The organism is Paenarthrobacter sp. NPDC091711 (assembly GCF_044756605.1).
In the GTDB taxonomy this organism is placed as follows: Bacteria; Actinomycetota; Actinomycetes; order Actinomycetales; family Micrococcaceae; genus Arthrobacter.
In genome coordinates this window covers 113,766-225,499 of sequence record NZ_JBIVTF010000002.1, presented here as the reverse complement: position 1 = coordinate 225,499, position 111,734 = coordinate 113,766, and the positions used below count along the sequence as shown (strand labels likewise).

The 111,734-nt window shown below is 61.5% G+C and carries 116 protein-coding genes and 1 tRNA gene (1 of these 117 only partly in view); 79 read left to right on the top strand and 38 right to left on the bottom strand.

What is annotated here, in order from left to right:
- From ACIQH5_RS04375 to ACIQH5_RS04355, 5 genes are all read left to right on the top strand, one after another.
- Window positions 1–638 carry the 3' portion of an ABC transporter substrate-binding protein gene (locus ACIQH5_RS04375; protein WP_400400616.1) on the top strand. 637 nt of this gene lie to the left of the window's left edge, so only the last 638 of its 1,275 coding nucleotides appear in the window; the start codon falls outside the window, past its left edge; its stop codon occupies window positions 636–638.
- A gap of 25 nt (window positions 639–663) precedes the next feature.
- Window positions 664–1,638: a carbohydrate ABC transporter permease gene (locus ACIQH5_RS04370; protein ID WP_400400613.1), complete on the top strand. Its 975-nt coding sequence runs from the start codon at window positions 664–666 to the stop codon at window positions 1,636–1,638.
- Between the two features lie 29 nt (window positions 1,639–1,667).
- Entirely contained in the window at window positions 1,668–2,528 is an 861-nt protein-coding gene (locus ACIQH5_RS04365) for a carbohydrate ABC transporter permease (RefSeq protein ID WP_400400610.1), read from the top strand.
- Between the two features lie 77 nt (window positions 2,529–2,605).
- Window positions 2,606–4,357 carry a glycoside hydrolase family 13 protein gene (locus ACIQH5_RS04360; protein WP_400400607.1) on the top strand — a complete coding sequence of 584 codons (1,752 nt, stop codon included), beginning with the start codon at window positions 2,606–2,608 and terminating at the stop codon, window positions 4,355–4,357.
- 22 nt (window positions 4,358–4,379) lie between these two features.
- Window positions 4,380–5,339 (top strand): aldo/keto reductase family oxidoreductase, encoded by a 960-nt coding sequence (locus ACIQH5_RS04355; protein ID WP_400400605.1) that lies wholly within the window; start codon window positions 4,380–4,382, stop codon window positions 5,337–5,339.
- A gap of 104 nt (window positions 5,340–5,443) precedes the next feature.
- Here the strand turns inward: ACIQH5_RS04355 and ACIQH5_RS04350 are convergent, their stop codons facing one another.
- From ACIQH5_RS04350 to ACIQH5_RS04335, 4 genes are read right to left on the bottom strand one after another with little or no spacing between them, the layout of a single operon-like run.
- On the bottom strand, window positions 5,444–6,376 hold the full coding sequence (locus ACIQH5_RS04350; RefSeq protein ID WP_062073263.1) for a TauD/TfdA family dioxygenase: 933 nt from the start codon (window positions 6,374–6,376) through the stop codon (window positions 5,444–5,446).
- 53 nt (window positions 6,377–6,429) lie between these two features.
- On the bottom strand, window positions 6,430–7,362 hold the full coding sequence (locus tag ACIQH5_RS04345; RefSeq protein ID WP_400400602.1) for an ABC transporter permease: 933 nt from the start codon (window positions 7,360–7,362) through the stop codon (window positions 6,430–6,432).
- A complete protein-coding gene (locus tag ACIQH5_RS04340; RefSeq protein WP_400400599.1) occupies window positions 7,362–8,252 on the bottom strand; it encodes an ABC transporter ATP-binding protein in 891 nt (296 codons plus the stop codon). The genes ACIQH5_RS04345 and ACIQH5_RS04340 overlap by 1 nt, the downstream gene beginning before the upstream one ends.
- Before the next feature lie 2 nt (window positions 8,253–8,254).
- The gene (locus tag ACIQH5_RS04335; protein ID WP_400400596.1) at window positions 8,255–9,283 is read right to left on the bottom strand and encodes an ABC transporter substrate-binding protein; all 1,029 of its coding nucleotides are present in this window, start codon (window positions 9,281–9,283) and stop codon (window positions 8,255–8,257) included.
- Between the two features lie 376 nt (window positions 9,284–9,659).
- Between ACIQH5_RS04335 and ACIQH5_RS04330 the strand changes: the two genes are divergently transcribed.
- The 7 genes from ACIQH5_RS04330 to ACIQH5_RS04300 all read left to right on the top strand — a co-directional run bounded on the left by ACIQH5_RS04330 (window position 9,660) and on the right by ACIQH5_RS04300 (window position 15,131).
- Window positions 9,660–10,523 (top strand): HpcH/HpaI aldolase/citrate lyase family protein, encoded by an 864-nt coding sequence (locus ACIQH5_RS04330; RefSeq protein ID WP_400400593.1) that lies wholly within the window; start codon window positions 9,660–9,662, stop codon window positions 10,521–10,523.
- Between the two features lie 2 nt (window positions 10,524–10,525).
- Entirely contained in the window at window positions 10,526–11,464 is a 939-nt protein-coding gene (locus ACIQH5_RS04325) for a DUF2797 domain-containing protein (RefSeq protein WP_400400590.1), read from the top strand.
- Between the two features lie 69 nt (window positions 11,465–11,533).
- Window positions 11,534–11,758, top strand: coding sequence for a DUF3188 domain-containing protein (locus ACIQH5_RS04320; RefSeq protein WP_062073251.1), 225 nt, complete (start codon window positions 11,534–11,536; stop codon window positions 11,756–11,758).
- Between the two features lie 57 nt (window positions 11,759–11,815).
- Window positions 11,816–12,265, top strand: coding sequence for a MaoC family dehydratase N-terminal domain-containing protein (locus tag ACIQH5_RS04315; RefSeq protein ID WP_024817634.1), 450 nt, complete (start codon window positions 11,816–11,818; stop codon window positions 12,263–12,265).
- Window positions 12,266–12,267: 2 nt separating this feature from the next.
- The gene (locus tag ACIQH5_RS04310) at window positions 12,268–12,705 is read left to right on the top strand and encodes a MaoC family dehydratase (protein WP_400400587.1); all 438 of its coding nucleotides are present in this window, start codon (window positions 12,268–12,270) and stop codon (window positions 12,703–12,705) included.
- Entirely contained in the window at window positions 12,702–14,054 is a 1,353-nt protein-coding gene (locus ACIQH5_RS04305; RefSeq protein ID WP_400400584.1) for an MFS transporter, read from the top strand. The genes ACIQH5_RS04310 and ACIQH5_RS04305 overlap by 4 nt, the downstream gene beginning before the upstream one ends.
- A 9-nt stretch (window positions 14,055–14,063) precedes the next feature.
- Complete coding sequence (locus ACIQH5_RS04300) at window positions 14,064–15,131, top strand: UDP-N-acetylmuramate dehydrogenase (protein WP_400400581.1); 1,068 nt, start codon at window positions 14,064–14,066, stop codon at window positions 15,129–15,131.
- A gap of 113 nt (window positions 15,132–15,244) precedes the next feature.
- On the opposite strand, the gene ACIQH5_RS04295 is transcribed toward ACIQH5_RS04300, so the two are convergent.
- Window positions 15,245–15,724, bottom strand: coding sequence for a hypothetical protein (locus tag ACIQH5_RS04295; RefSeq protein WP_062073243.1), 480 nt, complete (start codon window positions 15,722–15,724; stop codon window positions 15,245–15,247).
- An 85-nt stretch (window positions 15,725–15,809) separates the two neighbouring features.
- Between ACIQH5_RS04295 and ACIQH5_RS04290 the strand changes: the two genes are divergently transcribed.
- Complete coding sequence (locus ACIQH5_RS04290; RefSeq protein ID WP_400400579.1) at window positions 15,810–16,940, top strand: winged helix DNA-binding domain-containing protein; 1,131 nt, start codon at window positions 15,810–15,812, stop codon at window positions 16,938–16,940.
- Between the two features lie 109 nt (window positions 16,941–17,049).
- Here ACIQH5_RS04290 and asd read toward each other — a convergent pair whose 3' ends face one another.
- From asd to katG, 11 genes are all read right to left on the bottom strand, one after another.
- Complete coding sequence (gene asd / locus ACIQH5_RS04285) at window positions 17,050–18,192, bottom strand: aspartate-semialdehyde dehydrogenase (protein WP_024817628.1); 1,143 nt, start codon at window positions 18,190–18,192, stop codon at window positions 17,050–17,052.
- A 112-nt stretch (window positions 18,193–18,304) separates the two neighbouring features.
- Window positions 18,305–18,538 (bottom strand): NF038396 family protein, encoded by a 234-nt coding sequence (locus tag ACIQH5_RS04280; RefSeq protein WP_400400576.1) that lies wholly within the window; start codon window positions 18,536–18,538, stop codon window positions 18,305–18,307.
- Window positions 18,539–18,540: 2 nt separating this feature from the next.
- Window positions 18,541–19,158, bottom strand: coding sequence for a dihydrofolate reductase (locus ACIQH5_RS04275; RefSeq protein WP_400400573.1), 618 nt, complete (start codon window positions 19,156–19,158; stop codon window positions 18,541–18,543).
- Window positions 19,155–19,958, bottom strand: a complete 804-nt coding sequence (locus tag ACIQH5_RS04270) for a thymidylate synthase (protein WP_011775634.1) — start codon at window positions 19,956–19,958, stop codon at window positions 19,155–19,157. Before ACIQH5_RS04270 ends, ACIQH5_RS04275 begins: the two co-directional genes overlap by 4 nt.
- Window positions 19,955–20,347: a GntR family transcriptional regulator gene (locus ACIQH5_RS04265; RefSeq protein ID WP_400400570.1), complete on the bottom strand. Its 393-nt coding sequence runs from the start codon at window positions 20,345–20,347 to the stop codon at window positions 19,955–19,957. The genes ACIQH5_RS04270 and ACIQH5_RS04265 overlap by 4 nt, the downstream gene beginning before the upstream one ends.
- Window positions 20,344–22,011, bottom strand: a complete 1,668-nt coding sequence (locus tag ACIQH5_RS04260) for a hypothetical protein (RefSeq protein WP_400400567.1) — start codon at window positions 22,009–22,011, stop codon at window positions 20,344–20,346. The genes ACIQH5_RS04265 and ACIQH5_RS04260 overlap by 4 nt, the downstream gene beginning before the upstream one ends.
- Before the next feature lie 91 nt (window positions 22,012–22,102).
- Entirely contained in the window at window positions 22,103–23,071 is a 969-nt protein-coding gene (locus tag ACIQH5_RS04255; protein WP_400400564.1) for an NUDIX domain-containing protein, read from the bottom strand.
- Between the two features lie 8 nt (window positions 23,072–23,079).
- Window positions 23,080–25,329: an RNA degradosome polyphosphate kinase gene (locus ACIQH5_RS04250; protein WP_400400562.1), complete on the bottom strand. Its 2,250-nt coding sequence runs from the start codon at window positions 25,327–25,329 to the stop codon at window positions 23,080–23,082.
- Between the two features lie 103 nt (window positions 25,330–25,432).
- On the bottom strand, window positions 25,433–26,404 hold the full coding sequence (mshD, locus tag ACIQH5_RS04245; RefSeq protein WP_400400559.1) for a mycothiol synthase: 972 nt from the start codon (window positions 26,402–26,404) through the stop codon (window positions 25,433–25,435).
- 213 nt (window positions 26,405–26,617) lie between these two features.
- On the bottom strand, window positions 26,618–28,048 hold the full coding sequence (locus ACIQH5_RS04240; RefSeq protein WP_400400556.1) for a LytTR family transcriptional regulator DNA-binding domain-containing protein: 1,431 nt from the start codon (window positions 28,046–28,048) through the stop codon (window positions 26,618–26,620).
- A gap of 449 nt (window positions 28,049–28,497) precedes the next feature.
- Window positions 28,498–30,726, bottom strand: coding sequence for a catalase/peroxidase HPI (katG, locus tag ACIQH5_RS04235; RefSeq protein WP_400400553.1), 2,229 nt, complete (start codon window positions 30,724–30,726; stop codon window positions 28,498–28,500).
- 581 nt (window positions 30,727–31,307) lie between these two features.
- Here katG and ACIQH5_RS04230 point away from each other — a divergent pair.
- The 9 genes from ACIQH5_RS04230 (at window position 31,308) to ACIQH5_RS04190 (ending at window position 38,946) form a co-directional block, all read left to right on the top strand.
- Window positions 31,308–31,784 (top strand): MSMEG_3727 family PQQ-associated protein, encoded by a 477-nt coding sequence (locus ACIQH5_RS04230; protein ID WP_400400551.1) that lies wholly within the window; start codon window positions 31,308–31,310, stop codon window positions 31,782–31,784.
- Window positions 31,785–31,798: 14 nt separating this feature from the next.
- Window positions 31,799–33,484 (top strand): PQQ-dependent dehydrogenase, methanol/ethanol family, encoded by a 1,686-nt coding sequence (locus ACIQH5_RS04225; RefSeq protein ID WP_400400548.1) that lies wholly within the window; start codon window positions 31,799–31,801, stop codon window positions 33,482–33,484.
- Between the two features lie 40 nt (window positions 33,485–33,524).
- Window positions 33,525–33,620 carry a pyrroloquinoline quinone precursor peptide PqqA gene (gene pqqA / locus ACIQH5_RS04220; protein ID WP_159706912.1) on the top strand — a complete coding sequence of 32 codons (96 nt, stop codon included), beginning with the start codon at window positions 33,525–33,527 and terminating at the stop codon, window positions 33,618–33,620.
- A 68-nt stretch (window positions 33,621–33,688) separates the two neighbouring features.
- On the top strand, window positions 33,689–34,588 hold the full coding sequence (gene pqqB / locus ACIQH5_RS04215) for a pyrroloquinoline quinone biosynthesis protein PqqB (protein WP_400400545.1): 900 nt from the start codon (window positions 33,689–33,691) through the stop codon (window positions 34,586–34,588).
- 9 nt (window positions 34,589–34,597) lie between these two features.
- Window positions 34,598–35,290 carry a pyrroloquinoline-quinone synthase PqqC gene (gene pqqC, locus ACIQH5_RS04210; protein WP_400400542.1) on the top strand — a complete coding sequence of 231 codons (693 nt, stop codon included), beginning with the start codon at window positions 34,598–34,600 and terminating at the stop codon, window positions 35,288–35,290.
- Window positions 35,277–35,555 (top strand): pyrroloquinoline quinone biosynthesis peptide chaperone PqqD, encoded by a 279-nt coding sequence (pqqD, locus tag ACIQH5_RS04205; RefSeq protein WP_400400539.1) that lies wholly within the window; start codon window positions 35,277–35,279, stop codon window positions 35,553–35,555. Before pqqC ends, pqqD begins: the two co-directional genes overlap by 14 nt.
- Window positions 35,548–36,717, top strand: coding sequence for a pyrroloquinoline quinone biosynthesis protein PqqE (pqqE, locus tag ACIQH5_RS04200; RefSeq protein WP_400400536.1), 1,170 nt, complete (start codon window positions 35,548–35,550; stop codon window positions 36,715–36,717). The genes pqqD and pqqE overlap by 8 nt, the downstream gene beginning before the upstream one ends.
- Entirely contained in the window at window positions 36,717–37,262 is a 546-nt protein-coding gene (locus tag ACIQH5_RS04195; RefSeq protein ID WP_400400533.1) for a manganese efflux pump MntP family protein, read from the top strand. Before pqqE ends, ACIQH5_RS04195 begins: the two co-directional genes overlap by 1 nt.
- A 271-nt stretch (window positions 37,263–37,533) precedes the next feature.
- Window positions 37,534–38,946: an aminopeptidase C gene (locus ACIQH5_RS04190; RefSeq protein WP_400400531.1), complete on the top strand. Its 1,413-nt coding sequence runs from the start codon at window positions 37,534–37,536 to the stop codon at window positions 38,944–38,946.
- 23 nt (window positions 38,947–38,969) lie between these two features.
- Here ACIQH5_RS04190 and ACIQH5_RS04185 read toward each other — a convergent pair whose 3' ends face one another.
- Window positions 38,970–39,668, bottom strand: a complete 699-nt coding sequence (locus tag ACIQH5_RS04185; RefSeq protein WP_024817619.1) for a response regulator transcription factor — start codon at window positions 39,666–39,668, stop codon at window positions 38,970–38,972.
- 260 nt (window positions 39,669–39,928) lie between these two features.
- Here ACIQH5_RS04185 and ACIQH5_RS04180 point away from each other — a divergent pair, with 260 nt between their 5' ends.
- From ACIQH5_RS04180 to ACIQH5_RS04150, 7 genes are all read left to right on the top strand, one after another.
- Complete coding sequence (locus ACIQH5_RS04180; protein ID WP_400400528.1) at window positions 39,929–40,663, top strand: permease; 735 nt, start codon at window positions 39,929–39,931, stop codon at window positions 40,661–40,663.
- Between the two features lie 166 nt (window positions 40,664–40,829).
- Window positions 40,830–41,429, top strand: a complete 600-nt coding sequence (locus tag ACIQH5_RS04175) for an FABP family protein (RefSeq protein WP_400400525.1) — start codon at window positions 40,830–40,832, stop codon at window positions 41,427–41,429.
- A gap of 51 nt (window positions 41,430–41,480) precedes the next feature.
- Window positions 41,481–42,203 (top strand): flavodoxin family protein, encoded by a 723-nt coding sequence (locus ACIQH5_RS04170; protein ID WP_400400522.1) that lies wholly within the window; start codon window positions 41,481–41,483, stop codon window positions 42,201–42,203.
- 39 nt (window positions 42,204–42,242) lie between these two features.
- Window positions 42,243–43,328: a YgfZ/GcvT domain-containing protein gene (locus tag ACIQH5_RS04165; RefSeq protein WP_400400520.1), complete on the top strand. Its 1,086-nt coding sequence runs from the start codon at window positions 42,243–42,245 to the stop codon at window positions 43,326–43,328.
- Window positions 43,325–43,717, top strand: coding sequence for an ankyrin repeat domain-containing protein (locus tag ACIQH5_RS04160; RefSeq protein ID WP_062073215.1), 393 nt, complete (start codon window positions 43,325–43,327; stop codon window positions 43,715–43,717). Before ACIQH5_RS04165 ends, ACIQH5_RS04160 begins: the two co-directional genes overlap by 4 nt.
- Before the next feature lie 110 nt (window positions 43,718–43,827).
- Window positions 43,828–44,457 carry a PadR family transcriptional regulator gene (locus ACIQH5_RS04155; RefSeq protein ID WP_400400516.1) on the top strand — a complete coding sequence of 210 codons (630 nt, stop codon included), beginning with the start codon at window positions 43,828–43,830 and terminating at the stop codon, window positions 44,455–44,457.
- Window positions 44,441–45,961 carry a DHA2 family efflux MFS transporter permease subunit gene (locus ACIQH5_RS04150; RefSeq protein ID WP_400400513.1) on the top strand — a complete coding sequence of 507 codons (1,521 nt, stop codon included), beginning with the start codon at window positions 44,441–44,443 and terminating at the stop codon, window positions 45,959–45,961. Before ACIQH5_RS04155 ends, ACIQH5_RS04150 begins: the two co-directional genes overlap by 17 nt.
- 71 nt (window positions 45,962–46,032) lie before the next feature.
- On the opposite strand, the gene ACIQH5_RS04145 is transcribed toward ACIQH5_RS04150, so the two are convergent.
- The 5 genes from ACIQH5_RS04145 to ACIQH5_RS04125 form a co-directional block, all read right to left on the bottom strand.
- Window positions 46,033–46,776, bottom strand: a complete 744-nt coding sequence (locus tag ACIQH5_RS04145) for a GNAT family N-acetyltransferase (RefSeq protein ID WP_400400511.1) — start codon at window positions 46,774–46,776, stop codon at window positions 46,033–46,035.
- 17 nt (window positions 46,777–46,793) lie between these two features.
- Window positions 46,794–47,819, bottom strand: coding sequence for a 6-phosphofructokinase (locus tag ACIQH5_RS04140; protein ID WP_018776708.1), 1,026 nt, complete (start codon window positions 47,817–47,819; stop codon window positions 46,794–46,796).
- Window positions 47,820–48,011: 192 nt separating this feature from the next.
- Window positions 48,012–48,260: a PspC domain-containing protein gene (locus tag ACIQH5_RS04135; RefSeq protein WP_024817610.1), complete on the bottom strand. Its 249-nt coding sequence runs from the start codon at window positions 48,258–48,260 to the stop codon at window positions 48,012–48,014.
- Between the two features lie 31 nt (window positions 48,261–48,291).
- The gene (locus ACIQH5_RS04130) at window positions 48,292–48,693 is read right to left on the bottom strand and encodes a hypothetical protein (RefSeq protein ID WP_400400508.1); all 402 of its coding nucleotides are present in this window, start codon (window positions 48,691–48,693) and stop codon (window positions 48,292–48,294) included.
- A gap of 1 nt (window position 48,694) precedes the next feature.
- Entirely contained in the window at window positions 48,695–50,245 is a 1,551-nt protein-coding gene (locus tag ACIQH5_RS04125) for a PspC domain-containing protein (protein ID WP_400400506.1), read from the bottom strand.
- Window positions 50,246–50,370: 125 nt separating this feature from the next.
- On the opposite strand from ACIQH5_RS04125, the gene ACIQH5_RS04120 reads away from it, so the two are divergent.
- Both ACIQH5_RS04120 and ACIQH5_RS04115 read left to right on the top strand, forming a co-directional pair.
- Window positions 50,371–51,846 carry a PspC domain-containing protein gene (locus ACIQH5_RS04120; protein WP_400400503.1) on the top strand — a complete coding sequence of 492 codons (1,476 nt, stop codon included), beginning with the start codon at window positions 50,371–50,373 and terminating at the stop codon, window positions 51,844–51,846.
- On the top strand, window positions 51,843–52,517 hold the full coding sequence (locus ACIQH5_RS04115; protein WP_024817606.1) for a response regulator transcription factor: 675 nt from the start codon (window positions 51,843–51,845) through the stop codon (window positions 52,515–52,517). Before ACIQH5_RS04120 ends, ACIQH5_RS04115 begins: the two co-directional genes overlap by 4 nt.
- Window positions 52,518–52,628: 111 nt before the next feature.
- Here ACIQH5_RS04115 and ACIQH5_RS04110 read toward each other — a convergent pair whose 3' ends face one another.
- The gene (locus ACIQH5_RS04110; protein WP_400400501.1) at window positions 52,629–53,858 is read right to left on the bottom strand and encodes a pyridoxal phosphate-dependent aminotransferase; all 1,230 of its coding nucleotides are present in this window, start codon (window positions 53,856–53,858) and stop codon (window positions 52,629–52,631) included.
- Between the two features lie 252 nt (window positions 53,859–54,110).
- Here ACIQH5_RS04110 and ACIQH5_RS04105 point away from each other — a divergent pair.
- The 9 genes from ACIQH5_RS04105 (at window position 54,111) to rplL (ending at window position 60,660) form a co-directional block, all read left to right on the top strand.
- Window positions 54,111–54,183: transfer RNA gene (locus ACIQH5_RS04105), tRNA-Trp, on the top strand.
- A gap of 80 nt (window positions 54,184–54,263) precedes the next feature.
- Window positions 54,264–54,545: a preprotein translocase subunit SecE gene (gene secE / locus ACIQH5_RS04100; RefSeq protein ID WP_024817604.1), complete on the top strand. Its 282-nt coding sequence runs from the start codon at window positions 54,264–54,266 to the stop codon at window positions 54,543–54,545.
- A gap of 114 nt (window positions 54,546–54,659) precedes the next feature.
- Window positions 54,660–55,526 carry a transcription termination/antitermination protein NusG gene (gene nusG / locus ACIQH5_RS04095; RefSeq protein ID WP_400400498.1) on the top strand — a complete coding sequence of 289 codons (867 nt, stop codon included), beginning with the start codon at window positions 54,660–54,662 and terminating at the stop codon, window positions 55,524–55,526.
- A 130-nt stretch (window positions 55,527–55,656) separates the two neighbouring features.
- Window positions 55,657–56,088 carry a 50S ribosomal protein L11 gene (gene rplK, locus ACIQH5_RS04090; protein ID WP_011775609.1) on the top strand — a complete coding sequence of 144 codons (432 nt, stop codon included), beginning with the start codon at window positions 55,657–55,659 and terminating at the stop codon, window positions 56,086–56,088.
- Window positions 56,089–56,235: 147 nt separating this feature from the next.
- Window positions 56,236–56,943, top strand: coding sequence for a 50S ribosomal protein L1 (rplA, locus tag ACIQH5_RS04085; protein ID WP_011775608.1), 708 nt, complete (start codon window positions 56,236–56,238; stop codon window positions 56,941–56,943).
- A 108-nt stretch (window positions 56,944–57,051) separates the two neighbouring features.
- Entirely contained in the window at window positions 57,052–58,164 is a 1,113-nt protein-coding gene (locus ACIQH5_RS04080) for a GNAT family N-acetyltransferase (protein WP_400400495.1), read from the top strand.
- Window positions 58,143–59,312 carry a GNAT family N-acetyltransferase gene (locus tag ACIQH5_RS04075; RefSeq protein ID WP_400400492.1) on the top strand — a complete coding sequence of 390 codons (1,170 nt, stop codon included), beginning with the start codon at window positions 58,143–58,145 and terminating at the stop codon, window positions 59,310–59,312. Before ACIQH5_RS04080 ends, ACIQH5_RS04075 begins: the two co-directional genes overlap by 22 nt.
- Window positions 59,313–59,612: 300 nt before the next feature.
- Window positions 59,613–60,206 carry a 50S ribosomal protein L10 gene (rplJ, locus tag ACIQH5_RS04070; protein WP_062073190.1) on the top strand — a complete coding sequence of 198 codons (594 nt, stop codon included), beginning with the start codon at window positions 59,613–59,615 and terminating at the stop codon, window positions 60,204–60,206.
- Window positions 60,207–60,282: 76 nt separating this feature from the next.
- A complete protein-coding gene (gene rplL, locus ACIQH5_RS04065) occupies window positions 60,283–60,660 on the top strand; it encodes a 50S ribosomal protein L7/L12 (protein ID WP_011775604.1) in 378 nt (125 codons plus the stop codon).
- A gap of 133 nt (window positions 60,661–60,793) precedes the next feature.
- Here rplL and ACIQH5_RS04060 read toward each other — a convergent pair whose 3' ends face one another.
- Entirely contained in the window at window positions 60,794–61,276 is a 483-nt protein-coding gene (locus tag ACIQH5_RS04060) for an aminoacyl-tRNA deacylase (RefSeq protein ID WP_062073188.1), read from the bottom strand.
- A gap of 26 nt (window positions 61,277–61,302) precedes the next feature.
- Window positions 61,303–62,502: an acetyl-CoA C-acetyltransferase gene (locus ACIQH5_RS04055; RefSeq protein WP_400400490.1), complete on the bottom strand. Its 1,200-nt coding sequence runs from the start codon at window positions 62,500–62,502 to the stop codon at window positions 61,303–61,305.
- A gap of 426 nt (window positions 62,503–62,928) precedes the next feature.
- Between ACIQH5_RS04055 and rpoB the strand changes: the two genes are divergently transcribed.
- The 8 genes from rpoB to ACIQH5_RS04015 all read left to right on the top strand — a co-directional run bounded on the left by rpoB (window position 62,929) and on the right by ACIQH5_RS04015 (window position 79,805).
- Window positions 62,929–66,435, top strand: coding sequence for a DNA-directed RNA polymerase subunit beta (rpoB, locus tag ACIQH5_RS04050; RefSeq protein ID WP_062073916.1), 3,507 nt, complete (start codon window positions 62,929–62,931; stop codon window positions 66,433–66,435).
- Between the two features lie 103 nt (window positions 66,436–66,538).
- A complete protein-coding gene (locus ACIQH5_RS04045; protein ID WP_062073184.1) occupies window positions 66,539–70,438 on the top strand; it encodes a DNA-directed RNA polymerase subunit beta' in 3,900 nt (1,299 codons plus the stop codon).
- Between the two features lie 409 nt (window positions 70,439–70,847).
- Window positions 70,848–71,222, top strand: coding sequence for a 30S ribosomal protein S12 (gene rpsL / locus ACIQH5_RS04040; protein ID WP_009358312.1), 375 nt, complete (start codon window positions 70,848–70,850; stop codon window positions 71,220–71,222).
- 1 nt (window position 71,223) lies between these two features.
- Complete coding sequence (rpsG, locus tag ACIQH5_RS04035) at window positions 71,224–71,694, top strand: 30S ribosomal protein S7 (protein ID WP_003803829.1); 471 nt, start codon at window positions 71,224–71,226, stop codon at window positions 71,692–71,694.
- Between the two features lie 69 nt (window positions 71,695–71,763).
- Entirely contained in the window at window positions 71,764–73,878 is a 2,115-nt protein-coding gene (gene fusA, locus ACIQH5_RS04030) for an elongation factor G (RefSeq protein WP_011775599.1), read from the top strand.
- A 231-nt stretch (window positions 73,879–74,109) separates the two neighbouring features.
- Complete coding sequence (tuf, locus tag ACIQH5_RS04025; protein ID WP_011775598.1) at window positions 74,110–75,300, top strand: elongation factor Tu; 1,191 nt, start codon at window positions 74,110–74,112, stop codon at window positions 75,298–75,300.
- A gap of 154 nt (window positions 75,301–75,454) precedes the next feature.
- Complete coding sequence (locus ACIQH5_RS04020) at window positions 75,455–79,651, top strand: hypothetical protein (RefSeq protein ID WP_400400486.1); 4,197 nt, start codon at window positions 75,455–75,457, stop codon at window positions 79,649–79,651.
- 28 nt (window positions 79,652–79,679) lie between these two features.
- Window positions 79,680–79,805: a hypothetical protein gene (locus ACIQH5_RS04015; protein WP_400400483.1), complete on the top strand. Its 126-nt coding sequence runs from the start codon at window positions 79,680–79,682 to the stop codon at window positions 79,803–79,805.
- Between the two features lie 38 nt (window positions 79,806–79,843).
- Here the strand turns inward: ACIQH5_RS04015 and ACIQH5_RS04010 are convergent, their stop codons facing one another.
- Window positions 79,844–81,277: a GH1 family beta-glucosidase gene (locus ACIQH5_RS04010; protein WP_400400480.1), complete on the bottom strand. Its 1,434-nt coding sequence runs from the start codon at window positions 81,275–81,277 to the stop codon at window positions 79,844–79,846.
- A 382-nt stretch (window positions 81,278–81,659) separates the two neighbouring features.
- Here ACIQH5_RS04010 and rpsJ point away from each other — a divergent pair, with 382 nt between their 5' ends.
- The 23 genes from rpsJ to map all read left to right on the top strand — a co-directional run bounded on the left by rpsJ (window position 81,660) and on the right by map (window position 94,538).
- Window positions 81,660–81,968: a 30S ribosomal protein S10 gene (gene rpsJ, locus ACIQH5_RS04005; RefSeq protein ID WP_003803825.1), complete on the top strand. Its 309-nt coding sequence runs from the start codon at window positions 81,660–81,662 to the stop codon at window positions 81,966–81,968.
- A gap of 17 nt (window positions 81,969–81,985) precedes the next feature.
- Window positions 81,986–82,636: a 50S ribosomal protein L3 gene (rplC, locus tag ACIQH5_RS04000; protein WP_011775595.1), complete on the top strand. Its 651-nt coding sequence runs from the start codon at window positions 81,986–81,988 to the stop codon at window positions 82,634–82,636.
- Between the two features lie 4 nt (window positions 82,637–82,640).
- Complete coding sequence (gene rplD / locus ACIQH5_RS03995; protein WP_062073173.1) at window positions 82,641–83,258, top strand: 50S ribosomal protein L4; 618 nt, start codon at window positions 82,641–82,643, stop codon at window positions 83,256–83,258.
- Entirely contained in the window at window positions 83,255–83,560 is a 306-nt protein-coding gene (gene rplW / locus ACIQH5_RS03990) for a 50S ribosomal protein L23 (protein ID WP_024817589.1), read from the top strand. Before rplD ends, rplW begins: the two co-directional genes overlap by 4 nt.
- Before the next feature lie 29 nt (window positions 83,561–83,589).
- Window positions 83,590–84,429 carry a 50S ribosomal protein L2 gene (rplB, locus tag ACIQH5_RS03985; RefSeq protein WP_011775592.1) on the top strand — a complete coding sequence of 280 codons (840 nt, stop codon included), beginning with the start codon at window positions 83,590–83,592 and terminating at the stop codon, window positions 84,427–84,429.
- 12 nt (window positions 84,430–84,441) lie between these two features.
- Complete coding sequence (gene rpsS, locus ACIQH5_RS03980) at window positions 84,442–84,723, top strand: 30S ribosomal protein S19 (RefSeq protein WP_011775591.1); 282 nt, start codon at window positions 84,442–84,444, stop codon at window positions 84,721–84,723.
- A gap of 38 nt (window positions 84,724–84,761) precedes the next feature.
- Window positions 84,762–85,127, top strand: a complete 366-nt coding sequence (gene rplV, locus ACIQH5_RS03975) for a 50S ribosomal protein L22 (RefSeq protein WP_011775590.1) — start codon at window positions 84,762–84,764, stop codon at window positions 85,125–85,127.
- Window positions 85,128–85,949: a 30S ribosomal protein S3 gene (gene rpsC, locus ACIQH5_RS03970; protein ID WP_011775589.1), complete on the top strand. Its 822-nt coding sequence runs from the start codon at window positions 85,128–85,130 to the stop codon at window positions 85,947–85,949.
- On the top strand, window positions 85,950–86,366 hold the full coding sequence (rplP, locus tag ACIQH5_RS03965; RefSeq protein WP_003803795.1) for a 50S ribosomal protein L16: 417 nt from the start codon (window positions 85,950–85,952) through the stop codon (window positions 86,364–86,366).
- Window positions 86,367–86,368: 2 nt separating this feature from the next.
- Window positions 86,369–86,689: a 50S ribosomal protein L29 gene (gene rpmC / locus ACIQH5_RS03960; RefSeq protein WP_014922387.1), complete on the top strand. Its 321-nt coding sequence runs from the start codon at window positions 86,369–86,371 to the stop codon at window positions 86,687–86,689.
- Window positions 86,686–86,982, top strand: coding sequence for a 30S ribosomal protein S17 (gene rpsQ / locus ACIQH5_RS03955; protein ID WP_011775587.1), 297 nt, complete (start codon window positions 86,686–86,688; stop codon window positions 86,980–86,982). The genes rpmC and rpsQ overlap by 4 nt, the downstream gene beginning before the upstream one ends.
- 353 nt (window positions 86,983–87,335) lie before the next feature.
- Window positions 87,336–87,704, top strand: a complete 369-nt coding sequence (gene rplN / locus ACIQH5_RS03950) for a 50S ribosomal protein L14 (RefSeq protein ID WP_003803789.1) — start codon at window positions 87,336–87,338, stop codon at window positions 87,702–87,704.
- A gap of 3 nt (window positions 87,705–87,707) precedes the next feature.
- Window positions 87,708–88,067, top strand: coding sequence for a 50S ribosomal protein L24 (rplX, locus tag ACIQH5_RS03945; protein ID WP_062073171.1), 360 nt, complete (start codon window positions 87,708–87,710; stop codon window positions 88,065–88,067).
- On the top strand, window positions 88,067–88,645 hold the full coding sequence (gene rplE, locus ACIQH5_RS03940; protein ID WP_011775585.1) for a 50S ribosomal protein L5: 579 nt from the start codon (window positions 88,067–88,069) through the stop codon (window positions 88,643–88,645). Before rplX ends, rplE begins: the two co-directional genes overlap by 1 nt.
- Window positions 88,646–88,723: 78 nt before the next feature.
- Entirely contained in the window at window positions 88,724–89,122 is a 399-nt protein-coding gene (gene rpsH, locus ACIQH5_RS03935) for a 30S ribosomal protein S8 (protein WP_400400474.1), read from the top strand.
- A gap of 18 nt (window positions 89,123–89,140) precedes the next feature.
- Window positions 89,141–89,677 carry a 50S ribosomal protein L6 gene (gene rplF / locus ACIQH5_RS03930; RefSeq protein WP_011775583.1) on the top strand — a complete coding sequence of 179 codons (537 nt, stop codon included), beginning with the start codon at window positions 89,141–89,143 and terminating at the stop codon, window positions 89,675–89,677.
- 3 nt (window positions 89,678–89,680) lie between these two features.
- Window positions 89,681–90,064, top strand: a complete 384-nt coding sequence (rplR, locus tag ACIQH5_RS03925; RefSeq protein WP_062073165.1) for a 50S ribosomal protein L18 — start codon at window positions 89,681–89,683, stop codon at window positions 90,062–90,064.
- 29 nt (window positions 90,065–90,093) lie between these two features.
- Window positions 90,094–90,765, top strand: a complete 672-nt coding sequence (gene rpsE, locus ACIQH5_RS03920) for a 30S ribosomal protein S5 (RefSeq protein WP_011775581.1) — start codon at window positions 90,094–90,096, stop codon at window positions 90,763–90,765.
- Window positions 90,766–90,767: 2 nt separating this feature from the next.
- The gene (gene rpmD, locus ACIQH5_RS03915) at window positions 90,768–90,974 is read left to right on the top strand and encodes a 50S ribosomal protein L30 (RefSeq protein WP_011775580.1); all 207 of its coding nucleotides are present in this window, start codon (window positions 90,768–90,770) and stop codon (window positions 90,972–90,974) included.
- Window positions 90,974–91,456, top strand: a complete 483-nt coding sequence (rplO, locus tag ACIQH5_RS03910; protein WP_400400469.1) for a 50S ribosomal protein L15 — start codon at window positions 90,974–90,976, stop codon at window positions 91,454–91,456. Before rpmD ends, rplO begins: the two co-directional genes overlap by 1 nt.
- 184 nt (window positions 91,457–91,640) lie before the next feature.
- Complete coding sequence (gene secY, locus ACIQH5_RS03905; RefSeq protein WP_400400467.1) at window positions 91,641–92,951, top strand: preprotein translocase subunit SecY; 1,311 nt, start codon at window positions 91,641–91,643, stop codon at window positions 92,949–92,951.
- A gap of 5 nt (window positions 92,952–92,956) precedes the next feature.
- A complete protein-coding gene (locus ACIQH5_RS03900; protein WP_178997654.1) occupies window positions 92,957–93,526 on the top strand; it encodes an adenylate kinase in 570 nt (189 codons plus the stop codon).
- 184 nt (window positions 93,527–93,710) lie between these two features.
- Window positions 93,711–94,538: a type I methionyl aminopeptidase gene (gene map, locus ACIQH5_RS03895; protein WP_400400464.1), complete on the top strand. Its 828-nt coding sequence runs from the start codon at window positions 93,711–93,713 to the stop codon at window positions 94,536–94,538.
- 61 nt (window positions 94,539–94,599) lie between these two features.
- On the opposite strand, the gene ACIQH5_RS03890 is transcribed toward map, so the two are convergent.
- From ACIQH5_RS03890 to ACIQH5_RS03880, 3 genes are read right to left on the bottom strand one after another with little or no spacing between them, the layout of a single operon-like run.
- Window positions 94,600–95,946 (bottom strand): ABC transporter substrate-binding protein, encoded by a 1,347-nt coding sequence (locus ACIQH5_RS03890; RefSeq protein WP_400400462.1) that lies wholly within the window; start codon window positions 95,944–95,946, stop codon window positions 94,600–94,602.
- 52 nt (window positions 95,947–95,998) lie between these two features.
- Window positions 95,999–96,919, bottom strand: coding sequence for a carbohydrate ABC transporter permease (locus tag ACIQH5_RS03885; protein WP_400400459.1), 921 nt, complete (start codon window positions 96,917–96,919; stop codon window positions 95,999–96,001).
- Window positions 96,916–97,902, bottom strand: coding sequence for a carbohydrate ABC transporter permease (locus ACIQH5_RS03880; RefSeq protein ID WP_400400456.1), 987 nt, complete (start codon window positions 97,900–97,902; stop codon window positions 96,916–96,918). Before ACIQH5_RS03880 ends, ACIQH5_RS03885 begins: the two co-directional genes overlap by 4 nt.
- Window positions 97,903–98,238: 336 nt before the next feature.
- Between ACIQH5_RS03880 and ACIQH5_RS03875 the strand changes: the two genes are divergently transcribed.
- The 8 genes from ACIQH5_RS03875 to truA all read left to right on the top strand — a co-directional run bounded on the left by ACIQH5_RS03875 (window position 98,239) and on the right by truA (window position 103,529).
- A complete protein-coding gene (locus tag ACIQH5_RS03875; protein ID WP_400400453.1) occupies window positions 98,239–99,189 on the top strand; it encodes a P1 family peptidase in 951 nt (316 codons plus the stop codon).
- Window positions 99,190–99,384: 195 nt separating this feature from the next.
- Window positions 99,385–99,606: a translation initiation factor IF-1 gene (gene infA, locus ACIQH5_RS03870; RefSeq protein WP_011775571.1), complete on the top strand. Its 222-nt coding sequence runs from the start codon at window positions 99,385–99,387 to the stop codon at window positions 99,604–99,606.
- A 72-nt stretch (window positions 99,607–99,678) separates the two neighbouring features.
- On the top strand, window positions 99,679–99,792 hold the full coding sequence (gene rpmJ, locus ACIQH5_RS03865; protein WP_011775570.1) for a 50S ribosomal protein L36: 114 nt from the start codon (window positions 99,679–99,681) through the stop codon (window positions 99,790–99,792).
- 196 nt (window positions 99,793–99,988) lie between these two features.
- Window positions 99,989–100,366: a 30S ribosomal protein S13 gene (gene rpsM / locus ACIQH5_RS03860; protein ID WP_011775569.1), complete on the top strand. Its 378-nt coding sequence runs from the start codon at window positions 99,989–99,991 to the stop codon at window positions 100,364–100,366.
- 51 nt (window positions 100,367–100,417) lie between these two features.
- Entirely contained in the window at window positions 100,418–100,819 is a 402-nt protein-coding gene (gene rpsK / locus ACIQH5_RS03855) for a 30S ribosomal protein S11 (protein ID WP_014922380.1), read from the top strand.
- Window positions 100,820–100,968: 149 nt separating this feature from the next.
- A complete protein-coding gene (locus tag ACIQH5_RS03850; protein ID WP_011775567.1) occupies window positions 100,969–101,979 on the top strand; it encodes a DNA-directed RNA polymerase subunit alpha in 1,011 nt (336 codons plus the stop codon).
- Between the two features lie 66 nt (window positions 101,980–102,045).
- A complete protein-coding gene (gene rplQ / locus ACIQH5_RS03845) occupies window positions 102,046–102,606 on the top strand; it encodes a 50S ribosomal protein L17 (protein ID WP_024817574.1) in 561 nt (186 codons plus the stop codon).
- 32 nt (window positions 102,607–102,638) lie between these two features.
- Window positions 102,639–103,529, top strand: coding sequence for a tRNA pseudouridine(38-40) synthase TruA (truA, locus tag ACIQH5_RS03840; protein ID WP_400400451.1), 891 nt, complete (start codon window positions 102,639–102,641; stop codon window positions 103,527–103,529).
- Window positions 103,530–103,655: 126 nt separating this feature from the next.
- Here truA and ACIQH5_RS03835 read toward each other — a convergent pair whose 3' ends face one another.
- The 9 genes from ACIQH5_RS03835 to ACIQH5_RS03795 form a co-directional block, all read right to left on the bottom strand.
- The gene (locus ACIQH5_RS03835) at window positions 103,656–104,546 is read right to left on the bottom strand and encodes a type II secretion system F family protein (protein ID WP_400400449.1); all 891 of its coding nucleotides are present in this window, start codon (window positions 104,544–104,546) and stop codon (window positions 103,656–103,658) included.
- Window positions 104,547–104,555: 9 nt separating this feature from the next.
- Entirely contained in the window at window positions 104,556–105,506 is a 951-nt protein-coding gene (locus ACIQH5_RS03830; protein ID WP_400400446.1) for a type II secretion system F family protein, read from the bottom strand.
- Window positions 105,503–106,945 (bottom strand): CpaF family protein, encoded by a 1,443-nt coding sequence (locus ACIQH5_RS03825; protein WP_400400443.1) that lies wholly within the window; start codon window positions 106,943–106,945, stop codon window positions 105,503–105,505. Before ACIQH5_RS03825 ends, ACIQH5_RS03830 begins: the two co-directional genes overlap by 4 nt.
- Window positions 106,942–108,138 (bottom strand): CpaE family protein, encoded by a 1,197-nt coding sequence (locus tag ACIQH5_RS03820; protein ID WP_400400441.1) that lies wholly within the window; start codon window positions 108,136–108,138, stop codon window positions 106,942–106,944. Before ACIQH5_RS03820 ends, ACIQH5_RS03825 begins: the two co-directional genes overlap by 4 nt.
- Window positions 108,135–108,881 carry a Flp pilus assembly protein CpaB gene (gene cpaB / locus ACIQH5_RS03815; RefSeq protein WP_400400438.1) on the bottom strand — a complete coding sequence of 249 codons (747 nt, stop codon included), beginning with the start codon at window positions 108,879–108,881 and terminating at the stop codon, window positions 108,135–108,137. Before cpaB ends, ACIQH5_RS03820 begins: the two co-directional genes overlap by 4 nt.
- Window positions 108,882–108,927: 46 nt before the next feature.
- A complete protein-coding gene (locus ACIQH5_RS03810) occupies window positions 108,928–109,992 on the bottom strand; it encodes a pilus assembly protein TadG-related protein (RefSeq protein ID WP_400400435.1) in 1,065 nt (354 codons plus the stop codon).
- Window positions 109,980–110,354, bottom strand: a complete 375-nt coding sequence (locus ACIQH5_RS03805) for a TadE family protein (protein WP_400400432.1) — start codon at window positions 110,352–110,354, stop codon at window positions 109,980–109,982. The genes ACIQH5_RS03810 and ACIQH5_RS03805 overlap by 13 nt, the downstream gene beginning before the upstream one ends.
- A 171-nt stretch (window positions 110,355–110,525) precedes the next feature.
- Complete coding sequence (locus tag ACIQH5_RS03800) at window positions 110,526–110,720, bottom strand: Flp family type IVb pilin (RefSeq protein WP_400400430.1); 195 nt, start codon at window positions 110,718–110,720, stop codon at window positions 110,526–110,528.
- Window positions 110,721–111,052: 332 nt separating this feature from the next.
- Complete coding sequence (locus ACIQH5_RS03795) at window positions 111,053–111,697, bottom strand: prepilin peptidase (protein WP_400400428.1); 645 nt, start codon at window positions 111,695–111,697, stop codon at window positions 111,053–111,055.
- Between the last annotated feature and the right edge of the window lie 37 nt (window positions 111,698–111,734).

Genomic DNA, 111,734 nt, shown 5'->3' with positions numbered 1-111,734 from the left:
TCTTCAAGAAGCTTGAAGCTGAGGGCGTGGACGTCGGGCCGGAGTCTTCGGCGTCATTCCAGAAGGACTTTGATCAACCCGTCCAAAAGATGTTGACGCTGGCAAAGGGCTACGTCAACAAGGATGCTGCCAGCCGGGCGTACGGTGATGGCAACCTGGCGTTCTCGCAGGGCAAGGCTGCCATGTACCTGCAAGGTCCATGGGCCTTCAGCGAGATCGCCAAGACCGCCCCCGATCTGAAACTCGGAACCTTTCCGCTGCCCATGACCGAGGATCCTGAGGACTTGCGCGTCCGCGTCAATGTTGACCTCGCAGCGTGGATTCCAGAGGCCTCCAAGCATAAGGATGCTGCGCGTGACTTCCTGGAGTACCTGTACCAGCCCGAGGTGATTGATGCCTACAACACATCACAGCTGGGCTTCACACCCACCAAGGACACCGCAACCGTCCCCGACCCCCGGATCGAGGGGATGGTGGAGTACTACGACGACGCCAAGGTGTATCAAGGCCCGTCGGTTCTGGTTCCCCGCACCATCCCGATCATGAACTACACGCAGGCAATCGTGTTCGGCGCGTCCCCTGCATCCACCCTCCGCACCCTCGACGCAGATTGGGCGCGCCTGGCGTTCCGCCAGTAGTGCATGCCCATAGGGAGTCAGACACATGTCCAGCATCAGCACCCCAACCACCTCCGGGCAGAACCGCGAAACCGGGGACAGCCAAACAAGGAAACGCCAACCGCAGGTTTCTTCAACGCAGAGTCTCCCTGGCCGGCGAAGGAAGCGGCGCGTTGAGCCCATCTTCTACTTCTTCCTGCTGCCCAGCCTCATCCTTTTCACTCTGGCCATCACCGTCCCCGGTGTCATCGGCATCTTCTTCAGCTTCACGGACTCCATTGGCATCGGCGATTGGGAGTTCATCGGACTGACCAACTACATCGCAATTTTCAGTGATCCGGCCATCCTGCAGAGTTACCTCTTCACCTTCGGATTCTCCATCGTCACAGTGATCGCGGTTAACGTGGTCGCCTTCCTCCTTGCCGTCGGGCTCACCGCCCGCATCCGGATGAAGTCGGCTCTGCGGACCATCTTCGTCATCCCCATGGTGGTTTCCGGCATCATCATCGCCTACGTCTTCAACTTCCTGTTTTCGAACTCCCTGCCGTCGCTGGGAGCTGCGGCAGGAATCCCTTGGCTGGAAAGCAGCTTGCTCGCTAATCCGGACTTCGCGTGGATTGCAATCGTGCTTGTCACAGCCTGGCAGGCTGTTCCGGGTGCCCTGCTCATCTACATCGCGGGCCTTGTGGCGGTGCCCGGGGATGTGTACGAGGCAGCGGAAATCGACGGCGCAAGCAAATTCCAGCAACTGGTGAAGATCACTCTTCCCCTGGTGGCCGGCTACGTGGTGATCAACATCATTCTCGGCTTCAAGGGCTTCCTGAACGCCTACGACATCATTGTGGGCCTGACCAACGGTGGCCCGGGGACCTCTACCCGGAGCATCGCCATGACTGTCATCTCCGGTTTCAACGGCGGCGACTACGCCTACCAGATGGCCAACGCCACGATCTTCTTTGTGGTGGCCATCCTGATCTCTCTCCTCCAGCTCTCGCTGACTCGCGGACGGAATGCACTGTAATGACCAACGGATCGAAAACCAACGGATCAATGACCAAGCAACAGACCACCAGCAAATCCGGCTCCACAGTTGAACGGGTGAACTGGCCGGCCACCACCGTCCTGGTTCTGTGCGCGGTGACAGTGCTGCTTCCCTTGTATGTCACGGTCTCCATGGCATTCAAAACCCAGGGGCAGGCTGTGGATGGAAATGCTTTTTCCTTCCCGGCGCCCTTCAGTATTGACGGCTTTGTTCAAGCCTGGACCTTGACGAACTTTCCGGTGGGTGCCGCGATGTCTTTGCTGGTGACAGCGGGGACCGTTCTGGCCACCATCATCCTTGCGGCCTTCGCTTCCTACGCGATTGTGCGGAACTGGGAACGGCGGCTTTTCAGGTACTCGTTCTTCTACCTTCTGGGGGCTATGTTCATTCCCTTCCCGGTGGTGGCGTTGCCGCAGATCCAGCTCACAGGACGCCTCGGTCTGGATAACCCGTTCGGCGTCATCCTGCTGGCCACCATGTTCCAACTGAGTTTCAGCGTGCTCCTTTTCACGGCGTTCCTCCGCTCTATTCCGATGGAACTGGAGGAGAGCGCCAGGATCGACGGCGCTACGACGTGGCAAACCTTTTGGAAGCTGATTTTCCCGTTGCTGGCGCCGATGAGTGCCACCGTGGGGATCTTCGCTTTCCTCTATGCGTGGAATGACTTCATGATGCCGTCGCTGATTATTTCCGACCCGGCCATGCAGACGCTTCCCGTCCGGCAGAGCCTGTTCCAGACACAGTTCAGCAACAACTATCACGTGTCCTTCGCCTCCTATCTGATGGCGATGGCGCCGGCGATCGTTGCTTACCTGTTCACCCAGCGGTGGGTGATGGCTGGTGTGACGCAGGGCGCTGTTAAGGGCTGAGCATTGTTGACCTTCAGCGGACCGGCGTTTCATACTGGTCCCAGAGATAAATTTAGATTCTAAATCAAAGGAGTTTCGTGAGCACTTCCGCCACAAAGGCACACACCACCGGCGCCGACCGCATGTCCGATCCGAACTGGTGGCGACAAGCGGCCGTTTACCAGATCTACCCGCGCAGCTTCTACGACGCGAACGGCGACGGACTCGGAGACATCAAGGGCGTCACAGCCAAGGTTCCGTATTTGAAGGAGTTGGGGATCGACGCCGTCTGGCTGAGTCCGTTCTACCCCTCGGCGCTCGCGGATGGCGGCTACGACGTCGATGACTACCGCAATGTGGACCCCAAGCTGGGCACTCTAGAGGATTTCGATGAGATGGCCGCGGCCCTGCACGCCGCAGGCATCAAGATCGTGGTGGACATCGTCCCGAATCACTCCTCGGACCGCCACGAGTGGTTCAAGGAAGCGCTGGCATCGCCCAAGGGCTCTGCCGCACGTGAACGCTATATCTTCAGGGACGGACGGGGAGAGAACGGCGAGTTGCCGCCGTCGGACTGGGACTCAGTGTTTGGCGGACCCATCTGGGACCGCATCACTGAACCGGACGGCACGCCCGGTCAGTGGTACATGCACATCTTCGCCAAGGAGCAGCCGGACTTTAATTGGGAGAACCCGGAGATCCGCGAGGACTTCCTGAAGACCCTTCGTTTCTGGTCGGACCGCGGCGTGGACGGCTTCCGCATCGATGTTGCCCATGGCATGGCGAAGGATCTTTCCGAGCCGCTGCCCATGAAGGCGGACCTTGAGGCCAAAGCCCACGGCACCGATGGATTTGCTGATGGGTCCCACCCGTTCTGGGACCGCGACGAAGTCCATGAGGTCTACGCAGAGTGGCGCAAGCTCTTCAACGAGTACAACCCGCCCCGAACCGCTGTGGCAGAGGCGTGGGTCCACGAGACCCGTCGCGCCCGTTACGCCAGCCCGGAAGGACTGGGCCAGGCGTTCAACTTCGATCTTCTGCAGTCCGATTTCGACGCCGCGTCCTTCAAGAAGATCATCACGGACAACCTGGTGGCTGCCAAGGAGTCCGGCGCGTCGTCCACGTGGGTCTTCTCCAACCACGACGTCGTCCGCCACGCCACCCGCTACGGCCTGCCCAAGGGTGGCTCGGTAGCGCAGGGAACCAACGCTGCCCAGGATGTCACCGGCGGCACCAAGGGCCAGGATGGCAAGGGTTGGCTTCTGGCCGGTGCGCCGGCTGAAGAGCTCGACGTCGAACTCGGCTTGCGTCGTGCCCGCGCCGCAACGCTCTTGCTGCTCGCGCTTCCCGGCTCGGCTTACCTTTATCAAGGTGAAGAGCTGGGTTTGCGTGAAGTGTCGGAGATTCCCGACGCCGAGCGTCAGGACCCGTCATTCTTCCGCAACCCGGGCGTTGAGATCGGCCGCGACGGTTGCCGTGTGCCGTTGCCGTGGACCGCAGATGGCTCTTCCTTCGGCTTTGGTGCTGGTGGGGCCCACCTGCCGCAGCCGGAGTGGTTCAAGGACTATGCGGTGTCCAAGCAAGAGGGCGTGGAAGGTTCCACCCTGGAGCTTTACCGGACAGCACTGAGCCTGCGAAGCGAACTCCAAACCGATGAGGAACTCGAATGGGTTGAGACCGGCAACCAGGACGTGCTGCACTTCAGCCGTCCCGGTGGCTGGCACACGGTCACCAACTTCGGCAGCGATCCCGTTGAACTTCCGGACGGCGATGTCGTAGTGTCCAGCGGTCCGCTGGACAACGGCAAGCTCCCGGCCGACACCACTGCATGGGTTGTCCGCAACGCCTAAAGGCAGCGGGTAAAACTACATCATGACTATTGCGAACGGGCGGGGACGCCTCGTCTACGGCTGCATGGGCCTCGGCGGGCCGTGGGACGGCACGTCCTATGGTGCCGCAGAGATCGATCAGGCAGCCGCGGTGATTGATGCCGCACAAAACGTCGGCATTGAGCTGTTCGACCATGCGGACATTTACCGCAGTGGAAAGTCGGAGGCAGTGTTTGGCGAAGTCCTCGCCCGCTCGCAAGGCCTGCGCGAAAAGATCCAGCTGCAAAGCAAATGCGGTATCAGGCTGGGCGAGCGCGGACTGGACACTCATTATGACCTCAGCCGCGAAGCCATCCTTGAACGGGTCAACCAAAGCCTGAAACGACTCCAAACGGACTACCTGGACGTGTTGCTCCTGCACCGGCCGGATCCGTTGATGGACCCGCGCGAGGTGGCGGACGCCGTCGGGCAGTTGATGGCGGAAGGCAAAGTGCGGCAGCTGGGCGTATCCAACATGTCTGCTGCGCAGATCGAATACCTTCAGAACCAGCTGGAGACGCCCATCGTGGCGAACCAGCTGGAAATGAGCCTGCTACGGAGGGACTGGCTGGAAAGTACTGTGTTGGTCAACCATGCAGAGGGGCTGGAATACAGCTTCCCGCACGGGACCCTGGAGCATTGCATGGCCAAGGGAATTGAACTGCAGGCGTACGGCTCCCTGGCCCAGGGACGCTATACGGGGGCGAAGTCTGCAGACTTGTCACCGGCCGAGTCGGCAACGGCGGGCATGCTTGCACGGTTGGCGGGGGAAAAGGACTCCACGCCTGAGGCGGTGCTGCTGGGCTGGCTCATGAAGCATCCCGCAAGGATTTCTCCGGTGGTGGGAACCACCAACCCGGCCCGGATAGAAGCCTGCGCCGATGGCGCCACCGTGGCTGGCGCCATGTCCCGCGCCGAGTGGTACGGATTGTGGGTGGCAGCGCGGGGAAGCAACATCCCCTAACCCCGGTTTTAACCCAACTGAGTCGCAGTTGAGGTCGTTTTGAACGCTCAGAACGACCTGAACTGCGACTCAGTTGGGTGAGGACAGCAACACATGGGGTGCGCCTACGATGCGTTACTGATGGGGGCTACCACCGAATACGTGGTGGAATCACCCTGGATCGCTTGACTGGCCTTGCCGTCAACGCCCACAGGGATGTCGCCGGCAATGGTCACGCGGTTGAGCTTGCGCGGCTGGCCGTCGTAGTTGTCCGGGGCATAGTGCTGGGTGATGCGGTTATCGAACAGAACCACCTGGTTAGGCTCCCAGTTCACGCGGACCACATTCTCCGGACGCGTCACGTACGCCTGCAGCAGGCGGATGATGTCCTTCGATTCGGTGTTGGACAAGCCCACAATCCTGAGCCGCTGCGCGAAGCCCCCAATAAAGAGTCCGCGCTCGCCGGTCAGCGGGTGGACCCGGACTACGGGGTGTGCAGTTTCGAACTTCAGGCGGGTGAACTCCTTGCGGCGTTCCTCGGCATTGCTGTGTTCCAGGTTCTTGGGTACCGAGTAGTCGTAGTCGTTGGTGTGGATGGCCCACAGGGTGTCCGCGAAGTTGCGAAGCTCCTCCGGGAGATCCTTGTACGCACCGGCCGAGGAAGCAATCAGCGTCTCGCCACCGTAGGCAGGAAGGTCGATGCTGCGCAGTGTGGATGCCTGCGGCGGGTTGACCACAAACGTGACGTCCGTGTGCCAGTTGTTGGCCGAGCCGTTTTCGCTGTCCACGGGCAACACGTTCTCCTCACCTTCCACCGAGGCAACGGTCGGGTGTGCCTTTGTCAACGGGCCGAAATGCGAGGCGAACTTCACCTGCGCTTCGTCGCTGAGGATGTTGGCCTCACGGAACACCAGTGCTTTGTGTTCGTTCAGTGCCGCCCTGATCTGGGCCACGGTATCCTCGCTGAGGTCGCCGCTGATGTCCAGTCCACGGATTTCGGCGCCGATGCGGGAGCCGAGCTTGGCGAACTCGAGTTTGGTTTCGGTAATGACGGTCATGATTCGGTTTCCTTACTTGTTGTGATGGTTGCGGCGGATGCCGCGGAGGTGGGTCAGGAAGCAGCGGCGCCAACGGCGGTCCGCCAGCGGGAGAAGTGCCGTTCAAGGGCTACCAGCAGGAAGTTCACGCCGAGCCCCAGCAAGGACACCGTGAGGATGCCCGCGTACATGTCCGGGATGAGGAAGCTGCTTTGCGCGTTCACGATCAGGTAGCCCAGGCCTGCCTTGGCACCGACCATTTCGGCGGCAATCAGCACCAGGATGGACGCCGTTCCGGCCATGCGAATGCCTGTGAAGATGGTGGGAACGGCCGATGGCAGGATGACCTTCTGGAACAGCCGGAAGCTGTTGAGCCCCAACGAACGCGCAGCCCTGATCAGGAGCGGGTCCACGGTCTTCACGCCGGCTATGGTGTTCAGCAGCACCGGGAAGAACGCGGCGTAGGCCACAATGCTGATCTTGGATTCCTCGCCGATGCCCAGCAGCAGCGTGAACACCGGCAGCAAGGCAAGGGCAGCCGTATTGCGGAACAGTTCCAGCAACGGATTCAGGACCGAGTTCAGCCGCCCGTACCAGGCGATGAGCAGGCCCAACGAGACACCCGCCACCAGCGCCGCACCGAAGCCGGCCACCGAGCGCGTGAGGCTGGCAGCAATGTGGCCCTGGATGGTGCCTGCTTCGAAAAGCTTTCCCCATGCCAGGAGCACTTCGTGCAGCGGCGGCAGGAAGACGCGGGTGGAGGGGCTGGCCAAGTACGTCGGCCCAAGCTCCCACAGCGCCAGAAACGCCAGGATGGCTCCGGACTTCCACACCACTGAACCCGCGGCTGAGGCAACCCGCCGCACTTTCCCCGGTGCCGGCGTCGTGGTCTCCGCACTAAGCGCCGGTGTGCTCTCCGCACTGAGCGCCGGCTCGACGGCGGCACCCGGGCCAGCCGGACTGCCCGCCTTGGGTGCGGCTTCGGTTTGGGTAAGCGTGGTGGTCATCAGGCCGCGCTCCTTTCAGTGATGGTGGTTGCAGGCTCGTCGGGTGCGCTGCCGTCCGGGAGGATCTTGCGGTGCCCGGCGTCCTGGGCGCGACGGACTTCGTCGTGCAGGAGCGTCCACACCTGGTGGCGGTGTTCCACGAAGGCGGCGTTGGAACGGATATCTTCGTCGCCGTCGCGGTCAGGGATATTAATGTCCACGATTTCCTTGAGCCGGCCAGGGCGCGCGCTCAGCACTGCGACGCGCTCGCCGAGGTACACGGCCTCGTCAATCCCGTGGGTGATGAAGACGATTGTTTTGCCCGTGGCTTTCCAGATCCGGAGGAGTTCGTCCTGCAGCTGCTCGCGGGTCTGGGCGTCCAACGCAGCGAACGGTTCATCCATCAGCAACACATCGGGCTCGTACGCCAGGCTTCGGGCGATGGCCACGCGCTGCTTCATTCCGCCGGAGAGCTCATGCGGGTAGCGGTCCTCAAAACCGGCAAGCCCCACCAGGGCCAGGTATTCCTTTGCTTTGGCTGCCCGTTCGCGGCGGTTCAATTTCCTGCCGTCGGGGCCCACTCCTTCAAGCCCGATCGACACGTTGGCAGAGGCCGTCCGCCATGGGAACAACGCGTACTGCTGGAACACCACTGCGCGGTCCTTGCCCGGACCGGTAACGGGTTTGCCGTCCACCAATACCTCGCCGGAGGTGGGCGTGGAGAGTCCGGCCAAGAGGTCCAGGAGCGTGGTCTTTCCGGAACCGCTGGGACCCACCAGGGTGAGGAACTCGCCGTCACGGACATCAAGGCTCAGCGAATCGATGGCCGTCAGCCGGGTAGCGGCCGTGTCCTTGGTGGCCCGTACCGTGAATTCTTTAGTGACGTTCCGGAGACTGATTTTGGCTGTCATGGCTATCCCTTCTTTGCTGCGGCGAGGTCGTTGAACTCGTTGGTGTAGTACTTGGACGGCGTGAGCTTGTCGTTGACGATGCCGGCGGAGCTGAGCCACGCCTCCCAGCGGGTGAAGTCCTCGTCCTTGATCACGCCTGCCTCCGGGACTCCAGGGCTCTTCCAGAACTTCAGGTTTGCGGTGCTCTCATTGCGTCCGCGGCTTTCGATGATCTTGGTGAAGCGGGCAATGACTTCGTCGCGGGGAGTTTCCGCAGCCCATTTGATGGCTTTGGCAACGCCCGTGGTGAAAGTGCGGGTGGTGGTGGGGTTCTTTTCAATGAACTCGTTGCGGAGCACAATCTGGCCGCCCGCAAACGTTCCGAACAACTCCACATCGCTGAACAGGGAGCGCAGTCCGCCTGCTTCGATGGCCCTGTCCTGCAGGACACCACCGAGCGTTCCCGCGTCCACCTGTCCGCGTCGAATGGCTTCTTCGGTATCGTTCGGTGCCAAGGGGACCAGTTGCACCTGTTTGATCTCGTCCTCGCTGAGTCCGTTCTTGGTCAGCCAGGTGTTGATGACGGCTTCGTGGTGTGCGCCCAGGGTGTTGACGGCGATTTTCTTGCCGATCAGGTCCCGCGGTTCCTTGATGGTGCTTTCCGCTTTGACGTAGTACCCGCTGAAGGTTTTCCCGTCGGAGCCGTAGTAGTTGGTCACTGCCTTGACGGGTGCGCCGGCTTCAATGAGCTTGACCACCGCTCCGGAGAACGCGCCGCCGAAGTCGGTCTGGTTGGTCGCTGCCGACTGAATGTCCTGAGGGCCGCTGGTGGTGTTGCCCACCCAGTTCAGCTTCACGTCGCCCAGGTAGCCCAGGTCCGCCGCAAGCTCGGGAAAGGTCACGTTGTTTGCTGAGCCCTGGTACCGGAGTTCCTTGACCTCGTTGCCGGCCTGGTTGGCTTGTCCAGCTTCGGCTGCACCGCCGCAACCGGACACCGTCAGCGCTAGTACGACGGCGGCCGCGACGCTCAGGAGGGGCAGATGCAGTTTCATGGGAGCTACTTTCAATGGATTCTGATGTGTTGGGTGGCCGGCTTGCGCAGGAATTGGAAACCCGTGCAACGGCTTGGGAACGATGAAAGCGCATGTGGATGGCGGGTGGGAAGCGATCGGGTAACCCCTGGAAACGTTGCGAAACAGCCCGACACGGGACGAAATCCTGGGCAATTCCCGGCAACCGGGGGACACAAGACGCAGAGTTGAGCCTTGTGAACAACAGCGTCAGGTGGGCTGGATGTGACTGGCGGGTACCGCCGTCGGACGTTCATACTGTTGGACCCCACAGTCATATGGGGTTTAGTTCGTATTGATCCTCACAAGCGGGCGGATTTCTTCGCCCTGCGGCCCGCGGGGCGGATACGGTAGATACATGACGTCTAGCATCGCCGCCGAGTCCATTCGGCCTACCCGCAACATTCCCGCCGACATCGCCCGTTCCTGGCTCCTTGTGAACGCCATGAAAACGGAGCTTTTTGATGAATCTGCGAGTTCGCGCGCTGACGCCATCATCTTGGACATCGAAGACGCCGTGGACCCTTCGCAGAAGGACGCTGCGCGCGAGAACGTGGTGAACTGGCTGACCGCAGGCGGCAAGGCCTGGGTCCGTATCAATGACGCCACCAGCAAGTTCTGGGCCGATGACCTCGCCGGCCTGCGCGGGACGCCCGGCCTGCTCGGCGTGATGCTGGCCAAGACCGAATCCGCTGACCAGGTCACTGAGTCCTACCACCGCATGGACGGCAAGACCCCCGTGGTTGCCCTGGTGGAGTCTGCCCTCGGCATCGAGGAAGCCAACCACATCGCACGTGCCCAGGGTGCTTTCCGCCTGGCCTTTGGTTCGGGCGACTTCCGCCGCGATACGGGAATGGCTGCGACACCGGAAGCCATGGCCTACCCGCGTGCCAAGCTCGTTGTTGCCAGCCGCGTGGGCAACCTGCCGGGACCCATCGACGGCCCCACCGTCGGCACCAACCACCCCATCCTGCGCGAGCAGACGGGCATCACCGTGACCATGGGCATGACCGGCAAGCTCTGCCTGGCCATCGACCAGACCACCGTGATCAACGAGGTCATCAGCCCCACGCCTTCGGACGTTGCCTGGGCTACGGACTTCATGAACGATTTCGAAGCCAACGGCCGCGTGATCCGCGATGGTTCCGACCTCCCGCGTCTGGGCCGCGCTGAGAAGATCATGAAGCTCGCCGTGGCTTTCGGAGTCCAGCCTTCCCTGTAAGCATGCTGGTCCACGGAGTCGTTTGGGACTCTTCATCCCCGGCTTTGAGGTTGTTCTCGCCGGACGCGGAGTTCACTGATGTTGCGTTGGCCCCTGATGTTGGGCAGATGCGCGGCTCAGCCCTGGGCCTGCGCGTTATCCCCGGTGTGTGGTGCCTTGGCCACACGAAGGTCCACGGGCCAGGGGATCGCACGCATGTTCCGTGCCGCGGCAGCTCCCCGGCCGAGCGGGGCAAGCAATGCGGGGCCTGCTTTGCGCGGGACGACTCCCGGCTGATGCACGATTTTCACCGTGGCGGTTCGGTTCCAGCCGGGCTCCGGGCCTACCTCATGCAGCCGCACTGGCTCTACGTGGCCACCTTCGCCAACGGTGCTACGAAAATTGGCACGGCCTCCGCGCAGCGCAAGTGGAACCGGCTTGCCGAGCAAGGTGCCGTACATGCTTCCTATGTGGCGCACGCCGAGGACGGGCGCGTTGTCCGCCTGCTGGAAGATCTGGTGACCCGCGAACTCGGTCTCGTCCAGCAAGTCCGGTCCGCCGCCAAGGTGGCCGGTCTCGTGGAGCCGCGGGCCGCCGTCGAGCTTTCATCCTTGAACCGCCAGCACGCCAGCAGTGTGCGGGAGCTGTTGGGCGGCCTTGCCATAACGGGCTACTCGGTGGTGGAGGAAGAGTGGGAGCGTCCGGCCTTGGCCGACGCTCTGTGCACCGCCCGCATTCACGGCGGCCTGCGACACCCTTATCCGGCAACGTTCGACGCCGGCGGGCATGGCCTGCGGGTCCACTCACTCTCAGGGGCGATCGCCTTGGCGGGGCTCCCCGACGCTTCGGGCAACGACATTGAGGGCAGCTTCGTGGCGGATCTGGGGGCGTTGAAGGGCCGCAAAATCGAGTTCGGCCCCCACACCACGGACATCCCCGCGCTGCAGGACTCGCTCTTCTAACCTTCCGGGGCCCGATCGAGAGCCAACCCCTCGGCAAGCCCTGCAATCACGCGCCGGTAGACTTGGACGGTGCTAGAACAATTTTGGGCCACGGCCTCCACGTCCTACAAAGTGCTGGTTTTCAGCGCCATGGGGTTGATCGCTGTAGGGCTCGTCCTGTCCATCGTGGGGAACACGTCCGGGAACCAAGGTTTGGCCCTTGCTTCCCTGCCCGTCATTGGCGTTGGGCTGCTGCTCCATGTTGCGGGCCTGGTGGTTCGGGGCCAGAAGATCCGCAAGAGCTACAAGAAGTAACGTCTGCACCTCAGCGACGCGCTGCGTATGGACTCCCGGGGCCGATAGGGTTGGAGCATGAGTATCAATCCGGACCTGCAGGGCCGCAGCTACCCTGCCGCAGAGGTATACGACGTCGGCCGTGAAAAGATCCGCGAGTTCGCCAAGGCCGTGAAAGCCAGCAACCCCGCGCATTTTGATGTTGAGGCAGCGAAGGCTCTGGGCCACAGCGACCTCGTTGCACCGCCAACGTTTGCCATCATCGTCGCCCAGCGTGCTGACGCCCAACTGGTCCAGGATCCGGAATCGGGCATCGACTTCTCCCGGGTGGTCCACGCAGACCAGCGGTTCACGCACCACCGTGCCATTGTTGCCGGCGACCGCCTGGTGGCCGAGTTGCACGTCGACGGCGTTCGCGCCATGGGCGGGGGAGCCATGATCACTACCCGTTCAGAGATTTCCACTGAAGCCGGCGAAAAGGTGGCCACCACCACCTCGTCCATCCTGGTCCGCGGAGAGGGACAGTAACCATGAGCCCTACATTCGAAGAACTGACGGTCGGCCAGGAAATCGGCACGCGCAGCATTGAGGTCACCCGGCAGGACCTGGTCAAATACGCAGGGGCCTCGGGCGACTTCAACCCGATCCACTGGAACGAAGCATTCGCAACCTCCGTGGAACTGCCGGGCGTCATTGCGCACGGCATGTTCACCATGGGTGCGGCAGTACAACTGGTGAGCGACTGGGCCGGCGACCCCGCCGCCGTCGTCGACTACCAAACCCGCTTTACCAAGCCCGTCCTCGTCACTGACACCACAGGCACCGATCAGGCCGGCGCGGTCATCGACGTCACCGGAGTGGTGGGAGCGCTCGACGCCGATGCCCGCACCGCGCGCGTCGACCTCACCGTCGTGGCCGGTGGACAGAAAGTCCTCATGAAGTCGCAGGCGGTTGTGAAGGTCTCTTGAACCGACCGAACACCTCTGAACATCGCAGCAAACGGCGCGCCACTCCGACTGAATTGTCGCGGTGGCGTGCCGCTGTTCTTGCCTCCTACGCGGCCAGCGGCATCGCCTTCGCTACATGGGTTTCCCGACTCCCCGCCATTCGCGACGGACTGAATCTCACGCCAGGTGGCATCGGCCTCTTGCTCATGTGCATGACCGTGGCGTCGTTCATTTCGATCTCGGCCTCCGGACTTATTGTGCTGCGGCTCGGCCCCAAGCTGACCACGAGGATCGGCAGCAGCATGGTGGGTGCAGGTCTTATCACCGTGGGTATTGGTACCTCCATCGCCGGCAGTCCACTGGTGGTGGCCGCAGGATTGGGAATTCTGGGCCTGGGTACAGCCAGTTGGAATACCGCATCCAACGTGGAAGGGGCCTCCCTGGAACGTGAGTTGCAGCGGCACATCATGCCTCACCTGCATGGAGCCTTCAGCCTCGGAACCGTGGCGGCCGCGGGCTTTGGCGCCTGGGCAGCTGCCATCCATATGCCGGTGTTCTGGCATTTTCTGGCTTCGGGCGTGGTTGTGACATCCACGGTGGTTACCGCCACCTTCTGGTTCCGTGCGGAAAGAACCGCTGCAGCTACGCAGACGTACCGCCACGAAGAAACCGACACTTTCCAGGATCCCTCCACCGGCCCGCTGCCCCTCATCTCTGGTGAGTTGGACGGCCCTCAGCCCGCTGCCCGGAAGACTGCCGCTCCGCTGGACAACAAGCGGCTCGTAGCCCTTGCTTGGCGTGACCGCCGAACTCTGCTGATTGGTGTCCTGGTTCTCGGCCTGGCATTGGCCGAAGGAGCTGCGGGGGACTGGGTGGCTCTGGCACTGGCCGATGGCTACGGGCAGTCCGATGCCGCGGGCGCTGTAGGCTATGGGCTCTTCGTGACGTTCATGACCATTGGCCGTTTCGCAGGCACAGTCATCCTGGACCGTTTTGGACGTGTGGTGGTGATGCGCTGGTGCTCTGCCACCGCCGTCGTGGGTCTGTCACTTTTCGTATTTTCCCCGGTTCCGTGGCTCGCGTTCGTGGCGCTGGCGGTCTGGGGCCTTGGCGCCTCTCTCGGGTTCCCTGTGGGAATGTCCGCAGCTGCCGATGACCCGGTTCACGCGGCAGCCCGTGTGTCGGTGGTCTCCACTATCGGCTATGGAGCTTTCCTCTGCGGCCCTCCGCTGCTGGGTCTCCTGGCTGAACACTTCGGCATCTTGCATTCCCTGTTGGCGCCCTTGGTATTGCTGGTGGTCAGCTTCTTCCTGGCACCCTTGGCTGGCCAAAAGGCGGCGAAGTCCGTGCACCCCCAGGAAGCCCGTTAGGCTTGATTGGTGACCCAAACGCTGCTTTCTGAACTGACCACTGCTGCCGTCGGCGGCCCCGCGGGCAATTATGTTGAGGCCCGCACCGAGGCCGCGATTATCGACGCCGTCAGGTCTGCCGACGCTGCAGGTGAAAAAATCCTGATCATCGGCGGTGGCTCCAACCTGCTGGTCGCCGACGAAGGCTACCCCGGAACCGTCCTGAAGATCGCTTCCGAGGGATTCACGGTGAACTCCGAGGACAGCTGCGGGGGAGTGTCTGTGGTGGTTCAGGCCGGCCATAACTGGGACGCGCTCGTGGAACACTCTGTGCTGCACGCGTGGTCCGGCCTGGAGGCGTTGTCCGGGATTCCAGGTGCCACGGGCGCCACTCCTGTGCAGAATGTTGGAGCCTACGGCGCAGACGTTTCACAGACCATTGCGGCCGTGAGGACGTGGGACCGTGAGCGCAACGCAGTGCAGACCTTTACCAACTCCGAGCTCAAGTTCGGCTATCGCGATTCGATCCTGAAGCAGACCACCGTTGAGGGCTCGCCCAGATACGTTGTCCTGACGGTCGAGTTTCAGTTGCCGCTGGGCCGGATGAGTGCGCCCATCCGTTACGCCGAGCTGGCCCGCGTCCTGGGTGTGGAGGCCGGAAAACGGGCCTACTCCAATGATGTCCGCCGGGAAGTCCTCCGGCTGCGCGCGTCCAAAGGCATGGTCCTGGACGCTGCAGATCGAGACACCTATTCCACGGGCTCCTTCTTTACCAACCCGATGGTGCCCGCGGAGCTCGCTGCAGCCCTGCCGGAAAACGCACCCCGGTATCCTGCCGGCACGGACGGACTGGTGAAGCTTTCCGCTGCCTGGTTGATCGACCAAGCTGGATTCGCCAAAGGTTTTGGCTTGGAAGAGTCGAGCGTTTCCGGTGGCCGGGCATCCCTCTCCACCAAGCACACGCTCGCCATCACCAACAGGGGATCAGCCTCGGCCGCGGACATGGTGGCCATCGCGCGCGAGGTGCGTGCCGGCGTCGTCGAGCGTTTTGGCATTGAACTGCACCCGGAACCCTTGCTGATCGGCGTTAGCCTCTAGCCAAACTTAGCGCGTGCGCCTCCAACCCCTCGTGAGGGGTTAGCTCTCGGGGCTTTGGGCGTGGGTTTCGGCCGAGATGTCGCCCCTCGGCGGACGTGCCCAAAGGCGCAAACTCAGCGCGTGCGCCGCTCCGCGATCGGCAGGACCTTGTTGAGGAGCAGGAACGTGAGCCCGCAGCTGACTGCGCCCAGCAGGAAGATTTGGCTGAACGCGATGCTCTGCGGGGACGGTCCGCTGGGCATGAACAGCCCGGCTGTGGCGAAACCGACCAAGCCCAGGAGCAGGACGATCGCTCCGAGAAGGAAACTGCGGACCTGCGCCGCGGCTGCCGGGTAGAACCAGGGCTCGGGGGCGTCGTCGTCGCGGTCGGCTACGGGCTGGGTGGCGGCAGCGGTTCCGATGAGAACCGCGGCGGCCGCAGTCGCCACCAGGCTGACTGTCTGGATTGCCTGCATTGCAGGGGAGAGACTCACACCTGTCCCCACCGCCACTATCAACCCGGCGGCAAGCCCGGCGAGCGTGCAGAACCAGCCGGCGGTAGCCAACCACCGGCTCATCGGCCGCACGAACGGAGCAAGATCACCAAAAAGCATGAACCCATCCTAGGATCTGCTGCTGGGTGACGGCTGGGAGGCGTTGCAAGGTTCCCTGTGCTGGGCGGTCCTTTTAGGATGAAGCATGCCTGCCGAGAGAACCACTCCCACTCCCCGCGTCATGGGCCGTTTGCGGCTTGTCAGCCAAGGCCTGTTGGGCGGAGGTTTTCCCACGGTGCCGGACGCGGTCCGGTGGATGACGTGCATGCAGGCCCAGGACTTGGGTTCAGCCTTGTGGGCCGTTGGGCAGCGGGTACCTGGAACGGCTGCGTCGGACGTTCGCGCAGCCCTCGACGCCGGCACAGTAGTCCGTTCGTGGCCCATGCGCGGGACGCTCCACTTAGTGGCCCCCGAAGACCTCCAGTGGATTCTGGGCATCACCAGTGGCCGACTGATGAAGTCCGTGGCTGGGCGTCACCGTGAACTCGGCATCACGTCCGAGGACATCAACCATTGCAGGGACATCGCCTTCAAAACCGCTGAGGCCCTCAAAGCAGGGGGTGCGCCAGGAGCCAGCCGTGAGCAGCTGTTCCAAGCTTTCGAGGACGCTGGACAAATCACCAAAGCCCAGCGGGGCATCCACTTGTTGGGGAGTCTGTGCCAGCGCGCATGGCTGGTACAAGGGCCCATGGCAGGGACTAACGGCAAAGTGGGTGTGCAGCAGCTGTTCGTGCCGTTCGACGAGTGGATTCCGGACTCGAGGGAGCTGGATCGCCAAGAGGGGATTGCCGAGCTGCTGTTCCGATACGTCCGGAGCCACGGCCCTGCCACCATCAAGGATTTTGCCTGGTGGAGCCAGGTTCCCCTCACCGAGGCCCGGGCTGCCCTCAACGAGGTGCAGGACCGCTTGGTTGAGCTGCAGTTCGGCGGCAGTAGTTATTGGCTCTCACCGGAGACAGCGGCAATGCTCGACGACGGCGTCCCCGGCTCACGCTCGTTGCTGGCGCTCCCGGGGTTCGACGAATACCTTCTCGGCTACCAGGACCGAAGCCTGGTGCTGGCTCCTGAGTACGCGGAGTTGGTGGTGCCGGGCAGGAACGGGGTGTTCAAACGAATCATGGTGTCCGGCGGCGAAGTGGTGGGAACGTGGGCCAGGACTGTCGGCGGCAAGTCCACAGGGGTCCTGCCGGAGCCGTTCGCGGGGGAACTGGGTCCGGCAGCTGAGCGTGCGTTCCAGGCCCAGGGCCGTGCCTACCTGAAGTTCATGGCGGGCTGAGCCGGCGGTTGAGCCCCTAAGACGTCGAAAACCCGCTCTTCCGTTGCCGGGCAGCAACGGAAGAGCGGGTTGAAGACGAACTCAGCCTGGTGAACTCAGCCTGGGGGGACTAGAGCTTGCCCGTCACAATGTTGAGCATGCGGCGGAGCGGCTCGGCTGCACCCCAGAGGAGCTGGTCTCCCACGGTGAAGGCGCTGATGTATTCCGGGCCCATTTCGAGCTTGCGGATACGGCCCACGGGGATGTCCAGTGTGCCGGAGGCGGCCACGGGGGTCAGGTCAGCCATGGAGGCTTCCTTGGTGTTGGGAACAACCTTGGCCCATTCGTTGTCCTTGGCCAGGAGGTTCTCGATTTCCGTCACGGACAGGTCTTCGCGGAGTTTGAGCGTGAGGGCCTGGGAGTGTGAGCGCATGGCACCGATGCGGATGCACAGGCCGTCCATGGCGATGTGGTCCTTGCCAGCGGTGCCGTTGCCGGTGCCGAGGATTTTGTTGGTTTCCACTCCGGCTTTCCACTCTTCCTTGGACTGGCCGTTGCCGAGGTCGGCATCGATCCACGGAATGAGGGAGCCGGCCAGCGGCACGCCGAACTGGGTGGCGTCAACGCCGGTGCGCTGTGCGGCGAGAACCTTGTGGTCGATTTCGAGGATGGCCGAAGCAGGATCGTCCAGTTCACTGCTGACCTCGTTGTTGAGGGTGCCGAACTGGTTGAGGAGTTCACGCATGTGCCGTGCGCCGCCACCGGAGGCAGCCTGGTAGGTCATGGACGTGCCCCACTCCACCAGGTTGTTCTTGAACAAGCCGCCGAGGCCCATCAGCATGCAGGAAACCGTACAGTTGCCGCCGATGAAGTCCTTCACGCCCCCGGACAGGCCGGCGTCGATGACGTCGCGGTTGATGGGGTCCAGCACGATGATCGAGTCGTCGTTCATGCGCAGGGTGGACGCAGCGTCAATCCACAGGCCATCCCAGCCGCGGTTGCGGAGCTCGCCGTGGACTTGCTTGGTGTAGTCGCCACCTTGGGCGGTGACAATAATGGGCAGCTTGGCCAGCGTCTCAATGTCGAACGCATCCTCGAGCTTGCCTGCCCCCTCAGCGAAGGACGGGGCGGCACCTCCTGCGTTCGAGGTGGAGAAAAATACCGGGTTGATGTTGGCGAAGTCGTTCTCGTCCTGCATGCGCTGCATCAGGACCGAGCCGACCATGCCACGCCAACCGACCAGTCCAACGGACGGATTAGCTGCTGTAGTCATTGACCAAGTCTAAACTTTCGCAGCACTGTGCCGCTGTTGGTTACGTCACGCTCGCACTGCACGACGACGGGACGTGCCTCGCGGTGGAGCAAGCTGACAAGGAGCAGCGGTTTTAGAGGCTGTTGGCTTGTTCATTTGAGTGGTCCTGCAGGAGGACAGCCTTGCGTTTGCGGAGGGCAAAGAACGCACCAAACGTAAACACCTGGGTGACGACGATCAGCACGATGATCCCGGCTATCTTGTTGCCGCCCAGGATCATGGTGAGTCCCACAATGGCGGAGATCAGTGCGAAGAGCGGCAGGAGCATGTAGCCCAGCACGAACAGGGTTTCAGGTTTTTTCAGCATGCTTAGTCTTCCTGGTTTTCCTGGCTTGCGTTCCGGCGCCATGTGGTGAACCGGTAATTGGTGCCGTTTTTGGCGGTGAGCCAGCCTTCGGACGGGGCTACGGCGTCGAAGGTCCAGTCGTCACCGAGCTCGGGGGCATAGGTGTCACCGTCCAACTCGGCGTCGATGATGGTGATGACCGCCAGGTTGGCGATGCCCATGGATTGTTCAAAGATTTCGCCGCCACCGATGATCCACACTTTTTGGCCACCGGGCGCGAACTGCGATTCCAGCAGGGCTGCATCAAGGGAGGAAACCACGACGGCGCCCTCGGCCTCGGGCGTGGAAGCCCACTCAGCGTTACGGGTCACCACAATGTTGGTGCGGCCCGGAAGCGGACGGTACTTTTCGGGGAATGACAGCCACGTCTTGCGGCCCATGATGACGGGATGCCCGGTGGTGAGCTGACTGAAGTGCTTAAGATCCTCGGGCAGGTGCCACGGCATGGTGCCGTCCTTGCCGATCACGCCGGATGTGGTTTGGGCCCACACCAGTCCGATGCCCGTCATACGCGAGGCGGTTTCCTGGGTGAAGATGACACCGGGGAGTTGGGGCGGAACCTCTGAAGATGACGTACTCATACCGCGATCGGCGCCTTGATGGTGGGGTGGTGACGGTAGTCCACAACCTCAAAGTCATCCAGGGTGTAGTCGAAGATGGAGTCCGGCTTGCGGAGGATCTTCAGCTGCGGGTACTCGTAGGGCTCGCGGCTGAGCTGCTCGGCAACCTGATCCACGTGGTTGTCATAGACGTGGACATCTCCGCCGGTCCAGACGAATTCGCCCGGCTCAAGCCCAAGCTGCTGCGCCACCATGCGGGTCAACAGGGCGTAGGAGGCAATGTTGAAGGGGACGCCCAAGAACGTGTCAGCAGAGCGCTGGTACAGCTGGCAGGACAGTTTGCCGTCAGCCACATAGAACTGGAAGAACGCGTGGCAGGGCGGCAGCGCCATGTCCTTGAGTTCGGAAACATTCCACGCGGACACAATGTGGCGCCGGGAATCCGGGTTGGCGGCCAGGTTGGTCATGAGCTCGGAGATCTGGTCGATGTGCCCGCCGTCGGGAGTGGGCCAGCTGCGCCACTGCACGCCGTATACGGGCCCTAGTTCGCCGTCCGCATCCGCCCATTCGTCCCAGATGGAGACGCCTTGGTCCTGCATCCACTTCACGTTTGAATCGCCGCGCAGGAACCACAGGAGCTCCACAGCAACGGACTTGAAGTGCACCCGCTTGGTGGTGATCAGCGGGAAGCTCTCGGCAAGATCGAACCTCAACTGGCGGCCAAAAACGCTGCGCGTTCCGGTTCCGGTGCGGTCCGACTTGTGCGTGCCGTTGGCCATGACATCGCGCAGGAGGTCTTCATAAGGGGTGGGGATGCTCACGAGTCCAGCTTACTGGCCAGCTGGCCACGAAGCAGATCTATGAGCGTTTCATCACTCACGCCCGCGTCGCGCGCTGTCCGGATCAAAGCGTCGACGGCGGCCATCACCGCCGCATCTCCACCCGCCGTGCCGTGTGGCACCCGGGGCGGCCCGACGACGATGGTCCCGTTCCGTCGTCGTGATTCGATCAGCCCGGACTGCTCGAGTTCCTTATAGGCGCGTGCCACGGTGCCCGCGGCGATGCCCAGGTCGGCGGCCAGGCTGCGGACTGTGGGCAGGCGGCTTCCGGGTTCCAGGATGCCGACTGCTATCAGTGAGCTGAGTTGCCTGCGGATCTGCTCGTAGGGCGGGACGGGATCTGCGAGATCCACAGTGATTCCGGCTGTCATTGGGCTCGTTCCCCATGGCTGGCGGGCTCACCGCGGGGGATAGTGCCGAGTAGGCTGCGGACCAGAACCACTGCAACGATCACGGCGATGGCAGCCAGGACCATGCCAACGGTAATAGCCGGGCTGGGTGCCAAGGGATATTCACCGTTGCCGGGTGAAAACACGCTGTACCAAGCGTCGCCGGTGATCATCAGCAGCGCCGCCGCCTGCCCCAGGCAGTAAGCGGACAGGGTCCTCACAATGCGGTACATGCTGATGGCCCTCAAGGCCGCGTCCAGGCCGGCCTCGCCCTCACTTTCCGGAATACCGCGACGGCGGCGCACGGCAATGATGGCCGCCGCACCTGTTGCGGCAACTACAGCGGTGAGGAGAAGGGCAGCCGGCCAGGTCTTGGGTGCGAAGGGCTGTTCCTCCGCAGCCACGGCGAACGCCACGGCGACGGCAAGAATCACGGTGCTTCCGATCGCGAAGGAGAGCAGTCCTCGCGAAACAGGCCGCTGCGGCCAATGGACCTTGGCTTCGGGTTGGCCGTAATTTCGACCCATCAGCACCTCGCCGGCCGTAATAGCTATCAAGAGGGCGGCAGCGGCCAGGGCGGTCACGATGGGAAAAGCTTGCGGATCAAGGGGGCGTGTGGCCACCAGGATCGCTACAACGCCTGCCACAAGTGCAAGGCCGCCCACTAAGCCCAACACTGCACCGAGGGAGATACTGAGCCGGGCAGCTCCGTGGGTTAGAGGATCAGAACGAAGTGTTTTTGCGCTCGTGACTTGAGGGGCTTTGAGGATCGAGGGAAGTTCAGGCACCCGCCACCACCACATTGCCGCGAGAACTCCCATGTTGATCAGCCCCAGCACGTTGAACCAGGACGACTGCCACAAAGCTCCGGGGGCTGGTTGTGCCGCGAAGTTCCCGGCGATGGTGGCCAGTCCGGCAGCGATGGTGGCCACAGTCCTTAGCAACCTGTTGGTGGCGATGGTCCGAAGCGTTCGGTTGTCGTCGCCGTCGAGCGTTTCCAATTGGCGACGGCGGGCGATCAGGAGGAGAACCAACAACGTTCCTGCGGCCAGGACGACCAAGGCCCCGCCGAGCCAAAGCGCCAGTTCCGAGCCCGGAATCCGGCCGTCCTGACCTTGGCCCGAGTAACCGTTGTCCATGGGAGGCTCCAGGCCCGGGGGCGGCAGCGGTGCAGGCGGGGCCGGCGGGACAGACGTGTGCGCGGGCAGCGCTGCGATCCAAGCAATGGCCAAAGCTGCGTACCCGAAGATGGCTGCCGTGGTCCAGGCAAGCTTGCGGGGAAGAAAGTCCCGGATTCTTCGGATCTTGAGTTCGGCGTACCGGCGTGGTGCCTTGGGCGCGGGGTAACTCAGTTGACCGAGTGCGTGGACGGTAAGGCAGGCAAGAATCGGCCATGCAAGCGCGCTGGCTATCTGCTCCGGAGTTGCGGGAGCGCTTGATCCCAAGGGACTAGCACGGATGATTCCGGCGCTCATGGCACCCTGTAAGGAACTGGCCATCCAACCAATGATTCCTACCCAGAGTCCGTGGGAGGCCGCGGACTGGGCATCCGGCTTGGACCAGACCTGCATCCTCAGGAACAGGTACACGATGATGGCACCGACTACCGGTCCCAGGAAAAACAGCGGCGGCAGGCTGAAAAGCACGTCAAAGACCCCCAAGTCTTGGTATCAAATGCTTCATTCAATGTATCAAGCATTTGATACAAAGTCCCGGGGGGGCAATGACGCTTAACGGCTAGTCGTCGAAGGGCTTGACCTGTTCAACGGACACGATCTTCCGCTCGGATCCCCGGGCCACCTGGCACACAATCACCTCGCCGGGAGAAAGAAAGGGATCCGTCGTGGGAAGGAGTGCACGCAGGGCCTGCGACATGTGCTGGCCCAGCTGCTTCAACGCCGTGGGCAAGGCCGGGCGGTGAGTGCATACGGCAATGGGCACCTGCTTGTCGAACAAAGCCTCAACGGCCGCAGCAGTTTTCTTGGGGGAGCGTTGATGGTGGTGTTCCGTGAGGGCCTCCACCAGTTTCACCTTGGCCCCGCTCGCCTTGGCGTAGGGGGCAATGGTCGCTACGCAGCGGGCCCACGGGCTGGTCACGACACGTTGAGGTTTCCACACCTCCAAGAGGCGCTGCACCGCCACTGCCTGGCGCTGGCCTGTGGCAGCCAGCGGTCGGTCACCCTCCGCCTTGGTCCACGAAGACCGGGGCTTTGCTTTGGCATGACGGATCAACACCAGCGGCCACGTGTCCAGTTCGCCGCGGACGTGGGCCTTCTCCAGGAATTCGAGGGGCATCACGTCCGTGGGGTTGCTCAAGAAGCTCGCTGCCCGGTCCGGGCTGCACCACATGACGCTGTCCACTTCTTTGCCATCGGGCCGAAGCTGGGCCCCGTTGACCTTCATTGCCCAGTACCTGACCACCTTCAGACCGGCACTGACATGATAGTGAATTGCCGGAAGAGGTATGCCCAGGGGGGCCTGCAGACCTATCTCCTCCCACACTTCACGGGCAGCGCACTCGGGAACTGTTTCCCCGGCGTCGAGCTTTCCTTTGGGCCATGACCAATCGTCGTAACGGGGACGATGGATGAGGAGGACCTCAAGGGCACCCTTGGTGATGCGCCAGGGAATGGCGCCGGCGGCCACAACGGCCACCGGCTCGCCGGGGTGGTCTGTTTGATCCGCCACGGGGGTATCGCTGTTCAACTGTGTCCTTACCGCCGAGCCGCAGCACGCTGGCGTGAGCGGGAGGCCAGGAGCCAGGACTGCATGTCCAGCAACGGCTTGCCATCCTCATCCACATGGTGCCTGGTCCAGTGTCCGCTGTTGTCCAGGTGCCAACTGGCGGTCCCGTCGTCGACGTAGCGGCGCATCAGGTCCATGACAGTAGCCGTGTCTTCCTTGCTGGCCAGCTGAACCAACGCCTCCACGCGGCGGTCCAGGTTGCGGTGCATCATGTCCGCGGAGCCGATGTAGACCACAGGCTCGCCACCGTTGCCAAAGGCAAAGACGCGTGAGTGTTCAAGGAAGCGGCCCAGGACGGAACGGACCCTGATGTTTTCGCTGAGTCCCGGGACGCCGGGGCGCAGGGAGCAGATGCCGCGCACCACGACGTCAACCTTCACGCCGGCCTGCGAAGCCCGGTAGAGGGCATCAATGATGGCTTCGTCCACCATGGAGTTGACCTTGATCTGCACCAATCCGGGAGCGCCGGCCTGGGCATGGCGGATTTCGGTTTCAATCCTGTCCATCAAACCCGCCCGCACCGATCGCGGAGCAACAAGCAACCTCTTGAACGTGGATTTCGGAGCGTAACCGGAGAGCTGGTTGAACAGCTTGGACAGGTCCTCGCCCACTTGCTCGTTAGCGGTGAGAAGGCCGAGGTCTTCGTAATAGCGAGCCGTGCGCGGGTGGTAGTTGCCGGTGCCGATGTGGCAGTAGCGGCGGAGGCCGTCCACTTCCTGTCGGACCACCAGGGACAACTTGCAGTGAGTCTTCAGGCCCACGATGCCATACACCACGTGAACGCCCGCTTGCTCGAGCTTTCGCGCCCAGGAGATATTGGCCTGCTCATCAAAGCGGGCTTTGATTTCAACAAGGGCCAGAACCTGCTTGCCTGCTTCCGCGGCATCAATGAGGGCGTCAACAATGGGGGAGTCACCCGAGGTCCGGTACAGGGTCTGCTTGATCGCCTGCACCTTGGGATCCGCGGCCGCCTGCTCCAGGAAAGCCTGGACGGAGGTGGAGAACGAATCATACGGGTGGTGGAGCAAGATGTCCCTGCGCCGCATGGCGGCAAAGACGTTGGCGGCCTTCGACGTCTCGGACTCATTCAGGTACCGCGAGGTGTGGGGGACATGCTTGGGGTAATGCAGATCGGCGCGATCAATGGCACTGATAGCTGACAGTCCACGGAGATCCAAGGGCGCGGGAACGGAATAGACCTCAGACTCTTCAACACCAAGTTCGCGGATCAGCAGAGCTTTGATGTTCGGGTTAATGTCCGTGGTCACCTCGAGGCGGACCGGCGGACCAAAACGCCGGCGCAGGAGTTCCTTCTCCAGCGCCTGCAGGAGGTTCTCGGCGTCGTCCTCTTCGACTTCCAGGTCCTCATTACGCGTGACGCGGAAGGTGTGGTGCTCCAGGACCTCCATGCCGGGGAAGAGCTTGTCCAGGTGGACGGCAATGACTTCTTCCAGCGCGATGAACCGGGCTACGCGGCCAGGGATGGCACCTGCACGCGGTCCGTCCACGGAAATGAGGCGGGGCAGCTGGTCCGGCACCTTGACGCGGGCAAAGAGTTCCTTGTCGCTGATCGGGTTGCTGACGATCACGGCGAGGTTGAGGGACAGCCCGGAGATGTAGGGGAAGGGGTGCGCAGGGTCCACAGCAAGCGGCGTCAGGATGGGGAAGACCTTCTCCTGGAACATGATGCTGATCCGGTGGCGGGCATCCTCATCCAGTTCATTCCAGTGCATGATGTGGATGTGCTCATAGGCCAGCGCAGGGCGGATCTGCTCAGCGAAGACCCTGGCGTGGCGTTCCTGAAGCCGGTGGGCCTCTTCGCTGATCTGTTCCAGCACCTCGATGGGGCTCAGGCCTGCGGGGGAGGGCACAGCCAAACCCGTGGCGATGCGCCGCTTGAGGCCGGCCACTCGGACCATGAAGAACTCGTCCAGGTTGGAGGCGAAGATGGACAGGAAGCTGACACGTTCCAGCAGGAAAAGGTCAGGATCTTCAGCAAGCTCCAGCACGCGGGAGTTGAAGGCCAGCCAGCTGAGTTCGCGGTCCAGGAAGCGGTCCGGGGAGATGTCGCCTTCGGGCTCCAGGCTCGGTGCGAATTCCGGAATATCGATGCGGTCCTGGGTGGCTCGCGAAGCCGGCACTTCCGATGATCCGAAGCGCGGGGGCAGTGTTGCACCCTTCGAGGTGGATCCGGCGGTGCCGACGGGGTCCGGCTGCATGGGGTTCTCCTAAGCTCAGGACGGGGTTTCCTCCCACATTACAAGCAATTCCGGCGCTCGAATCCAAGATGTCACCCGCTTTCCGGCAAGTGATCCCGTCAGGTTAATTTTTGGTTAAAGGCCCATACATCACATCGGTGTCCCAACGAACAAAGCCGAGTTTCTGATATAGAGCTACTGCCGGCTCATTGTCGGCGTCCACGTAGAGCATCACAGCGTGCAGGCCTTGCTCCTGGAGGTGCCGGATGCCCGCAACGGTAAGGGCCTTGCCCAGGCCCAAACCCTGCGCCGCAGGAGTCACGCCCACCACGTAGACCTCGCCGATTGCCGGGTGAGGACCTTGCCGGGGGTGGACCTTGGTCCAGTGGAATCCCAACAGCTCGCCCTCGGTGTTGACGGCCAGCAGGAAGCCCTCGGGATCGAACCAATCTTCAGCCTTGCGGGCTTCAAGATCCGCCAAGGTCATGGAACCCTGTTCAGGGTGGTGGGAGAACGCGGCCCTGTTGGCTGCCAGCCACGCCTGCTCGTCCTGGCCCGGCACGAAGGCGCGGAGCGAAACACCGTCAGGGAGCCCGGCGTCGGGCAGTGCGGCGGTGGAAGACATCAGCCGCATCTTCCACAGTTCCCGTTCAGGGCCGTAACCGAAGCGCGTGGCGAGCTCGGCAGCGGCCTCGTGGTTGCCATGCGACCACGCGCTCAATCCATTGAGGCCCCGCTTGCCCTGCAAGGCTCCCAGGAGCTTCCCGGCCACACCCTGGTTGCGGTAGCTGGGGTGGACGGCCAACTCCAGCACGCCGCTTCCGTCACCACTTTCGACGACGACGGCGACGCCCGCCAGGTCTTCGGCTGTGGCCGGATCTGAGTCCTCGTCCGGGGCATACAGGACGAAGGACAGCACTGAGTGCTCTCCGGCGTCTGCCCCGCGCAGCATGACCAACGTCTGCTCGGAGAACGGGGGATTCCCGTCGGACTCCCCGGCGGCAGCGGCGAGGGCGGTGACGTCCCTGAGGACCTCACTGTCCAGGGCGCCGGTAATGATCAATACGGGCCAGTTTTCCGGGTGCGCGTGACTCATGATGCAAGGCTATACGCCCGCTGCAAGGCCTGTGATTTGATGTCCCTCCAAATGGGAGGTAGTCTCGTTATCTCGTTCGGCTTTGCGGTTTGTCCGTAAGTCAACGCAGGGGGGATCCACCAGTGGGGTGGCCTCGATACGTTCGACCCGTATGTCCTCCACCAAGAAGCAATGAAAGGCCAGGATCCGTGGTGATCCTGGCCTTTCACGTTCTCAAATGCTTAAAGCGCGACGCACCATAGGGGCGTTCCGTCTGGACACTGGAACCTTGGTGCTGGCGCGATCGTCCATAATCAACACCAGTTCGCCCTTGTCCTTTCGCTCAACCTCCCGGATACGGCTGACGTTGACGAGGTACTGGCGGTGGACCCGCAGGAAATTGCCGGTGTCCAGTAGGTCTTTTTCGAGTCTGTCCAGACCGGAAAACGCGGCCCGAAGCTTGCCTTCATCGGTGGAAAGCCACACTTCGCTGCCATCGGATTCGGCCACGGTGACCTCGGCGGTACCCAGCAGCACCATATGGTTTTCTTCCCGGAGGGCCACTATGCGGCGGGACGAAGGACTCAACAAGACCCCACCTGATTCGGCCTGGGAAAAAGGTTCCCCAGCGAAGGCACCGAACGAAATGAGGTGTCCGATCAGAGCCCCATGGAGGAAAATGGGCCGGATTCCCATCGAGGACGGTTCCTCGGCGAGGGGGGTGAAGATCTGCGTGAACCCCGTCCATCCATGGTCGGTAGTGGCCCGTTTGGTAGCGTGCCGGGCGGCGTGGATGACTGCCGGCAGCTGAGGCGTCCAACGCACCGCGGGATCAACGGCGGGCGTGTTGCCAGGCACCCCAAGAATCACACTTGCGGCGTCGTCGGCAATGACCACCGCCCCGGAGGTGTCGACGGCCACGAGTGGCTCCTTGGATCGGCCCCGGGCGTGAGCGAATGCGGCGAGCATTTCGCTGCCGCTGTCCCGCGCATGCCGCCGCATACTGTTCTGAGTATGGGCGGCAGTGCTCTCCAGCCATTTCCGTGCGGGCGTGGGCAGGTCACCGCGCCAACAAGAGATGTTGAGGATGGCAAGCGGCTGCCTGCTCACCACATCCCGTACAGCGATACCCGCGCAGGACCAGTCGTGGAAGGCCTGGCACCAATGTTCCGTTTGCCGGATCATGACCGCTCGCCGGTTTTCAAGGGCGGTGCCCATGCTGTTGGTTCCCACGGCGCCCTCGGACCAGCAGAACCATGGAGCGAGGCCGCCTGCGGTGGCCACCGAACGGGTGTGCTTATCGCCCCAAGCCGTCAGGATCCTGCCGCTGGCATCGGCGATCGTTACGACGCCGCCCGCGTTGGCCACTTCGTGTGTCATGGCTGCGGCGTGAAAGCCGAGCTCCGTGAACACGACGTCCTGGTCTACGGAGTGCGCCATTTGGGAGTCGGCCGCATCAGGTACCTCGGACAAAAACGGGTCAATGTTGTACTGGTCCCGGGAACGTTGCCAGGAGATGGCTACTTCCGGCCGTACGCCGCGGATATCGTCGTCGCCCTGGATGAAGCGTTTCCAGGCCTCATGGACCCCTGAGCTCAAGGCATCGCGGGATATGGGCGTAGTGCGCTCGTCAGCAGGCGTTCGGGTCCCGTTCGGGCTTGTCATTGTTGGGCTCCTTGGGGTCGCTGGGGAAGGAGAGGGCGCTGACCGAAGGAACTTCTGCCGGTACCGCCTCGCCACTGCCGAGGCGTCCTCTGTCGCTTATTAAGTGAGCAGCCTCACTGGGCTTAGTGATTGTTTTTGGCAAATTCTGACGCGGGAATTTCCGTAAATCTGTCCCGGCGCGGTCCGGGCCCCTGGTGGCTATCCACGTAATTACGGCGCACTGCATCTGGTACATCGGGGGTCTGCGCCCAGTTGGAGGAGCAGCCAGTCCGTGGTGTGGGAGTCGTCTCCCAGCACTCGATGACCGCACAGGGCACAGCTCTTTTCCTTGGCGGGCGGCAATGGCTGCAGATAGGTCCACGCCGCCAGAATCCGGTGGAGGACCGCGGGGATAACGTCCGCATTCCGCCGCGTTCCGGCACCGCCGATGTTTGGCCTCCTTGCCCTCATCAGAGGCCGAACAGATCGAGGCACATCACTTTGTCCCACACGGAGACGAAGTCGCTGACGAACTTTCCTTCCGAATGCAGGCCCGCGTAGACCTCTGCCACGGCGCGGAGTTCGGAGTTGTTGGCGAAGATCAGGTCAGTGCGGCCGGCAGCCCACTTGAGCTCGCCGCTGTGCCGGTCCCGCCCCTCGTAGACGGCCTCGGCCTCGTCCACCTTCGGCTTCCAGACAGTCCCCATGTCAAGCAGGTTGACGAAGTAGTGGTTGGTCAGTCGGCCCGGCGTTGAAGTGAGCACGCCCAGTGGTGACTGGCCATGGTTGGCGCCCAGGACGCGCATCCCTCCCAGCAGCACAGTCATCTCGGGGACAGTCAGTGTCAGTTGGCCTGCCTTTTCGATGACGAGGACTTCCGACGGCGGTAGCTTGCCTTTGCGTCGATAGCTTCGGAATCCGTCAGCATCCGGTTCCAGCACAGCAAAATGTTCGGGATCAGTCCATTCCTGGGTGGCGTCTGTGCGCCCGGGGCGGAACGGGACCTCGACGTCGTGTCCAGCACGCGCTGCAGCCAATTCCACGGCTGCGCAACCGCCAAGAACAATCAGATCGGCGCAGGAGATTCTCTTGCCGCCGTGCTGCGAGTTGTTGAATTCTTGACGGAGCTGTTCGAGGGCCTCGAGGACTACACCTAGCTCTTCAGGCTCGTTGACCTCCCAGCTGCACTGCGGCTCAAGCCGGATGCGAGCGCCGTTCGCCCCGCCGCGCTTGTCGCTGTTCCGGAATGTCGAAGCCGATGCCCAGGCCGTGCTGACCAGTTGTTTCACCGTCAGGCCCGTCTCGAGCACTCGGCTCTTCAATGAGGCGATGTCGGTGGCATCGACGAGTTGGTGCTCCACCTCGGGAAGCGGGTCTTGCCACATCATGGGTTCAGCTGGCACGAGTGGTCCGAGGTAGCGCTGGCGCGGGCCCATATCTATGTGCGTGAGTTTGAACCAGGCTCGGGCGAAGGCAGCGGCGAACAGGTCCAGGTCCTCCAGGAATTGCCGCGCAATCACTTCGTACGCCGGATCCTCGCGTAAGGCGAGGTCCGTGGTCAGCACAGTGGGTACGTGTGTCTTGGAAGGGTCGTGTGCATCCGGGACTGTGCCTGCACCTTCTCCATTGGCGGGAATCCATTGCCAGAGCCCCGCGGGACTAAGGGACACGGCCCACTCATAGCCGAACAGTACTTCCAAGAAGCTGTTGTCCCAGGTGGTGGGAGTAGGAGTCCAGATTCCTTCGAGCCCGCTGGTGGTGGTATCGCTTTTGTTCCCTGCTCCGAATTGGCTGGCCCAGCCCAGGCCCTGACTTTCGAGCGGAGCGGAATCCGGCTCGGGTCCAAGGTTGGAACCAGGGTCGGCCGCCCCGTGGGTCTTGCCGAAGGTATGCCCGCCGGCAATGAGGGCAACGGTCTCCTCGTCGTTCAAGCCCATGCGGCGGGAGGTCTGGCGGATGTCGCGTGCTGCACCCAAAGGGTCCGGAACGGTTGCCGGACCCTGGGGGTCTACGTATATCAGTCCCATTTCGCTGGCCGCCAAGGGCTCGTGGAGGTCCCGGATGCCGCTGTGCCGTTCGTCAGCGAGCCACCTGTCCTCCGGCCCCCAGTATGTCTGATCCGCTATCCACGCATCCTCGCGGCCACCTCCAAAGCCGAGCGTGGCGAAACCCATGGATTCCAAGGCCCGGTTCCCCGCGAAGATCATGAGGTCCGCCCAGGAGATTTGTTGGCCATACTTTCTTTTCACGGGCCAAAGGAGCCGGCGCGCTTTATCCAGGTTGCGGTTATCAGGCCAACCATTCAACGGGGCGAAGCGCTGCATGCCCGCGCCTGCACCGCCCCTCCCGTCGCCAATGCGGTAGGTGCCGGCGCTGTGCCAAGCCATCCGCAATATCAAAGGCCCGTAGTGTCCGAAGTCGGCGGGCCACCAGTCCTGGGACGTGGTCAAGATGCCGTCCACGTCGCGTGCCAGTGCATCGAGGTCCACGGAGAGGAATTCGCGGGCGTAGTCGAAATCATCGCCCAGAGGATTGCTACCCCGCCCCGGACGATCCAGGGCGCTCAGGTCGAGGCCTCGCGGCAGACCGCCTTGCCCGTTCGCTCCCGTCACCGGACATGTCCGGTTGGTGGGGGCCCGGCGCGCTTCAACGCTCTGGTTGTAGGTGCGGTCAACGTGGGCGTCAGGGTTTCCAGCCATGGATACTCCTTCAAACGAGCCTCAAAGACCCGGTGTGCGTACTGGGGCGCCCGGTGAGGTAATCGGAGCACCGAGGCAGGCGCTTTCACGGTTGCCCGCCCACGCGGGCTAACTGGGAGGTAACGGTATGCCCGCTCCTGCCACCTAGCCAGATACTGCCGCTGTTTCCCCGCAGACCACCGCTTAGCCTTTGCCAGCCACCGTTCAGCCACCGGCTACTGCTTCCGGCCGAAGCCTCGGATGGTTGGGAACGCTGCTGTAAATGACGGCTTGGCGGGTGTTGCACCAGCACACCCAGGGTCACAGCAGCACACGTCGGCTACACCGGCACACTTCAGGAGATCCTCCGCCTTGGACTCTCGGAAAGCTGGTGGTTTTGGTGGCGAACGGTGGCTTTTGGCCGGCCGAACGGCAGGTTGAGCGGGTGCAGCGGTTGTCTCTGGCCGGGTGGTTTTGGGCGGCATACGGTTATCTCCCAGTTGGCTCGGATGAGCGAGCGAGCTCTGGAGCGGACTGCGAATATGCCCGCTGTGCCGGAGGTTCGCGTTCAACGGTTGTGATTCACGAGGAGGTGATGTCTGGTGACGATTGCTGACGAACAAATTACTGAGGAACGGTCGGAAATGCTGGCCAGGCTTGGTTTGGACGGGCAGAACAAGGCGTCCATGGGTCGGGTGTTGGCCACGGGTTCCATCGCAGAAGCGACGGAGCGTGCCGACGGCACTATGGAAGCGACCATCCGGATCAAGGAAGACGAAGTTTGCTGGGATCCGGCAATCCTCGTCCTGCCGCATGGCGGTGATTTGGAACTGACGGTCATCAACGATGACAAGAACACCCACGCCTGCCTGTTGCCGAGTAATGGGGACCAAAAGTTCCTTTGGCTGGTGAACCATTCCAAGGGACGGGCAACACTGCGGCTGGATGGCCCGGGCTACTACTGGTACAGCTCGCCGGGAGGCAACGACGAAGGACGCGGCCTCACTGCCGCGATCGTCGTACAGGGCGAAGTGCCACCGGAGGCCCGCCTGGATCGTCCCAAACAACCCCGCTCATAGAAAGGAATGAACCGATGACTGTTGAATATGTGGACGCCGGCGAAGCCATCAATCACAGCGCGCTGAGCAGCATGCCGGGGGTGGCGCCCGCGGTGACAAACGACGTCGATTACGAGCGCCTCCTGAAGGCGCGTTCGGAATCGCAGAACTGGCTGACGTACTACGGCGCTTACGACGGACAGCGATACAGCCTGCTGGACCAGATCAATGCCGGGAATGTCAGCAAGCTCAAGCCGGCCTGGATCTTCCAAGCCGGGCATTCCGGCCAGATGGCAGCGACCTCGACCTACGCATTCGAGGCCTGCCCCTTGGTGGTTGACGGCGTCATGTACGTCACCGGCTGGGATGGCTGGTTCTGGGCTTTGGACGCGGTGACCGGCAGGGAGCTCTGGCGCTACAAGCACGCGGTGCCGTTTGACGTTTCGCTCTGTTGCAGCAACGTCAACCGTGGATGCGCAGTGGCTAACGGGAGGGTCTATTTTGTGACTCCGAACGCCCAGCTGCTGGCGCTGGACGCGACCAACGGTGACGTGGTGTGGCAGAAGACCATCGGAGACGTGCGCGCTGGCGAGAGTGCCTCGATCGCTCCGACCGTCATCAAGGACACGCTTATCACCGGCAGCGCCGGTGGAGAGTTCGGTGTGCGTGGACACATCGATTGCTGGGACCTGGAAACCGGCGGGCAGCGCTGGCGCACTTACACCGTGCCCAAGCCTGGCGAGCCGGGCTCGGAAACCTGGCCTGCCGACGGCGAGGCCTGGCAGCGCGGTGGTGGAAACCACTGGGTTACCGGAACTTATGACCCGGAGCTGAACCTGTACTACGCAGGCACGGGCAACCCGGCACCGGACTTCGACGGCGGGGTCCGCGAAGGTGACAACCTCTACACCGACAGTGTGGTGGCGATGGATGTGGACACCGGGGAAATCAAATGGCACTACCAGTTCACTCCGCACGATCTGTGGGACTACGACTCCACCATGGAGATGACCCTCTTTGAACGCGATGGCAAGAAGTTGCTGGGCCATTTCGACAAGAACGGTTATTTCTTCGTCCTTGACCGGACCAATGGCGAGCTGCAGCATGTAACTCCCTTCGTGGACCGGATCGACTGGGGCGTCATCACCCGGGATGGGAAAGTAACGCCGCGGAAGTATCCGGACAAAGAAGGCGAACCGGTCCACTTCTACCCGGGCCCGGCCGGCGCGAAGGAGTGGACACACGCTGCCTACAGCCAAAAGACCGAGCTGTTCTACGTGCCGGTGGCCGACGTCGGTGCTACCGCCACCCGTCGGCGACGCGAGTTCAAGGAAGGCATTCCCTATTGGGGTGCCGGCGTTCAAGTGGACATCGATGACATGGCCGGATCAGTCAGTGCATTCGACACCTACGGTGAAGAGAAATGGCGCTGGCGCATCGATTACCCCATGGCAGCGTCCGTACTTGCCACGGCGGGGGACCTGGTGTTCGCCGGTACCCCGACCGGTGAGTTCGTGGCCCTCGATGCCCGCACCGGTGAAAAGCTCTGGGAATTCCAGTGCGGCAGCGGCCACCACAGCAGCTGCTCAACCTACAGCGTTGACGGCAAGCAGTACGTGGTGGTTCCCGTCGGTTGGGGTGGATGGCTCGAAGGCATCGTTCCGGGACTCCTTGGCCAAGGCCACGGCAGTGCCGTGATTGCCTTCGCGCTGCCCGACTAAATCCTGCCCTGCAAACCCATCCATAGAAAGGAGAAGGAACATGACTGTTGAAAACAAGATGAAGAGCTGGGAAGCTCCCACGCTCGCGGAAATCCGCGTGTCGGCAGAAGTTACCGCCTACGTAGCCACCAAGTAAGCGGAGCCGGTGGAGTGTCGGGCCGGACCGGTCAGGCACTCCACCGGCATTACAAAGAAAAGAGCGTGATGGTCATGTGGGTACGGGTCCTGGGGTCAGCAGCCGGAGGAGGGTTTCCGCAATGGAACTGTTCCTGCCCGCAGTGCCGTGCAGCACGGACTGGAAGCCGCCCTTGCCTCCCACGCACTCAATCATCCATCGCAGTGAGCGCGGATCAGCAGCAATGGTTTTTGATAAATGCCTCGCCGGACACACAGTCACACATCGAGTCCTTTCCCGGCGTGCATCCCGGGGACGGAAGTGTGGTTCGGCCGCGTGCCGTCCTGCTCACTGATGCCGAGCTTGACCATACCGTTGGCCTGCTCCTGCTGCGGGAAGGGCGCGGGCTTGAGGTGCACGCTACGGCGTCGATGTACCAGACACTCACCACTGGAACGGGGCTGCTGCGGACGCTCGAATCATACTGTCCGGTCCAGTGGGTGCCAGTGGTCCCCGGCAGCGAGGTGATGCTCGCCCAGGGGTTGTCGTATTCCGCGTTCGATGTCCCCACCTCCAAGCAGATGCGCTTTGCAGGGGCCGCCGCAGAGGGTCGCGTGGTGGGCTACAGGTTCACTGACACCACGACGGGGAAGAGCTTGATCTACCTCCCGTGTGTGCAGGAGCTGACGCCGGACATTCTTGGAGAATTGTCCGGATCCACCGCCTTGTTGGTGGACGGCACGTTCTGGCGGGACGACGAAATGCCCGATCTTGGCCTGTCAACAAGGACTTCTCGTGACATGGGCCATGTACCAATCCATGGGCCGCGCGGCAGCCTTGGGCTCCTGGCACCGCTGGCCGTTGATCGCAAGATCTACATCCATATCAACAACACCAACCCGATCTTGCTCCACGATTCCACAGAGCGGCGTTGCCTGGACCGCCATGGCATGGAAGTCGCAGTGGACGGGCTGGAACTAGAAATCTAAGGAGCACCGATGACGGCAGTACTGACCCCCGATGAGCTTGAGGAAGCACTCCGCACCCACGCCAGGCAGTACCACAGCGAGCACCCCTTCCACCAACGGATGAACCAGGGACAGTCCAGCCCCGAGGAAATCCGGGGCTGGGTGGCAAACCGCTTTTACTATCAGGCGAACATTCCTCGGAAGGACGGGGCGATCCTCAGCAACTGTCCGGACAGTGACGTCCGGCGTCGTTGGGTTCAACGCGTTATAGACCACGACGGTACGTCCGAGGGAACCGGCGGCATCGAATCCTGGCTGCGTCTTGGTGAAGCTGTTGGCTTGGCACGCAACGAAGTCGAGGACAGCAGGCATCTGCTCCCCGGAGTGCGATTCGCCGTGGACGCGTACGTCACCTTTACACGCACCCGGCCCTGGGTCGAAGCCGTGGCTTCCTCCCTGACCGAGTTGTTCGCACCCAACCTGATGGCGGAGCGGCTCGCAGCCTTTGAACGGCATTACACCTGGATCAGCCCCGAGGGCCTCGCCTACTTTCGAGCGCGTATTACGCAGGCGCCCAAGGATTCGGAGCACGGCCTTGAGATTGTCCGTGAGCACTGCGTCACCCCGGAAACGCAGGCAGCAGCGATGGCGGCCCTTTCCTTTAAGTGCGATGTGCTGTGGAGCATGCTCGATGCGATGGAGCAGCGTTATGGAAACCATTGACGACGCCGCACGGCCACGCTTGGCGCCGCACGTGCGGATGGCTTTCAACACCGCTCGTGGAGAGTACGCGCTGCTCTCGCCGGAAACGATATGGGCCATTAATTCCACGGGCGCCTCGATCGTGGAGCTGTGCGACTCACGACGGACCGTCGGAGAGATCGTGAGCGAGCTCCGCAGTCGATTCGAATACGTTGCCGACGACGACGTCCGGCGTTTCGTGGCTGAACTCGTTACCAAACATGGAATGGAGATAGACCATGGATAAGCCTTATGGACTGCTCGCGGAACTCACGTATGCCTGTCCACTGCAGTGTGGCTACTGCTCAAACCCGCTTCAGCTCGATGAATACCGGGACGAGCTGAGCACCGAGGAGTGGAAGCGGGTCTTCACCGAAGCTGCCGGGCTGGGCGTTCTTCAACTGCACCTTTCGGGCGGTGAGCCACTGCAACGCCATGACATCGTCGATTTGGTGCAGAGCGGCAGCGGGCTTGGCCTGTACACAAACCTGATCACCAGCGGTCTTGGCCTTTCCACCCGGCGTGCGAAACAGTTGCGCGATGCGGGCCTGGACCATGTCCAACTCAGCATCCAGGCCGATGAGCAAGCCGCATCAGACCACATCGCCGGGACAGTTTCGTTCGAGCGCAAGCAGGTGGCGGCTCGCCTTGTGAAGGAGCTGGGGTGGCCCCTGACCCTCAACGTGGTGCTTCATCGCCAGAACATTGACAGCATCGGCGGCATTATCGCCATGGCAGAAGCCATGGAGGCCGATCGCGTTGAGCTTGCAAACACCCAGTATGCCGGCTGGGCGGGCCCGAATCAGCCAGAGCTGTTGCCCACCCAGGAGCAACTGGACCGCGCGGAGGTGGTGGTCAGCGGGGCCCGAGACAGGCTCGGGGACCGCATGGAGATCATCTATGTCATTCCCGATTACTACAGCAAGTACCCCAAGCCATGCATGGACGGCTGGGCCAGCCGCCAGTTCACAGTTGTACCCAACGGCGAGGCACTGCCTTGTCCGGCGGCCCATGAGCTGGCCCGCGGGCTCGGATTGCCCCCTGCCAACGTACGTGATCACTCACTGGAGTGGATCTGGGAGGAATCGCCCTTGTTCCAGCAGTACCGCGGCGATGCGTGGATGCCTGATCCCTGCCGCAGCTGTGACCGCAAGGAGATCGATTTCGGAGGGTGCCGTTGCCAGGCCTTTGCCCTCACCGGTGACGCAGCCAAGACCGATCCCGTCTGCCATTTGTCTCCCGACCATGGGCTGGTTGAGGCTGCGGTTGCGGCGGCAAACCACCCGTTGAGGCCGGCGCCTGGCCCGCTGATTCCCCGAGCACGATTGGGCCGGACCAACCGGACCGGCGTGAAGGCCTCGAGAGGTATTCCCGTGGCAATTTCGTCCACTGTATTGAAGGATACGTAATGCTTGCACTCATTGGACTTGGATTCACTTTGGGTTTGGATAACTTCAGGACTTCGCTGGTCCTGGGAGGACTCAAACCGACGTGGCGTACCTCCATGAGGACGTCCCTGATTTTCGGTGTTTGGGACGGTGTGGCGCCGGTGGTGGGCATTCTGATCGGTTCGTACCTTTCCGCCGAGCTGGAGGAACCAGCTGAAATGATTGGAGCGGCCGGGATCGGGGCCTACGGCTTATGGATAACCATCAAGGCGCTCCGGTCCCGGGAACATGCCGATATGGATATGAAAACGGCCAGGCGATGGCTGCCCATACCGCTGAGCCTGGATAACGTGGCCGCCGGCGCGGCACTCGGTCTGGCAGGCTATTCACCGTGGCTTGCGCCCATCTTGTTTGCTGTCACTACCTTTGTCATGTCCATGGTTGGGCATCAGCTTGGCCGCACGATTGCCACTTTCATTCCCCGCATCCGTACTGATCTGCTGACAGGGATCCTCTTCATGGTGATGGCGGGCCTGTGGGTGTTTGGTGTGGACACGGAGTCATGACTCACCAGAACCTGGAACGGGTGGACGGTGGCCCTGAGCGACCACCCTGCTACCACTGCGGCGAGGCCCATACGGCCTTGGACGCCGGTAAGCACACGGAGCCCATCACCTGTACTGTCTGCCCGCGCTGCAAGATGATGCCGGCCTGCTATACGTGCCGCAACATGTACTGCGGCTGCGAAATACACCAGTAATGCCACGGGTTCCCACACCACAATCGAACGCCCGGGGATGACGATGTCCGCGGGCAGCAACAGAGAGATGGATTCACATGAGCAGCATGACCTGCCCGCCGTCCCAGCTCCCCGGGGGTATTCCAGCAGGGGCAGACGGAACGCCAAAGCCCATGACTCTTCCCGCTGCCCGCCTGACTGCAGAGCAGGTGGCAGATCTGCACGCGTCCTTCGCGGCGGACCCGGTGTTGAGGCAGAAGCAAAATGCCATAGTCCGCGTCAGCGTCGACGAGCTTGCCATTGACCACCAGCTGGCAGCGTCCATGTCCACCACAGTTTCGCACCGCATTGACGATTGGAAGGTGACACGCCAGGGGAAGTCCGGCCGGTGCTGGCTCTTCGCAGCACTAAACCTGCTGCGGGTGGGGGCGAAAGCGGAACTTGGCATCCAGGAGTTCGAGTTCTCGCAGAACTACGCCATGTATTTCGACAAACTGGAACGGGCCAATTACTTCCTGGAGTCCATGGTGGAAACTTCCGGACGCAGTGAGGACGACCGTCTGGTGCAATTCCTGCTGCAGACAGTCATGGGCGACGGCGGCCAATGGAACATGGCAGTGAATATTTTCCGCAAGTACGGGGCCGTGCCAAAAGCAGCGATGCCGGAAACGGAGTCATCCTCCAACACAGCGCGCATGAACACAGTCCTGCGCTCACTTCTGCGCCGTGGCGCGATGGAATTACGCCGTCTCAGCTCCGAAGGCGACATGGTTGGGCAGGAAAAAACAAAGGCCCGGATCATCGCCGATGTCCACAGGATCCTCACCCTTCATCTAGGCACCCCGCCGAGCAGCGTGGACTGGGAGTACACAGATGACGCTAAATCCTTCCACCGGGTGGGAGTCCTTACTCCGCAGGAATTCCTGGCTAAGTACAGCACCATCAATCTCGACGACTACGTGTGTTTGGTGGACGATCCCCGGAGCGATCATCCCAAGGGAACTGCCTTGACAGTAGAGCATCTAGGCAACGTGGTGGGTGCGGAACCGGTGCTGTACCTCAACGTGGACATCTCGCTGGCCAAGCAACTGGCGAAGGAAGCCATCCTGGATGGAGAGCCGGTCTGGTTCGGCTGCGACGTAGGTCCGCAGATGGTCCGTAAAGACGGAATATGGAATGCCCTTTTGTTTGATTATGCGGGTCTCTACGATGCCGAGCTCTCCATGTGCAAGGAGGACCGCGTCCGCTGCGGCGAGTCGGCTATGACCCATGCCATGCTGCTGACGGGCGTTGACGTGTCCGACGGCGTGACCCGACGATGGCGGGTGGAGAACAGTTGGGGTGACGAAATCGGCGATCAAGGTTTTTTCACAATGGCCGACAACTGGTTCGATGAGTACGTTTTCGAAGTGGTAGTCAACAAATCCAGGGTGTCCCCGGAGCTGCGGCAGGCGTTGGATGCCGCACCTCTTGTACTTCCGGCATGGGACCCCATGGGGGCGTTGGCCTGATTCCGGCAGTAGAGCGGAATCCCTCAGGCCTCGGACAACTCTTCGTCCGTGAGGCGAACAAGAGTGAGCCGGTAGCCAACGTTGCGGACCGTGCTGATCAGGTTCTCGTGATCCACGCCCAGCTTGGCGCGAAGCCGCCGGATGTGGACGTCCACGGTCCGGGTGCCTCCGTAGTAGTCGTAGCCCCAAACTTCGGTCAGCAACTGCTGGCGGGTGAAGACCCGGCCGGGGTGCTGCGCCAGGTACTTCAGGAGCTCGAACTCTTTGAACGTCAGGTTCAGCGGCTGGCCGTTGACGCGGGCGGTGTAGCTGGCCTCGTCAATCACGACGCCGGCGGCCCGGATTTCGGTCTGGGTCTCTTCTTCGCCGGTGACGGCCCGCGCCATGGCAAGGCGGATGCGTGCTTCCACTTCGGCCGGGCCTGCAGAGTCCAGCACAATGTCATCCACCGCCCATGCGGAGGAGACGGCCGCCATGCCGCCTTCGGTAAGAATCAGCATGAGCGGCGCGCTGAGGCCGGTGGCCTTCAGCAACTGGGTGAGCGAACGGGCGCCCACAAGATCCTTGCGGGCATCCAGGAAGACGATGTCCGTGGGGTCGGTTTCCAGTAATGCGGTGGGTTCTGCCGGGAGGATGTGCACACGGTGGTTCAACAACTCCAAGGCAGGCAAAATGTCCACCGAAGAACCGGTGCTGTTCGTTAGGAGCAGGATGTGCGACATAGTTCCTCCAATGGGCTGTACGCGCATCATCGGGCGTCGAAACCGGAGTCTCACCGGTCGGTCACAACGCATGGTCAGCCTCTACCGTTGTAACGGGATCGCGGCGAACACAGTGCGCTGTTGAAGTCTGAGTATACCCATCAGTGCCTTACGACACATGGATTCGTGACAGGCAAGCGCTGGAATTACGACATATTGGGCCGGCTTAAGGCAGGATTGTCGAGAGGTCGTAAGGCACATCGGATTGAGGTCGGCACACAGTGAAGTCTTGGAGCATCGGGGTATTCGGACTCGTGGCGCTCGCAGCCATCGTGGCCAGCACCTTCGTTTCCCGGGAAGCCATGGTGGGTGCTGGAATCGCGGCGTCCGCGGCTGTGGGGATCGGCTGGCCGCATTTCCTGGCTGTTCCCGCCAAGAAGACGTTGGCCGCCGTTATTGGGCTTGCCGGCGCAGGATCGGCTATCGCTGCTGCCTATATGCCGGCGCCCGGTTTCCTGGACGGTACCCCGGCATTCGTGGCCCTGGGCGTGATGGCGGTGTTCGTGGTCCAACTGATCAGGGGTACGGGGCAGGCCCAACGCCTGGAATCCACTCTTGGCTGCTCCGCCGGCGTTCTGCTGAATTGCCTGGGCGCGGGGTGGATCGCCAGCGCGCGGTTCAACGGCGTCAGGGAGATGGTCCTCGTGGCTGGCCTGAGTGCGGCAGTGGCCCTGATGGTGGGAATCATTCGCTGGCCGGACCGCATCGTGGCTCCGCTGGGCGTGGTCATGGCCGGCCTCATGGGACCGCTGGCAGGTCTGGTTTTCTCGGATATCGCCGTGCTTCCCGCAGCCTTGGTGGGCGTGGTGGTGGGATCGGTCCTGGTGTGTTTCCGTCGGATGACTACCCTCCGGCGGGGGCGGCTCAATATCCCGGCAGCGATAGGAACGGGCGTGGCGCCCGTTTGGGCTGTGGGGGCCTTGGCTTACTTCATAGACAAACTACTCATCTACTAACGGTTAGGATTGCATCATGTCTGTACTCGCATTTGAAATCTTCTTCCTCGTTCTCCTTGGCCTGGCCAGCGTTGCCATGGCGTGGTTTGCGGGTTTTGTCGTCTACCGCCTTTTCAAGGGCCAGAAGTAAAACTTCTGATCCTGCAGCCCAACAGAGGTAATCGTTGTGCCTATTGAGATCCCCACAGATCTGACGCCCGAACTCGTCCCCCTTTCCTGGCTCATTGGTGAGTGGGAAGGCCGCGGCCGGCTCGGCAGCGGAGACGAGGATTCCGAGCATTTCGTCCAACATGTGTCGTTCACCCATAACGGGCTCCCTTACTTGCAGTACAGGGCCGAGACCTGGATCAGCGATGACGCCGGCGAGAAGTTGCGGCCGTTGACCGTTGAGACGGGGTTCTGGGCCTTGGAGCGGAAGCTTGAAGAGGGCGACGGAGGCCCAGGTCTGATTCCGGCCGACATCGTCCCCGTCCTCAAGACTGCTGACGAAGTCGAAGAGCGGCGCAACAAGGACGGCGGTTTCGACATTTCGGTGTCCATCTCGCATCCGGGCGGAATCACTGAGCTCTACTACGGCCAAATCAAGGGACCCCAGATCCAGCTAAGCACCGACATGGTGATGCGTGGCAGCCACTCCAAGGAGTACACGGCGGCAACACGGATCTTTGGTTTGGTTGACGGAAACCTCCTGTGGCGGTGGGACGTCGCTGCCAGTGGCAAAGCTCTTGAAGCGCACGCCTCGGCGTTCCTCCACAAGGTCTCCTGACCCGAGGCCTCACCGTACGTTCCAGCAAGCAGCCAGCAGAAGGAGCAGAAAGTGAACACCCACCTCAAACCTGAAGGCTATGAGGGCCTCAAGGCTGTTTTCTTCAATGGCACGCTGAAACCCTCTCCGCAGCTCAGCAACACAGATGGCCTCATTAGGATCAGCCGGGACATCATGGAGAAGCAGGGCGTCACTACCCGCCTCATCCGGACGGTGGACCACGACATTGCCAGTGGCGTCTATCCGGACATGCGCGAGCACGGCTGGAAGACTGATGAATGGCCGGAGATTTATCCCGAGGTCCGCGACGCCGACATCGTCGTGATCGCCGGACCCATCTGGTTGGGGGACAACTCGTCCCAAACAAAGAAGCTCATCGAACGCTTGTATGCGCACTCGGGCGAGCTGACCAGCAAGGGCCAATGGGCGTTTTACCCCAAGGTGGGCGGTTGCCTCATCACGGGCAACGAGGACGGCATCAAGCACTGTTCCATGAACGTGCTGTACAGCCTCCAACACATCGGCTTCACCATTCCTCCTCAGGCCGATGCCGGGTGGATAGGCCCGGTGGGGCCGGGACCCAGCTATCTTGATGAAGGATCGGGTGGGCCGGAGAGTGATTTTACTAACAGGAACACCACCTTCATGACGTGGAACCTGCTCCACATGGCCAAACTCCTGCGCGATGCAGGGGGAATCCCTGCCTACGGCAACCTGCCGGAGGAATGGAAGGCGGGCACCCGATTCGATTTCGAAAACCCGGAATACCGCTGATACCGGAATACCGCTGAGCCGCGAGGACTTCTACTACATATGACTTACAAGAGCCCCCTGTTGTCGCGCCCTGGCGCCGTTGAAGATACCGGCCTCGACGCCGGCGTAGCGGCCCACTACGGTGAACCGCTGCGTGAGCAGCGCGCCCTGGCCACCGGTACCGCCGTCGTGGACCTTTCGCACCGTGGCGTGGTGACCGTGGCCGGCCCGGATCGACTCAGCTGGCTCAACACGCTGTCCTCACAGCAGCTCACCAACCTTCAGCCTGGCGTCGCCAGCGAACTGCTGCTGCTCAGTGTCCAGGGCCGCATTGAGTTTGATGCCCGCGTCATTGACGACGGCGGCACTACGTGGTTGATCGTGGAGACCGCCGAGGCGGGTCCTTTGGCCGAGTGGTTGAACAGGATGAAGTTCATGCTCCGCGTCGAGATCGCAGACGTCTCTGATGAGTGGGCGGTGGTGGGTGCCACCAAGCCCGTGGAACAGCTTTCCTCCCGCTTGGTGTGGGAGGATCCGTGGCCGCACGTCAGCCCTGGCGGCTATGCCTACAGCATCGTCCCTGAGGAATCACATCCCGGCCTTGAGCGCCCGTGGTTTGAATATCTGGTCCCGGCCGCTGAACTCGAACCATCCGTGGAAGGTCTGCCTTTGGCAGGTGCCATGGCGGCGGATGCCTTGCGGATTGCGGCGTGGCGGCCGCGTTTGGGGGCCGAGACAGATGAGAAGACGATTCCCCACGAATTGGATCTCCTGAGGACTTCGGTCCACCTGAACAAGGGCTGCTATAAGGGCCAAGAGACCATAGCGCGCGTCCATAACCTCGGCCATCCGCCACGGCGGCTGGTGTTCTTGCAGCTTGACGGTTCTCAACACACCTTGCCGGCTGTTGGCAGTGTTGTATTTGCCGGGGAGCGCAAGGTGGGTACGCTGACATCGGTGGCGCAGCACTTTGAGATGGGACCTGTTGCTTTGGCCGTGATCAAGCGGTCCATTTCGGCGGAGGAAACCCTGACGGTGATGGACGGTGAAGAGCCTTACATCGCAGCCCAGGAAGTGATCGTCGCCCCCGACGCCGGCCAGGTTGTCGGGCGCCAGACCGGATTCCTGAAGGGACCCCACCGATGAGCCAAGCTACAGGACCCGACGACGAAACGTTGGCCCTGGCCCACGCCCTGTTTGATGCTGCCCGCGAAGGTGACGTTGAACTGTTGCGTGGTTACTTGAATGCCGGCGCGCCTGCGACGCTGACTAACGCCGCCGGCGACTCCCTCCTGATGTTGGCTGCCTATCACGGGCACGAGGAAGCTGTGCAGCTCATTCTCCATCACGGTGCCGACGTCAATGCCGCCAACGATCGCGGTCAGACGCCGCTTGCCGGGGCGGTCTTCAAGGGGTACACCGGCGTCGCCAGGGTTTTGATTGACGCCGGAGCGGATCCCGACGCCGGTACGCCCTCTGCGCGCGACGCCGCCACGATGTTCGCCAGGTCAGAGATTCAAGCACTGCTGGGCTAACGCAGCCAAAGACAAGGACAGCCCGGCCGCTTGGCGGCCGGGCTTTCTTGCGCCTGGATACTCCACGTGGAATAGTTGTTGTGGAATATTTGATCCGGAAGGGGGTTGGTGTGCCCAAGGTCGCTGAATTGACCCCGCTCGGTGTCGCCTCACTGGCGCTCCTCGCAGAGGAGCCCATGCACCCTTACGAGATGTACCAGTTGCTGATGGCCCGTCATGAAGACCGGCTGGTGAAAGTGCGCCCTGGCACCCTCTATCACGCCATGGGCCGGCTGGAGGAAAACGGGCTTGTGGAGGCCATGGGAACAAAGCGCGAAGGCAACCGTCCTGAACGGACCACCTACCGGATTACCCCCGCCGGACACGAAGCCCTCGACGCCCGGCTCCAGGCCATGCTCTCCACGCCAGTCAACGAATACCCTGTCTTTCCCCACGCGATAGCCGAGGCCCATCACCTTCCCGTGGCTGTGGTGATGGAGCTGTTGGAGGAGCGGCTTGTAGCCCTGAATGCCGACCTCGATTTCCTCGTCCACGCCGAAGCCACCGTGACGGCCAAGGGCTTGGACCGTAAGTACTGGATAGACATCACGTATCAACAAGCAATGCGCCGAACGGAGATCGCGTGGATCCGCGGTCTCCTTGAGGAGTTGGACAACGGGCATCTGCCCTGGGATGAACCCCGGCCAGCTCCAACCGAACTTTCATACAAGCCGAAGGAATCCCTTGGAAAACGTAGCTAAGCCGTGGCCTGCGCTGTGGTCACTCGTGGTGGGCTTCTTCATGATCCTCATCGACACCACCATCGTGTCGGTCGCGAACCCGCGGATCATGGAGGGCCTCAACACGGACATCAACGCCGTCATCTGGGTCACCAGCGCCTACCTGCTGGCATATGCCGTGCCCCTGCTCATCACCGGCAGGCTGGGTGACCGCTTTGGGCCCAAGAACCTGTACCTGATCGGCCTTGTGGTCTTCACCCTCGCATCGCTGTGGTGCGGCCTGTCCGGCGACGTCACCATGCTCATCGCCGCCCGTGCTGTCCAAGGCCTTGGCGCAGCCATGATGACGCCACAAACCATGGCTGTCATTACCCGCATCTTCCCGCCTGACCGCCGCGGTGCCGCCATGGGGCTGTGGGGAGCCACCGCCGGCATGGCAGTGCTCGTAGGCCCCATCCTTGGCGGCGTCCTGGTGGACAGCCTGGGTTGGGAGTGGATCTTCTTCGTCAACGTGCCCATCGGCATCGTGGCGTTCATCCTGGTGACCCGTTTCGTTCCCAAGCTCACCACGCACAGCCACACCTTCGACGTCGTTGGCGTGGTGTTGTCCGCCGTCGGTATGTTCCTCCTGGTCTTTGGCATCCAAGAAGGGCAGACCTACAAATGGGGAACGGTCACCGGCTTCGTTTCTGTCTGGGGCCTGATCATCACCGGCCTTGTGGTTCTGGTTCTCTTCGTCGTATGGCAGTGGCTCCTTGAACGCCGCGGCGGGGAGCCTCTGCTGCCCCTTGGCCTGTTCAAGGACCGGAACTTCTCCTTGGGCAACACCACCATCATGGCCGTCGGCTTCACGGTGACCGCGTTCCCGCTGCCCACCATCTTCTACTACCAGACCGTCCGCGGTTTGACCCCAACCCAGTCGGCCCTGCTCATGATTCCCATGGCCGTCATTTCGGGTGCGCTTGCTCCGTTCGTGGGCAAGCTCATTGATCGCGCCAGCCCGCGATACTTCGCGTCCTTTGGCTTGGTCTGCATGGCTGGAGCGCTGTTCTGGACCGCGGCCTTGCTGGGGCCGGACACCCCCATCTGGATGTTCCTGCTACCCAGCGCCCTGCAGGGCGTCGCCAATGCCTTCATCTGGGGGCCGGTGTCCAACGCGACCACCCGCAACCTGGAACCGCGCCAAGCCGGCGCGGGTTCGGGCGTCTTCAACACCACGCGCCAAATCGGTGCCGTCCTTGGTTCGGCTGCCATCGCTGCCCTGATCCAGTCGCGGCTCGCCGCGGAGTTGCCCGCCGCTCCAGCAGGGGCCCCCGTGGGCGAAGCCTCCATGAGCGGCGTGTTGCCGGAGGCGCTCCACGCGGGATTCTCGACGGCGATGAGCCAGTCCATCCTGTTGCCCGCCTGTGCGATTCTGGTGGGAGCCGTGGTGGCATTGTTCTTTGGCAAGCCGAAGTCGGTGCAGGGATGGGGCGGCACGTCCGAATCCGTACCAGCCACCGAGAAGGCTGACCTCAACACCTAGAGTTTTTGTACAGCTGACGCCCTCAAGAAAGCTCCTAAGCGGCGTTAGCTGTACAAAAACTCCGTCGGGATTCAGCTGAGCAGTACGCTCGCGTGGAGCCCGCCCGTGGCAAAGCCAAGGCTGCGGGCCATCGCGAGAGCACCGGTGTTACTGACATCGGCTTTCCACTGGAGGGTCAGCCCGGATGCCAGGGCTTCGTGGGCAGCGATGGAAGCGGCCAAAGTTCCCAAGCCCCGCCGGCGCCAGGGAGGCGCGACGAGAACGCCTACATTGGCCAGGATGCCTTCCCACTCGGAGTAGGCGCCGCAGGCCACCGGAGTGGGCTGATCTTCCTCGGGATGCATGATGGTAAAACGATGCTCGAGCCCTCGAAGGCCAACTTCATTGACGTCGTCCGGTGGGCATAGTCCTTCAAGGCTGATCGCTTCCGGGTTCCCATGCGAAACCGTGAGGTCCTCCGAGGGTTGCTGAAGCGGAAGATCGTCTGCAAAGAACAACGCTGAGGATCCAAGCCCATGCCCGCCGTGTGATCGCGTGATGGTCAGCAGTGTGACATGTTGTGCGAGCTCGGTATCGGGGATGGTTGCCGCTGAATCAAGTGCCCACTGCGGTCCCACCAGCGCCGAGACGCCAAAGAGGCGAAGAAAAACCAAGCTCCGCGCCGAGTCATCCACCCGGGTAATACGGTTGCCGAGGTCACCTGGGTCCGAAGTGGTGAGCCGGTCAGCTACGGTGGCGAAAGCGTCGTCGTCGAGCCCTAAACGACGAGCCCACGCCAGCTGGATAATGGCAGCGGACGTGGGCTCAAGAGTCATGGATTCAGCCTAGCCGACTAGCCGAAGAGCACAGACGCTTCGTCGTAGCGGTGTTGCGGCACGGTCTTGAGCTTGCCCAAGGCTTCCTCGAATCCCACGTGGGAGATGTCCGTTCCCTTCAAGGCCACCATGGTGCCCCAACGGCCCTCCACCACGGAGTCGATGGCGGCCATGCCCAGGCGCGTCGCCAGAACACGGTCGTAGGCGGTGGGAACGCCACCACGCTGGATGTGGCCCAGGATGGTGGCGCGGGTTTCAATACCCGTGCGTGCCTCGATCTCGGGAGCCAGCTGGTCAGCAATGCCGCCAAGGCGGGGCCGGCCGAACGTGTCCAGGCCGCGCTCGGAGTGCGGGGATTCCATGTGATCCGGAACGAAGCCCTCGGCTACCACCACCAGCGGCGCACGGCCACGGTCGTGGGCTTCCTGGACCCATTCGGTGATCTGCTCGATGCTGGCCTTCTGCTCGGGGATCAGGATGGCGTGGGCGCCCGCGGCCATACCGGCGTGCAGTGCGATCCAGCCGACGTGGCGTCCCATCACTTCGGCGATCATGCAACGGTGGTGGGATTCTCCGGTGGTGCGGAGGCGGTCGATTGCCTCGGTGGCAATCTGGACGGCGGTATCGAAGCCGAAGGTGTAGTCGGTGGCATCGAGGTCGTTGTCCACGGTCTTGGGGACGCCCACGATTTTCAGGCCAGCATCGGTGAGGCGTTTGGCTGCTGCCAGCGTGCCTTCGCCACCGATGGCGATGATGGCGTCAATGCCCAGGCGTTCCATGTGGGCTTTGATGACGTCGGGGCCGCCGCCGTTCTCGAACGGGTTGGTGCGGGAGGTGCCCAGGATGGTGCCACCCTGCTTGGCAATACCGCGGACCATGGTGCGGGGAATGTCAATGACATCACCTTCAACCACGCCACGCCAGCCGTCACGGAAGCCCACAAATTCCTGGCCGTGGATGGCGATGCCCTTGAGGACTGCTCCGCGGATCACTGCGTTGAGGCCGGGGCAGTCGCCGCCGCTGGTAAGAATGCCAATTTTCATGTTTGCTCACTCATGGCTTGGAGGAATACGTGCAGAGCGCCACGCTGAGCTCCCCATGATTGTAGACGGGCATGTGGGGTGGGACACAAACGGTTACTTTTCAACCCGGCCGTGCGGTATTGGAAACCTGGCTGAAAACACAGCAGAAGCGCCCTGCCAGCTGGCCGGGCGCTTCTGCTGTGTTGCCGGTAATTACCGGGAACGCTGGCTGATGAAGGATTCGAGTGCGATCTTGTTGTTCTGGTCCGGCAGGATCAGCCAGCCCAGGATGTAGACCACAAATGCGGGACCGGGCAGCAGGCAGAAGAGCAGGAAGGCCACCCGAACGTACGCTACGTCTACCCTGAGCTTTGCTGCGATCCCTCCGCAGATGCCGCCGATCCATCGTTGCGGACCACGCTTCAGGCCGAAGCCCCTGACGATGCTGAAGAACTTGTCCATGGCTACAGACTTCCCTGTTGTGGTTGCTTTGTCACTTCGTGGTGGCTGCTTTTTTGGAACCCTTGCGGGCTGACAGGAGTCCACCAACCACCAGTGCCGCTCCAGCTCCGATCATTAGGCCGATCAGGACGTACGTCCCGTCCAGCGTCACCCAGCCCAGGGTGGAGATGACTATCAGGGCGGCCAAGGCGATCACGATCAGCCCCCACACCACCGTTCCGATCCTTGCCTGCTGTGGTTCGTCGTCGTCAGTGCGCTGTGCTGTGAAGCTGGGCTCCAACGGCGAGGTGAGCGGGATTGGCTGAAGGCTCGGCTTGGGCAGGGCCTCCGTGGGGCGGGTTTCCTTGGGCAGGGCCTCCGTGGGGTGTGTCTGCCTGGAGAGAGGCTGTGTCGGCTGGGTCTCGCGGGCTTTGCCTGGCTCGTTCATGCTCATGTCAGTTTCCTTCCTGGATGGTCACGTTGCTGAACGTGCCGTCGATTTCCACCACGAGGTTGGCTCCGGGCTTTTCGGTGTTGTACAGCGTCCGGTCGTCCTGGAGACGGCCGCCGCGGTCCGAACCGCGTTCGTTGAGGTTGCCGAAGGTCATGTCGGCCCGCACCTCCACGGGGACGTCGTCCGGGATGATGACGGTGACGTTGCTGGCAGTCGCGTCAACGGGAATGGTGACCTCGGAGACCAAGGGGGCCGTCAGGGTCATGTCGCTCAAGTCCAACTGGCCTTGGGCCCCGGTGACGTTGATGCCGAGCCGTGCCTGCTCCAAGCTGGTAGGTGCCCAATTCACGTCATGGAACGTGAAGCGGTCTCCGTTCCTGGGAACCACGTTGAAGATTCCACCGATGATCAGGGCAACCACTGCGAGGAAGCCGAGGAACCCTGACGTCCGGCCGCGAAGTCCGGCGATGAGAATGCCCAAACCGAGGACGGCCGCGCCGGTAGCCCACACCACGGCATTACCGGAGTTGCCCAACTCAATGACGTTGCCGGCGTCGAGCGCTTTCAGCGTGCCACCTGCAAGAAGTGCTGCGCCGGCAGAGACGGCCACGATCGCAGCTCCCGGGCCTTTATGCTTCGGCGCGGAAGGCTTGGGCTGCCATCCTTGCGGGGGAGTGGGGCCGTACGGCGGACGGGGACCGGAAGGCGCCGAGGGGCCGGAAGGGGTGAAGGGGCCCGACGGCGGAACCGGGCCGTTGCTGTAGCCGCCGGAGGGGTTGGGCCGTCCTTGGTGCTTGACGCCTGGTGCAGCCGCACCGTAAACAGGCACGCCAGTGTTGGTGGCAGTGGATGCGTAGGACGGGGGAGTGCCGTAAGCAGTGTTGCTGCCGGGGGTGGCCGCATAGCTTTGCTGCCCCATGGAAGGCGTTCCCTTCGAAGCCTTATTGCGCTGGACCAGGAAGTAGATGAGGTAGAAAACGCCGCCCATCCAGAAGAGTGTCCAGAACAGGCCCGGAAGGCCATCCCAGCCCCAGCCCCAGAATCCGCGGCCCAGTCCCGGCAGGCCGATGATGGTGGTTATCAGCGCTCCGGTCATGCCCCCTGACCATCGCCCAGCGGCGGCTTCCTGGACGTGGATACGGCCGTCCGGCTCGGGCAGGAGGGCCCAGGCGACGCCGTAGAGAAGTACGCCAACACCGGCAAACAGTGCCAGGACAATGAAGATGCCCCGGACGATCAGCGGGTCGATCCCGAATCGGTGGGCAACTCCGCTTGCGACGCCGCCGATCCAACGGTCCGGTCCGCGGCGGACACCCTGGTTGCGGATCCAGTCGAAGAAATTCGTCTGGGATGCGGCAGGGGCTTCGCCGGCCGGTGCGTAGCTGCCGCTCGCAGGACCAGCCCCGGCAGAAGCGCCGGCAGCGGGCTCTCCCTGTGCCCCGGAAGCGGATCCGGCGGCGCCGGTGGAAGCGCCAGGATTGGCGCTCGAGCCGGATGCGCCGGCAGTGCCAGGCGTTCCGGGTTCCTCTGGATTCATGCTGTTCGCGTTCATACTTCGATCCTGCCGCCTTGGCTATGGTGCCCTCTACTGGGGGATACCCTGAATGATCCCTGAGAGACCCCCGAACAACGCTGGTTCCCGGTCCGGGGCACCCTGATCCGTGTTTGGATTGGTACATGACAACCGCTGTACAACGCCCCGCGCTGGTCCGCAGCAGCGACCGCATGATCGCAGGCGTCTGCAGCGGCCTGGCCGACCATCTGGGCTGGCCCGTCAAATTCGTCCGGCTCGGCATGATCCTGGCCTGTTTCGCTGGCGGGGCCGGCGTGGCCTTCTATGCGTGGCTGTGGACCATGGTTCCCACCGCGGATGAGAGCGCCAAACGCAATGCCCGCCGGCCGGCGTCGCCCATTGCTCCTGCGGTGAGCCTGCCGCCCACTGCGGCGGCGCCTGCCCGAGCGTCAACAGCGTACGACGCCGGACCGTCGCCGGCGGTGCGTGGAGGACCGCCTGCGGCTGGTGCTTCAGGCGGCCAGGCGTCCGGCTCCTCCAGCAGGGCTGGGTCCGATTCCGGCATTGACGCCACTTCCGCGGACGACTGGTGGGGCGGCAGTGCGTTGGCTTCCTGGTTCTCGTTCCGCAAGATCCAGTACGGCAAGGAAATACTGCTCGGCGCGGCCCTGCTCCTGGTGGCCGCCATCCTGATTGCACGCCAGTTCGGCGTGGACGTTCCCCTGGGGACGCTCATCCCTGCCGCGGCCATTTTGGGTGGTGCTGCGATTGCATGGATGCAGCTCGATGAAACCCGCAGGGCAGGCCTGGTGGACAAGACCAAGGCCGACCAAGCAGGGGGATGGGTGCGCCTCGCAGCCGGCCTGGCCCTGGTGGTGGCTGGCGTCCTGGTGATGGTGTCCGGATCTGGCTCGTGGGAGCAGACCTGGTTGGCGTTGTTGGCATCCGTGGCAGTGCTTGGCGGTGTTGCCTTGGTATTGCTGCCCTGGGGCCTGAAATTTTGGAAGGACCTGGAAACCGAGCGGGCGGGCCGTGTGCGTGAGACTGAGCGTGCCGAGATCGCTGCCCACTTGCACGACTCCGTCCTCCAGACCTTGGCCCTCATCCAGCGCCGGGCCGGTTCTGAACAGGATGTGGTCCGGCTGGCGAGGGCACAGGAGCGCGAACTCCGGGCCTGGCTCTTCAGCGATGCCGCAAGGGAATCCGGCCTCCTCGCTGACCGGATCAAGTCCGTGGCCGCGGAAGTGGAAGACTCCCACGGCCACGCGGTTGAGGTGGTGACCGTGGGCGATACCGAGATGACGGACCGGCATGAAGCCCTGGTCCAGGCCGCGAGGGAAGCCATGTTCAACGCCGCCAGGCATGGTGGTGGGACCGTATCCGTGTATCTGGAGAGCACCGCGGGAAGCACGGAGATCTTCATCAAGGACCGTGGCCCGGGCTTTGACCTCGACGCTGTTCCGGACGACAGGCTTGGCGTGAAGGAATCAATCATTGGCCGGATGAAGCGGCACGGTGGTACCGCAGCGATCACCAGCAGCAGTGACGGAACGGAGGTCCGACTGACCCTTCCGTCCGCAAGCGTGGACGCCGGAGACCAGCGGAACAATGATGTACGGAATGGAGAAGCGAAGCAATGAATACCAACCCTGACAGTGGTGCAGGACGCAGGGTACGTGTGGTGATCGTGGATGACCACACCATCTTCCGTTCCGGCCTCAAAGCCGACCTCGACGAACGCATGGATGTGGTGGGAGAAGCCGGAACGGTGGAGCAGGCCATTGCGGTGATCGCGGAGTCACGCCCTGAGGTGGTCCTGCTGGACGTACACCTGCCCGGAGGTTTGGGTGGTGGCGGGCGTGAGGTCATCGCCGGATCGTCGGCCTTGCTGGGCACCACCAGCTTCCTGGCGCTCAGTGTCTCCGATGCCGCCGAGGACGTGGTCTCCGTGATCCGTGCCGGCGCCCGGGGCTACGTCACCAAGACCATCTCCGGCAAAGAGATTTCCGACGCTGTGATCCGGGTGGCCGATGGCGATGCCGTGTTCTCGCCTAGGCTTGCGGGCTTCGTACTCGACGCCTTCGGGACTGCTCCAGCGGACATCGCGGACGACGAACTGGACAAGCTTTCCGCCCGCGAACTCGAAGTCATGCGGCTCATCGCCCGCGGGTACAGCTACAAGGAGGTAGCCAAGGAGCTCTTCATTTCCATCAAGACCGTGGAAACGCATGTGTCGGCGGTCCTGAGGAAGTTGCAGCTCTCCAGCCGCCACGAGCTCACCAAATGGGCAGCCGAACGCCGCCTCCTCTGACGCTCTCTCACCTCCCGCTGGCTTGAGTAGGACGCTCTCTCACCTCCCGCGCCTTAAACGCAAACGCTCTTCCACCTGTCACGGTGGAAGAGCGTTTGCTTTGGCTGGTGGCTACTTGGCCTTGCCCAGGAATTCCTGGATCCGGCGGACGCCTTCTGCCAGATCCTCGTCACCGAGTGCGTAGCTGAGGCGGACGTAACCGGAGGGACCGAATGCCTCGCCCGGAACCACGGCAACTTCAACCTCGTCGAGGATGAGGGTGGCGAGTTCAGCCGAGGTTTGGGGTCGGACGGGACCGTTGGAGGTCTCAAATTCCTTACCCAGCAGGCCGCGGACGTCCGCGTAGACGTAGAAGGCGCCGGTCGGCGTCGGGCATTCAACGCCTTCGATCGCGTTCAGTCCGGCGACGATTGCCTTGCGGCGGCGGTCGAAGGCCACCTTCATCTCGTCGACGGCGGTCAGCGGGCCCGTGAGGGCAGCGGCAGCGGCGATCTGCATGATGTTGGAGACGTTCGACGTCGCGTGCGACTGAAGGTTGGTGGCCGCCTTGATGACATCGGCAGGGCCGATCATCCATCCCACGCGCCAACCGGTCATGGCGTAGGTCTTGGCCACACCGTTGAGGATGACAACTTTGTCGCCCAGTTCCGGAGCGGCAGTGGCGATGGAGGTGAACTCGACGCCGTCGTAGGTCAGGTGCTCGTAGATCTCGTCGGTAACAACCCAGAGTCCCTTGGACGCGGCCCACTTGCCGATCTCAGCAACCTGCTCGGGGCTGTAAACCGCGCCGGTGGGGTTGGACGGGGAAACGAAGAGCAGGATCTTGGTCCTGTCCGTCACCGCGGCCTCGAGCTGCTCGATGGTCACGAGGTAGCCCTGCTCGGGACCGGCGAAGACCTCAACGGGCACGCCGCCGGCAAGGCGGATGGCCTCCGGGTAGGTGGTCCAGAAGGGGGTGGGGATGATGACTTCGTCGCCCGGGTCCACCAAGGTTGCGAACGTGTTGTAGACGGCCTGCTTACCGCCATTGGTCACCAGGACCTGGGAAGGGTCAACCTTGTAGCCGGAGTCCCGCAGGGTCTTCTCCGCGATGGCCTTCTTAAGCTCGGGCAGGCCGCCCGCGGGGGAGTAACGGTGGTACTTCGGCTGGCCGGCCGCTTCAATGGCTGCCTGGACGATGTAGTCGGGGGTGGGGAAATCGGGTTCGCCGGCACCGAAACCGATCACGGGACGTCCCGCGGCCTTCAGTGCCTTGGCCTTGGCGTCAACGGCAAGGGTGGCGGACTCTGCAATGGCGGAGATTCGCTGTGAAATGCGGGCGGTAGTTGTTCCGGCAGACATCTATGTACCGTTCTTCGCAGGCAGCTCGTGGGCTGGATGATGGGATTCGACGTAAACTACCTTATGCTGTTCTGCGGAGCTCCCGGGTGCCTGCAGAACTTTGTGACTGATAATGCTGGTCACAGGCTTTTTGGGCTGGGAGGTTCGGAATCGGGCCGGTTCGACTATCGCGAAAATCTTGCGTAGACTGGTTCACCGGTGTTGAAAAGCACCACAGGCTGAAGTGCGGCCTGAAACATGGATTCATTCCATAGGGTAGTGGCGCAATTGGTAGCGCAGCGGTCTCCAAAACCGCAGGTTGCAGGTTCGAGTCCTGTCTGCCCTGCGCAAGCTGTTCCGGCGGAAACGCCGGGGCACGCGCAGCAACCATGGCTCTGATCAGAGTCGGGTCAACGACTTTGCAAGGTGAGTGAGGACCAGGTGACCGAAACAGCTGCCAGCAGCTCGAAGGGCCGTCCCGCCAAGAAAGCCGATCGCGGTTTCTTCGCCCGAATTGCACTCTTCGTCCGCCAGGTCATTGGTGAACTGAAGAAGGTCGTTGCTCCAACCCGCAAGGAACTGATCAATTACACGCTCGTGGTGCTGGTGTTCGTGGCCATCATGATGCTCATCGTCACTCTGCTGGATCTGGCTTTCGGCACGGGAGTCAGCTGGGTCTTCGGTGGGTCAGGCGCTACGGACCGCTAAGCGGATCTGTCCGCAAACTGTGTGAAATTCCTTGGTAATTCAGGGATTTTGCGGGGTTTGCGGAATTGAGCCATTTAAATAGGCATGTTAGGCAATGAGGAAGCAGGAGACCAAGTGTCTGAGCAGGAGCTCGAGGTAAACGAGACTGAGCTGGGCGGATCCGCCGAGGACTCAGCCGACGCCACGGCAATTGTCGTGGAAGAGTCCGAGGTCGATTCTGCTGCGCCCGAATCTGCCGACGCCGACGATTCCGAAGAGGATTTCGAAGCTGATGTAGACGCCGAGTCTGACGACGCATCCGGTGATGTTGCCGATGAAGACGACGCTACGGAAGAGTCCGACGGCGACGAACTGGCAGCCGCTGCTGCAGCCGCCCCGGTCGATCCGGCTGAAGAGTTCAAGGGCAAGCTGCGCCGCCAGGAAGGTGACTGGTACGTCATCCACTCCTACGCCGGTTACGAGAACCGCGTGAAGGCCAACCTTGAGACCCGCATCCAGACCCTGGACATGGAAGATTACATCTTCGAAATCCAGGTGCCCATGGAAGAGGTCGTCGAGATCAAGAACGCGCAGCGCAAGGTCATCAACCGCGTGCGCATTCCCGGCTACGTCCTGGTCCGTATGGACCTGACCGACGCCTCCTGGGGCGCCGTTCGTCACACGCCGGGTGTCACCGGCTTCGTGGGTAACGCCCACAACCCTGTCCCGCTGCGGCTCGATGAGGTCTTCTCCATGCTCGCCCCGGTCTTCGAAGAAGAGCAGGCAGAGCAGGGCAAGCCCGTCAACAAGCAGAACCAGGCCCCCGTGGCCGTCGACTTCGAGGTCGGCGAGTCGGTCATCGTCAAGGAAGGTCCGTTCGAGACCCTCCCGGCTACGATCTCCGAGATCAAGCCCGAGTCCCAGACCCTGGTGGTTCTGGTCTCGATCTTCGAGCGCGAAACCCCGGTAACGCTCGCCTTCAACCAGGTCACCAAGATCTAGCTGATTCCAAAATTTCGCTCCAGTCCTGCCTGCTTAGCAGTTCGGGAGCGGCCGGCCGCCTCGCCATGGCGGCCACCAACCTGGGACGCGCTCCTGTGTCCCAGGAAGCTATTGAGAGAAGGACCCTACATTGGCTCCCAAGAAGAAGGTCACCGGCCTCATCAAGCTGCAGATCCAGGCAGGTGCCGCTAACCCGGCTCCGCCGATCGGTCCTGCGCTTGGCCAGCACGGTGTCAACATCATGGAATTCTGCAAGGCGTACAACGCTGCAACGGAATCCCAGCGCGGAAACGTTATCCCGGTTGAAATCACGGTCTACGAAGACCGTTCCTTCACCTTCATCACCAAGACCCCGCCGGCTGCAGAGCTCATCAAGAAGGCTGCAGGCGTCGCCAAGGGTTCGGCTACCCCGCACACCGTCAAGGTTGCCAAGCTGACCCAGGCACAGGTTGAGGAAATTGCTTCCACCAAGATGGAAGACCTCAACGCCAACGACATCAAGGCTGCTGCCCTGATCATCGCAGGCACCGCCCGCTCCATGGGCATCACCGTAGAAGGCTAGTAACCTTCGAAGGCCCTTGTGGCCTTCACCCGCCGGGCAACCGGCATCTGAAACATTGAAATGTCGCAGGATCCTTGCCGGATCCTCGGCTTGTGGCAGGGCCCAGCGCGGTCCGCAGACCACAACTGCACAAGGAGAAATAGCAGCATGGCAAAGCGCAGCAAAGCATATGAGGCAGCCGTAGCCAAGATCGAGGCAGACAAGGTCTACGCCCCGATCGAGGCCATCACCCTCGCGAAGGACACCAATCCTTCCAAGTTCGACGCAACCGTTGAGGTCGCTTTCCGTTTGGGCGTTGACCCGCGTAAGGCTGACCAGATGGTTCGTGGCACCGTCAACCTGCCCCACGGCACCGGTAAGACCGCCCGCGTCCTCGTTTTCGCAACCGGCGACAAAGCTGAAGCAGCAATCGCTGCCGGCGCTGACTTCGTTGGTTCCGATGACCTGATCGAAAAGATCGCAGCCGGCTGGACCGACTTCGATGCCGCAGTGGCAACACCTGACCTCATGGGCAAGGTTGGCCGTCTGGGCAAGGTCCTCGGTCCGCGTAACCTGATGCCGAACCCGAAGACCGGTACGGTTACCCCGGATGTCACCAAGGCTGTCAACGACATCAAGGGTGGCAAGATCGACTTCCGCGTCGACAAGCACTCCAACCTGCACTTCATCATCGGCAAGGTGTCTTTCGACGTCAACAAGCTCGCTGAGAACTACGCAGCTGCACTGGAAGAGGTTCTTCGTTTGAAGCCGTCCGCTTCCAAGGGCCGCTACATCCAGAAGGCTACCGTTGCCACCACGTTCGGTCCGGGCATCACCGTTGACCCGAACGTCACCAAGGTCCTCGTCGACGCGTAAGCTTCGCGGGCACTTGCTCTGATAAAAGGACCGTCCGGCTCTGCCGGGCGGTCCTTTTTCTTGCCCTCTCCCTGTTCACCGGCAGTGGTGCGCCGTAGGATTTGGTGCGTGTCGTCGTCGTCGTACTCTCCCGCCCCTGCCGGGTTGTCCGTAGAGCGGATTCCGGTTCCGACAAGCCCCGACGCGACGGAGGCGCCCGATTTTCGCGCCTTCCATGATCTGGACGTTGCCCATCACCTGGATCTCTGGGGAGACCTGGACCGTTGCTCCACTCTGGCCGAAGCTGTCCTCTTCTGGCAGGGCAATGCCTATGAAGAGCGGCACGTCTTCCTGGCGCGCCTCGACGCTGTGGTGGTGGGCCGCGGCACGCTGACATTGCCGTTGAGCGAAAACACCACGACGGCGGGTGTGGACGTCCTGGTGGACGCCGGCTATCGCCGTCGCGGCATTGGGACAAGGATCCTCGAGGTGCTGGAAGGACTGGCCCGGGAACGGGGCCGTGTGTCCTTTGACGCGTTTTGCTCTGAGCCAATGCGGCTCATCGTCCCAGGAGCTGAGTTGCTGGAGGCAAAATCCGGTACGGGCGGCGTCCCGCTGGATACCGCCTCCACTGGCTTTGCCCTCCATCACGGCTATTCCCTGGAGCAGGTGGAAACCAACAGCACGCTGCCCCTGCCGGTGGGCGAAGAGCTCCTGCGGGAACTCGAAGAGCAGGCAACAAAGCTGGCGGCCGGGTACAGCGTGATCGGGTGGCAGAACCGCTGTCCTGATCAGCTCGTGGATGTGTTCGCCAGGCTCAAAAGCCTGATGAGTACGGAGGTGCCTATTGCAGGCCTGGGCTGGGAGGGCGAGGAGTGGGATGCCAACCGTGTCCGTGTGGAGGAGAACACCTGGCTGGCAGGTGGCGTTGCTTTCACGGCGGCTGTTGCCCGACACGATGCCACAGGTGAGTTGGCGGCCTACACCATCCTCACCCACCGCGAAGCCACGCCGGGCATGGTCTACCAAGAGGACACCTTGGTTGCTCCCGGACACCGCGGTCACCGCCTCGGCATGCTGGTCAAAATAGCCAATCTTCGCCGTGTTCAAACGTTGTGGCCGGACGCCACGTCGGTGATGACATGGAACGCCAATGAAAACCGGCATATGCTGGCCATAAATATCGCCTTGGGGTTCAAGCCTTCCGGCTTTGACGGCGAATGGCAGAAACGGCTGGAATGACTTTAGACGAGGCGAAGACCGTTCAAGTCGAGCAGCTCTGGGTGCCTGACACCGTGGACAGCCCCGACGCGACTGATTTCCTGGACGCCGTGGAAGTAGGGCGGCGGGTACGCATGGAGACCTGGGGGAGTGACGACCTCGCCTACACCCCCTTGGAAAAGCTGTTGGAGCTTTCTGATCCCTATGAGCGCCAGATTCTTTTGGTGGCAAAAGTAGAGGGCGTCATTGTGGGCACGGTGGACATCGCCCTCCCCTTGGCGGACAACCTTGACCTGGCGGAGTTCACCTTGGACATCCTTCCCGAGTTCCAAGGGCAGGGCGTCGGCCGTCAATTGCTGGAAGCCGCGGAGCAGCTCGCCCGGGCAGAAGGACGCACCATGGCCTTGGTGGATACCAACCATCCGGCAACGTCTCTCACCGAGATACCCGAGGACCAGTTGATCCCGGGCAGCGGTGCTGGTTTTGTGCCGGTGAGCAGCAGGGAGGTGGACTTCGCCAAGCGGGCTGGGTACACCCTTCAGCACATTGAACAGTTCAGCTCCTGCGTGCTGCCCCTGGATTCCAAACTGGTGGGGGATCTGCAGCTTGAAGCAGAAGAGGCCAACGGCGGCCGGTACACCTTGCACCATTGGACAGACCGTTGCCCCGAACACTGGCTGGAAGCCGTTGCCGCACTGGAGAACGCCGCCGGGGAAGTGGTGCGGGACGAGGGGGACGAGGACGCACCTGAAGTCGAAGCGAGCGGGATGGTTTTCGACGAAGCGGTTCTACGCGAAACCGAGAACGCCGCTTTGGCGCAGGGCCGGCGCACCGTGGTGACCGCCGTAGAGCATATTGAGAGCGGACGCCTGGTGGGCCTGACCACCATCAGTGTTCTTGCGCACCGCCAGGACGTGGTTTTCCAAGACGATACTTTGGTCCTGCAGGAGCATCGGGGCAACAAGCTTGGCTTGCTGATCAAGGTTGCCAACATGGAACGGCTGAGCGAGCAGTTCCCGGACGCCCGCGTCATCTATACATGGAATGCGCCGGAGAACAGGTACCTCCTGACTGTGAACAAGCAGTTGGGATTCACCACGGCAGGCGTCACTGGGCTGTGGCAGAAGGAACTTCCGGGCAGGTTGTCGGGAGCAACTTCGTCAGACTAGGCAGGGCCGATTTGGTTTGCCGAACACTCTCCCGTAACCTTGAATTACCAAAGACCGTCGGTTGATGGGAATCCACTCTTTCGAGCATGGCTCAATTCTGTAGCTGCGCCCCTGAGGCAAAAGTGAATTCCTTGACGAAGGACCCTGAACATAGGGCGGCCGGCGCAGGTGAACGAAGCAAGTCTCCACGGATAAAACTGTGTTGAGCCAAGCCCCGTGCATCTGCGCGGGGCGTTTTTTAGTTTTAGCTCTCGTGAGCGGGGACCCGGAAGACCGGCTTTATTCCCCGGAAGGAGGGTTATGACAACGCCTAGCAAGGTTTCCGCTGTTGCGGAGATCACCAACGATTTCAAGGAATCGAACGCGGCTGTCCTGACCGAATACCGCGGGCTCACTGTTGCACAGCTCAAGGAACTGCGTGTTGCGCTCGGCCAGGACACCAAGTTCTCGGTCGTCAAGAACACCCTGAGTGCCATTGCAGCCAAGGAAGCTGGAGTTGAAGCATTCAACGATCAGCTCGCCGGCCCTACTGCAATCGCCTTCATCAAGGGTGACGCTGTTGCTGCTGCCAAGAGCCTGACGGACTTTGCCAAGGCCAACAAGCAGCTGGTTATCAAGACCGGCGTCTTCGAAGGCAAGGCATTGGACGCAGCAGGAGTTGCCGCACTGGCAGCCCTCGAGTCCCGCGAGCTGCAGCTTGCACGTGTTGCTGGTGTCCTCAAGGCTCCCGCATCCGCTGCTGCACGCATCATCGACGCTCTGCGCCTCAAGCTTGAAGAAGAGGGCGGCGCATCTGCACCGGCCGCTGAAGAAGCTCCGGCCGCTGAAGAGGCTGCTGCTGAAGAGGTTGCGGCTCCGGCCGAAGCCGCTGAAGCTGCAACCGAAGAGAACTAAGTTCTCCCCTCAATCAAACTCTGGTGCATGGACCGGTTTAGCCCGGATCTGCGCCAACTAATGGAAGGACGCCACCATGGCGAAGCTCAGCAACGAAGAGCTCATTGAAGCTTTCAAGGAACTGACCATCATCGAGCTCTCCGAGTTCGTCAAGCTCTTCGAAGAGACCTTCGAAGTTACGGCTGCTGCTGTTGCAGTTGCTGGCCCCGCTGCCGGCGGTGCTGCTGAAGCTGCTGAAGAGAAGACCGAATTCGACGTCGTTCTCGAAGCTGCTGGCGACAAGAAGATCGCAGTGATCAAGGAAGTTCGCGCCATCACCTCCCTCGGCCTCAAGGAAGCCAAGGACCTGGTTGACAGCGCACCGAAGGCTGTTCTCGAAGGCGCCACCAAGGAAGCTGCCGAGAAGGCAAAGGCTCAGCTCGAAGAAGCTGGCGCTACGGTTACCCTCAAGTAACTCGTTTTGCTTGTGGAAGCCCCGTCCGGTTCGCCGGGCGGGGCTTCCTGCGTTTAACGCACCAACGTTTCGTGCACCCAAGTAGGTCGCAGATCAGGTCGTTCTGACAGCTCAGAACGACCTGATCTGCTACTCAGTTGGGTTCGCTGATGTCTGCTACTACCGCGCCCAGGGCTGCGGTGAGAGCGTCCGCGTCCACGAACGCGCTCCGTCCGTGTGCCCCGGCACCCATGGAAATGCGACGCCCGGTAATGGTGGCATCGGCATACACAGGCCAAGCGGTGGTGCTGCCCAGCGGAGTGATGGTGCCACGTTCATAGCCGGTGGCGGCCAGGGCAACGTCGGCGTGGGGGAGCGAGAGCTTATTGACGCCCACTAACGCACGCAGCTTGGGCCACGAGATCTGGCGATCCCCGGGAATGAGCGCGAACAAGAAGCTTCCGTCGCGGTGCTTGACCACCAATGACTTCACGATGTCTGCCGGGCTGATGCCCAAGATGCCGGCCGCTTCTTCCAGGCTCCGCGCAGCAGGACGCTCGACGACGTCTACGTCCAGTCCGCGCGCGGCGGCGTCAGACAGGAATCGCTCGGCTCCGTCGGTCATAGCTTCAGTCATGCTCACTCCTTTTAGTCGCGGTCCTTCTAGTCGCGGTACAGGAGGAGGGCTTCACCCTGACCTCCACCTCCGCAGAGGGAGACAGCCGCTTTGCCGGTTCCCCTGCGCTTGAGTTCGTGCGCGGCGTGCAACGCGAGCCGTGCTCCGGACGCCCCAATGGGATGGCCCAACGCGATGGCGCCGCCATGGATATTGCACTTCTCCAGGGGGTAGTGGAGATCCTTGAGGGACTGCACGGCCACTGAGCCGAAGGCCTCGTTGATTTCGATGAAGTCAAGGTCCTCCGCCGTCCACCCCGCACGTTTCAAGGCCTGTGCAATGGCGTTCGACGGCTGGGAATGAAGCGAGTTGTCAGGTCCAGCAACCTGTCCGGGCTTTCCAACAACAGCTAGGTAGTCCAGCCCGTTGTCCTTGGCGAACCGGCGGCTGGTCAGCACCAGTGCGGAGGCGCCGTCGGACAGGGGAGAGGAGTTGCCGGCCGTGATGGTGCCATCGGTGGCGAACGCCGCCTTGAGCGGTGCCAGTGTTTCCAACGAGGTGTTGGGCCTGACGCCTTCATCAGTGGTGAGCACCAGGGGATCGCCCTTGCGCTGCTTGACGCGTACCGGAGCGATTTCGACGTCGAAGGTGCCGTCTGCGATGGCGGCAGCGGCGCGCTGGTGGGAAGCCGCGGCAATTTCGTCCTGGGCCTTGCGGTCAATGCCGAGGGTGACGTTCTTCGTTTCGGTGGACAAGCCCATGGACTGTCCGTCGAAGGCGTCGGTGAGGCCATCGTGGGCGGCGACGTCCAGTGCTTGGATGGCTCCGTACGTCCAGCCTTGGCGGGACCCGGGGAGGAGGTGGGGGGCCCTGGTCATGGATTCCTGTCCACCGGCAACAACTACTGTGGCATCACCGCTGCGGATCATGCGGGCGGCATCTATGACCGCGGTGAGCCCGGAGAGGCAGACCTTGTTGATGGTAACGGCAGGGATGTTCCATCCAACACCGGCGGCGATGGCGCTTTGCCGGGCCGGATTTTGACCCGTCCCGGCCTGAAGCACCTGGCCCATGATGACGGCGTCCACCTGGTCGGCTTTGACCCCGCTGGCCGCCAAAGCGGCGGTTATGGCGTGAGCGCCAAGGTCGACGGCGGTGAATCCCGCCAATTGTCCGTTGAGCCGACCCTGTGGGGTGCGGGAAGCAGCAAGGATGACAACGTCATTGTCGTCAGCGGAGTTGGTCATGGTCTCTCTTCCGATCCGGGAGTGGTGTAGCAAGGCTATCGCGGAGCGAGCTACGGCCAACCACTTCAACAATTGTGCCGTTGGTCCCATTCCTTGGCCGGTCTTCCCGCATTTGCGCGGATTTACCCGGGCATTGGTGCCTGCAGCAACCGTGCTTGCAATCACGGACGATCTGGGGTAGACAGAAAGGCTGCATTGGCGTATCGTAGATATTTGCGTCTTCCCTGTTAACCTTCAGCCTTCATATAGCGGTGGGCTTTACCTCTCAGCTGCGTCCTTGACGTGCCGTTCCTACAACGTGCACTGTCATAAGCGGACTGGGTCCGGGTCATATAGCGGAACCGGAACAAGTATTCTGCGGAGCACTCTGCAGTATGCAAACGGGGGAGATCTGAAAACGCCTGAAGGTCTGTGGAAGGATCCCTCTTGGTCGCCTCGAGCACCTCTAATAACGAAACCGCTAACACGGCAAGCACCGATGGTGCCACCCGCCGCCTCTCATTCGCAAAGATTCACGAACCCCTTGATGTTCCGAATCTTCTCGCCCTGCAAACTGACAGCTTTGACTGGCTGGTCGGAAACGAACGCTGGCAGGCGCGGGTAGCGAAGGCTGTCGAGGAGGGCGACCTCAGCGTCGCCACCAGCTCCGGACTTGCCGACATCTTCGAAGAGATCTCCCCCATCGAGGACTTCCAGGGCACCATGTCCCTGAGCTTCTCGGAGCCGGAGTTCGCTGACCCGAAGTACACCATGGCCGAATGCAAAGACCGTGACGCCACTTACTCGGCACCGCTGTATGTCAAGGCCGAGTTCATGAACAACAACACGGGCGAAATCAAGCAGCAGACCGTGTTCATGGGCGACTTCCCCCTCATGACTGAAAAGGGAACGTTCGTCGTCAACGGCACCGAGCGCGTCGTTGTCTCCCAGTTGGTCCGTTCACCGGGCGCCTACTTCGAGCGCACCGCTGACAAGACCAGTGACAAGGACATCTTCACTGCGAAGATCATCCCGTCCCGTGGTGCATGGTTTGAACTCGAAATCGACAAGCGCGATCAGGTCGGCGTTCGCCTCGACCGTAAGCGTAAGCAGTCGGTTACGGTTCTCTTGAAGGCCCTCGGCTGGACCGAAGGCCAGATCCTGGAAGAGTTCGGCCAGTACGACTCCATGCGTGCAACGCTGGAGAAGGACGCCACCGAAACCCGCGAAGACGCGCTTCTGGACATCTACCGCAAGCTGCGTCCGGGCGAGCCGCCCACAGTTGAGGCTGCCCAGTCCCTGCTGGACAACCTGTACTTCAACGCCAAGCGCTACGATCTTGCCAAGGTTGGCCGTTACAAGATCAACCGCAAGCTCGGCATCGACCGCTCCCTTGGTGACAAGGAAGCCTCGGTCCTGCACGTTGAAGACATCGTCGCCATGATCAAGTTCCTCGTTGCGCTTCACGCCGGCGAGAAGACCCTCATGGGCAAGCGCGACGGCGAAGACCACGAGCTCCGCGTTGACGTCGACGACATCGACCACTTCGGCAACCGTCGCATCCGCGCCGTGGGCGAACTGATCGAGAACCAGGTCCGCACCGGTCTTTCCCGTATGGAACGCGTCGTTCGCGAACGCATGACCACGCAGGACGTCGAGGCCATTACGCCGCAGACACTGATCAACATCCGTCCCGTTGTGGCAGCAATCAAGGAGTTCTTCGGAACATCCCAGCTGTCGCAGTTCATGGACCAGAACAACCCGCTTTCGGGTCTGACCCACAAGCGCCGCCTGTCGGCACTTGGCCCGGGTGGTCTGTCCCGTGACCGTGCAGGCATGGAAGTTCGAGACGTTCACCCGTCCCACTACGGACGTATGTGCCCCATCGAAACTCCTGAAGGCCCGAACATTGGTCTGATCGGCTCGCTGGCTTCCTACGGCCGCATCAACCCGTTCGGTTTCATCGAGACGCCGTACCGTCTGGTTGCCGAGGGCGTCGTTTCCGACGAGGTCCAGTACCTCACGGCTGACGACGAAGCCGAGGTCCTGATCGCACAGGCCAACGCTCCTCTGGACGCTGACAAGAAGTTCTCGGAAGAGACCGTCCTTGTCCGTGCCCGTGGTGGTGGAGGCGAGCCCGTTCTGGTTCCCGCTGCAGACGTTCAGTTCATGGACGTTTCCCCGCGCCAGATGGTTTCCGTGGCAACCGCCCTGATTCCGTTCCTTGAGCATGACGATGCCAACCGTGCACTCATGGGTGCCAACATGCAGCGCCAGGCCGTGCCGCTGGTCCGTTCCGAGGCTCCGTTCGTGGGCACCGGCATGGAGCGCGCAGCAGCCGTCGACGCCGGTGACGTTGTCATCGCGAAGAAGGCAGGTGTGGTTACCGAGGTTTCCGCTGAGCTCGTTGTGATGATCAACGACGACGGTACCGAGACCAACTACCGCATCAACAAGTTCGCCCGTTCCAACCAGGGCAACTGCTACAACCACCGCGTGCTGGTCAACGAAGGCCAGCGTCTGGAAGTTGGCGGCATCATCGCCGACGGTCCCGCAACGGACCAGGGTGAGCTTGCCCTCGGAAAGAACCTGCTCGTGGCATTCATGTCATGGGAAGGCCACAACTTCGAGGACGCCATCATCCTGTCCCAGCGCATCGTCGCTGAGGATGTACTTTCCTCCATCCACATCGAGGAGCACGAAATTGATGCCCGCGACACCAAGCTTGGTGCCGAGGAAATCACTCGTGACATCCCCAACGTGTCCGAGGAAGTCCTTGCAGGCCTGGACGAGCGCGGCATCATCCACATCGGTGCCGAGGTTGAAGCCGGAGACATCCTGGTCGGAAAGGTCACCCCTAAGGGTGAAACCGAACTGACCCCGGAAGAGCGCCTCCTCCGCGCCATCTTCGGTGAGAAGTCCCGCGAAGTCCGCGATACCTCCCTGAAGGTGCCCCACGGCGAGTCCGGTACGGTCATCGGCGTGCGCGTCTTCGACCGCGACAACGACGACGAACTGCCCCCGGGCGTGAACCAGCTGGTCCGCGTCTACGTTGCAGCAAAGCGTAAGATCACCGACGGCGACAAGCTCGCCGGCCGTCACGGCAACAAGGGTGTTATCTCCAAGATCCTTCCGATCGAGGACATGCCCTTCCTTGCAGACGGTACCCCGGTGGACATCGTCCTGAACCCGCTTGGTGTTCCGGGTCGAATGAACGTTGGCCAGGTCCTGGAAACCCACCTCGGTTGGGTTGCCAAGACCGGTTGGAAGATCGAAGGCGAGCCGGAGTGGGTCAAGAACCTGCCCAACCTGCCCCGTGAAACCGGCCAGACCACCGTTGCCACCCCGGTGTTCGATGGCGCCCGCGAAGAAGAGATCACGGGCCTGCTTGACTCCACCAACGTGACCCGCGACGGCGACCGCCTGATCGACTCCTCCGGCAAGACCCGTCTGTTTGACGGCCGCTCGGGCGAGCCGTTCCCGGACCCGATCTCCGTCGGCTACATGTACATCCTGAAGCTCCACCACTTGGTGGACGACAAGATCCACGCGCGCTCCACCGGCCCGTACTCCATGATCACGCAGCAGCCGCTGGGTGGTAAGGCTCAGTTCGGTGGCCAGCGCTTCGGTGAAATGGAAGTGTGGGCGCTCGAAGCTTACGGTGCCGCTTACACCCTTCAGGAACTCCTCACGATCAAGTCGGATGACATCCATGGTCGTGTGAAGGTCTACGAAGCCATCGTCAAGGGCGAGAACATCCCTGAGCCTGGCGTTCCCGAGTCCTTCAAGGTCTTGATCAAGGAAATGCAGTCGTTGTGCCTGAACGTGGAAGTTCTTTCCACCGACGGAACCACGATCGAAATGCGTGACTCTGATGACGCAGTCTTCACGGCTGCGGAAGAACTGGGCATCGATCTGTCTCGTGCAGAGCCCAGTTCCGTAGAAGAGGTCTAGCAGCTGTTCCGGCGGACAGCCTCAACGTCTGTCCGTCGGAACGGCTCCCTCTTCCCGTAACCAAGACTTCAGAATTTAGAGAACAAGAGAGAACAGGGACCATATGTCCAGCGAATCCTCCTTCGGCCTCATGCAGATCGGCCTCGCCACCGCGGAAGACATCCGCGGATGGTCTTACGGTGAGGTCAAGAAGCCGGAAACCATCAACTACCGCACGCTCAAGCCCGAGAAGGACGGCCTCTTCTGCGAGAAGATCTTCGGCCCGTCCCGCGACTGGGAATGCTACTGCGGTAAGTACAAGCGCGTCCGCTTCAAGGGCATCATCTGCGAGCGTTGTGGCGTTGAAGTCACCCGCGCCAAGGTGCGCCGTGAGCGCATGGGCCACATTGAGCTGGCCGCGCCTGTAACCCACATCTGGTACTTCAAGGGCGTTCCTTCGCGCTTGGGCTACCTTTTGGACCTGGCACCGAAGGACCTTGAGAAGGTCATCTACTTCGCTGCCTACATGATCACCAGCGTTGACACGGAAAGCCGTCACGCCGAACTGCCGAACCTCCAGGTTGAGCACGACCTCGAGAAGAAGCAGATGGTTGACAACCGCGACAGCGACATCGCCACGATCGCCCGCGACCTTGAAGACGAGCTTGCCCGTCTTGAAGGCGAAGGCGCCAAGGCTGCCGACAAGAAGAAGGCCCGCGACTCTGCTGACCGCCAGATGGCGAACGTCCGCAAGCGTGCCGACGCCGACATCGAGCGCCTTGAGCAGGTTTGGGACCGCTTCAAGAACCTCAAGGTTGCTGACCTTGAAGGTGACGAAGGCCTTTACCGCGAACTCCGCGACCGCTACGGCCTGTACTTCGAAGGCTCCATGGGTGCCGAAGCGATCAAGAAGCGCCTTGAGACCTTCGACATGCAGGCTGAGGCTGAGTCCCTGCGCGACACCATCCAGAACGGCAAGGGCCAGCGTAAGACGCGCGCCCTGAAGCGCCTGAAGGTTGTCAACGCGTTCCTGACCACCAACAACAGCCCGCTCGGCATGGTTCTCGACGCCGTCCCGGTGATCCCGCCGGAACTGCGCCCGATGGTCCAGTTGGACGGTGGCCGCTTTGCGACCTCCGACCTCAACGACCTCTACCGTCGTGTGATCAACCGCAACAACCGTCTCAAGCGCCTGCTTGACCTCGGTGCTCCGGAGATCATCGTCAACAACGAGAAGCGCATGCTTCAGGAAGCTGTTGACAGCCTCTTCGACAACGGCCGTCGCGGCCGTCCCGTCACGGGTCCGGGCAACCGTCCGCTGAAGTCCCTGAGCGACATGCTCAAGGGCAAGCAGGGTCGTTTCCGTCAGAACCTCCTCGGCAAGCGTGTCGACTACTCCGGCCGTTCGGTCATCGTCGTCGGCCCGCAGTTGAAGCTGCACCAGTGTGGTCTGCCTAAGCAGATGGCCCTGGAGCTCTTCAAGCCGTTCGTGATGAAGCGCCTGGTTGACCTCAACCACGCACAGAACATCAAGTCGGCAAAGCGCATGGTTGAGCGTTACCGTCCGCAGGTTTGGGACGTGCTGGAAGAGATCATCACCGAACACCCGGTGCTGCTCAACCGTGCACCCACCCTGCACCGTCTCGGCATCCAGGCCTTCGAACCGCAGCTTGTGGAAGGCAAGGCAATCCAGCTTCACCCGCTGGTTTGTGGCGCCTTCAACGCTGACTTCGACGGCGACCAGATGGCAGTCCACCTGCCGCTGAGCCCGGAAGCCCAGGCCGAAGCCCGCATCCTGATGCTGTCCTCGAACAACATCCTGAAGCCGTCCGATGGCCGTCCGGTGACCCTGCCTTCGCAGGATATGATCATCGGCCTGTACCACCTGACAACCAAGCGCGTCGGTTCTGCCGGCGAAGGCCGTATCTTCTCCTCGGTTTCGGAAGCAATCATGGCGTACGACGCCCGTGACCTGCACCTGAACTCCCAGGTCAAGATCCGCCTGGACGACTTCGTTCCTTACGCAGGCTGGGAAGCTCCGGAAGGTTGGGAGCCCGGTCAGACTGCTCTCGTTGAAACCTCCCTGGGTCAGGTCATCTTCAACCAGACGCTGCCCGAGGATTACCCGTGGGTTGAGGCTGTTGCTGACAAGGGCGAACTGTCCCGGATCGTCAACGACCTCGCAGAGCGCTACCCGAAGGTTGTTACCGCGGCAACGCTGGATAACCTGAAGGATGCCGGTTTCTACTGGGCCACCCGTTCGGGTGTCACGGTTGCCATCTCCGACATCGAGGTGCCTACTTCCAAGCCCGCCATCCTGGCTGGTTACGAGAACATGGCCGCCAAGATCCAGGGCCAGTACGACAAGGGCCTGATCGACGACGACGAGCGTCGCCAGGAACTGATCGAAATCTGGAACAAGGCAACCAACGAAATCGCCCAGGCGATGCGCGACAGCCTGTCCCCGATGAACACCATCAACCGCATGGTGTCCTCCGGTGCACGTGGTAACTGGATGCAGGTCCGCCAGATCGCGGGTATCCGTGGTCTTGTGGCCAACCCGAAGGGTGAGATCATTCCTCGCCCCATCAAGTCCTCCTACCGCGAGGGCCTGTCGGTGCTGGAATACTTCATCGCCACGCACGGTGCCCGTAAGGGTCTGGCCGATACCGCTCTCCGTACCGCCAACTCGGGTTACTTGACCCGTCGTCTGGTGGACGTTTCGCAGGACGTCATCGTCCGCGAAGAGGACTGTGGTACCGAACGCGGTCTGGTCACCCCGATCGCCGTGCCGGATTCCAACGGTGAGCTCGTCCTGGACGAGAACGTCGAGAACAGCGCCTACGCACGTACGCTGGCTGTCGACGTCGTCGATGCCCAGGGCAACGTCCTGGCTGCCGGCGGCACCGACTGCGGCGACGTCGTTATCGACCAGCTGTTGGCTGCAGGCATCACTGAGGTCAAGGTCCGCTCTGTACTCACGTGTGAGTCCAAGGTCGGCACCTGTGCACTCTGCTACGGCCGTTCGCTGGCCACTGGCAAGACCGTGGACATCGGCGAGGCCGTGGGCATCATTGCCGCACAGTCCATCGGTGAGCCCGGTACCCAGCTGACCATGCGTACGTTCCACACCGGTGGTGCAGTTTCCGCCGGTGGTGGCGACGACATCACCCAGGGTCTGCCCCGTATCCAGGAGCTCTTCGAAGCCCGCACTCCGAAGGGTGTGGCACCGATTGCTGAAGCAGCCGGTCGCATCACCATCGAAGAGTCCGAGCGCCAGATGCGCCTGGTCATCACTCCGGACGATGGTTCCGAAGAGATTGCCTACCCGGTGCTGCGCCGTTCACGTCTCCTCATCGAAGATGGCGATCATGTCAGCGTCGGCCAGAAGCTGATCAACGGTCCGGTGGACCCGAAGCAGGTTCTGCGCATCATGGGCCCCCGTGCCGCGCAGAAGTTCCTTGTGGACGAGGTTCAGGGCGTTTACCGCAGCCAGGGTATTGGTATCCACGACAAGCACGTCGAGGTTATCGTCCGCCAGATGCTGCGCCGCGTGACCGTCATCGAATCCGGCGACTCCGACCTGCTCCCCGGTGAGCTTGCAGAGCGCGCCCGCTTCGAGGACGAGAACCGCCGCGTCGTATCCGAGGGCAAGTCCCCGGCTTCGGGTCGTCCGGAACTCATGGGTATCACCAAGGCTTCCTTGGCTACCGAGTCCTGGCTGTCGGCAGCTTCCTTCCAGGAAACCACCCGCGTCCTGACGCAGGCGGCCATGGAAGGCAAGAGCGATCCTCTGCTCGGCCTCAAGGAAAACGTCATCATCGGTAAGCTCATCCCGGCTGGTACGGGTCTGCCCCGCTACACAGAGGTCACTGTGGAGCCGACGGAAGAAGCAAAGGCAAGCCTGTTCACGGGTCCCAGCGCTTTCACCGACTTCTCCTATGACGCCCTGGGTGGCGACGGCGCTCCCGAGTTCCACGCCATCCCGTTGGATGACTACGATCTCGGCAACGACTTCCGCTGACGCGTAAGGTGAAGCTGTAAGGTCAGGCCCCGCACTTTCGAGTGCGGGGCCTGACCCGTTAACGCCCTCTTGCGAGGAAACCCGGGGGAGGGGAGGCCGACGGCGGCAGTCGGCTTCCGCCGTCGACCTCCTTACACCCGATTAAGGCCCTAGATCAAGCCGTGCTAGACTTTTGGTAATTGTTCTGTGTGGCAGTGGATGAAGGCCGCCGCAGCATCATTTTGGTTTTGTTCTCATGGTGCTGGGTGGAGCCTGTTTCCGGGTTGCGGGCAACATGCGCAACGAATGCCGCACTTTTGCACGCCTACCGGAGTTTCGGCCGGCTGCACGAGCAACGCCAAAGTTCCCACGTTTACCCAGGCTGGCGCCTGTGTGTGGGGGCAGAGATCAAACAACGGAGAACACGAAAGTGCCTACGATTAACCAGCTGGTCCGCAAGGGCCGCACGCCGAAGGTCTCCAAGACCAAGGCTCCCGCGCTGAAGGGCAGCCCGATGCGCCGCGGTGTTTGCACCCGCGTTTACACCACCACCCCCAAGAAGCCGAACTCGGCTCTCCGTAAGGTGGCACGTGTGCGCCTCAACGGTGGCGTGGAAGTTACCGCCTACATCCCCGGTGTTGGCCACAACCTCCAGGAGCACTCCATCGTGCTCGTCCGTGGTGGTCGTGTTAAGGACCTTCCGGGTGTCCGCTACAAGATCGTCCGCGGCGCACTTGACACCCAGGGTGTAAAGAACCGCAAGCAGGCTCGCAGCCGTTACGGCGCAAAGATGGAGAAGAAGTAATATGCCTCGCAAGGGTCCGGCCCCGAAGCGGCCGCTAGTTTCCGATCCCGTTTACGGCTCCCCGTTGGTCACGCAGCTGATCAACAAGGTTCTTGTTGACGGCAAGAAGTCCACCGCAGAGCGCATCGTTTACGGCGCACTCGAAGGTGCACGTGCCAAGTCCGGCGGCGACCCCGTTGCCGCTCTCAAGAAGGCCATGGACAACGTCAAGCCTTCGCTCGAGGTGCGTTCACGCCGTGTTGGTGGCGCTACCTACCAGGTTCCGGTTGAGGTCAAGCCGGGTCGCTCCACCGCTCTCGCTCTGCGTTGGCTCGTGGGCTACTCCAAGGCCCGCCGGGAGAAGACCATGACCGAGCGCCTCCAGAACGAAATCCTGGATGCCTCCAATGGTCTTGGTGCCGCTGTGAAGCGTCGCGAAGACACCCACAAGATGGCCGAGTCCAACAAGGCCTTCGCACACTACCGCTGGTAAAAACTTTCCGGACGCCGCCGGCTCACTGAGCCGGCGGCGAACGTGTAGTCCATCCGAAAGGGAGACCCCGTGGCACAGGACGTGCTTACCGACCTTAATAAGGTCCGCAACATCGGCATCATGGCCCACATCGATGCCGGCAAGACCACCACTACCGAGCGCATCCTGTTCTACACGGGTGTGAACCACAAGATCGGCGAAACGCACGACGGCGCTTCGACGACTGACTGGATGGAACAGGAAAAGGAACGCGGCATCACCATCACGTCTGCCGCCGTGACTTGCTTCTGGGACAAGAACCAGATCAACATCATTGACACCCCGGGCCACGTTGACTTCACGGTTGAGGTTGAGCGCTCCTTGCGCGTCCTCGACGGTGCAGTTGCAGTGTTCGACGGCAAGGAAGGCGTGGAGCCGCAGTCCGAGACTGTTTGGCGCCAGGCTGACAAGTACAACGTTCCGCGTATCTGCTTCGTCAACAAGATGGACAAGCTGGGTGCTGACTTCTACTTCACCGTAGACACCATCATCTCCCGCCTTGGTGCCAAGCCGTTGGTTATGCAGCTCCCCATCGGCGCTGAGAACGACTTCATCGGTGTTGTTGACCTCCTCGAAATGCGCGCCCTGGTTTGGCCTGGCGACGCAAAGGGTGACGTCACCATGGGCGCTTCCTACGAAGTGCAGGAAATCCCGGCGGACCTCCAGGCCAAGGCCGAAGAGTACCGTGCACAGCTCGTTGAGACTGTGGCCGAGGCTTCCGAAGAGCTCATGGAGAAGTACCTCGAAGGTGAAGAACTCACCCTCGAAGAGATCAAAGCCGGCATCCGCAAGATGACCATCAACTCTGAGCTCTACCCGGTCTTCTGTGGTTCTGCCTTCAAGAACCGCGGTGTCCAGCCGATGCTTGACGCTGTTGTTGACTTCCTGCCGAACCCGCTCGACGTCCCGCCGATGATCGGTCACGATCCCCGCGACGAAGAGAAGGAACTCACCCGCAAGCCGTCTGCAGACGAGCCGTTCTCGGCCCTCGCCTTCAAGATTGCTGCGCACCCGTTCTTCGGTCAGCTGACCTTCGTCCGCGTGTACTCCGGTCACGTTGAGGCAGGCGCCCAGGTGGTCAACTCCACCAAGGGCAAGAAGGAACGCATCGGCAAGCTGTTCCAGATGCACGCCAACAAGGAAATGCCTGTTGAGGGCGCTACCGCCGGCCACATCTACGCAGCCATCGGTCTGAAGGACACCACCACGGGCGACACCCTGTGTGATGCCAACAACCAGATCGTCCTCGAGTCCATGAGCTTCCCGGAGCCCGTGATCTCTGTTGCGATCGAGCCCAACACCAAGGGTGACCAGGAGAAGCTCTCCACGGCCATCCAGAAGCTCTCCGCTGAGGACCCGACCTTCCAGGTCTCCCTCAACGAAGACACGGGCCAGACCATCATCGCCGGCATGGGCGAGCTCCACCTGGACATCCTGGTGGACCGCATGCGCCGCGAATTCAAGGTCGAGGCAAACGTTGGCAAGCCGCAGGTTGCTTACCGCGAAACCATCAAGCGCGCCGTCGAGCGCCTTGACTACACGCACAAGAAGCAGACCGGTGGTTCGGGTCAGTTCGCAAAGATCCAGATTGCGATCGAGCCAATGGACACCGCTTCCGGCGAGCTGTACGCGTTCGAAAACAAGGTCACTGGTGGCCGTGTTCCGCGCGAATACATCCCGTCCGTTGACGCTGGTATCCAGGATGCACTGAACGACGGCGTCCTGGCCGGTTACCCGGTTGTCGGCATCAAGGCCACGCTGATTGATGGCGCGTCCCACGATGTTGACTCCTCGGAAATGGCGTTCAAGATCGCCGGACGTATGGCTTTCAAGGAAGCTGCACGCAAGGCGAACCCTGTTCTGCTTGAACCGCTGATGGATGTTGAGGTCCGCACACCTGAGGAATACATGGGTGATGTTATCGGTGACCTGAACGCCCGTCGTGGCCAGATGCAGTCCATGGAAGACGCAGCAGGTGTGAAGGTTATCCGTGCACACGTTCCGCTGTCCGGCATGTTCGGCTACATCGGTGACCTCCGGTCCAAGACCCAGGGTCGCGCTGTGTACTCCATGACGTTCAACAGCTACGCGGAGGTCCCCAAGGCAGTAGCCGACGAGATCATCCAGAAAACCCGCGGCGAGTAATCTCCCGGTAACGGATGCAATTCCGGTATCGGGAAGGCATCTGAGCGCTTGAGGCGGGGCTGCGGCGAGAGCTGCAGCCCGGCCCCTGCGCAAACAGGCTCGAGGAACTACCATTGGTTCCTGAATCTGCAATTTCACCAAAACCAAGCCCCCAAGTAGACTTGCTAAAGTTTCTGCCGCGAAAAGCGCGGCCGAGGAGCACTTCACTTGAAATCGTTCTAGGAGGAACCTGTGGCAAAGGCAAAGTTCGAGCGGACTAAGCCGCACGTCAACATCGGCACCATTGGTCACGTTGACCACGGTAAGACGACGCTGACTGCCGCCATTTCCAAGGTGCTGTACGACCAGTACCCGGATCTCAACGAGCAGCGCGACTTCGCGTCGATCGACTCTGCTCCGGAAGAGCGCCAGCGCGGTATTACCATCAACATCTCCCACGTGGAGTACCAGACCGAGAAGCGCCACTACGCACACGTAGACGCCCCGGGTCACGCTGACTACATCAAGAACATGATCACCGGTGCTGCCCAGATGGACGGCGCAATCCTCGTGGTTGCTGCAACCGATGGTCCGATGGCTCAGACCCGTGAGCACGTTCTGCTCGCCCGCCAGGTTGGTGTTCCCTACCTGCTGGTCGCACTGAACAAGTCCGACATGGTTGATGACGAAGAACTCCTCGACCTCGTCGAAATGGAAGTTCGTGAGCTCCTGAGCTCGCAGGGCTTCGATGGCGATGAGGCTCCGGTTGTTCGCGTTTCCGGTCTCAAGGCTCTGGAAGGCGACCCGGTTTGGGTCAAGTCCGTCCAGGACCTGATGGCAGCAGTCGACGAGTCCGTTCCGGACCCCGTACGTGACCGCGACAAGCCGTTCCTGATGCCGATCGAAGACGTCTTCACGATCACCGGTCGTGGCACCGTTGTTACGGGCCGCGCCGAGCGTGGAACCCTCGCCATCAACTCCGAGGTCGAGATCGTTGGCATCCGCCCGATCCAGAAGACCACGGTCACCGGTATCGAGATGTTCCACAAGCAGCTCGACGAAGCATGGGCCGGCGAGAACTGTGGCCTCCTGCTCCGCGGTCTGAAGCGCGACGATGTCGAGCGTGGCCAGGTTGTCGTCAAGCCGGGTTCCATCACCCCGCACACCGACTTCGAGGCTAACGTCTACATCCTTTCCAAGGACGAAGGCGGACGTCACAACCCGTTCTACTCCAACTACCGCCCGCAGTTCTACTTCCGTACCACGGACGTAACCGGCGTTATCACCCTGCCGGAAGGCACGGAAATGGTTATGCCTGGCGACAACACTGAGATGACCGTTGCGCTCATCCAGCCGATCGCTATGGAAGAGGGCCTCGGCTTCGCTATCCGCGAAGGCGGCCGCACCGTTGGTTCGGGACGTGTCACCAGCATCATCAAGTAGTCTCTACTTGTAGATCGGTGATACTCCGGCCCAGCCGGTAGTTAGCTAAAAAGAACCCCACCGCTACGGCGGTGGGGTTCTTTTTGCTACAGTTACTCTATCGAATGGATAAAGGCCGTGCACTCACTGCGTCCGGCGAAACCAAGGAGCTTCCATGACTGCATTCCTCATACTGCTGCTCCTCGTCATCGTGGGCGGGGTTGGCTTTGCAGTCGGGTTGGCGAAGGGGCGACGCGGGACTGCCCACCACCCTTCTGCTGAGCGGGACCAAGCAGCCTCCTACCAGTCGGGTTTTCTTGCCGGCCACCTGGCTGGGTGGCGGGACGCTGAGGCCAAGCAGCATCACGGTGACCAGGCAGCTGCCCGAACCGTCACTCCTGCCCGGGTGAGCCCACCGCCCAGCCAGCCGTACATCCAGTCGCCCGTGCAACCTCCGGCGCCGCCCATGACGCCCCCACCGACTCTCCGCAACCCGGCGCCGCCACGGGCGCAGGCGTTCCGGCCGCCTGCGCAACCCGCGGCCCGGCCGGCCGCGCAGCCTGCGGCGCAGCAACAGGCTGCCTTCCAGATGCCGCAGCCCCCGGTGGTGCGCGAGACCCCTGAGGCCGCCGCGGCGCGCAAGGAGAAGCGCGACCAGCAGAACATCAACGTCACGCTCTACGTTGCCAGTCTCCTCTTGGTTGCTGCCGGTGCGTTGTTCGTGGGCACGAGCCTTCCGGCCCTCTTCCGTTTTGTGGGCATCTGGTTTATTACTGCACTGTTCTACGTTGCGGGCATGGTCATCCACTCGCGCGTTCCCCGCCTGCGACCGGCTGCCGTTGCCTTCGTCGGAACCGGGCTGGCGCTCGTTCCGGTCACAGGGCTGGCCATGTACAACTTTGTGCTCCACAACGGACCCGCGGCGTGGCTGGTCACCTCGTTGCTGGGCACAGCAGTTTACGCATACACCGCTGTCCGGTTGGATAACAAAGTCCTGGCCTTCCTGTCCCTCAGTTTCGTCGTCTCGACTGCGTGGTCCGGAGTTTCCGTTCTTGGGGGCGCCCTGGTCTGGTACTTCACGGCCCTCATCGGGGTGGCAGTTCTCCTGACGGTGGTCTCCCTGCTGCGGCCCAAGTGGCTTCCTCCGCTGTACGTCCGCCCCCTCATGGTGCTGCATCCCGCTTTGGTACCCGTTGTGGCCGCTGCCGTAACCTTCACGCCGCACCTTTTGTCCAAGGGGGAGTACGCCTTGGTCATGCTGATGTGCGGCGTCTATTTCGCCGTGATGTTCTTTGTGCCGCAGGCCCGGTACAGGGTGCAGCATCTCTACGCTGCGCGGGCCGCGTTGACGCTCGCTTTGCTGGGGGTGGTGTGGGATGTCACCGCAAATGTGAGCACGGTGTTGTTGGCTGCAGTAATCTGCCTTGGAGTCCAGTCCCTGGGGGTTGCCTTCGGTGGCAGGAAGCTCTTGCCTCGTTTCTGGTGGAATGACGCAGTGTCCTGTCTGGCGTTGCAGCTGATCATCTCGGCTATCCTCACCGTGGTACTTGAGTTCAGGCCGTTCGATCTTCCCAACTATGTTCCTCTCGCCTTGACCATGCTGACTGCCATGGTGATTGGGTGGAAACTGGGGCGCGGAACGGAGTTTGCCCCGGCCGCTGTGCTGGGGGTGGCTGGTGCGCTGGGTGGACTGTTGGGTGCATGGCCCGTCTCGGTACTCCTGACAACAGCCGCGCTCTACTGGTTCCTGCGGGCGTTGCTCACGCCTACCGCTTTCCGGCAATATTTGATTCTGGCTGGCCGGATCGCCCTTACCCTGGCTGTGCCCATGGGTGTGGCTGGCGCGTTGACAGGAAATCCGGACAGGACTTCCTACGCTCTGGCAGGTTTCGTGGCAGCAGCAGCTGCGCAGCAACTTGCCAGCGCCGGCTTAGCACGCGGGGGAGTCCGGCTGTTGGCCCCGCAGGCTACAGTGGCTGGCTTCGGTGCCGCCGCGGTGGCAGGCCTTCTTGTCCTGCCGATATTTGAGGTGACCGCAGGGCGCCCGGTTGTTGCCGCAGCTGTACTCCTTGTGTTGACGGCAAGCTTGGCCTCGGGCTTCCTCATGTTTCCGCCCGCTCGTCAGGACGCAGGCGCGGGGAGTGTGTGGCGCCTAACGGTGGCTGAAGCGATAGCACCCACCACTGCAGTCATCGCTGTCGGCGTGGCGGCAGCTTTCGTGTCATGGTCGTTGGGAAACGGCGTCCTTCTGGCATTGCTTGCCTACCTGGTGGTCACCGCCCTGAGGATCTCCCGGTCGTTCCACAGGCAATGCTATTGGTGGATGGCCCGGGCAGCCGGCACAGTGTTGGTGGCATCCGCCTACGGCGATGCGACACGGGATGGCTGGAGTGTTCGCCTCGCCGGTGAAATTCCCGCTACTGGACTGGTAGTGGTTATGGCTGCTGCGTTCCAGCTGGTCCTGCCCCTCCTTGCCAGTAGTCGACGCCGGTTCCCCCGGGCCTCTGTACTTGACGCCGGCGCTGTTCTTACCGTCATGGCCGCAGCCAGCACATCCTTTACTGTCGCCATTGCGTTGTCCGGGTTGAGCGGACGCGACAGCTGGCAGCCTGGGGTTGCGGCCGCAACAACTGCCCTTGCCGCCGTCTTGGCCAGCGCGATTCTGCGACGTCACTCCGTTGGTTGGATCTTTGCCCCCGCTGTTTTTGTCGTCCTCCTGGCCCTTCGCGTGGGGAACATCCGGGACGTCGAAATTTTGCTGGGCATCTTTGCTGCCTACAGCGGCTTCATGGTGGGCGCGGTTCGCCACCCCGTGATCCGTGGTTGCTACCTCTTGGCGGTCCGGGTGCTTACAGGCGCCTTCGTAGCGGTGGTAGTTGCCGATGTAACGGATTCCGCGGCAGCGGTATCCATCAGCGTGGCGCTGATGCTCGCCTTGCAGCATCTGCTGACTTTGCTCCTGCAAAGGCGGGGTGTTGACGTTGCCTTCCAGCAGGCCACAGTCCACGCCACTTTGGCTGCCCAACTCTTGCTGCCGTTCGCCTACTTGTTCGCGCGGGATTACGACGGCGGAGGCCGCTGGGTGGTGTTGCTTGAGTTGGTTCTGGTTACAGTTTCCGCAGCTGTTGCCTGGCGCATCCTTGGGGCACGCGCGTCCCGGTACTTCGGTACCGCTGCGATAGGGGCGGGCGTCATCGCCGCCGGGCCGGCACTTGTGTTCCCCCTATCAACCTGGCTGTATCAACCGCTGCTGGACAAATCCCAGGTCCCTGTTGTCCTGCTCGCCCTGGCAGTAGCCATGATTGTTGCCCGGGCCGTGTTCCGGCCGGAGCCGGTAGAAGAGACTTCGGTTGCGGACGTCACGGAGCGTAGCTTCTGGTTCATCTCAGCCTTGGCGTTCACCCTTGTGGGTGGCGGTTTGACCTTGGGTATTTCCTCCTCCCTGACTGGACTCTCCATTGTGGTCCTTGCTGGTGTCTTGTTCGCTGCCTCGCACTTTGAGCGGCTTCCAGGTCTCTACGCGGCAGCTGCTCCGGCAGTGCTGATAGGGGCGGTTCCCGCCGTCGACGGTTTGCTGGAGGGGCTGCCTGCGGGCGTTTGGAGCAACTACGCCCCCTGGCTGATTGGCGGAGTCGGGACCGCGGTGCTCCTCTATTCCCTGAAGATGTTCGGCGGAGCGGCTATTAGGGGGAATGACTGGAGACGGAATTCCCTGGCCGCCACTGCGACCCTGGCGGTTGCAACAGCTGCAGCCGTGGGGTTGGGGCGAGACCAAACATCCATGCTGGGATTCGTCCTGGTGCTGGCAACCGGGGTCATGGTGGTGGTTGAGGTACCGCACGGCAAATGGCTGGCTGCTGAGCTTGCCGGGATTGTCTCTGTTGCAGCTCTTCAACGGGCGGTGCTGTTCGTGGACGGGGCCAGTCCTGATTTATTCTGGACCGCGCAGTGGTATGTGGCGGCCGGGGCCGTTATAGCAGGGCTGCGCTACGGTGACGGGCAGCGTGCGGAGGGTCTCCTTCGCCTGTGTATCACAGGCGGGTTGCTGTCCCTCATGTCTCTGGGGACCATCTTCAGCGGAACGTCTTCGCAGCAGTTCTACGTACTCGTGGCCCATGTTGTGCTTCTGGTGTCAGGCCTGCTTCTTGCTGAACGGGTAGTGGTGTGGTGGGGGGCCATTGCCGTCGCGCTGAGCATTATGTGGGCTCTGCGTTCTTATGCTTTTGCCATGCTTGCCCTCGTTGCGTTGGGGCTGATCGTGCTGGCGGTGTGGCGTTTGAACCGGAAGCCGCCCAGCAATACCGGCGGGCCGGGCCAGGACGGTGATCCGAGCGGGGTCCCTCCAGTGCGGACCCGTGACGGAATCCGATAATGTTGCAGTCTACAAAGAGGAGCGCACCATGGAATTCCTGATTTTCCTGGCAGTCATTGCCGTTGTCGGCGGCGGTGTGCTGTGGGGTCGAAAGAACTTCAAGGGCGAGATCGAACGCGCCAAGCGGATTCGTCGCGCCAACAAAAACAGGTAGGGCTCCTCACCAAGCCAGCGCGATTTAACTCACGCGGGCTATAAGTGATGGTGACGTGCCCGGACTAGATGCCGATACCAGTAGAACGAATCCTTGGGAGTGCGTTCCAGGGTCTCGAAATCCACGTGGATCAGCCCGAATCGTTGCGAGTAGCCTGCCGCCCACTCGAAATTGTCCAGTAAGGTCCAGACGTAATACCCGCGAAGATCCACGCCCTCGGCGATGCCCCCGGGCCCCGTTGCTGTCAGGGCGTGGCCCAGGTGTTCAGCCAGGTAGGTGATGCGGTTGGTGTCCTGGACAGGTCCGTCAACATGGGCAGGCTCGGGAAAGCTGGCGCCGCCTTCCGTGATGTAGACGGGAGGAAGTGCCTTGCCATACCGGTCCTTCATCTCGCGCAGCAGCAACGCCAGATATTCCGGCGCAACGGGCCAGCCGAACCCAGTGGTCTCATACTCCTGGTAAGCGGCCAGATGGAAGGGAACCTTGGTCATCTCAGGCGAGGTTCCAGTGGGGATCTCTGCCGGTCCGGGGCCGGCTGCCACCTTCGCTGGGTAGTAGTAGTTGAGCCCATAGAAGTCCAACGGTTGGCTGATGAGTTCCAGATCGCCGTCGTGGATGGTGCCCAGTGAGCGGAACCACGGCTTCATGGGCAGGGGTGGCTTGGGGTATTGGCCGAGCAGTATTGCGTCTGCATAAATGCGATTAAGGATCAGGTCCAGCGCCTGCGTCATCAAACGGTCGCCAAGACTGTTGCTGGCGGGCTCGACGGGGCAGTGCATGTTGGAAATCCCGATCTGCCCCTTAACGCCGGCGTTCCGGAGGACCTGTACGGCCATTCCGTGTCCCAGCAATTGATGATGTGCCGCCGGCAGTGAGTCGAAGAGAAGTTGCCGACCGGGGGCGTGCACTCCCAACGCGTATCCCTGCACGGTGACTGACACGGGCTCGTTCATGGTGACCCAGTGCTCCACCCGGTCGCCGAAGCGCCCCGCGGCGGCTTCGCAGTAGACTGCGAAGCGTTCGGCAGTGTCCCGGTTCATCCACCCCCCGGCATGCTCCAGCTCCAGCGGAGTATCCCAGTGGTACAGCGTGGCCATGGGGGAGATGCCGGCGGCCAGCAGTTTGTCGATCAGGCGATCATAGAAATCGAGCCCGCGCTGGTTGACTGCGCCTTTGCCTCCGGGTTGGATGCGCGGCCACGAGAGCGAGAAGCGATAGGAATCAACGCCGAGCTCCTGCATGAGGGCGATGTCTTCATCGGATCGGTTGTAGTGATCGCACGCCACGGTGGGGGAGCCGCCGTCGACTATTGCTCCGGGCTTTTCGGCGAACGCGTCCCATCCCGACGGCCCGCGTCCATCAGCTGTCAGCGAGCCCTCAATCTGGAAGGCGGCGGCCGCAACACCCAGCGTGAACCCCGGGCGCAGGCGGGCGGCGAGATCTTCCACGGAGCCTGCATCCTGGGCGTTCATGCCCCCATCATCCTCACCGGATGAGGGGCGGGCAATGGCTCCTCGGGGCCGATTGGCCTTTACACCATATTTCCGCCATACTGGATGAGTTGTTCAAGCGCTTCTTCGTGTCCCGATCCGGATAATGCCGGGTGTCAGGGTCCAGGCTGAAGCCCAAACATAACCCTGAACCCCATGATTGCGGTCGAGTTTGCGTGGAAATCGCGACACGCCCGACCGCGGGGGTCGGTGCGCCGACAAGGTGAGGAACCCGGATTCTTCCGGATTCAGCTTGTGCGGCGTGTGGTGGTAGATCCTCAAACGCTTCGGCGGCCACATCAACAGGTAAGTAAACAGAGCAGCCCTAACTAGAGCAGCACTAGCTGAAAGAGAGTCAGGCGACATGGCGGGACAAAAAATCCGCATCCGGCTGAAGTCATATGACCACGAGGTCATTGATGTTTCAGCGCGGAAGATCGTTGAGACGGTCACGCGCGCAGGCGCAACGGTAGTCGGCCCGGTGCCCCTGCCGACGGAGAAGAACGTTTACTGCGTTATTCGCTCTCCTCACAAGTACAAGGACAGCCGTGAGCACTTCGAAATGCGTACTCACAAGCGTCTGATCGACATCATCGACCCCACGCCGAAGGCTGTTGACTCGCTTATGCGTCTCGACCTGCCCGCCGACGTGAACATCGAAATCAAGCTCTAGGGAGGTGCTGAGAGACTATGACCGCAACCCGTAACGTAAAGGGCCTGCTGGGCACGAAGCTCGGCATGACCCAGGTCTGGGACGAGAACAACAAGCTCATCCCGGTAACTGTTGTCCAGGCTGACTCCAACGTCATCACCCAGCTGCGTAACGCAGAGGTAGATGGCTACGTCGCCGTACAGATCGGCTACGGCCAGATCGACCCCCGCAAGGTCACCAAGCCGCTGGCTGGTCACTTTGAAAAGGCTGGCGTAACTCCTCGCCGCCACGTCGTCGAACTGCGTACCGCAGACGCCGCATCCTACGAGCTGGGCCAGGAGCTCTCTGTTGAGATCTTCGAAGCCGGCCAGAAGATCGACGTCGTCGGCACCTCCAAGGGTAAGGGCTTTGCCGGTGTTATGAAGCGTCACGGCTTCCACGGCGTTGGCGCTTCCCACGGTGCCCACAAGAACCACCGTAAGCCTGGCTCCATCGGTGGCGCATCCACCCCGAGCCGCGTCTTCAAGGGCCTGAAAATGGCCGGCCGCATGGGCGCCGAGCGTCACACCACGCTGAACCTCACGGTTCACGCCATTGACGCTGAGAAGTCGCTGCTCCTTATCAAGGGTGCCGTCCCCGGTGCCCGCGGCCAGGTCGTACTCGTACGCACCGCCGTGAAGGGAGCCTAGTTAAATGACTAGCACTGTCAAGGTAGACCTGCCCGCAGAGATCTTCGACGTTCAGACCAACGTGCCGCTGCTGCACCAGGTCGTCGTCGCACAGCTCGCTGCTGCACGCCAGGGTACCCACAAGACGAAGACCCGCGCCGAGGTTTCCGGTGCAGGTCGCAAGCCGTTCAAGCAGAAGGGCACCGGCCGCGCCCGTCAGGGTTCAATCCGTGCTCCTCACATGACCGGCGGTGGCGTTGTCCACGGTCCGACCCCTCGTGACTACAGCCAGCGCACCCCCAAGAAGATGAAGGCTGCTGCACTCCGTGGCGCCCTGTCTGACCGCGCCCGTAACGGCCGCATCCACGTCATCGCTGAACTGGTAGCCGGCACCAAGCCGTCCGCCAAGGAAGCACTGGCGTCGCTGCGCGCAGTCTCCGAGCGCAAGAACCTGCTCGTCGTAATCGAGCGCGCCAACGATGTTGCTGCACTCTCCGTGCGTAACCTCGAAGGTTTTCACGTTCTGTACGCAGACCAGTTGAACACCTACGACGTACTCATCTCCGACGACGTGGTCTTCACCAAGGCTGCTTTCGAGGCGTTCGTCGCTGACAAGGCCAAGAACGAGGAGGCCTCCAAGTGAGCGTAACCACCATCAAGGACCCGCGCGACGTCGTGCTTGCACCCGTCGTATCGGAAAAGAGCTACGGTCTGATCGACGAAGGCAAGTACACCTTCCTGGTGGACCCTCGCTCGAACAAGACCGAGATCAAATTGGCCGTTGAGAAGATCTTCTCGGTCAAGGTTGACTCGATCAACACCATCAACCGTGCCGGTAAGCGCAAGCGCACCAAATTCGGCTGGGGAACGCGCAAGAGCACCAAGCGTGCAATTGTCACCCTCAAAGAAGGCACAATCGACATCTTCGGCGGTCCGCTCGCGTAGCGGAGACCACTTTAACGAGGAAATAAATTATGGGAATCCGTAAATACAAGCCGACTACCCCGGGCCGTCGTGGCTCGAGCGTAGCCGACTTCGCTGAAATCACGCGATCGACTCCGGAAAAGTCGTTGCTGCGTCCGCTGCACAAAACAGGCGGCCGTAACAACTCCGGTAAGATCACCACCCGTCACAAGGGTGGTGGGCACAAGCGCCAGTACCGTCTGATCGACTTCCGTCGTCACGACAAAGATGGCATCAACGCCCGCGTTGCCGAAATTGAGTACGACCCGAACCGCACGGCTCGCATCGCACTCCTGCACTACGTTGATGGCACCAAGCGTTACATCATCGCTCCTAACAAGCTGTCCCAGGGTGACTTCGTCGAGGCTGGTCCTGACGCTGACATCAAGCCGGGCAACAACCTGCCGCTGCGCAACATCCCGGTTGGTACCGTAATCCACGCAGTTGAACTGCGTCCGGGTGGCGGCGCCAAGATGGCACGTTCCGCAGGTGCTTCGGTACAGCTCGTTGCCAAGGAAGGCCGCTTCGCTCAGCTGCGTCTGCCCTCCGGCGAAATCCGCAACGTTGACGTGCGCTGCCGCGCAACCGTCGGCGAGGTGGGCAACGCCGAGCAGTCGAACATCAACTGGGGCAAGGCCGGCCGTATGCGCTGGAAGGGCGTTCGCCCGACCGTCCGTGGTGTAGCCATGAACCCGGTTGACCACCCGCACGGTGGTGGTGAAGGTAAGACTTCCGGTGGACGTCACCCGGTTAACCCGAACGGCAAGCCCGAGGGCCGTACCCGCCGTCCGAACAAAGAGAGCGACAAGCTTATTGTTCGTCGCCGCCGTACTGGCAAGAACAAGCGATAGGAGCCTGGACACATGCCACGCAGCCTGAAAAAAGGTCCTTTCGTTGACCAGCACCTCTTTGTGAAGGTCGCACGGGAAAACGATAAGGGCACCAAGAACGTCATCAAGACCTGGTCCCGCCGTTCGATGATCATCCCCGACATGCTCGGGCACACGATCGCCGTACACGACGGACGCAAGCACATCCCGGTGTTTGTCACTGAGTCGATGGTCGGGCACAAGCTCGGCGAATTCGCTCCCACGCGGACATTCCGCGGCCATGTTAAGGACGACCGTAAGGGCAAGCGCCGCTAGGCGCCTGACTTTACGTCTTAGACGAGAGAAGGAAAGCAATGGAAGCCAAGGCTATTGCGCGTCACATCCGCGTAACGCCTATGAAGGCCCGGCGCGTCGTCAACCTTGTTCGTGGTAAGCAAGCGAATGAGGCTCTGGCAATTCTGAAGTTTGCCCCCCAGGCAGCTTCGGAGCCGGTATTCAAGGTACTTCAGTCGGCAATGGCCAACGCACGTGTCCTCGCGGACCGTGACGGCGTTGCATTCGACGACAGCGACCTCTTCATCACCGAAGCATTTGTTGATGAAGGCCCGACCATGAAGCGGTTCCAGCCGCGTGCCCAGGGCCGCGCCTACCGCATTAGGAAGCGGACCAGCCACATCACGCTGGTTGTCGCAACCCCGGAGAAAGAGGAGGCTCGCTAAGTGGGACAGAAAGTTAACCCGCACGGGTTCCGACTCGGCATCACCACCGACCACGTTTCGCACTGGTTCGCTGACAGCACCAAGCCCGGACAGCGCTACAAGGATTTCGTCCGCGAGGACATCAAGATCCGTCAGCTCATGTCCACCGGCATGGAGCGCGCCGGCATCGCCAAGGTCGAGATCGAGCGCACCCGTGACCGTGTCCGTGTGGATATCCACACGGCACGCCCGGGTATCGTTATCGGCCGCCGCGGCGCTGAAGCAGACCGCATCCGCGGCGAGCTCGAAAAGCTCACCGGCAAGCAGGTTCAGCTGAACATCCTCGAGGTCAAGAACCCCGAGATGGAAGCACAGCTTGTTGCCCAGGGCATCGCTGAGCAGCTGACTTCCCGCGTGGCTTTCCGCCGTGCGATGAAGAAGGCCATGCAGTCCGCACAGCGTGCGGGTGCCAAGGGTATCCGTGTTGCTTGCTCGGGTCGTCTGGGTGGCGCAGAAATGTCCCGCTCGGAGTTCTACCGCGAAGGCCGTGTGCCCCTGCACACCCTCCGCGCGAACATCGACTACGGCTTCTACGAAGCCAAGACCACCTTCGGCCGTATCGGCGTGAAGGTTTGGATCTACAAGGGTGACGTAACTGCCAAGGAACTGGCTCAGCAGGCAGCTGCTGCTCCGTCCCGTGGCCGTGCAGGAGACCGTCCGGGCCGCCCGGGTGGCGACCGCCGTCGTCGTAACGACCGTCCGGCAGCTGAGGCAGCACCCGCTGCCGTTGAAGCACCGGCCGCTGAAGCTGCTGCTCCGGCAGCAGAAGGAGGACAGGCTTAAATGCTTATCCCACGTCGAGTCAAGCACCGTAAGCAGCACCACCCGGGTCGTTCCGGCGCTGCAACGGGCGGCACCAAGGTCAGCTTCGGTGAGTACGGTATCCAGGCTCTCAGCCCGGCATACGTAACCAACCGTCAGATCGAGTCTGCTCGTATCGCGATGACCCGCCACATCAAGCGTGGCGGTAAGGTCTGGATCAACATCTACCCGGACCGTCCGCTCACGAAGAAGCCTGCCGAAACCCGCATGGGTTCCGGTAAGGGTTCTCCTGAATGGTGGGTCGCAAACGTCAAACCGGGACGGGTTCTCTTCGAACTCTCCGGTGTCAATGAAGAGGTAGCTCGCGAGGCCCTGCGCCTGGCAATCCACAAGCTCCCGTTGAAGGCACGCATTGTGCGTCGCGAAGGTGGTGAATAGAAATGGCAGTAGGGTCGAAGGATCTCGCACCCGCACAGCTGGACGGTTTCGACAACGAGCGTCTCGTTGAAGAACTCCGCAAGTCCAAGGAAGAGCTGTTCAACCTGCGTTTCCAGTCCGCCACCGGACAGCTGGAGAACCACGGTCGCCTGCGCGCGGTAAAGAAAGACATCGCACGCATCTACACCGTTCTCCGTGAGCGCGAGCTGGGCATTCGTGCCGAGGTTGCCGCACCGGTTGTGGAAGCCAAGGAAGAAAAGAAGTCCAAGAAGGCTGCCAAGGCTGAAAAGGCCGAGGTTGAAGCTGGAGAGGACGCCAAGTGAGCGAGAAGGAAACTGTGACGGAAGCAGCAGCCAGCGCTGAACAGCGCGGTTACCGTAAGACGCGTCGCGGCTACGTTGTCTCTGACAAGATGGAAAAAACCATCGTTGTTCAGGTTGAAGACCGCGTGAAGCACGCTCTGTACGGCAAGGTTATTCGCCGCACCTCGAAGATCAAGGCTCATGACGAAGAGAACACCGCCGGCATCGGCGACCTCGTTCTCATCTCAGAGACCCGCCCGCTCTCCGCTACCAAGCGGTGGCGTCTGGTGGAGATCCTCGAAAAGGCCAAGTAAATCCGACGCCAGGCATGCCTGGCAGTGATTCACTGGAGAAGCCCGTATTCCCTTGGGAATGCGGGCTTCTCCGCTTCTCCAGCCGTTTCGGTTTCAGGCTGATAACGTGCTAGGATATTGAGTTTGTATGGCGCCACTTGTGCGTCGTCCACTACCTCGTAAACAATCGTGCCGCTGCATACTGCCCCGCGCAGAGTTTTCTGCAAGGGAAGCTGATGCTTGTGGCACGGGCGTTTAGGCCTGTACTGGCAAAATCCAGGCAGGTCAAGAGACACCCCGATCAACCGTTCCGCAAGGCTCATTCCGTATGCATGATTTCGGTCTGAGAACCGGCGCGACGCAAGGAGTAAAAATTGATTCAGCAGGAGTCGCGACTCAAGGTCGCCGACAACACGGGTGCTAAGGAAATCCTTACCATTCGCGTTCTCGGTGGATCCGGTCGTCGCTACGCAGGCATCGGCGACGTCATCGTCGCCACCGTCAAGGACGCTATCCCTGGCGGCAACGTAAAGAAGGGTGACGTCGTCAAGGCTGTCATCGTTCGTACCAAGAAGGAACGCCGCCGTGCGGATGGTTCCTACATCAAGTTTGACGAAAACGCAGCTGTGATCCTGAAGAACGACGGGGACCCCCGCGGTACCCGTATCTTCGGCCCGGTTGGTCGTGAACTTCGCGACAAGAAGTTCATGAAGATCGTTTCGCTGGCCCCGGAGGTGCTTTAGTCCATGGCTAAGATCAAGAAGGGTGACCTCGTTCAGGTCATCACCGGCGCCAAGCAGGAACGTGGCGGCGACCGCGGCAAGCAGGGCAAGGTCCTGCGCGTATTCCCGGACACCAACCGCGTGCTGGTAGAGGGAATCAACCGCGTCACCAAGCACACCAAGGTCGGTCAGTCGCAGCGCGGCACCAAGACCGGTGGCATCGAGGTTGTTGAAGCCCCGATCCACGTTTCCAACGTTGCTTTGGTTGACCCGTCGACCAAGAAGCCGACCCGTGTTGGTTTCCGTCTCGACACCGTTGAGAAGGATGGCGCTACCAAGACCGTCCGTATCCGCGTGTCCAAGGCCACCGGGAAGGACATCTAATGACTGAGACTCTCGAGACTCCAGTAAAGATCGTTCCGCGTCTGAAGACGAAGTACGCAGAGACCATCAAAAAGTCCCTGCAGGACGAATTCAGCTACGCGAACGTCAACCAGGTTCCCCGCCTGGTCAAGGTTGTAGTGAACATGGGTGTTGGAGATGCCGCCAAGGACTCCAAGCTGATCGACGGCGCCGTCCGCGACCTCACCCTGATCACCGGCCAGAAGCCGCAGGTAACCAAGGCCCGCAAGTCGATCGCACAGTTCAAGCTGCGTGAAGGCATGCCCATCGGTGCACACGCAACTCTGCGTGGAGACCGCATGTGGGAATTCGTGGACCGTCTGGTTTCGCTGGCACTGCCGCGTATCCGCGACTTCCGCGGCCTCAACGGCAAGCAGTTCGACGGTAACGGTAACTACACCTTCGGTCTGACCGAGCAGGTTATGTTCCACGAAATCGATCAGGATTCCATCGACCGCGTTCGCGGTATGGACATCACGGTCGTCACCACCGCCAAGACCGATGACGAAGGCCGCGCGCTGCTCAAGGCGCTTGGTTTCCCGTTCAAGACCGAAAACTAACTACGTGACAGGTCCGACCGCGCATGCTCCTAGGAGCGGGCGCAGCGGAAACCGGTACGAGGAAGGGCTATAGCCCAAATGACTATGACAGATCCTGTCGCAGACATGCTCACGCGTCTGCGCAATGCAAACTCGGCATACCACGACACCGTGTCCATGCCGTACAGCAAACTGAAGGCACGCGTTGCTGACATCCTGAAGGCAGAAGGCTACATTGCCGGCTGGAAGGAAGAAGACGCCGTGGTTGGAAAGAAGCTGACCATCGACCTGAAGTTCGGTCCGAACCGCGAGCGTTCCATCGCTGGCGTCCGCCGCATCTCCAAGCCGGGCCTCCGCGTTTACGCGAAGTCCACCAACCTGCCGCACGTGCTGGGTGGCCTGGGTATCGCAATCCTGTCCACCTCTTCCGGCCTCCTGACTGACAAGCAGGCCGGCAAGAAGGGCGTGGGCGGCGAAGTCCTCGCGTACGTCTGGTAACGGGAAAGGAAGAGAATAATGTCACGTATTGGACGTCTCCCCATCACCGTTCCTGCCGGAGTTGAGGTCAAGCTCGATGGCTCCGTCATCAGCGTCAAAGGTGCCAAAGGCGAGCTGAGCCACACTGTGGCCAGCCCGATCGAGGTTACCCAGGAAGAAAACACTCTCACGGTCACCCGCCCGAACGACGAGCGCAACTCGCGTTCGCTGCACGGCCTGACCCGCACCCTGATCGCCAACATGATCCAGGGCGTTACCGAGGGCTACGAGAAGAAGCTTGAAATCGTTGGTACTGGTTACCGCGTTCAGGCCAAGGGTTCTGACCTGGAGTTCGCTCTGGGCTACAGTCACCCTGTCAACGTCTCTGCACCCGAAGGCATCACCTTCGTAGTAGAGGGTCCGACCAAGCTCTCTGTTGCGGGTATCAACAAGCAGCAGGTCGGCGAGGTTGCTGCCAACATTCGCAAGCTGCGCAAGCCTGACCCCTACAAGGGCAAGGGTGTCCGTTACGCCGGCGAAGTCATCCGCCGCAAGGTCGGAAAGGCTGGTAAGTAAACCATGGCCATCGCAATTAACAAGAAGCGTTCGAACAAGAGCAAGTCTGCTGCACGCAGCCGTCGCCAGCTTCGTATCCGCAAGCGCATCACCGGTACGGCTGTACGTCCTCGTCTGGTCGTCAACCGTTCGGCACGTCACGTATTCGTCCAGGTTGTCGATGACAGCAAGGGTGTAACCGTGGCTTACGCTTCCACCCTGGAAGCTGACCTCCGCGCATTTGACGGAGACAAGACTGCCAAGGCCAAGCGCGTCGGCGAGCTCGTTGCCAAGCGTGCCCAGGCTGCAGGCGTCGAAGCTGTTGTCTTCGACCGTGGCGGTAACAAGTACCACGGCCGCATCGCCGCCGTCGCTGACGGTGCTCGCGAAGGTGGGCTGGCACTGTGACCGTTGAAAATAACGAAAAGGACATTCAGGTGACTGAAGCTGTAGCTGCTGAAGCAACTGAGACCGCACCCGCTACCGATGACCGCCGCGGCGGACGTCGTGGCGAGCGCGGCGACCGTGGCCAGGGCCGCGGCGACCGTGGTGGCCGTGGTGGCCGCGACGGCGGTCGTGAGGCTGAGAAGAGCCAGTTCGTAGAGCGCGTTGTCACCATCAACCGCGTTGCCAAGGTCGTCAAGGGTGGTCGTCGCTTCAGCTTCACCGCTCTCGTCGTCGTCGGTGACGGCAACGGTATGGTCGGCGTTGGCTACGGCAAGGCCAAGGAAGTTCCCGCGGCTATCGCAAAGGGCGTTGAAGAGGCCAAGAAGTCCTTCTTCCGCGTTCCCCGCGTTGGCAGCACCATCCCGCACCGTGTGCAGGGTGAGGCCGCTGCAGGTGTAGTCCTGCTGCGTCCGGCTTCCGCCGGTACCGGTGTTATTGCCGGTGGTCCGGTCCGCGCGGTATTGGAGTGCGTGGGTATCCACGACATCCTCTCCAAGTCGCTCGGTTCCTCAAACGCGATCAACATCGTTCACGCGACTGTTGCCGCTCTGAAGCAGCTCGAAGAGCCCGCTTCCGTGGCTGCCCGCCGTGGCCTGCCGCTGGACGAGGTTGCTCCTGCTGCTCTGGTGCGCGCGCTCCAGAACCAGAAGGCAGGTGTTTAGTCATGGCTAAGAACCTGACTCCCTCCGACGCCAAGTTGGAGATCACCCAGATCAAGGGCGTCATTGGCGCCAAGCAGAACCAGAAGGCTACCCTTCGGTCCCTCGGCCTCAAGCGCATCGGACACACTGTTGTCCGCAACGCTGACGCCGTGACCGTTGGCATGCTGAACACGGTTCCGCACCTCGTGAATGTAGAGGAGGCGAAGTAATGGCAGAGAACAAGACCGCCGAAGAGACTGCTGAGAAGCAGCACGCTCTGAAGGTCCACCACCTGCGCCCCGCCCCGGGTGCCAAGACCGCCAAGACCCGTGTTGGTCGTGGTGAAGGCTCCAAGGGTAAGACTGCTGGTCGCGGTACCAAGGGTACGAAGGCCCGTTACCAGGTAAAGGCTGGCTTTGCCGGCGGCCAGCTGCCGCTGCACATGCGCCTGCCGAAGCTGCGCGGCTTCAAGAACCCGTTCCGGGTTGAGTTCCAGGTTGTTAACCTGGAGAAGCTCAACGAGCTGTTCCCGGAAGGTGGCGTTGTCACCGTGGAGTCCTTGGTTGAGAAGGGTGCCGTTCGCAAGAACCAGCCCGTGAAGGTGCTGGGCACCGGCGACATCACCGTCAAGGTTGACGTCACGGTCCACGCTTTCTCTTCCAGTGCTGCGGAAAAGATTGCTGCAGCAGGCGGAAGCACCACTGCTCTCTAAGAGCCAGTGGGGCAAAAGCCCGTTGTAAAAAGATCCCGGTATGCGGGGCTTCGGCCTCGTATACCGGGATTTTTTGCGTGATTGTGGACTCTCGATTATTCCGACGGCGTCACAAGCGGTTAGACTCGGTTGTTGGGTTTCATTGATCCATCCACATCCTTGTACTTTCTACTCAGGAGGACGCTTGCTAAGCGCATTCGGCCGGGCGTTTCGGACGCCTGATTTGCGACGCAAGTTGTTGTTCACGCTGGGAATCATCACAATCTTCCGCTTGGGAGCTTTCATCCCCTCGCCTGGTGTGAACTACCAGAATGTCCAGCAATGCTTGAACACCGGTGACACCTCGCAGGGCATCTACCAGCTGGTGAACTTGTTCAGCGGCGGCGCGTTGCTGCAGGTTTCAGTGTTTGCCTTGGGCATCATGCCCTACATCACTGCGAGCATCATCGTGCAGCTGCTCCGGGTGGTCATTCCCCGGTTCCAGCAGCTCTACGAAGAGGGCTCCTCCGGTCAGTCAAAGTTGACGCAGTACACCCGGTACCTCACTATCGCCCTCGGTCTGCTGAACGCCACCACTCTGGTGTCTCTTGCCCGATCCGGTCAGCTGCTCCCTGGCTGCAACTTGCCCATCATTCCTGATGAAAGCATCATCACCACCATCCTCATCATCATCACGTTGACGGCCGGCACCGGCCTCATCATGTGGATGGGCGAACTGGTCACCGAAAAGGGTGTTGGCAACGGAATGTCGCTGCTGATTTTCACCTCCATCGCCGCAAGCTTCCCCGGCTCGCTGGGCTCCATCTGGGAGTCCAAGGGCCCTGGCACCTTCTTCACAGTCCTTGCGGTCGGCCTGCTCACGGTGGCCCTGGTGGTGTTCGTGGAGCAGTCTCAGCGTCGTGTTCCCGTTCAGTACGCCAAGCGGATGATCGGACGCCGCACAGTGGGCGGCACCAGCACGTACATCCCCATCAAGGTGAACATGGCCGGCGTCGTGCCTGTCATCTTCGCTTCCTCCATGCTTTACCTGCCCGGGCTGATTTCGCAGTTCAACCAGCCGGCGCCAGGGGAGCAGATGGCTCCGTGGGTTGAGTGGATCAACAACAACCTCACCCGTGGCGACCACCCCATCTACATGGCGCTGTACTTCGCCATGATTGTGTTCTTCACCTACTTCTACGTTGCCATCACCTTCAACCCTGAAGAAGTGTCTGACAACATGAAGAAGTACGGCGGGTTTATTCCGGGCATCCGGGCGGGTAAACCGACCGCGGACTACCTGCAGTACGTGCTTTCCAGGATCACCTTGCCTGGAGCCCTTTACCTGGGCTTCGTGGCGTTGATTCCTTTGGTTGCACTCGTCCTGATCAACGCCAACCAGAACTTCCCGTTCGGCGGCACGTCTATTTTGATCATGGTGGGTGTTGGCCTGGAAACCGTCAAGCAGATTGATGCGCAGCTACAACAACGTCACTACGAAGGGCTTTTGCGATGACGAGAATGCTGATCATTGGACCTCCCGGTTCGGGCAAGGGTACGCAGGCTGAGCGGATTTCCGAGCGCCTCGGCGTAGTCGCCATCTCCACCGGCGACATCTTCCGTGCCAACGTCAAGGGCGAAACCCCTTTGGGCATCGAAGCCAAGAAGTACATGGACGCCGGTGACTTTGTTCCGGACAGCGTCACGAACGATATGGTCCGGGATCGCCTGAGCCAGAGCGATGTGGAAAACGGCTTCCTCCTGGATGGCTACCCGCGCACCACCGCGCAGGTGGATTACCTTGACCAGATCCTCGCTGAGGGCGAGCAGGAGCTCGACGTCGTGCTCCAGCTCACCGCTGACGACGAAGAACTGGTGACCCGCCTTCTTGGCCGTGCCAAGGAAACGGGCCGCTCGGATGACAACGAAACCGTCATCCGCCACCGCCTGGACCTCTACCACGAGCAGACCGAGGCGGTTGTGGCCAAATACGCCGAGCGTGGCATCCTCACGCAGGTTGATGGCATCGGTGGTATCGATGAAGTTACCGACCGCGTGCTGACGGCGATCGAGTCGGCCAAGGCTGTTTAGTTTGTTCTCCACATAGCCGGTAGCCCGGCGCTGGAGTGAGGGGTGTGTCCCGTACTGTGAGTGCGGGACACACCCTTTTCCTTTTCCACCCTGCAGTTCAATTTCGGCCACGCTCCCCGGTACGGGAAAATGGTTGAAGCAAGAGGCCTGATCGGCCTCTACAGCAAACCTTCCAGAGGAGATCATGGCGTTCGGTCAGCCCCGCATTGAATACAAAACCAACGAGCAGATGCGCATCATGCACCAGGCCGGACTTGTCCTGAGCCGTGCACTCGACGCTGCCGTTGCCGCGGCCAAACCGGGCGTCACCACCAAGGACCTGGACGACGTCTTCGCCGCGGTCCTCAATGATGCCGGGGCGAAGTCGAACTTCCTCGGATATCACGGCTTCCCGGCCACCATCTGCACCTCGGTCAATGAGGAAGTGGTTCACGGGATCCCGGGGAGCAAGCTTCTCCAAGATGGCGACATCATCTCCATTGACGGCGGCTGCATCGTTGACGGTTGGCATTCCGACTCCGCCAGGACCGTGATCGTCGGTACCGCTGATCCGGAAGACCAGCGGCTCTCCGATGTCACCGAGGCAGCTATGTGGCGCGGTATCGCTGCCCTGGCCACCGGCAAGTATGTAGGAGACATCGGAAACGCCATTGACGACTACGTATCTTCCGTACAAGGAAAACCCTTGGGCATCCTGGAGGACTACGTGGGCCACGGCATTGGCTCAGAGATGCACATGGCGCCGGACGTTTTGAACTACCGGACCGGTCACCGCGGACCCAAGATCCGGCCCGGCCTGTGCCTGGCCATTGAACCCATGCTGGTTCGTGGTGACATCGAGACCGCAACCCTCGACGACGACTGGACTGTGGTGACCACCGACGGCAAGCGTTCCTGCCAGTGGGAGCACTCGGTGGCTGTGCATGACAAGGGCATCTGGGTCCTGTCCGCCGCTGATGGCGGAGCCGCGCAATTGGTGCCGCTCGGCGTCGTGCCCGTCCCCATTCCGTAACACCCCGCAGGAGAAGAGCCGGGCTGCAAACGCAGCCCGGCTCTTCCTTGTTCTGAAGCGGTTATGCCTTCAGCTTGGGCTTGACGTCCTTGGTGTAGATACCCTCGAGCGTCTTCTTGAGATCGGTCATGGTTGCCTGGACATCGCCTTGTTGCGTGAGGATCTTGGCCGCTGCCTTGGCCATCTCCTGATCCGCGCCCGGCAGGAACACCCGGGCATTGTCCTGGACCTTGGTTGCAGCGAGCTGGTCCATGGCGGTCTTGATCTGCTGTGTTGCCGCAAGGACCGCCGACATGTCCGCGGAGAGCCTGGTGGGCATGTAGCCGGTGGCGGCTGAGAAAGCGGCAGTGTTCTCCGGTTCCGTCATGAACTTGAGGAACGTTGCCGCAGCCAACTGCTCCTCCTTGCTGATGCCGCTGGGAATGCCCAGGCCAGCGCCGCCAGTGGGGCAGACGCCGCTGGGTGCCTCCGGGCCGCCGGGCAGGAACCCGACGCCCACGTTGAACTTGGCTGCTTTCAGAACACCGAGCAGGGAGCCTGTGGAGGAAATGGTGGACGAGGTGATCCCTGCGGCGAAGTCATCCGCTGCTTCCTTGGAGGAGACACCCGCCCAACCGTCCTTATAGATGGAGTCCTGGGCCCACTGCAGAGCAGCTACGGACTGGGCTGAATCGCAGGTGATGTCCCAGTCCTTGGACCAGCTGCCGCCCCAGCCCCACAAGTTGTTCTGGAGGGTCCAGCCTGCGTAGCCCGCGAGGGCAGGGTAGATGTACGCGTACTGGGCACCCGAGGTGGCTTTCAGTTTGGGAGCCCACTCCGCGAATTCCTGCCAGGTTGCCGGTGCACGATCCGGAAGTCCGGCGGCCTTGAAATGATCCTTGTTGTAGTAGAACAACGGCGTGGAGCGACCATAGGGGAGGGCCCACTGCTTGTTGTCGTACTTGTAGTCGTCCACCAGGGATTTCTGGAAGTCGTCGATCTTGATGTCCAGCTGCTTCACCAAACCATCGAGGGGGATGATGCTGCCATTGGAGAAGTAGCGGAACCACCAAACGTCGGAAAGAACTACCAGCCCGGGCAGGCCGGTCTTGGCTGCTTGTGAGGTTTGGAATTTCTGTGCGATCTCTTCATAGTTGGCGCCGGCCGTTACCAGGTTGACCTTGATGTCGGGGAACTTGGCATGGAACTTCTCAATGATCGCCTTCTCCACGTCCTGCGACTTACCGGGGTGGTTAGTCCAGAAATCGATGGACGCGGCGGGCTTCACACCGTTGAAATCGATGGTTGCGGTGTCGACGGCGTCTGCCGTGCCCGCCGTCGACGGGCCGCCGCATGCGGCGAGGGCCGCGGCTCCGGCTCCGAGGCCTGCCAGCCCCAGGAAATGGCGGCGGTCAAGGTTGCTGCGCATGGTGTTTCCTCTCAATACGTTACTTCGATGCGAATGGTGCGGTTGGAGAAATTCAGCCGGTGACACTGCCCTGTGTCAGCCCGGCGACGATGTAGCGCTGGAGCGCTGCGAAGACCAGCAGGATGGGAACGATCACCAATACCGCTCCGGCCATGAGGATTCCCCAGCCTGCGCCGTTGCTCTCGGAATTCTGCAGCAGGGTCAAGCCCACGGGGAGCGTCATGGTTTCGGGGCGGTCAGTGATGATGAGCGGCCAAATGTAGTCATTCCACTCGCTGACCACGGTCACGAGCGCCACGGTGGCGATGGACGGGACCGAGACCGGCACGATGATCTGCCACAAGCGCCGCCAGTGGCCTGCACCGTCGATTTCGGCTGCCTCCAGAATCGAGGGAGGCAGTGTCAGGAAGTGTTGCCGCAGCAGGAAGGTGCCAAACGCCGTACCGAGGCCTGGAAGGATGATGCCCCACAAGGTGTTCTTGCCACCCATACCTGCGATCAGGATGTAATTGGGCAGAATGGACACCTGTGCGGGAACCATGAGTGCCACCAGGATCAGTACAAAGATCACGTTCTTGAACGGGAAGCGGACAAACACCAGCGCGTACGCCGTCAGGATCGCCAGAATCACCTTGATGGTGGAACCCACCGCTGTAACGATCAGGCTGTTGGCGAAGAACTGGGCGAACGGAACCGTGGTCATCGCTGTGGCGTAGTTCTCCAGGTTCAAGGACTCGGGCAGGATCTTCAGATCCATGGTGACGATCTCGCCGGGTTGCTTGAACGAACTCAGCAACATCCAGAGCAACGGCAGGAAGACCACAAGCGTTGCAAGAATCAACGGCAGGTAGCCGGTGGCCACCGTCCGGATGAGGTTGGCTTTGGAGAAAGGTCGCGGCGGTTCTTCCCGGGCAGCTAATTGCGCATTCCCTTTTAGGGAATCAACGACGACGGCGGGTGTGGGCCCGCTCATGAGTAGTGGACCTTTCGCTCAACGAACCGCAGTTGAAGAACAGTAATGATGAGCAGGATCGCGAAGAGAACCACCGAGATCGCGGCTGAGTAGCCTGCCCGGTTGTACGCGCCGAACGCCTGCAAGTACGCCTCATAGATCAAGGTGCTGGTGCCGTTCCCCAAGGGGGTCATGATGCGGATGAGGTCAAATGCCTGCAATGAACTCAGCATGGTGGTGATCAGCAGGAAGAACGTGGTGGGGGAAAGCAGCGGTACGGAGATGTTGAAAAACCTCCGTGCACCGTTGGCCCCATCCAGCGCCGCAGCTTCCATGACGTCGCGGGGGAGTGACTGGAGGCCGGCCAAGTAGACCACAGCGCAGTAGCCCAAGTTCTTCCAGACGTACACGATGATCACCATGACCAACGAGAGCTGGGGATCGTTGATCCACTGAGGACTCTGCTGGCCAAAGCCGCGCAGGATCCACGCCAGCACCCCGTAGCCGGGATCGAAAATGAACAGCCACACCAAGCCAACGCCCACACCGGACAGCACATACGGTGCGAAGACAGCAGACCGGGCAAACGTGGTGCCGCGGACCTTTGAATTCAGGGCAAGGGCAACCAAGAGGCCCAGGACCATGGAACCACCCACCGTCACCAGCGTGAAGATTGCTGTGGTCCCAAGGACCGTGGACGCGTCTTCACTGGTAAAGAACGTGACGTAGTTCTGCAGCCCCACCACTGTGGCCGAAGCCGAACCGAGGGTCCAATCCAAGGTGGAGTAGTAGATGTTGTTGATCAGCGGCCAATAGGTGAACGTGCCGATCAGCACGAGGTTGGGCAGGGCCATGGCCAGGAACACCAGAAATTCCCGGCGGCTGCGGGCGGACCAGCGCTTTCCAGCCTGACCTGGGCTGGCTGCTCTGACGGGTGGAACCGGAGGCTCGGCCGGCTGGTCTGCAGGCGCAGCACTGCTGCTGTGAATCTGTCGGGTAGTCATGAGTCACTAACGGTTTCGGGCGAATGTGGGGCGCCAGCTCCCGGACCGGGGCGGCGAAGACAGGCCTAGCTCACCACACCGAAAGCCCGCGTTTGGGCCAAAATGGGGGGGCGTATCGATAGTTGGCTTACACTTCCAAGCCCGTTTACTCGGCGTTACTCGCGTGTTCGTATTTGAGGCTTGGCTCCCACTTCTCGCAGTACTTTCCCGCGCTGGCGATGCCAGCCGGGGCGCAACCCTCGGCGCGCTCGGTCGTGCCTGCCTTAGACGCGCGCTGCCGGGTCACGCCCCCGGCCGCCCTTCAGGGCGCGCAGTGTGACAGTGGAGAATGGAGCCATGAATTCGATCACCGATGTTGCTGGCATACGGGTTGGGCATGTGCAGAGGGTGGGGGAGGGGTGGTTGTCCGGGGTGACCGTTGTGCTTCCTCCGCCCGGGACTGTGGGGTCTGTTGATGTGCGCGGGGGTGGGCCCGGGACGCACGAGACTGATGCCCTGGATCCGACGACGTTGGTTTCGACTGTGGATGCCGTGGTGTTGGCCGGGGGTAGCGCCTTTGGGTTGGCGTCGGCGACGGGTGCTCAGTTGTGGTGTGAGGAGCAGGGGCGGGGTTTTGCTGTTCCGGGGACGGTGGTGCCCATTGTGCCGGCGGCGGCCATCTTCGACCTTGGGCGGGGTGGCGATGTCAAAGCTCGACCCGACGCCGACATGGGCTACCAGGCTGCTGCTGCAGCCTTCGCCTCAGGCGACCATGCCGCCGTCGAGCGCGGAAACGTTGGTGCCGGAACCGGCGCTGTAGTTGCACGCGGACACTACAAGGGCGGGTTAGGTACTTCTTCCATCACTCTTGATGGCGGGGTGATTGTGGGGGCCCTTGCCGTGGTGAACGCGCTTGGAACGCCAGTGTTCAGCGGGTCGGGGCCACAAAAATCTGCGGGCCTGGCCGTTCCGCCGCAGGGGCTGAACACGACGCTCGTGGTGATCGCCACTAACGCTGTCTTGGATGTCGCTGAGTGCAAGCGGACGGCATCTGCCGGGCATGCGGGGTTGGCTCGGGCCTTGGATCCGTCCCACACCCTTGCGGACGGCGATACCGTGTTCGCCTTGGCGACCGGCGCCGTCGAGCTTGACCGCAGTACCGAACAGGCACGCCAAGTCTCACTGATAACGCTCCAAAGTGCTGCGGCGGAAGCCGCTCGGCTGGCCATTCTGGATGGTGTCATGGCGGCCGAAAGCGTCTCGACGGCGGCAGGCGACTTCCCGGCTTATCGGCCAGCGGGGGAGTGACGGCTGGAGATGGGTGCGCTACCATAGACGGATTTAACTTTCCGGCCTCATTGGCGTAGAGTTATTTGTTGGTTGTCTCTGCAGCCACGCCCTTTTTAGTGTCGTGGTTCCAAGAGAACCAAGCAAACAAAAAACGTCCGCTGGATCTTCGGTGCCTAACTGAAGGACGGTGGCAAACAACAGTTAGCGGAGGATATGGCCAAGAAGGACGGGGTCATTGAGATCGAGGGCGTTGTGACTGAGGCGCTGCCCAATGCGATGTTTCGCGTTGAGCTCACCAATAAGCACGTCGTTCTCGCACACATCTCTGGGAAGATGCGACAGCACTACATTCGAATCCTCCCCGAGGACCGGGTAGTGGTTGAGCTGAGCCCATACGACCTCACACGTGGTCGTATCGTCTACCGCTACAAGTAAATTGCTGGGCGGCAAGGCAATAGTGCCTAAGCCGCTCCAGCAGATCAACTGCAAAACACGCAAAGGAACGCCATGAAGGTCAAGCCGAGCGTCAAGCAGATCTGCGACAAGTGCAAAGTGATCCGCCGTAACGGCCGGGTCATGGTGATCTGCGAGAACCCGCGCCACAAGCAGCGCCAGGGCTAATTCCCCCTTCGGGAATCAGTGTCCGCAAGGACAAACCTGGGCTGCTAGCCCACGCAAGTAAATAAAGGCAGCACAAGCTGTGCCAGGACTGCAGTACAGAGCCTGGTCAGCGAACCCCCGGTCGGAGGCTGGGGCCACACTGAACGTGTGGGTGTACTGCCTACGACCTCCGGTTTATTCAAGGAGTACTGCCACTATGGCTCGTCTCGCTGGCGTAGACATTCCCCGCGAAAAGCGGTTGGAAATTGCGCTTACTTACATCTACGGCGTGGGCAAGACCCGTGCACACGAAACCCTGGCTGCCACCGGCATCAGCGCTGACGTTCGCGTCAAGGACCTGACTGACGCCGAGCTGGTCCAGCTGCGTGACTACATTGAAGGCAACTACAAGGTTGAGGGTGACCTTCGCCGCGAGGTAGCCGCTGACATCCGCCGCAAGGTAGAGATCGGCAGCTACGAAGGCCTGCGCCACCGCAAGGGCCTGCCCGTACGCGGACAGCGTACGAAGACCAACGCTCGTACCCGTAAGGGCCCGAAGCGCACCGTCGCTGGCAAGAAGAAGGCTGGACGTTAATCCCTCGGGATTAATCCGGTTTTCCCCCGATAACTTTCTGTAGGAGAAACAATGCCCCCGAAGACTCGTGGAGCGGTTCGTAAGCCGCGTCGCAAGGATAAGAAGAATATTGCGCTTGGCCAGGCGCACATCAAGAGCACCTTTAACAACACCATCGTGTCCATCACGGACCCGAACGGTGCTGTAATCTCATGGGCTTCCGCCGGTGAGGTTGGCTTCAAGGGCTCCCGTAAGTCCACCCCGTTCGCTGCCCAGATGGCTGCCGAAGCTGCTGCAAAGCGCGCTCAGGAGCACGGTCTGCGCAAGGTTGACGTATTCGTCAAGGGCCCGGGATCCGGACGCGAAACCGCAATCCGTTCGCTTCAGGCTGCTGGCCTCGAGGTTGGCTCCATCCAGGACGTCACCCCCAGCGCCCACAACGGTTGCCGCCCGCCGAAGCGCCGCCGCGTCTAATTAGGTCTTCCCCGCCTGACCGGCCGGGCCTGCTATGGATGGTTTCGATCATCCATCAGCATGGCCCGGCTGGTCAGGCTGGAAACCGAAGCCGATTTCCACCACCTGTGTTGCGTCATATAGCGGATGCTCGCCGAAAGGAAACCTAAGTGCTCATTGCACAGCGCCCCACCCTGTCTGAAGAAGTTGTATCCGAGAACCGCTCCCGTTTCATCATTGAACCGCTGGAGCCGGGCTTCGGCTACACCCTCGGAAACTCCCTCCGCCGTACCCTGCTCTCCTCCATCCCCGGTGCCGCTGTAACCAGCATCCGGATCGATGGCGTGCTGCACGAGTTCACCACGGTTCCGGGTGTCAAGGAAGATGTCACCGAGATCATCCTGAACATCAAGAACCTTTCGGTTTCCTCCGAGCACGATGAGCCGGTTGTTGCTTACCTGCGCAAGCAGGGCCCCGGAGTCGTCACCGCCGCGGACATCGCTCCTCCGGCCGGCGTCGAATTCCACAACCCGGATCTGCACATTGCCACTCTGAACTCGAAGGGCAAGTTCGAACTCGAACTGACCATCGAGCGCGGCCGTGGCTACGTTTCGGCAGCTCAGAACAAGTCCGGCGACTCCGAGATCGGCCGTATCCCGGTCGACTCGATCTACTCGCCGGTCATGAAGGTAACTTTCCGCGTGGAAGCTACCCGTGTTGAGCAGCGCACTGACTTCGACAAGCTCATTGTCGACGTCGAGACCAAGCAGGCCATCGCCCCGCGCGATGCTGTTGCTTCCGCAGGCACCACCTTGGTGGAACTGTTCGGTCTGGCTCGTGAGCTGAACACCGCAGCTGAAGGTATCGAGATTGGCCCGTCGCCGACGGACGCTGCCCTGGCAGCGGACATGGCTCTGCCGATCGAGGATCTGGACCTCACCGTCCGTTCCTACAACTGCCTCAAGCGTGAGGGCATCCACACCGTGGGTGAACTCGTTGCCCGCTCCGAGGCTGACCTGATGGACATTCGTAACTTCGGTGCGAAGTCCATTGACGAGGTCAAGGCAAAGCTCGTGGAACTGGGTCTGTCCCTCAAGGACTCCCCTCCCGGTTTCGATCTCGCAGCCCGCGCCGCAGCCATCGAAGAGGACGACGCCGCGTTCAGCGACGACGAGCTCTAAACAGCAGATCTTGGCCGCCGGGTCCAGCAATGGACCTGATCGGCTTACATAACAGGAGAAATAACTATGCCTACCCCCACTAAGGGTCCGCGCCTCGGAGGCGGCCCGGCTCACGAGCGCCTGATGCTCGCGAACCTGGCAGCTGCTCTCTTTGAGCACAAGCGCATCACCACCACGGTCACCAAGGCCAAGCGCCTCAAGCCGTACGCAGAGCGTCTGGTCACCTTCGCCAAGCGTGGCGACCTCGCTTCGCGCCGCCGCGTTCTCGGCCTGATCAGCGACAAGGGCGTTGTCCACGAGCTGTTCACCGACATCGCCGGCGCTGTTGCTAACCGCGATGGTGGCTACACCCGCATCACCAAGATCGGCAACCGCAAGGGCGACAACGCTCCCATGGCTGTCATCGAGCTCGTTCTCGAGCCGGTTTCCCCGAAGCAGGCCGTTGTTGCTGAAGCAACCGCTGCCGCTGCCAAGGCTGCTCCGGCTGCCGAGGAAGAGGTCGTTGAGACCGAAGCCGTAGAGACCGAAGCCGCTGAAACCGAAGAGGCTCCGGCCGCTGAGGCAGAAGCTGCTGAAGCTGAAGCTGCTGAGACCGAAGAGGCTCCGGCCGCTGAGGACAAGAAGTAATTCACTGAATTCTTCACAGTAGACTTAAGTCTATGAACGAACGAAAACCCGCTGCCCCCGTTATGGGGGGCGGCGGGTTTTTGCGTGTCCGGCTTGATCTTTCGTACGACGGCGGTCCGTTCAGCGGATGGGCCCTGCAGCCAGGTCTTCGGACGGTACAAGGATCCCTTGAAGAGGCTTTGGCGCTTCTTCTGCAGCGGCCCGTTCGTGTCACGGTTGCCGGCCGGACGGACGCGGGTGTCCACGCCCGGGGCCAGGTGGTCCATATGGACCTGACCGAGAACGAGTGGTTGTCGATGCCACGTGGGCACGAACTCGATCCCGGCGTCGCGCTTTTGCGGCGGCTCCGCGGCGCTTTGAGCCGCATCCTCGGCGACCTGACCGGTGCCATGGAAGTGCACGACGCCGGCCTGGCACCGGAAGGTTTCGACGCCCGTTTTTCAGCGTTGTGGCGTAGGTACAGTTACCGGATTGCAGACGGTGCCGAACGTTGGGACCCGGTGCTGCGTGGCATCACGTTATGGCACAAGTCTCCCTTGGACGTGTCTCTCATGAATGAGGGTGCTTCGGCGTTGCTGGGGCTCCAGGACTTCCGTTCCTACTGCAAGCCGCGTGAAGGCGCCACCACCATACGCGAGCTGCAGAAGTTTGCCTTTGAGCGTGCAAGCGACGACGTCATAGTTGTCACCGTTCAGGCTGATGCGTTCTGCCACAACATGGTGCGGTCCTTGGTTGGTTCCGCAGTGCGAGTGGGGGAGGGGCTGGAAACCCCGGCATGGCTGTACGCGCGACTTCTGGAACGGAGACGTGATGCCAAGTCCGTGCTCTCCGCCCCGCATCCGTTAGTGCTGGAGGAAGTTGCTTATCCGTCCGATGCCGAGATGCTGGCGCGGGCCGAGCTGACGCGGGCGCGGCGGGAGTAGCCGTCTATTCTTCGTCCAGGACGTGGGAGGACCCCCTCCCGGCTCTGGGTACCGGAAGGGGGCCGTTGTGGCACTCCGTGGTCTGGGATCCGCGAAGTGCCGGTCTAGGGCAGAAACAACTGAGATCTAAAGGCCGCCGGCCAAGTTGTTCATCACATTGATGACGGCCGGTCCCATGATGACGATGAAAAGCACCGGCAGGATGCACATCATCAATGGGAAAAGGACTTTCACCGGCAGTTTCATCGCCTGTTCTTCAGCCCTTTGGCGGCGTTTGATACGCATTTGCTTGGCTTGCGTTCGCAGGACATTGGCGATTGCGATCCCATAGGTGTCTGCTTGGACTACGGCCCCAACGAATGCCCTGAGGTCATGGACATCCACACGTTCGGCCAGAGCAATGTAGGCTTCCTTGCGGCTGCGTCCCGCCTGCATGTCCTGCAGTGTGCGGAGCATTTCCATGGCCAAGGGGCCTGAGCCGTTCTGGCCGGCTCTGGCCATGGCCCCTTCAAATCCAAGACCGGCCTCAACGGAGATCAGCATCTGGTCCAGGGTGTTGGGTAGTTCGGTCTGGATTGCCTTTTGCCGTTCGGCAGCACGTCCGTGAATAAGCAGGTCAGGGATGAAGTACACCAGCAACACAGCGGCGAGGTATAACAGGAAACCCTGACCGGAGGGGGCCCTCAGGAAGAACAGAAGTCCCACCACCCCTGCAGCTAGGGCCAACGCCGGCTTCAGGACCAGGAGGCGTCCCAGGGGCATACCCGCCGGTCGGCCCAGCTTGGCCAGCAGTTTGTCCAGCCAGAGGGTGTAGGACTTGGGGGTGAGCTTGGCACCCAGCCGGTGCAAATTGTATGTTGGCCCCTGGCTTCCGCCCGCAGTGGATAATCCGGCGCTTCGACTCAAATTGGCGCGAACAGTCGCGAGGCCAGCGCGATCCACCGAAATGAAAGCCCAGGCCATTAAGGCAACCGGGACTACAATCAACGCGACTGCCGCCCATGCAACGACATTCATGGTCACTCCCTAGAACTTGATCTTGACGACGCGACTGAGCCAGAACGAACCAACGAGAAGAAGCACTACGGCCACCACAAGCATGATCCAACCCACAGGGTTGCTGAAAAGTGGCTGAATGTAGCTTCCGTTGAAGACGCTGAGGTACAGAAACATGCCGGTTGGGAGAGCTATCAGCACATAAGCGGAAAGCCGCCCTTCTGCGCTGAGTGCCCGTACTTGGCCTTTAATCTGTGCTCTCTCACGGATAGTTTCAGCCACATGGTCCAGTACCTCAGCCAAGTCGCCGCCCACTTCACGGTGAATTTCGACAGCCTGTGTGGTCCATAGGAAGTCCTCGCTATGCAGACGCGACGCCGCGTCCAGAAGCGCGTCCCGGAGATCGCGTCCCAAACGCACTTCTCCAACGATTCTGGCGAATTCTTCCCTGGTGGGTGACTGTGCCTCTTGGGCTACAGCGTCAATAGCTCGCAGCAAGCTATGGCCAGCGCGCATGCTGCCGGAGAGCATTTGCAGAGTGTCACCCAGCTGGGCTTCGAACCGACCCCGACGGCGGGAAGTCTTAATACCCAAAATCATCCGTGAGCCGACCGGAACCAGGATTCCGAACAGAATAGCTACCAGAAGACCGCCGAGGATGAACCCCACCACAGCGCCGGTGAATGTAGCGCAGATGACCAGGAGTACATAGTCCGCGGGCCGCATCCGGGAACCGGCCTGCTCAAGGAGAAGCTTGGTTCCGGACGCCCTGCTGGCCGAAACCGAGCCGTCTACCAAGGCGACAGCTGAATTTGTCACTCGGGTCAGCACTGAATCGTGAGGCCTGGCGTTTGGACGCCGCCGTGACAATGCGATTGCAGAGTTTCTCGACTGGGGGATGAGGAATAGTCCGATTGCCAAGGCGGCAATTCCGAGGATTACCCCGCCGATGAGCAGCAGGGGGCTGGTTGCTGTAATCATCGCTGCCCACCGCCAGCGGCCATCGTTCCAAAGACGGCCGGCGAAATGTGAATGCCCAGGTCTGCAAAGTGGTCCACAAACCGTGGTCGCACTCCGGTAGGAACGGGTTTTCCAAGGAACCGCCCATTGGCGTCCATTCCGGCGGAGTAGTCGAAGATGAAGGCGTCCTGCAGGGTCACCACATCGCCTTCCATACCCTGGACCTCCGTTATGTGCGTGATGCGACGGGTTCCGTCCCGCAGGCGCGAAATCTGAACCACCAAATTTACTGCGGACGAGATCTGCTCCCGGATGGCGCGGAGCGGCAAGTCCATACCAGCCATGAGCACCAGCGTTTCCAGGCGTGCGATGGCATCACGTGGCGAATTCGCGTGCACGGTGGAAATCGAGCCATCGTGGCCGGTGTTCATGGCCTGCAACATGTCCAAGGCTTCACCGCCGCGAACCTCGCCCACCACAATCCGGTCCGGGCGCATACGCAGGGAATTGCGTACAAGATCGCGGATGGCTATCTCGCCCTTTCCTTCGATGTTGCTAGGGCGGCTCTCCAAACGGACCACGTGTGCCTGTTGGAGTTGCAGCTCCACTGCGTCCTCGATGGTCACGATGCGTTCATCTGGTGGGAGAAACGACGAAAGGACATTCAGCAGCGTGGTCTTGCCCGTCCCTGTACCGCCCGAGACGATGATGTTCATCCTCGCCTGAACACATGCGTGCAGTAGTTCACTGATCTCGGGACTCATGGTCCCCAGCTGAACGAGGTTCTGGGCGGTCAAGGGAACGCGTCCGAACTTTCGTATGGTCAGGGACGAGCCGTTGACCGCGAGTGGCGGGATTATGGCGTTGACGCGGGAACCGTCAGAAAGCCTGGCATCCACAAGCGGGGAGGATTCGTCGATCCGGCGGCCAACTCTGGAGACGATCCGTTCGATGATTTTCCGAAGATGTTCTTCGGATGTAAAGCGAACATTGGTCAAGTGAAGCTTTCCAGCGATCTCCACATACACGTGGTCGAAACCGTTCACCATGATCTCCGTGACGTCTACATCGTCGAGGAAACGCTGTAGTGGCCCCAGACCTAGAACGTCGTCAGCGATTTCCTGGACCAGCCGTTGTCTTTCCTGGGACGTCAGCGGAATGTCGTCTTCGTCAATGACGGCGCGCAGTTCCTCTTTAACGTAGCGATGGAGCTCCGCCTCATCGAGTGTGGTGTCTGAAATTCGGGAACCTATGCGATCAAACAACGCTGTACTGGTGCGATCCTTGACTGCCGACAACGCTTGACTGGAGTCTTCGGTGGTACCTTCCGCCCGCGTTGAATCGGCGATGTAGTCCGGAGTGTGGTTTGCTGGCCCTGCCCACGGGTCTCCCAGCACGGAGGTCCCCGGATTTTCAGCTTCCAATCCACGGACTGCTTGAAGTCGTTTTGCGAGGTTCACTTCACTACCGCCCTTCGGTGCAGTTGCTTGTGTGGGCGCTCTTCCCAGCCGGGCTTGAATCGCTCGATAAGTTGCCGGAGACCACGGAGTGTCACGTCTTTTGCTCCGTCCTGGAGGACAGGAATACCGCGATTGGTGGAGTAGGGGAGCGACCGCGAACGCGGCAAGGTGACGTCCACAGGGCAACCAATGGTTGCTTCCACGTCCATCAAGGTGAGCCCGCTCCGTTTGTCAGCAAAGTTGAGGACTACGTGGCGGCGTTCCGGAACCAATCCAATTTCATCCAGGATCTCGAGTCCGTTCCGCAAACCCCTGATGCTGGGAATGTCCATTCCACAGACCCAAACGACGTCGGAAGCACGTTCGAGGGTGGCCAGAACATGCTCACCAAGACCCGGCGCGGTATCCACAATCACGTAATCGAATTCCCTGGCCAGTTGCTCAAGGAGTTGCCCCACCTGTTCCGCGGAAATCTGCTCGATCTGAGACGGGTTGCGGGGTGCGCAGAGGGCATAGATCCCCGCGGGATGGACGGAGAGATATGACTTCAGCACCATGCTGTCCTGGACCGCCGCGCCGGTAACTGCATCCGCGATTGTCTTATCCGGGTCTATGAGGAGACCCGACGCGACGTCGCCGAACTGTAGATCCAAATCAGCGATGACTACCCTCATGGGAGAGGTACGTCCCAACCCAATAGCGAGGTTGGTTGAAATGGTCGTCTTGCCGACGCCTCCCTTAGGCGACATAACGGCGATAATCCGCCCTCCCTGTGGACCAGCGTCCACTTGGGCACCCAAGCCCCTGCGACGCCCGGCAGCTGCGAGGCTGGCACGCTCCAACAGCGCTCGAATGGTGCCCGAATCCGCGGAAGGCTCCAACAAGTCACGGATGCCTGCGCGCATTGCCGGTAGTGCGACTTGCGCTGCATCAGTGGATGCGAGCACTACGCTGATCTCCGGATACTGAAGGTCGAATAGGCTTGCCAGGCGGATTGCGTCCTCGGACTCCAGCCCGGGACCCAGAATAAGGACTTCCAGCAGTTGCCCGGACAACACCCGGAGGACGTCGTCCGGGCCCTGCGGCAGGTAGTCGGCAATGATGGACTGTACGTCGCCGTGCATGCCGGTTGCGGCGTGGCGGACGCGCTTTTCGAACTCAACGTCAGCGGTGATGACTAGAAAGCGGCTCATTGGAGTACCTCTGCCTTCTTGATAGTGACGCGCGCACTTTCCTGGGCTTCTGCAGGTTCTTTGGTTAGCCAGATGTCCCCGTACTTGGCTCCGTAAACAATCTTGGTGGCGTCCACATCGCTACGGGCAAGCGTCACAATGAAGGAGCCCTCCGGCAGTTGCGTATTTGCCTGTTCAGAGCTTGCCTGTGCGGTATTCGAGTTCTTGGCTGTGGCCCGCTGGACGCTGGTGACAAGCACTTTGTGGAACACGAGTTGCGCTGAAGCCTCACTTTCGGTCTGCCCGGACTCGCCCAGCAGCACCATCACGCCTACGGTGTCGCCAGCAGCCAATCGGCCGCCCACCACACGCTGCGCATCAAGTTGAACTGAAACTTCCTGAAGACCATCGGGCACCGGGACGGATCCCGGAGCCGCCAAACTGTTGGGATCCACCAGGCGGTTTCCCAGCAAGGCTTCACCGGGCATGAGCTCTATTCCGGCAACTTTGCCTTCCATCCCGGACAGACTCTTGAGTGCTCCGTTGGGAACGGAGGCCGCCGGTAGCGAAGTGAGCTTGACCGCTGACTTGATCTGCTGGAGATCCGAGCCCTCGGGAACTTGATTCTGGATAACGAGGACGTCAACGGGCTGGAGGTCTTTCTGCGCCCGCGCATCCGCTGCTTGAACATATGTGACCAGTAGCAGAGTGCCGACTATTGCCAGCACTACTGCGACTATGCCTCCCAGTAGGCGAGTTTTCACTGACTTTCTCCTTTAGTGCAATGGAGTTTTCTCCCAGATTGAATTACTACTCGGTGAGTTGGACGCCCAGGGCGCCGTACGTGGTGGGGCCGCCCAGAGTTGCGGCCTCCGTCAGACTTACTTTCTTAATGAATGTGCCGTACAAACCGGTGTCGCTGTTTTTGAGTCCCAAGGACTTCTGAAGTGCAGATGCCTCGGACATCATGTAGGTGGGGCCGCCACCCGTAAGATGCCATCCCTTGAGGGATATCTGTGCAAAGGCCTCAATCTTGAAGGACTTCTTGTAGGGCGAGGACGCACAGGGATTGGTTCCCGTTCCCTTTTTCACGGGGCAGGCCGTTTCAAAAATGGGAATCAGAAGTTCAACTGACTTGCCGGCTTTGAGCTTGGTCTCCCAGGAGGCGAAGGCAGAGCTGCACGTGGAATCGAAGTCGTTGCCCTCATTGGCTTCGACCCACGGTGAATCGACGTCGATGTGGACAGTGCATGTTGTGCCCGGATGCTTCAGCCATCCGAATCCACCCGGCAACTCAAAGCCGGAAGAGGACTGATGCGCACATGCGTAATCCGGATCATCGGACAACTTAGTCCCGTGGACGGGGAAAAACTGAAGGCCTTTAGTGAAACCCGGATCCGACTCACACTGTGAGAACGTCAGCGGGATTGCATCGGTGGCCGAAAAACCCCCGAACTTGGCCTGGGCTGAGGCCTGAATGTTTGCCGTCTGAACACCCAGAGCCCGCGCGAACACCAAGCTGAAGTGGTTATCACCGGAAGTATTGCGGGATTGGGTGGTGACATTCACTGTTCCGGTGCCCAGGTTTACTATAGCCACGGGTGCATTGCTGACTCCGTCGAGGGCGTTCATGCCGGCCAAAGAGGATGCTGCGGAGCCAGGTGCAGCACAATCGGCGGAAGCCGCATTCTGACCGCATGCCTGTGCGATGCCTATGGCGGATGCGTCCGCCCCGTTTTGAAGCTGGGCGTGCTCGGAATACATCATGGCAACGTCAACAGCGAATGCTGTCATGCCAAGCAGCGCTACCATCAGCATGGCCGTCATGGGAGCAACAGCCCCGCGTTCCGGATTATCGCGCTTTAACCTCCGCATCGCATGACTCCTGTCCCTGAGACATCCAGCTCGGCCGGCATTCCAGGCACGAGCCCGGGAAAGCCGGTCATCCACGGAGTGCTGTAGGCGATGCTGACCTCTACGTTGCACGGACTGGTGCCTGATGAAGTGATGGTGATGTCACCGGGATCGAGGTCCACGGAGGGTGCAGCAGCCACGCCGGCAGCTTGGGCTTCGCCCACGGCATAGCCGGACTCTGACTGATGGATTGCGGCGTAGCGTGCTGCTTCGCGGGCGGCTTCCGACAAAGAAATCTGGATGTTGAAAGCCCTGCCGAACTCGAAGATGCCGAGGACCAGCACGAGGAATATCGGCAGCACGAGTGCGAATTCGACAGCCACGGCGCCAGCTTGGCTGTTTGCGGTAGAGCGCCGCCGACTGCGGAGCCACCTGCTCTTCATAGCTTTGGATTTCATAGCAACTCCCAGAAAACGAGTCCGGGCCGGCTGCAGCCGATGAGAGCATCGGGGCAGCCGACCCGGTAATCGAAGTGAAGCCGGCCTGGTCCTGGGCTACGGCAGTGCGGTTGTGACAGTCGTGAAGCCCCGAAGGACGTCTTGACCCAAAGTCAGCACCGTGCCGACGATGACGGCGGCGATGAGGGCCACCAGCAGTCCGTATTCAACGGCCGTTGCACCCTTCTCCTCGGTGAAGCGGTCCTTGACGCCGGCGATGAATGAAATAACGGAAACCATGAGAGATGACATTGGAAAATCCTTCCCAGAATTAATGTGGCAAATGTTGAATATCAGGGCGGCAAATTATCTAAATTCGCCCGATTTCCAAACTGCCCTCTTGAAGTCTTTAGCGGTTCGGAATTCGATGACATAAGAATTCACCCTGACATGCCTGCCCAACAATGCGTATTTGTACTCGAATTCAAGTCAGGGGTAGCACGTAGCCACGCGGGAGTGGGCCGGTTGGTACTCAGCTGCTGAGGGCGGGGAGGCCGAAATCTACTTGGTTTTAACAGCAGCCTTATATTTCGAGGCGCGGCAAGGAGATTCCAAGGGCTTGGTAAGTGCGTACTAGCCCTGGGTTAGTTCATGACCAGGATGATGCCAACTGCCGCAACGAGCATGGCGGGTCCGTGCGCCGTTTCTGCAGGCTTTTCCACGGGTCGCAGGCGCAACATCAGCAGCGTGAGCACCCCGCCCACCACGAATCCCAGCAGTCCCCCGAGGACTACTTGCTGCCAACCTAAGTACCCCAAGTACAGTCCGAGCGGTGCTGCGAGCTTCACATCGCCCATTCCGAGGCTTCTTGGCGAAATAAGTTTGAGAATGACGTAGCTCGCGAACAGGATCACCCCGCCGGCGAGGCCGCGGAAGAGGTCCGGCCAGCCCGGTGCGAGAGCCGCGGACCAGGAAAGAAGCGCTAAGCCACCACCCAGTAGCAGCAACACAATGCGGTTGGGGAGCAAATGCAACGTGAAATCGATCCGCGAAAGTTGCACGCCAAGTAATGCCAGTAAAAGGAAGGCGGGCAATTCCGCTGAAAAACCGACCCGCCAGGCAAGCAAGCCAAAAAGCAGCGCGGTGACAGCCGCCGTCGTGATCCGAACCTTAGGTGCAGGGGTGCTGCCGAGACGCGGCAGTGTCCTTGCGATGAGCCACTCGCATGCTGGACTCAGCAGTAGTCCCGCGAGGGCAATAAGGAGTGGAAAGACGAGGCCGTCGGTCATATGCTGCCCTCTCTGCGGATCGCTAGCCCTATGGTCG

What these genes read in the sequence shown, in the direction of transcription:
- ACIQH5_RS04075 (WP_400400492.1), top strand. Translation starts at nt 58,143, where the DNA reads ATGGCAGAAACGGCTGGAATGACTTTAGACGAGGCGAAGACCGTTCAA.
- ACIQH5_RS03800 (WP_400400430.1), bottom strand. Translation starts at nt 110,720, where the DNA reads ATGTCATCTCTCATGGTTTCCGTTATTTCATTCATCGCCGGCGTCAAG.
- ACIQH5_RS03885 (WP_400400459.1), bottom strand. Translation starts at nt 96,919, where the DNA reads ATGAGCGGGCCCACACCCGCCGTCGTCGTTGATTCCCTAAAAGGGAAT.
- rpsG (WP_003803829.1), top strand. Translation starts at nt 71,224, where the DNA reads ATGCCTCGCAAGGGTCCGGCCCCGAAGCGGCCGCTAGTTTCCGATCCC.
- ACIQH5_RS04325 (WP_400400590.1), top strand. Translation starts at nt 10,526, where the DNA reads ATGCTGGTCCACGGAGTCGTTTGGGACTCTTCATCCCCGGCTTTGAGG.
- ACIQH5_RS04140 (WP_018776708.1), bottom strand. Translation starts at nt 47,819, where the DNA reads ATGAAAATTGGCATTCTTACCAGCGGCGGCGACTGCCCCGGCCTCAAC.
- ACIQH5_RS04015 (WP_400400483.1), top strand. Translation starts at nt 79,680, where the DNA reads ATGGAATTCCTGATTTTCCTGGCAGTCATTGCCGTTGTCGGCGGCGGT.
- ACIQH5_RS03810 (WP_400400435.1), bottom strand. Translation starts at nt 109,992, where the DNA reads ATGCGGAGGTTAAAGCGCGATAATCCGGAACGCGGGGCTGTTGCTCCC.
- ACIQH5_RS04290 (WP_400400579.1), top strand. Translation starts at nt 15,810, where the DNA reads ATGCCTGCCGAGAGAACCACTCCCACTCCCCGCGTCATGGGCCGTTTG.
- ACIQH5_RS04185 (WP_024817619.1), bottom strand. Translation starts at nt 39,668, where the DNA reads ATGTCGCACATCCTGCTCCTAACGAACAGCACCGGTTCTTCGGTGGAC.
- ACIQH5_RS03835 (WP_400400449.1), bottom strand. Translation starts at nt 104,546, where the DNA reads ATGAATGTCGTTGCATGGGCGGCAGTCGCGTTGATTGTAGTCCCGGTT.
- ACIQH5_RS04250 (WP_400400562.1), bottom strand. Translation starts at nt 25,329, where the DNA reads ATGCAGCCGGACCCCGTCGGCACCGCCGGATCCACCTCGAAGGGTGCA.
- ACIQH5_RS04295 (WP_062073243.1), bottom strand. Translation starts at nt 15,724, where the DNA reads ATGCTTTTTGGTGATCTTGCTCCGTTCGTGCGGCCGATGAGCCGGTGG.
- rplO (WP_400400469.1), top strand. Translation starts at nt 90,974, where the DNA reads ATGGCAGAGAACAAGACCGCCGAAGAGACTGCTGAGAAGCAGCACGCT.
- ACIQH5_RS04055 (WP_400400490.1), bottom strand. Translation starts at nt 62,502, where the DNA reads ATGACCAACTCCGCTGACGACAATGACGTTGTCATCCTTGCTGCTTCC.
- rpmJ (WP_011775570.1), top strand. Translation starts at nt 99,679, where the DNA reads ATGAAGGTCAAGCCGAGCGTCAAGCAGATCTGCGACAAGTGCAAAGTG.
- ACIQH5_RS04160 (WP_062073215.1), top strand. Translation starts at nt 43,325, where the DNA reads ATGAGCCAAGCTACAGGACCCGACGACGAAACGTTGGCCCTGGCCCAC.
- rplQ (WP_024817574.1), top strand. Translation starts at nt 102,046, where the DNA reads ATGCCTACCCCCACTAAGGGTCCGCGCCTCGGAGGCGGCCCGGCTCAC.
- rplB (WP_011775592.1), top strand. Translation starts at nt 83,590, where the DNA reads ATGGGAATCCGTAAATACAAGCCGACTACCCCGGGCCGTCGTGGCTCG.
- ACIQH5_RS04365 (WP_400400610.1), top strand. Translation starts at nt 1,668, where the DNA reads ATGACCAAGCAACAGACCACCAGCAAATCCGGCTCCACAGTTGAACGG.
- ACIQH5_RS04195 (WP_400400533.1), top strand. Translation starts at nt 36,717, where the DNA reads ATGCTTGCACTCATTGGACTTGGATTCACTTTGGGTTTGGATAACTTC.
- rplC (WP_011775595.1), top strand. Translation starts at nt 81,986, where the DNA reads ATGACCGCAACCCGTAACGTAAAGGGCCTGCTGGGCACGAAGCTCGGC.
- ACIQH5_RS04190 (WP_400400531.1), top strand. Translation starts at nt 37,534, where the DNA reads ATGAGCAGCATGACCTGCCCGCCGTCCCAGCTCCCCGGGGGTATTCCA.
- pqqB (WP_400400545.1), top strand. Translation starts at nt 33,689, where the DNA reads ATGGTCATGTGGGTACGGGTCCTGGGGTCAGCAGCCGGAGGAGGGTTT.
- pqqC (WP_400400542.1), top strand. Translation starts at nt 34,598, where the DNA reads ATGACGGCAGTACTGACCCCCGATGAGCTTGAGGAAGCACTCCGCACC.
- rpmC (WP_014922387.1), top strand. Translation starts at nt 86,369, where the DNA reads ATGGCAGTAGGGTCGAAGGATCTCGCACCCGCACAGCTGGACGGTTTC.
- rpsH (WP_400400474.1), top strand. Translation starts at nt 88,724, where the DNA reads ATGACTATGACAGATCCTGTCGCAGACATGCTCACGCGTCTGCGCAAT.
- ACIQH5_RS04045 (WP_062073184.1), top strand. Translation starts at nt 66,539, where the DNA reads ATGTCCAGCGAATCCTCCTTCGGCCTCATGCAGATCGGCCTCGCCACC.
- katG (WP_400400553.1), bottom strand. Translation starts at nt 30,726, where the DNA reads ATGGCTGGAAACCCTGACGCCCACGTTGACCGCACCTACAACCAGAGC.
- rplJ (WP_062073190.1), top strand. Translation starts at nt 59,613, where the DNA reads ATGACAACGCCTAGCAAGGTTTCCGCTGTTGCGGAGATCACCAACGAT.
- mshD (WP_400400559.1), bottom strand. Translation starts at nt 26,404, where the DNA reads ATGAGTCACGCGCACCCGGAAAACTGGCCCGTATTGATCATTACCGGC.
- pqqE (WP_400400536.1), top strand. Translation starts at nt 35,548, where the DNA reads ATGGATAAGCCTTATGGACTGCTCGCGGAACTCACGTATGCCTGTCCA.
- ACIQH5_RS04240 (WP_400400556.1), bottom strand. Translation starts at nt 28,048, where the DNA reads ATGACAAGCCCGAACGGGACCCGAACGCCTGCTGACGAGCGCACTACG.
- ACIQH5_RS04330 (WP_400400593.1), top strand. Translation starts at nt 9,660, where the DNA reads ATGACGTCTAGCATCGCCGCCGAGTCCATTCGGCCTACCCGCAACATT.
- ACIQH5_RS03830 (WP_400400446.1), bottom strand. Translation starts at nt 105,506, where the DNA reads ATGATTACAGCAACCAGCCCCCTGCTGCTCATCGGCGGGGTAATCCTC.
- ACIQH5_RS03820 (WP_400400441.1), bottom strand. Translation starts at nt 108,138, where the DNA reads ATGAGCCGCTTTCTAGTCATCACCGCTGACGTTGAGTTCGAAAAGCGC.
- ACIQH5_RS04315 (WP_024817634.1), top strand. Translation starts at nt 11,816, where the DNA reads ATGAGTATCAATCCGGACCTGCAGGGCCGCAGCTACCCTGCCGCAGAG.
- rpmD (WP_011775580.1), top strand. Translation starts at nt 90,768, where the DNA reads ATGGCTAAGAACCTGACTCCCTCCGACGCCAAGTTGGAGATCACCCAG.
- ACIQH5_RS04120 (WP_400400503.1), top strand. Translation starts at nt 50,371, where the DNA reads ATGACAACCGCTGTACAACGCCCCGCGCTGGTCCGCAGCAGCGACCGC.
- ACIQH5_RS03795 (WP_400400428.1), bottom strand. Translation starts at nt 111,697, where the DNA reads ATGACCGACGGCCTCGTCTTTCCACTCCTTATTGCCCTCGCGGGACTA.
- ACIQH5_RS04010 (WP_400400480.1), bottom strand. Translation starts at nt 81,277, where the DNA reads ATGAACGCCCAGGATGCAGGCTCCGTGGAAGATCTCGCCGCCCGCCTG.
- ACIQH5_RS04340 (WP_400400599.1), bottom strand. Translation starts at nt 8,252, where the DNA reads ATGACAGCCAAAATCAGTCTCCGGAACGTCACTAAAGAATTCACGGTA.
- ACIQH5_RS04280 (WP_400400576.1), bottom strand. Translation starts at nt 18,538, where the DNA reads ATGCTGAAAAAACCTGAAACCCTGTTCGTGCTGGGCTACATGCTCCTG.
- ACIQH5_RS04355 (WP_400400605.1), top strand. Translation starts at nt 4,380, where the DNA reads ATGACTATTGCGAACGGGCGGGGACGCCTCGTCTACGGCTGCATGGGC.
- rplV (WP_011775590.1), top strand. Translation starts at nt 84,762, where the DNA reads ATGGAAGCCAAGGCTATTGCGCGTCACATCCGCGTAACGCCTATGAAG.
- ACIQH5_RS03880 (WP_400400456.1), bottom strand. Translation starts at nt 97,902, where the DNA reads ATGACTACCCGACAGATTCACAGCAGCAGTGCTGCGCCTGCAGACCAG.
- rpsS (WP_011775591.1), top strand. Translation starts at nt 84,442, where the DNA reads ATGCCACGCAGCCTGAAAAAAGGTCCTTTCGTTGACCAGCACCTCTTT.
- ACIQH5_RS04165 (WP_400400520.1), top strand. Translation starts at nt 42,243, where the DNA reads ATGACTTACAAGAGCCCCCTGTTGTCGCGCCCTGGCGCCGTTGAAGAT.
- ACIQH5_RS04275 (WP_400400573.1), bottom strand. Translation starts at nt 19,158, where the DNA reads ATGAGTACGTCATCTTCAGAGGTTCCGCCCCAACTCCCCGGTGTCATC.
- ACIQH5_RS04125 (WP_400400506.1), bottom strand. Translation starts at nt 50,245, where the DNA reads ATGAACGCGAACAGCATGAATCCAGAGGAACCCGGAACGCCTGGCACT.
- ACIQH5_RS04020 (WP_400400486.1), top strand. Translation starts at nt 75,455, where the DNA reads ATGACTGCATTCCTCATACTGCTGCTCCTCGTCATCGTGGGCGGGGTT.
- infA (WP_011775571.1), top strand. Translation starts at nt 99,385, where the DNA reads ATGGCCAAGAAGGACGGGGTCATTGAGATCGAGGGCGTTGTGACTGAG.
- ACIQH5_RS04145 (WP_400400511.1), bottom strand. Translation starts at nt 46,776, where the DNA reads ATGACTCTTGAGCCCACGTCCGCTGCCATTATCCAGCTGGCGTGGGCT.
- rplF (WP_011775583.1), top strand. Translation starts at nt 89,141, where the DNA reads ATGTCACGTATTGGACGTCTCCCCATCACCGTTCCTGCCGGAGTTGAG.
- ACIQH5_RS04110 (WP_400400501.1), bottom strand. Translation starts at nt 53,858, where the DNA reads ATGTCTGCCGGAACAACTACCGCCCGCATTTCACAGCGAATCTCCGCC.
- rplD (WP_062073173.1), top strand. Translation starts at nt 82,641, where the DNA reads ATGACTAGCACTGTCAAGGTAGACCTGCCCGCAGAGATCTTCGACGTT.
- ACIQH5_RS04350 (WP_062073263.1), bottom strand. Translation starts at nt 6,376, where the DNA reads ATGACCGTCATTACCGAAACCAAACTCGAGTTCGCCAAGCTCGGCTCC.
- ACIQH5_RS04115 (WP_024817606.1), top strand. Translation starts at nt 51,843, where the DNA reads ATGAATACCAACCCTGACAGTGGTGCAGGACGCAGGGTACGTGTGGTG.
- rpsK (WP_014922380.1), top strand. Translation starts at nt 100,418, where the DNA reads ATGCCCCCGAAGACTCGTGGAGCGGTTCGTAAGCCGCGTCGCAAGGAT.
- asd (WP_024817628.1), bottom strand. Translation starts at nt 18,192, where the DNA reads ATGACTACAGCAGCTAATCCGTCCGTTGGACTGGTCGGTTGGCGTGGC.
- rplE (WP_011775585.1), top strand. Translation starts at nt 88,067, where the DNA reads ATGACTGAGACTCTCGAGACTCCAGTAAAGATCGTTCCGCGTCTGAAG.
- rplP (WP_003803795.1), top strand. Translation starts at nt 85,950, where the DNA reads ATGCTTATCCCACGTCGAGTCAAGCACCGTAAGCAGCACCACCCGGGT.
- pqqA (WP_159706912.1), top strand. Translation starts at nt 33,525, where the DNA reads ATGACTGTTGAAAACAAGATGAAGAGCTGGGAAGCTCCCACGCTCGCG.
- truA (WP_400400451.1), top strand. Translation starts at nt 102,639, where the DNA reads ATGAACGAACGAAAACCCGCTGCCCCCGTTATGGGGGGCGGCGGGTTT.
- ACIQH5_RS03875 (WP_400400453.1), top strand. Translation starts at nt 98,239, where the DNA reads ATGAATTCGATCACCGATGTTGCTGGCATACGGGTTGGGCATGTGCAG.
- ACIQH5_RS04130 (WP_400400508.1), bottom strand. Translation starts at nt 48,693, where the DNA reads ATGAGCATGAACGAGCCAGGCAAAGCCCGCGAGACCCAGCCGACACAG.
- rplA (WP_011775608.1), top strand. Translation starts at nt 56,236, where the DNA reads ATGGCAAAGCGCAGCAAAGCATATGAGGCAGCCGTAGCCAAGATCGAG.
- ACIQH5_RS04335 (WP_400400596.1), bottom strand. Translation starts at nt 9,283, where the DNA reads ATGAAACTGCATCTGCCCCTCCTGAGCGTCGCGGCCGCCGTCGTACTA.
- ACIQH5_RS04370 (WP_400400613.1), top strand. Translation starts at nt 664, where the DNA reads ATGTCCAGCATCAGCACCCCAACCACCTCCGGGCAGAACCGCGAAACC.
- rplX (WP_062073171.1), top strand. Translation starts at nt 87,708, where the DNA reads ATGGCTAAGATCAAGAAGGGTGACCTCGTTCAGGTCATCACCGGCGCC.
- ACIQH5_RS03900 (WP_178997654.1), top strand. Translation starts at nt 92,957, where the DNA reads ATGCTGATCATTGGACCTCCCGGTTCGGGCAAGGGTACGCAGGCTGAG.
- ACIQH5_RS04225 (WP_400400548.1), top strand. Translation starts at nt 31,799, where the DNA reads ATGACTGTTGAATATGTGGACGCCGGCGAAGCCATCAATCACAGCGCG.
- ACIQH5_RS04265 (WP_400400570.1), bottom strand. Translation starts at nt 20,347, where the DNA reads ATGACAGCCGGAATCACTGTGGATCTCGCAGATCCCGTCCCGCCCTAC.
- ACIQH5_RS04310 (WP_400400587.1), top strand. Translation starts at nt 12,268, where the DNA reads ATGAGCCCTACATTCGAAGAACTGACGGTCGGCCAGGAAATCGGCACG.
- ACIQH5_RS04345 (WP_400400602.1), bottom strand. Translation starts at nt 7,362, where the DNA reads ATGACCACCACGCTTACCCAAACCGAAGCCGCACCCAAGGCGGGCAGT.
- rpsJ (WP_003803825.1), top strand. Translation starts at nt 81,660, where the DNA reads ATGGCGGGACAAAAAATCCGCATCCGGCTGAAGTCATATGACCACGAG.
- rplR (WP_062073165.1), top strand. Translation starts at nt 89,681, where the DNA reads ATGGCCATCGCAATTAACAAGAAGCGTTCGAACAAGAGCAAGTCTGCT.
- pqqD (WP_400400539.1), top strand. Translation starts at nt 35,277, where the DNA reads ATGGAAACCATTGACGACGCCGCACGGCCACGCTTGGCGCCGCACGTG.
- rplL (WP_011775604.1), top strand. Translation starts at nt 60,283, where the DNA reads ATGGCGAAGCTCAGCAACGAAGAGCTCATTGAAGCTTTCAAGGAACTG.
- ACIQH5_RS03890 (WP_400400462.1), bottom strand. Translation starts at nt 95,946, where the DNA reads ATGCGCAGCAACCTTGACCGCCGCCATTTCCTGGGGCTGGCAGGCCTC.
- map (WP_400400464.1), top strand. Translation starts at nt 93,711, where the DNA reads ATGGCGTTCGGTCAGCCCCGCATTGAATACAAAACCAACGAGCAGATG.
- ACIQH5_RS04060 (WP_062073188.1), bottom strand. Translation starts at nt 61,276, where the DNA reads ATGACTGAAGCTATGACCGACGGAGCCGAGCGATTCCTGTCTGACGCC.
- ACIQH5_RS04135 (WP_024817610.1), bottom strand. Translation starts at nt 48,260, where the DNA reads ATGGACAAGTTCTTCAGCATCGTCAGGGGCTTCGGCCTGAAGCGTGGT.
- rpsM (WP_011775569.1), top strand. Translation starts at nt 99,989, where the DNA reads ATGGCTCGTCTCGCTGGCGTAGACATTCCCCGCGAAAAGCGGTTGGAA.